Below are 115,343 nucleotides of genomic sequence, written 5' to 3'. Positions count from 1 at the left end.
TCAAATTTAAGGATATCTTTTGTTGTTGATATTTCTCGTAGTATGTTAACCTTTGATGAAGAAAAATCGATTAACAGACTTGAGAGTGCTAAGAATTTTATTAGTTTGATTTTAAATAATTTTGAGAATGTTGAGTATTCACTTACTATTTTTAAAGGTAAATCCTTGTTAGTGTTGCCATTTTCTAAGGATAAAGCTAGCTTGCATAAGATGTTAAATTATATTGAGCCTAACTTAATAAGTTCTCCTGGTAGTTTTTTAGGTGAGGGAGTTTTTAGTGCCATACAGGGAATAAAAGATGATTCTTATTATAATTTTTTGATAATTTTAACAGATGGAGATGAATGGGGTGAGAATAATTATTATACTTTTCCTAAGTTGATTGATGCACTTAATATTACAAGCTTTGTAGTTGGGATTGGAAGTGATAAGCCATCTCCTTTGATTGATAATAATTTAAGTGTTAAGGATAAAGATGGCAATGTAGTGAAAGCCGTGCTTGATGAGGATAATTTGTATCTTTTAACGTCTTCTCTTAAGGGTTCTTATTATAATTTATATTTAAAAGGTACTAATTATGTTATTAATGAGATAAGGAATGATATAATGAAAAAAAGTTCAAGTGATATTTTGCTTATTGGTATTCTAAGATATAAGCTTTTTTTAGCTATCTCTTTTTTATTTATAGTATTGTATCTATTTGTTAAGGTCATTAAATGGGACGAAACTTTTTAATTTGTTTTTTAATGAGTTTTATGTTTGCATCCTTTTTATCTTGTTCTAATATTAGAGCTATGTCTCTTATGGCTATTGGTAATTATAAATATATTAGAGGCGACTATCAGGGTGCAATTTCTACTTATTATGATCTTGTAGATGATAAGCAAGGTATGTCGTGGGGTTATTATAATCTTGGGATTGTATATTATTCTTTAGGAGAGTATGAAAGCTCTCTTCGGATGTTTTCTTATGCAAAAAGAGATAATGATTCCTTTTTGCATTTTAATATAAACTATAATGAGGGGATAATATACTATAATCAAGGACTTTATCGAAAAGCAGAGGTGGCATTTAAGGAAGCTTTAAGGATCAATCCTGCAAGTTATAATGCTAAATATAATCTTGAACTTGCAATAATTAAAAAAAGAAGTATTCCAGATGATTTAGATAGTTTAAGTGTTAAGAGAAGTAAAAATTTTATTGAGAACAATGAAAATTTTTTAAGGTATATTGAAAATCTTGAGAGGGTTTTATGGGTAACAAGGTCAGAAGAACAAACTGTGTCTTTACGAGAAGATTGGTGATATCTTTAGTTTTATTTTTTATAAATTTTGAGATTTACTCTTTATCTGGTACCGATTATTTAGTATCAACTAAGGTCCTTCAAGGATCTAAAGTTGTTCATGTAATTAGATTAAATCTATCTCAAGATATTGATGAGGCGTCATTAAAGTTTGAAATAAGTAAAGATATAAATGATAACACCGAAATTGCTTCGATATCAAAGGTACCAGATGGAAATAATATTGTTACAGAAATAAAAATTGAATATTATTTTGATAAATTGGGATTTGTTAAGATTCCTTCATTAAAAGTTGTTTATCTTGGTGAAGTTTATTTAAGTTCAGAGTTTGAAGTGGTTGTTTTAAAAGAAGATGAGTCTCAGTTCTTTGGTTTGCCAGTTAGATTGTATTGGGATTTTGATAAGCAAGAAATTTATGAGTATCAGAGTGTTGGGTTTGTTTTGCGTGTCAATTGGCTTGTGAATAATAATTTAAATTCTATTGCCAGTTCTTTTAATGCTGTTAAAGATGCAATGATTGATAGAACCCCTATATTTGAAAATATTAAGTATAGGACTTTTAATAGTAAAGAAATCTTGGATGTACCCCTTTATAACTTTATCTTAACTCCTCTTAGAGGTTCAAAAGGTATTGTTATTCCTAGTGTTTCTTTTAATATAGGTGAAAATATTGCCCGTATGAGTCCTGGTATTTCTTTAAAAATTAAACCAATACCTGATGAAGTTAAGTCTTTAGCTGTTGGAACTTTTAAAATTGATTATGAATTCCCTAATTCAACTTTAATTAATCAAGATACTTTTACTGTTTTAATAAAAATTACAGGGCAAGGTAATCTTCCACATATTCGTTTTCCAGAAATTGAAACTTATAACTCTAAAGTTATTTATAATAAAAAAAATTATAATTTTGAACCCTCAAAAGATGGTTATAAGGGCAGTATATCTAAGATATATACTTTTAAACCAGATAATAAGGGTAATTTATTCTTAAATATTGGTGATTTTACTTATTTAAATCCTGATGATGGAAAAGTTTATAAACTTGATGGTAAACGACTAAAATATGAGTATTATGGGGAATTTAAAAATAATAATGATTCTGGTCAAGATTTATTGTCAGATTTTAGTTTGCTTTCATACCATGATATTTTGAAACATAGGAATAAAACTTTTTTATTTTTTGTTCCCGTTTATTACTTAATTTTGATACCAGGAATCTTATTCTCTTTAGCTGTTTTTATTAGATATAAAAAGTTCTTTATTGCATCAGGTTGTGGATTAGTTATTTTAATATTAACTCTTGCTGTTAGTCTTAATGCTATGAACGATGGTTCTTTGTCAGAAGATAATATAAATGATTTAATTGAAGATTATAAATCAAAAAATTATGATAATGCTCTTAATAAAGTTGATAATATTCTTAAAAAGAATCCAAGTTATTCAGGATTGTGGTTAAACAGAGCTCTCATTTTGAATAAAATGGATAGATGTTTTGATGCAATTTATTCGGCTTATAAGGCATTTTTTACTTCACCAAGTAATGATACCTTTTACAAGGTGATTGATTTTATTGAGGCTAAGAATGGAGTTAATGAAAATATTCGAAACAATAATTTTGTTTGGTCTAATATTTTTTTTATTATTAGTTTAATTTTAATAAATATTTTAATAGTGATTATTTCTTATAAATTTTATGCAAAAAATTTAAAGAGAATTATTTTATTCTTGCTTTTATCTGTAACGTGTTTTACTTTATTTCAAACATATTACTTTTATGTTGACCAGCAGTCTGAGATTGGAATTATTAAAGGTGATCTAGTTTCTCTTTATAAAGTTCCTGATAATTTTTCAAGAAGCTGGCGATTCTTAAACGGGAATATAAGTGTTTATGTACTTAATAGAAAAGATGACTTTGTTCTTATTCAAACAAGTCATGGACTTCAGGGATGGATTCATAAAAACTTTATTGTGTCTGTTAAAGATAGTTTAATATAAAGTAAGACCGATCTATTAATTGATTTAAATTACTTTGATATAAGTATTTATTTTTCTCTATATACTATTCTTCCTTTTGTAAGATCATAAGGTGATAGCTCAACCTTCACTCTATCTCCAGGAACTATTTTTATAAAATGTTTTCTCATCTTTCCAGATAGATGAGCTAAAACTAAATGCCCATTTTTAAGTTCTACCCTAAACATTGTGTTAGGTAGAGATTCTTTAACAATACCTTCAGTTTCAATAGCTTCTTCTTTAGTGTTCAAAATGCCCCCTTGTTATTTATGTAACAGAATAAATTGTACACAATTAGGAGTATCATTGCAATTATTTTTTTATTAAAAATTAATGTACTAGTTTACATTATATGGGATTGTTTATATAATTACACGGAGTTTTTTAAAAATTGTAATTTATTATAGGGAGGTAATATCATGCAGAAAAGTAATTTTGAGCATGAATTTGTTGAAAAGATGCGAAATTTTCTTTTAGAATCAAAAAAAAGAATATTAAATTCTATAAGATCTGTTGAGGATAGTAAAAGAGAGATCATTAATAATGATATGCATTTAAAGGACATAATTGATATTGCATTTGACAATATGGATGGAAATAATCTTGAAGCTTTAAGTTCAGTTGAGAAAAAAAAACTGCATTTAATAAATCAGGCGCTTTATCGAATTTCCCAAAATACTTATGGTAATTGTTTGGCATGTGATAAGAGTATTACAAGAGAAAGACTTGAGGCTATTCCTTATGCATTTTTATGTATAATTTGTCAGACTAAAAAAGAAAAAAAGAGCAAGCGATCAATTTAATATTTAATTGTTTAGAATTGTAATTTCTACTCTTCGATTTTTTGATGCTAAAGGAGATGAGTTTGCATACTTAGGTTTTTTAGCACCCCATCCTTTAAAAAATATTTGGTTTTTGTTCTTTACTTTCATTTTTAATAAATAGTTTCCAATTGAATGAGCTCTTTTTTCAGACAATTCTTGCATTTCTTGTTCTGTTCCAAACTTTGCTGTATGTCCTTCTATTAGAATATTGTTGTCTTTAAACTTTTCTAATAAATTGGCTATGTGTTTTAGTTTGTTATATTCTTTGTTAATGATTTGGAAAGAATCAGGGTAGAATTCAATATCTAAGCTTAATTTAATGCCATTTTTGTTTTTCTCTATGTTAATAGAGTCTATCTGTTTTGTGCTAATATATTCTTTAATTTCATGCTCTATTATGTTGTCATTTGGTAGTTCAATAGAGATTATTTTCCCAAATGAGTTTCCAGTCATTTTGATATTATTGTTGTCATTTTGCATTTGAAATTCATATGTATCGTTATATTTATATATGTTTCCTAATTTTGAGTCGAAATAAATTATTTGGTTAACCTTTTGAGAGAATAATATGTTTTTTACGTTATATTTAGATTTATAATTTGAGAGAATTATGTCGTAGTATTTGCCATCTATTTTTTCTTTGCCTTTGTACACATAATTTACATCAAATTTTATAACAAAATCTTTTATTTCTTGTGAAATCTCAGATGCTTGAATATATTCTTCTGCTGGATATGTCCAACTTTCATTTACTTTTATGGGTGTTTTTGGGAATCTTGGGATGCCTCTAACAGAAGGTCTTTTTTGAGCATTATTAATTTTATATTCTCCTTGTTTGTTTATGCTAAAATTTCCTTCAAATTCTTCTTTAAGTAAGTAAACGTCGCTCTCATTATCTTTTTTTAACACTCTAAAGTAAGATTTAATATCTGCAAAATTATTTTTTACATCTTTTACTTCGCTTGAGACTTGGATATTAGTTTTGGTTTTTGAGTTAAATCTTTCATTTAGGTAAATTTCTTGATTATCTGTAGTTTCTATTCTGAATTTAGTCCCCTTAGTGTATTTAAATTCTAATATTTCGGATGAAAATGCTAGAGTATTTGTTAAAAATAGTAATATAACAATTTTAATATTCATTTAACGAATTATATCATAATTGAGATTATATTTTTTGAAAAATATTTCATTAAATCTTTTGAATAATGCTTTATGAGTTTTACATTTTAGTTATAATGATTGTATGTGGATATTTGTTTTAAGATATTAATTAAATAGTCAATTGTTTTGAGGTATAAAAAATGAAAAGAAAAAGTGGAATTTTGCTAAATATTAGTTCTCTGCCATCTAAATACGGTATTGGTGATTTAGGGAAAGGGGCATATAAATTTATAGATTTTCTTGCCGCTTCATCACAAGGTTATTGGCAGATATTGCCTTATTCGCCTCCTAATTTTGTGGAGTTTCCTTATTCAACTTGTTCTGCATTTGCTGGTAATATCAATTATATTGATTTAAATGCTATTGATAGGTTTATTGACATAGACTTAGGCACTCTTGAATGCTTGGAAGATAGATATGTTGATTATGATAAGTTAAAAGCTAAGGAAGTTGTTTTAAGAAATGCTGCTTTGAATTTTTTGCACAGGGCAACAATTGATGAGATTCATGCATTTGAAAAGTTTAAAAAATCAGCTGCTTATTGGCTTTTAGATTTTTCAAATTTTGTTGCTTTTAAAGAGTACTATTCTAAGTTTCAATCTTCACAGGCTTTTAATCTTTTATTTAGTAGAGAAATTTTAAAAAGGGATGCTAAGGCTTTAGCTAAGCTTAGAGAGACACTTGAAGTTGAGATCAATATTCAACAAGTTTTACAATATTTCTTTTTTTCACAATTTAAAGCTTTAAAAAAATATGCTAATAATGCTGGAATTAAAATAGTAAGTGATATTCCTATTTTTGTGTCTTATGATTCTGCTGATGTTTGGGCGCATCAAAAATATTTTAAATTAAGGTTTGATGCAAGTAAAGATAAGGTAACAGGTGTTCCTCCTGATTGCTTGTTTAGCAAAAAATATCTTTGGGGTAATGCAGCTTATAATTGGAAAGCTTTAAGAAAAGATGATTATGCATGGTGGATTAATCGTATTGATTTTTTGCGTAAATATGTGGATATTGTTAGAATCGACTATTTTAGAGGATTTGTATCAACTTGGGAGGTTTCTGCAGAAGAATCTTTGCTATTTGGTGGACAATGGGTAAAATGTCCTGGGAAAGATTTTTTTAAACAGGTTCTAAATGAGATTAATGATTTAGAAATTTGGGTTGAAGACCTTGTAAAAGATCGTGGAGATACATTTAGGTTAAGAGATTATTTTGGTTTTCCTGGAACTAAAATGATGCAATGTGCATTTGATTTTGATTCCACAAATATATATCTTCCCCATAATTATATAAAAAATTGTGTTGTTTATACAGGTACTCATGAGAGTAATACTATTCGTGGATTTATTAACTCTGTTGATAATGAGCATAAAAAATATATTTTTGATTATTTCAATACTAGTGAAAATGCTATTGTTTGGGATATGATAAGGGGGGCGATGGCTAGTGTTGCAAAGAGTGTAATAATTCCAATGAAAGATTATCTTGATTTGGTAGCTGATTTTAGTATAAATATGTCTGATGCAATGCTTAACAATTTTAGAATATTAAGTGATGATTTGAGTGACGATTTAAGCAAAAAGATAAGTGATATTACAAAACTTTATGGAAGAACTTAATAGGAACTTCAATAATTTGTTAAAATGATATTTGTTTTTTTAATATTTATTTTTAAATTTATTTTAAAAAAGGTTGGATGTTATTTATATGAAACTTAATACATGTATGATGCTTTTGTATATAATTTGCTTGTTGTTTTCTTATTTTTTCTTGTGTTTTCATTTGCATTCATTAGACGAGACTAAATATTTTAAGAATGGTGATTTATTTTTTATTAATAAAGGTGCTTTATATAAAAAGCATAATGATGTGATATTTAAGGTTGAACCTAAGGGGCTAGAGACTAGATGGATATATCCGTTTGCAAGACCTGTGTCTAAGAGAATAACTTCTATTTATGAAGATTTTTATTCTTCAAATTCCCTTTTGACAACTAATGACTCTGTTTATGTTTCTCATAATTATTTTAAAAGTTTTATAAAATTAGTTGACAATGAGAAATTTAATAAAAATTCTTACATTACATCAAGTGCATTATCTCGAGGAGAATATAAGCGTATTGCTGTTGGTACTTCTAATAGTGGAATTTATTTAAGTGTTAATGATAATTTGGATTTTAAGAGCTTAAATTCTTTAATTTCTAAGACATATCTGGGTGCTGGTTATTATGATATGGTTAGTGCAATCGAGTTTTCAAGAAACAATGCAAATGAGTTGTACTTTTCCTGTGGAATTTATGGAGATATTATTTTAATTAATACAACTCTAGGGGTTGTTAGGAAGTTAGATTTTCCCTTTAAAAAACAGATAGTGCGTATTATTGATTTATCAGATTCAAAAATAGAAAAACTTTTAGTTAGAACTTATGATAATCATTTTTATTCCTATGTTGATGGCAAATGGACTTTTGATGGTCAATTTTCTGTGTATGGAGAAAATTCTATTAAAAAATTAGAAAGAATGCATCTTGCTTCTAATAAGGGGTCAATTTATTTAACGGCTTATACTCTTCGAAGTAAAACAGCTATTGATGAGAGATTTGAGTTTATAAAAAGATTAGGCATGAATGCTGTTATTATTGACTTTAAAGATGATAGTGGTATTTTAACTTATGCAAGTAAATTAGCTTTGCCAAATAAGATAAAGGCTGTTAAAAATTTGATAGATGTTCCTTATATTTTAAATAAAGCAAAAGAACTTGGAATATATGTTATTGCACGAGTTGTTGTGTTTAAAGACGCTAAACTTTATTTTTATAATAATTATGAGTATGCTCTTTGGAATAAAAAGACCAATCAGCCTTGGGCAAACCTTGTAAAGGTTGATCATGGTGATTCTTTTAAATTTGTTCAAAAGGAACATTGGGTAGATCTCTTCTTGCAAGGTACGTGGGATTATAATTTATCTATTGCAAAAGAAATTCAGTCTCTTGGAGTTGATGAGATTCAGTTTGATTATATTAGATTTCCAACAGATGGGCCTGTGTCTCTTATAACTTCAAGATTTAATAAATATAAGATGCGTGCGATTGATGCTCTTGAATCTTTTTTAATTATGGCTAGAAAAAATATTTCTATTCCTATTTCTATTGACATTTATGGAAATAATGGATGGTTTATTACAAATAGTATTGGTCAAAATATTTCTATGATTGCGGATTATGTTGATGTTATTTCTCCAATGTTCTATCCTTCTCATTATACTAACGATTTTTTAAAGAATGAGTTATACTATACTACTAGAGCTTATAAAATTTATAAGGAAGGGAGTAATAGAGCAGCTGTATTTTCTTCGGGTAAGGTTATAATTAGACCTTATGTTCAAGCTTTTTTGCTTGGTTCTGAACGTCGTGTGAGTAAAGAAGTTTATTTAAAATATTTTTCTCATCAATTAAGAGGCGTTAAGGAATCTTTAGGTAATGGCTTTAGTTTATGGAATGCATCTAATATTTACTATATGGTTAAGAGTGATTTAAGCGAATTTTTAAATTTTTCTTAAATATTTGTGGAAGGAGATTTTTTGGCACATATTCATCTTTTTTGTGTAATATTTGGTATATTTTTGTTGTATCTTGGTGGGAATTATCTTTTAAATAGTTCTGTTAACATTGCTACTTATTTTCAAGTTCCTAATCTTTTAATCGGTGTTATAATAGTATCCTTGTCAACAAGTTCACCAGAGCTTTTTACAAGTTTAATAGCATCTCTTAAGGGGAAAAATGAAATTATTGTTTCTAATATCATTGGGAGTAATATCATTAATATGTTGCTTGCACTTCCCTTAACAGGGTTTTTTTTAAGGATTAAAACTGATTTTAAGAGACTCAAATTTTCTTTTATAATTTTATTTTTATTGATGTTTCTTCTTTTATTGTTTTCTTTTGATTTTGATACTTTGTCTTTTTTTAAGGTACCTTATTATAGAACCAGTTCATTGGTGATTTTAATTTTATTTTTATCTTATCTATTTTTATTTTATAAAGAAGAGAAAAAATATAATTCTATTATAAAAAATTTAGAAAATCTTAATTGTAATTATGGGTTTAAGTTTTTATTTTTAAATACTTTGCTCTTATTATTAAGTATATATTTCTTATATTTCGGTTCAAAGTTGTTAATAGATAGTTCAATATACATTGCACACAATGTTTTTAATATTAGTGAGAAAGTGATTGGAATTATTTTTGTAGCTTTTGGGACCAGCATCCCAGAGATTATCGTTTCTCTTTTTGCAGTAATTAAAAAGGAGTCAGATATTGCCCTTGGTAATATCATTGGAAGTAATATATTTAATATTGGTTTTATTTTATCTAGTAGTAGTTTTGTAAATCCAGTACTCATGAGTAATATTTATTTGACTGATTTTAGTATCATGTTTGTTGTATCTTTAATGTTATTATTCATAGTGAGATTTATAGGAGCTTTTAGCAGAGGACCTGCTATTATATTTTTATGTTTGTATATTTTATATAATTCATTTTTATTTGGTGTGTTTTAATTCTATTGAATTTGTCAATATGTTATTATATGTTATTATTGTTTTGTATATGAGGAGCTTGAAAATATAAGATGAAAAAATTACCCGAAATTTTCTATCTTAATGATAAAGAAGTTGATATTTTGATTTCTCAAATAGGGATTTCTTCAGATACTCAAAAAATGATTTTAAGGATTATTTTGGAACATAAGCACAATATTATAGATTATGCTAAATTTATCGAAGATTATTCTGTTAAAATTCGTACTCTTAAAGGAGAATTAGATTTTTTATTTCGCAAGCTTTATGAGGTTAAAAGAGGAATTATTATTAATCAGTCAACATCCAATGGAGAAATAGTACCTTATAAAATAATAATAACAGATGAAAATAGTTATGATTTTTATTATTATGCTATCGAGGATTTGTTTTTAAAGCATTATGTGGGAATAGAACTTTTTAGTACTTTACTTACAATTAAGAATATAGATAAAAATTTATTGGCTTTCGAAAAAGAGTTTGTCATTCTTTCAAATTCAGACATTAATCTTAAATATTTTCAAGAAAATTCTTCATCAAAAAAGATATTTGTGTTGGATTCTTTAATAATTCCATCAGGAAAAGCCTTATATTTTATTGAATTTATGAAGAGAATTTTATTCGGGATTGCTTCTAACAGAATAGTTAAAGATGTTTTTATGAGAGCTAAAAATATAAAGCTTAGTGAATATGATCGAATGTTAGATGAGGGTATTAATGGTGTGGGAGTTACTTATAATTTGCTTTTAGGAATTTTAGAAAATAAGGAAGAAATTTTAAATAAGAAAGGCGTTAATATTTCTAAACATTACTTTACTTTTTTAGAAGTATTGAATATTTATATTACTAATGAGAAAAACTTAGAAGAACTTAAAAATTTAGAAAGCATTAAAATTGATGAAACTTTGAAATCAATTGAAAAAACAATAGAGTTTAAACCGAGATTTATTAATATTGAAGAATTTAAAAATATTCTTCAAGAGCATGCTGAGGGATTATCTGATTCTGAATATTTTTTAAAAACGGCTAATGAATACTTTTTTGAGTCCAACATTAAGGGTTCGTTACCCAAAATATTTAGTATTAAATCTGGAATGTATTTGTATAAGCCATGTGCCTATTCTATGTTTTTAAAGGAATTCGATCAAATTTTAGTTGATATTAGGGATAAGTTGAGAAATGAATTTGTGAAAATATTTAATAGTGGGAAGAATTCTTCTACTATGTTAACAGAAAAAGGTCTTGAAAAAACATTGATTGAATTTATTGCTAATTATGATATAAATGATTATTGTTTAAAAAATAAGGTCGCATTTCTTGATTTTATTGTTTCGCATTATAAACGAGTTTCTAAAACACAGAATATTCAGACGCATCTTAAGGATATAATCAAAACTGAAGCCGCTAAATATTTTAAAAATAGTAATACATTTTTACCACTTTATAAGATTTATAAAGTTGATCTATCTAATCTTTTAGATGCTGCTTATAGAGATTTGCCTTTGTTAAAGAGGCTTGTGTTATTCTTAACAGGGAGGCAGCAGAGTTATAAAGAGGCTTTATCTAGATTAAATTCTAAGATTGTTGTTAAAAATCATGCTGAGCTTTTTGATCCAAATGAAAGAGTGAAAAGACAACTGGACAAAAGACGAAAACAAAAAGAAGAGCTAAGAGAGCAAATTAGGAGTTCTTATGTTAGAAAAGGCAAAACCCCTAAGGAAGCAACCTTAAATAGGGCCTATACTAAAAGTGAACAAGATGAAGCTTGGTTGAAATTTGAAGATAAATTGAATAAAAAATAAATTTTAAAATAAATCTTTAGGTCTTCTTGCTGTATTTTTTGAGGTTTGACATTCAGCATAGTGTTTTATTTTACCATTTTCAAATTTAGACTTCATTATAATTTTTCCGCCCCACCTGCTTAATAACTCTTTAGAACCACTTCTTTGAGCATTTTTAGAAATTTTTGCCATATTAAACTCCTAGTTAAACTAATTTATTGTATAATAAATTTATCAAAATAAGGTTGATTGATCAAGGAATGACTATGTTTTTGGTGATGTTTTTTGTGTCTTGTGCTCTTTTTGCAGAAGAAATTTATTATAGGTTTGCTGATTATGATATTAATTATAGGATAATCGGGAAATATGAGATCAGTAAAGAAAATGCGGAAGAAGAGTGTGGATATAAATTTACTTATGATGATGGCAGGCTTGTATTTGTTGATTATGTTGGCAAACTTAATATTTTAATTCCTTCTTTTTTTGGTGCAAATCAGATCAAAATAGAATATTCTGAGGATATAGAAAGGAGATTATTTTTAAATGGAGGTTTTGCTGCTAAGAATTTAAAAGATGTTTATGTTGAACAAATAGAATATTTTCCAAATGGCAGACCGAAGAGTATTTTTAATTATAATAAATCCAATGAGATTATAAGGGATAAGTATGGAATTGCTTATTATCATTTTATTTACAATGATGATAGTAGTTTTTATGTTTATAGGTTTAGTGAGGTTGGTTTTCAAATTAAAGATTTAAATGATGTTTATTATACTAAAATTATTTATGATGATTCTGATCGGAGGAAAACAGTTTTATATTACGATGATAACAATTATAATATTAAGGCTAAGAATGGAATATATGGTTTTAGGTTAACTTATGACAGTTCACATAATATTATAAGGGAAGAATATTTAGATCCGGTAGTTTCTTTGTATGCAAACCCTTTTTCTGTTGCAATAAAGACGTATCGTTATGATTTTGACGGCAAGCTCATTGAAATTTTAAATTATGATATTAAAAATAATTTAACTCCCGATGAAAATAATGTAGCAATATATAGATATGAATATAATTTAAAAGAAAAGGACTATTTTTATAAGGAGTATAATTATGATGCTAATAATAATTTAACCGTTAGTCAGAATGGTTATGCTATGAGAAAAACCATTTTTTATATGCAAAATAATGAAAAAAGGGTAATAAATTATAGTAATAGAATAAATAAAAATTATAATAGTGATATTCCTGCTAGTTATGAGGAAAAATATGAAATAATGAATAACTTTAAGGGTATTGCAGTTTATAGTTATAAGTATGATAATAAGTTTTATTTAATTGAAAATCTTTTTTTTGATAAAAATTTTAATTTAATTAGTGATTCCAATGGGGTGATGATTTATAAGTATGCTTATAATGAAGATGGCCTTCTTAAATCTCAAGAGCATTATGGAGATTTTGATAATCCTATAGATGATTTTGCAGGTGTTTTTAGATATAAATTTGTATATGATGTTAATGGCAATTTGATCTTGAAGAGTAATTATTCTAAGAGTGGGGTTTTGGTTGCAGATCGGGGTGCTGTTTTTGAGTATGCTTATGAATATGATAAACAAAATAGACTTATTAGTCAGAAAAATTTTGGCAATCTAGGCCAGTTACAAGATGATATTCACGGTGTTAGTGTGTATAAATATGAGTATAATAAATTTGGCAAGATTTCAAAAAAAACAAATCATGGTCCAGATTTAAGGCTAAGAGATGATATTGGGGGGATTTCGGTTTATAAATGGATTTATGATAGTAAAGGAAATTTAGTTGATTTTCAAAAGTTTGATTCTTTAGGTAATTTAATATAAATATTTCTTTTTCTCATGTTTTCCAATGGAACAAAGTATTTCATATTTACTCATACCAGATTCTTTGCTAAGTATGTCTAAGCTTAATCTTTCGGAAGTAATTTCTACTTTTTCTCCTATATTAATTTTTAGATCTTTAGGGATTTCTATTATTGAAATATTCATACATATTTTTCCTCTAATGAAGCATTTTTTATCTCTTATTATACAATAAAAATTGTTAGATGTATTTTGTGGAATTCCATCGAAGTATCCAACTGGTAAAAGTCCAATTTGCATATCTTCTTTTGCTGTGAATAGACCAGAGTATGATATTTGTTCTCCCTTTTTTATCTTTTTAAGAAATATGATTTTTGAATATAAGCTTAGTACGGGTTTAAGTTGTAAATTATTGTTTAAGCTATTTGAATTTGGATGATATCCATATAAGATAAGTCCTGGTCGTACCATATTAAATTTTTCACTTATTGGATAGTTTGTTATGTGTTCTGAGTTAGAGGTATGAATGAATTTTGGTTTTATATTCTTGGTCTTAAGTTCGTTTATAAAATGAACAAATTTTTTGATTTGTGACTGAGTAATTTTTCTATTTTCTGTTATTGGTAAATGTGTGCAAACTCCTTCAAATTCTACTAATTTTGAATTTTGAATTTGCATTGCTAGATTAAGAGCATTTTCTATTTTGATTCCATATCTATTCATTCCAACATCAACTTTTAAATGAACCTTGATTTTTTTATTTTGTTTTCTACATTCTTGTTCTATTAGTGATAAATATTGAGAGTCAGCAACAAAGGGTGTAATATCGAATTTAACTAGATTTTTTATTGCACTTTTATCTGTGTTGATGTAGAGCAATACATTCGCTCTTTTGTCTATTTTTTTAATCTTTAAAGCTTCATCTATCCAAAAAATACCAAAATAATTTATCCCTTTTTCTTTTAAAAATTTAAATGTCTGAATAAGTCCATGTCCGTATGCATCAGCTTTTAGTGTGGCTACTAATTCTCTTTTTTGAATATGATTTTTAATTGCGGTTATGTTATATTCTAAATTTTTAAGATTTATTATGATTTCTTTATTTTTAATCATTTTTGTATATTATACTACATTTATATGTAGGTGAGTTTAACAATAAAATTTTAGTTTTTACATTTATCTAAAATATCCTTTTGATTTATTTCATTGTCTTATTTTTTGGAATTACAATTAAAGTTGTATGTCAGAAGCTAATTTTTAAAGAAAAGGTACTCTTGGTGCAAAAAAATGAATTATTCCAATAATTAATGCTAAGATTCCTATTACTTTTTTATTGCTTTCAATTAAAGATTTGAATTTTCCATATTCTTTATTATTTTGAAGGCTTGTGGGCATTTTTTGACTTAAAAAGAGGATGAAACCAATAAAAAATAAACTGATAGCAGGAAGTAAATTTCCAATTATTGGCAAATCATAAGGTATGATTATTTCAAAGATGCTAGCTATTAAAAATATTGTGCCAAAAATGCTTCTTACATTTTTGTTATTGTTAATTAAATTTATAAATTCTTCAAAGATGATTAAACACTTAAATCTTTCTCCCAAAATTGGGAATGCTAGCACTATCCCCCCCAAGATATTAAGTAAAACAGATATAAAATATATTTGCAACATCTATTATCCTCCAAGATCTAATTTTTTACTAAAATATGCCTTATCGCCTTTTTGATTTATTAGCACTATGTTTAATAAAACCTCTTTCCTGTATGCAACATTAGTATATAATGTATAGTTAATCTTGTCTATGTAAATCATATTATTTTCAATAAGTTTATTATCTAAGTATACTTCTATATTGGATTTTCCTAAGTTTTTTATGTTTTGACTTTTAATATTGATTTTGATATATAGGTTTTCATTTTTTATTTTATGTTCTATTTTGATGGTAGGGCTGTATTTGCTTTCCAATTTTTGTAATTTAGGAATTAATAAAATTTTGATAATAATTAGCATAATGACAAAGATTATTCCCAGAGTTAGATTTTTTTTTAGTTTTTGTTTATGATTATTTTGTATTTTATTTTTGCAATTCTTATTTTTCATAAATTCATAAATGTTGACTTTTTAATTATCTCATAGTTTAAGTAAAGTATTTAAATTCCACCAATAGACGCTGACTCCATTTTTTTCTCCATAAAGTATACTAAGTATTCCATCCTTAGATAGGCTTTCAGCAAGAAATTTAAGGTTAGGTGGTTCGATTAGGACCATTTGTTCTTTTATTTTGCCCTTATTGTCCAATTTCCATATTAAAGTATTAGACAGGTTCCTCATGTTAGTGGATGCTATTATTTTATCTTTTTGAATTCCAATGATATTTATAAAACTTTCTTGTTGATCATCTAATAAGTTTTGGGGTAGTGTAATTTTATTTTTTATTTCAAATTCCTTATTTTTGTTTAAGCTCATTGTATAAAAATATTGATTTTTGATTCTCACTCCAAGGTCGTTAATGTTTTCATTTGTTCTAATGTTTTCATAGTGAGTTGTCTTTACATAAATGATTTTTTTGTTTACTTCAAAAAATACTTTATCTATTGATATGTTATATTTTTTTTTCTCTTCTTCCGGTATTTGTAATATATTTGTATTAACATAAATTTTGTAGAGGGGTGAGAGATCTTTATCGTAGGAGTATATTATATATCCTTCATTAGATATAGTGATTATTGCTATGTTGTTTTTGTCGTCAATATTGATATCGTAAACTTGTGGAAATAGTGTTCCATTCCGTCCTTCTTGTCCCAATACTTCTACAGATGAATCTTTATTTAAAATAAATATTCGTGTAGAGTATGCTATATTTTCTTTCTCATCAAATTTAGATTTCTTATTATTTAGCTTATCTGATACTACAATAAAGTCTTTTGATGGATAAATTGCCTTAATATTTTCAAAATCTACTTTTTTGATTTTAAGATCAGAATTTGTTTTGAATATGCCATTTTGGTAAGTTTGAATTAATTTCCCATAAGAATTAAAAATCATGAGTTTATTTGCTTTTGCTTCTACAATGTATACAAGTCCATTGTATGTTTTGATATCAAAGCTTGAATTGGTAAATTTGTTTACAAGTGGTGTTATTTCTCCAGGTAACGTTCCAAATGGTATTTTAAATTGTTGTTCTCCAAGTTCGTTTAAAGTTTTGATATTACATGATATAATCATAAAAAATAGATTTAAATGAATTTTATAAAACTTTTTCATGTTTTAGATGTTATTATTTTAAATGGTTGAAAGTCAATTGTTTTAGGAGAATTGAGACCTGATATGTTAAGAGCGATATTTGAAGCAACTATTGGTTCAAAAAGTAAAAGGGATCTAAAAAGTTATTTTCCTGTTTTGAGAACTATTAATAAGCTTGAATCTTGGGCATTGTCTTTGTCAGATGAAGATTTTGCTATGGAAACAGAGAAATTTAGAGATGAACTTAAGGAAGGTAAAACTTTAGAAGATATTTTAGAGAGAGCATTTGCACTGTCTCGAGAAGCTGCCAGAAGGCGACTTAAGGAGAGACCTTATGATGTTCAACTTATTGCTGGACTTGCGCTCCATCAGGGTAAAATAATAGAGATGAAAACAGGGGAAGGTAAGACTTTATCTTCAGTGCAAGCCGCTTACCTTAATAGTTTAACGGGTGGTGGTGTTATTATCGTTACAGTTAATGATTATCTTGCGGAGCGTGATTCAAATTGGATGAAACCTGTTTTTGAGCTTTTAGGAGTTAGTGTTGGTGTTGTGTTATCTAATATGGATTCTGCTAGACGGAAGGTAGAGTACGATAAAGATATTACTTATGTTACAAATAATGAGCTTGGATTTGATTATTTAAGAGATAACATGTGCTTTGATTTGTCTCAAAAATCTTTAAGAAATTTTAATTATTGTATTATCGATGAGATTGATTCTATTTTGATTGATGAGGCTAGAACCCCTTTAATTATTTCAGGTTCTACAGAAGGAGATACTAGTGCTTATCTTGAGGTCAATTCTCTTGTTTCGCTTTTAAAAGAATGCTCTAAAGATCCAAAAACTGGAGATTATCCTTTAGAGATCGATGAGCTTGATGGGGATTATACGATTGATGAAAAGGGTAAGAGAGTATCTTTTACGGCAAATGGTTTAAATAATCTTGAACAAATTTTGGTTTCAAAAGGCATAATTAAGGGATCTATGTATGTTGATTCTAATTTTAATTATGTTCATTATATGACTCAGGCATTAAAAGCTCATTTACTTTTTTTAAAGGACAGAGAATATATTGTTGGGGATTCTGGGGTTGAAATTGTTGATGAGTTTACAGGTCGTATTTTGAAAGGACGCAGATATTCTGATGGATTGCATCAGGCTATTGAGGCTAAGGAAGGTGTTAAAGTTGCAAGTGAAAATAAAACTATGGCAACGATTACATTTCAAAATTTGTTTAGAATGTTTAAAAAAATTTCTGGCATGACTGGTACGGCTGATACAGAGGCAAAAGAATTTCATAGAATATATAATCTTGATGTTATAGTTGTCCCAACGAATAAATTGGTAGCAAGAATAGATGAGGATGATATTATTTATTACACCGAGGAATTTAAATTTAAAGCAATTACGGATGAAGTTTATGAGGCTTATAAAAAAGGTCAACCTGTGCTTGTTGGGACAGTTTCTATTGAAAAATCTGAAATTCTCTCAAATATGTTTAAAAATAAAGGTATTAGACATGAAGTTTTAAACGCAAAGAATCATTTTCGTGAAGCGTTGATTATTGCTGAAGCAGGAGCAAAACATTCTGTTACAATTGCAACTAATATGGCTGGACGTGGTACTGACATTAAACTTGGTGGTAATCTTGAGCATCGAGTTCGTAAAAAGTTTGGAACGGGTATGACTCTTGAAGAGTTTCAGAAGGCTATGCAAAATGAGAGAGAACAGTATCTTGAAGATTATGAGGAAGTAAAGGCTCTTGGTGGGCTTTATGTTATTGGTAGTGAACGCCATGAGTCAAGAAGAATAGATAATCAGCTTAGGGGACGAGGAGGAAGACAGGGCGATCCTGGTCGGTCAAGGTTTTATGTATCCCTTGAAGATGATCTGATGCGGCTTTTTGCAGGCGATAATTTGAGAGCTTTAATGGGAAAACTTGGAATGGCAACAGGTGAGCCTATTGCGCATTCTTTGTTAACGAAATCCTTAGTTAATGCACAAAAGCGTGTGGAAGATAGAAATTTTGAGATTAGAAAGCATCTCTTAGAGTATGATGATGTTATAACAAAGCATAGGGAGTTTATTTATTCTCAAAGAAATTTAATTCTTGTTGATAATAATATTAAGGAACGTGTTCTTCTCTCTTTAAGAGAATATCTTGATTTTTTATTTGATCAAGTTAAGGGTGAAGTAGTTACGAGTTCTGTACTAAATGAGATAAATTCAATTTTTGCTTATATGATGGAAAGTGTTGGTTCTGTTGAAACAATGAATATTGTGGATTTAAAAAATAAGTTAATGGAAATTGCAAGGGCTAATTTAGATGCAAAGGAAGAATTAATAGGAGTTGAATTTTTTAATGAATTTTTAAAACATGAATATTTAAGGAATATTGACTCTAAGTTTCAAGATCATCTTGCAAATCTTGATTCTTTAAGAGAATCGGTTTATCTGAGATCTTATGCTAATAAAAATCCAATTACTGAATATAAGGAAGAAGGTTTTGCGATTTTTAGTGAGCTTGTTAAAGATATTAAGGTTGAAACTTTAAGGCGAACTTTGCAGGTGAGAGTGGATGTTGATTCTAGTGGTTATAAAAATAAAAAGCCTAAAAATGTTCGTGCTACTCATAAGGAATTTTCGGGCATTGCTTCGGCAGATAAAGGTAATACAGTAGGAGTTCAAATAATTAGAAGTACTCCTAAAATTGGGAGGAATGAACCCTGTTATTGTGGCAGTGAAAAGAAATATAAAAATTGTCATGGAAAAAGCTAAAAAGGAGGATTTTGTGTTTAAATTACCAGAACTTGGTTATGCTTATGATGTTTTAGAGCCATACATTGATGCTAAGACAATGGAAATTCATCATAGTAAACATCATAATGCATATACAGTAAATTTAAATTCTGTTCTTGAGAAGACAGAAATAAATTATTCTCAGGATATTGAGAGTATATTAAAAAATATTCAGCGATTTCCCAAAGAGTTCCAAGCAGCTATTAGAAATAATGCTGGTGGGTATTCTAATCATACTTTGTATTTTAGGATTTTAAGACCTGGGAATAAAGATAATATTTTAGAAAATTTTGAAGAGCATGTAAATGCTACTTTTGGCAGTCTTGATAATCTTAAGATGGCCTTAAGAGATGCAGCTATTAGTATTTTTGGAAGTGGTTGGGCTTGGCTGGTTCTTCATGCAAGTAAAGAATTGCAAATAATATCAAGACAAAATCAGGACAGTCCTTTGATGGAAGACTATAAACCTATTTTAGGTATTGATGTTTGGGAACATGCTTATTATCTTAAATATCAAAATAGAAGAGTTGAATATATTGATGCGTTCTTTAAGGTTTTAAATTGGGAAGAGGTTTCAAGAGTATATAATGAAATCATAGAATAATGTTATTTTAAGCGTTTCGTAAACTAGGCTTAAAGAATTTATGTCTTGTGCTTAGTTTATGTTGTATTTACTATTTTTAGAAATTAATAACGTTTATATGTCATTATTAAAATTATCCCTTTCGATATCATTGAAATACTTTACTGTGCCGACTTTTAGTTCATATGTTGCAGCTTCGTCTGATACTATGATTGCGTTTTTATGTAACTGTAGAGCACTAATTGTCCACATATGATTTACTCCTTTTTCAATAGCATGTTTTAATGCTCTTGCTTTGTTATGTCCATTTACTATAATCATCACTTCTTTTGAATCCATAATTGTTCCTACTCCTACTGTTAAGGCACTTTTGGGAACTTTATTAATATCATTTTCAAAAAACCTTGAGTTTGCGATAATTGTGTCTTGAGTCAAAGTTTTAATTCTTGTTCTTGAGCTCAGTGATGATCCAGGTTCATTAAAGGCAATATGACCATCAGGTCCAATTCCTCCCACAAAAAGCATAATACCACCGTAAGATTTAATTTTGTTTTCATATTCTTCACATTCATTTATAAGATTAGTAGCATTACCATTTAACATGTGTATATTTTCTTTTTTGATATCTATATGTGAAAAAAAGTTGCTCCACATAAATGAGTGATAGCTTTCAGGGTGATTTTTATCTAATTTTATGTATTCATCCATATTAAATGTGACTACATTTTCAAATGAAATTTTTCCAAGTTTATTCATTTCAATTAAATGTTTATACATTCCAATTGGTGAGCTACCCGTTGGGAGTCCTAAAATGAATGGTTTTTCTTTTGTTGGTAAAAACTTTTTTATTCTCATAGCTACATGATTAGCAGCCCATTTTGAAATGTCGTTATAGTTAGATCTAATGATTAATCTCATTTGTTGCTCCTTATATTTATAAATTAATAAAATCAAAGTTTATTGAAAATGATTTTTGATTCTATCATTGTTAATTTTAAATCTAAGTCTTTGTCAAGGACATTTATATTTGCATCATAACCATGACATATTAATCCTTTTTTTTCAAGATTAATTATCCTTATTGGATTGTATGAACTTGCTTGAATGGCATCGCTTAAGCTATATCCAAATTCTACTAAATTTTTAATGCCTTGTATCATTGTGAGAGCCGATCCTGCAATTGTGTCGCTTTCTAAGATATGAAATAATCCGTCATCGTTAAGGTATACTTCTTCTCCATTAGCTATTAATTTTCCAGATGGTTGTAGTGTTGGAGTTAATCCATCAGTTACAAGCACTAATTTGCTTATGTCTTTAAGTTTTCTAAGCATTAAAACAAGTTTTGGATGAATATGATGTCCATCAGCAATAATTTCACAAGATACATCCCCATGGATTAAAGTTGCTCCTATTGCATTTGGATTTCTGTGATCAAGTTTTGACATTGCGTTGAAAAAGTGCGTTGTATGAAGTATGCCTACTTGAAAGCCCTCAATCATATTTTCATATTTTGCATTAGTATGTCCTGCTTGAAGTGTGATGTTGTTTTCCATGCAAAACATTGCAAGCTCTCTCATGCCTTTAAGCTCAGGTGCAACGGTCATTGTTGCAATATTTGTTCTTTTTCTTCCGAACGAATCTGTAAAGGGACCCCCCGCGGCGTCTATGAATTTTTTCATAACCTCAATGCTTGGTTGTTGAAGATAGGAGGTAGGATGGGCGCCTTTTTTTTCAGGAGAGAAAAATGGTCCTTCAAGATGAAGTCCTAAAATTTTTGCACCCTTTTCTTTGCCCATTGCTTCGGTACATGCTTTGATTGTTTCAATCATTTCTTCAGTTGGACGTGGGTATAGCGTTGGTAAAAATCCTACTACTCCATACTCTGCTAAATATTGTGACATCTTAATTATTGAGTTTGTTGAGCATTGATCTGTTCCGTATCCGTGAAATCCATGTATGTGATTATCATAAAGACCAGGTGTGATATAGTTTCCCTTAACATCAATCATTTCATAGTTTTGTAGATCAATTTTTTCAAGTCGATCAGCTGTTACGATATCAAAGATTTTACTGTCTTTAATAAGGACTGCTGAATTATCTATTTTATCATTTCCTGTCAGAACAGATTTTGAATTGAACAAACAAAAATTTGGCATATTTACTCTCCTATAAACTTAAATTTTACTATAAGCAAATATCTTTTTTAAAGATGCTTGTTTTTTTTATTTGTCTTTTAATGGAAGCTTTGTTGTTAGTTTTGAAGTAAGATATGATTTTGTGTGTAAAAATTTATATTTTTTATGTTAAAATTTCTAATTAAGGAGTGTTGTAATGTCTTCTGGATTTTTTGTTCCAGGTGTGGATAATAAATATAATACTAAAGAAATCCGTGAATCGATGCTTAAACCTGATAAGGCAAAGATAGATTCATCTGTAAAAAAGCTTGAAAATTTAGAGCAAGAGAAACGAGCTTGGCAAATGATTAATAAAAAGATTTCTACTTTAAATTCACTTGCAAGGCAAATTACGTCTCTTAATAGTCCTTTTAATTACATGTCAGGTAATTCTAGTAATAATGATGTTCTCTCTTTATCTGCTCGTTATGGAGCTAAAAATGAAACTTATAAAATTGATGTTAATCAGATAGCAAGTTCCGATATTTTTTTATCTGCGAATTTCAAACAAAAAGAGATTAGTATTCCTTCAGGAGACTATGTATTTTTAGTTGGTAATAAAGAGATTAAGATTAGGAATAATGGAGATATTGAGTCTCTTGTAAAGGATATTAATAATCGAGGCAAGGGGTTTTTATCTGCTAAAATTGTGAGAAGTGATAGTGCTGGAAATAGTAGGTTGATTTTGCGGTCTTTAAAGGAAGGTGAAAACAATAAACTTATCATGAAAGGTGAGGCTTTAAAGCTTGCTAAACAGATAGGTATTTTAAGTGAGCTTACAACAAATTTTAGTCCTAATTTAACAGAAATTATTAATAGTCAACAAAGTAGTAGTAATAAAATTTTTCTTGATAAGGGTGATATTGTATTAGAGCCTCTCTCAGAGATTTCAATAAGTATTCCAGAAAATATTGAGGTTAGTAGTAGAAGTAAAATTAAATTTGAAATTAAGTATTATGATTCAGATGATAAAGGTATTTTAAACGAGATTGTTTTTAATCCTGGCGAGGCTACATTTGAGGATGCTAAGGTTGAGGGTGAAGATAGTATAATTAATCTTGAATTTGATCATAAACTTCCTTTAAAAGAGAAAAAGTATATTCAGATGAATATGATTAAAATTTATAGTGGTACAAAGTCCTTGGAATTGCCCCCAATAAATGTTGCAAGTGATTTTGAAAAAGTCGAGGTTGAAATTGGTTCACTTTTAGATTTAAAAGAGATCAATATCGAAAATAAAGTTAATAATAAGGTTTTTGTTATTCGCAATATTGAGATCTTTGATCCAAAGAATAGAGATGGGTTCTTGCCAATAAATGCCAAGAGCTTTGCAGAAAATGCAAAGGTGAAGTTTGATGGGGTTGATGTTGAGCGTGATTCGAATACTGTTAATGATTTAATTCCTAATGTTACATTGAATTTAAAACAAGCATCAGATGATACTATTGTTGTTCGAGTTGAGCCTGATTATGAGGGAATTAAAAAACTTTTATTAGATTTTTTGGTAGCTTATAATCAGGTTCTTGCTGAAATTAATATTGTAAGTTCAAATGAGAGTAATTTGGAAGGTCAAAAATCAGATGTACTTGAAGAGTGGTCCTATTTCAGTGATGAAGAGAGGGAAGAAGCTTATAAGAATTTGGGAATCCTTAGGGCGGAGTTTGCATTAAAAAATCTTAGATCAAGATTAGAATTAATCATGTTTAATTCTTATAGGACTAATGATCCTAATTTTTCGATTATCAATCAAATAGGGGTGTTTACTAATTCTATGTCTTCATCAGGGGGTCTTTCGCGTTATTTAGGGCTTGACGAGAAAAAATTTAATGAGATAATACAAAGCAATATTAATTCAGTCAAGGAACTTTTTGCAGTTGATTTTAATGATGACCGCATTTATGATGATGGACTTGCTAAGATGCTTGGCGATTATCTATCTCCTTTGATAAGTTCTGGAGGATTTATTTATAATAAGATCAGAAATTATGATCTTAAAATTCCCAATCAGAAAAATGTGGTTGAAGATTATAAAAAGAAGTATGAGGAAAGAGAGCAGAAGGTTGAAGGAGAACTTAATACTTTGGATTTCACTGTAAAGCGTATGAAGGAGCAAGAGGAAATCCTTAAGTCTTTGAATCTGCAGAGGCAAAACAGATAACAAATTTAAATTAATATTGTATTTATTTTTTTCTTGTTTTTGTGATATCCTTTTAAAAAGACAAATGGATTTGTCTAAAATATCAAAAATTATATTAATTTATCACGGAGGAAATGATATATGATCATAAATCATAATACGTCAGCTATAAATGCTTCAAGAAATAATAGCATTAATGCTGCTAATCTTAGAAAAACTCAAGAAAAACTTTCTAGTGGGCATAGAATTAATCGTGCATCTGATGATGCTGCTGGAATGGGTGTTGCAGGAAAGATTAATGCTCAAATTAGAGGATTATCTCAGGCTTCTAGAAATACTTCAAAGGCTATAAATTTTATTCAAACAACAGAAGGGAATTTAAATGAAGTAGAGAAAGTATTAGTAAGAATGAAAGAACTTGCTGTTCAGTCTGGTAATGGTACATATTCAGATGCAGACAGAGGTTCTATTCAAATTGAAATTGAGCAACTTACAGATGAAATCAACAGAATTGCTGATCAAGCTCAATACAACCAAATGCATATGTTGTCCAATAAGTCAGCTGCTCAGAATATAAAAACAGCTGAAGAGCTTGGAATGCAACCTGCAAAAATTAACACACCAGCATCATTAGCTGGAGCACAAGCTTCATGGACATTAAGAGTACATGTGGGTGCAAATCAGGATGAAGCAATTGCTGTTAATATTTATGCATCTAATGTTGCAAACCTTTTTGCAGGTGAAGGTGCGCAGGTTTCTCCAGCTCAGGAAGGTGCACAACAAGAGGGAGTTCAAGCTGCTCCAGCACCAGCAGCAGCTCCAGCTCAAGGTGGAGTTAATTCACCAGTTAATGTTACAACTACTGTTGATGCTAATATGTCACTTTCAAAGATAGAAAATGCTATTAGAATGGTAAGTGATCAAAGAGCAAATCTTGGTGCTTTCCAAAACAGACTTGAGTCTATTAAAGCTAGCACAGAATATGCTATTGAAAACTTAAAATCATCTTATGCTCAAATTAAAGATGCAACAATGACAGATGAAATTGTGGCATCTACAACTAACAGCATTTTGACACAATCCGCAATGGCTATGATTGCACAAGCAAATCAAGTGCCTCAGTATGTATTATCATTGCTTAGATAAATTTGATTTTTCAATAAGGGTCTCTTAAAAGACCCTTATTTTTATTTGTGTCAATCAAAATTCTGATATTTTAGTATAATTAATATTGATTTATATAAAATTATAATGTTTTTACATTAGGAGTTTGCTTTGTCTAAGGCTAGTGTTAAAGTCAGGAATCTTTATAAAACATTTTCTTATAATAAAAATAAAAAACAAATAGTTAAGGCTATAAAGAGTTATGAGAGTGGTAAAGATAGATCTGACATTTACAAAGAATCTTCTGTTTTTATTGCAAATGCAAATATCAGTCTTGATGTTTATGAGAATGAAATTTTAGTTATTATGGGTATGTCAGGTTGTGGTAAATCTACTTTTGTTAGATGTTTGAATGGTATACACAAAATTGATTCTGGGTCTATTTTAGTGGATAATATTGAAATGAATGATATTAATCAAAAAGCACTCTCTGCTTTAAGAAAAGATAAATTTGCCATGGTTTTTCAGAATTTTGGGCTTTTTCCACATATGAATGTTTTAAGGAATGTGACTTATGGACTTGAAGTTAAGAATGTTCCTAAAAAAATTAGGATTCAAAGAGCCCTTGATATTTTAAAACTTGTGGGTCTTGAAGATTCTGAATATAAATATATAAATGAGCTTTCAGGTGGAATGAAACAGAGAGTAGGCATAGCACGAGCTTTAGTGGTTAACCCCGATATACTTTTAATGGATGAGGCTTTTTCAGCTCTTGATCCTTTAATTAGAGGAGAAATGCAGTGTGAGCTTTTAAGGTTGGTAGATAAATTAAAAAAGACGGTTGTATTTATTACTCATGATTTGATTGAAGCTTTTAAATTGGGAAATAGAATTGCTTTTATGAAGGATGGTGAGATTGTTCAGGTGGGTAGGCCCTTAGAAATATTAAGAGATCCCAAAACCGATTTTATAGCTAATTTTATTAAAAATCTTCCCGTTTTAAATATTTTAAAGATTAAGGATATTATTAAAATGGATTTTACTCTTAATGGTGATACTGATAAATGTAATGTCATTCTTGAGAAAGAGAATAATAATTTTAATTTGTATGATTTGTCTGTTAATAAAAAATGTAATAATCTTGTTTCTTTAAATTTAGGTTTAGATGATGAGATCAAAAGTGTTGTTAAGTATTTAAATAAGTTGGATTATTTGATTATAAAAGGTGAGCAAGATGATATTATTGGATATATTGATTTAGGGGAGATTGCTGGTTTATTGGCGAGATAGTTATTTATGAATAGAGATTTTATAGTTGCTAATATAGATAAAGCTTTTAATTTTTTAGTTGACAATTTTTCGGATTCTAACGGTATAGGGTTTGCGAAAATCGTAATTTTTTTTTATGACAATTTGAAAAAGTTGTTTCTTTTGATTAATCCTGTTTTTTTTATTATTCTAATTTGTGTTTTAAGCTTTTTATTTTTAAAGAAAAGATTAGCTCTTTTGATTATGTTAGGATTTTGCTTTATTTTGTATTTTAATCTTTGGGAAGTTTCAATGGATACGATATCAATTATTTTTGTGTCTGTTTTCTTTTCGGTAATTTGGGGAATTTTAATAGGTATTTTAGGTGGATATTATTCAAAATTTTATGTATTTTTAAAACCATTGCTTGATTTAATGCAGGCAATGCCTCCGTTTATTTATTTAATACCAGCTATACCTTTTTTTGGTATGGGTACATCTTCAGCTATTTTTGCTACAATAATTTTTGCAATGCCTCCAGTTATTAGATATACAAGACTAGGGATTATTCAAGTTCCAGGGGAGGTCATTGAGGCTGCAAAGTCTTTTGGAAGTAGTAATATTCGTATTCTTTTTCAGATCCAGTTGCCATTGGCTCTTCAAAGCATAATAGAGGGAATTAATCAGTCAATAATGATGGCAATATCTATGATAGTAATCGCGGCAATGGTTGGTTCATCAGGGCTTGGTAGAACTGTAATATATTCTGTTGAGAGATTACATTTTGGTGAAGGTTTAATATCTGGATTAGCTGTTGTAGTAATAGCTATTATTTTGGATAGAATTATGCAGGCTATTTTTATCAAGTTTAGTTACTTAAATACTGATAATTATGGGGTGAAAAAAGAAAATAAGTTTAAAAGATTTTTGGAAATGTATAATAAATAATGTTTTATTTTTATGTAGTAGTAGGAGAATTGATTTATGAAAGGTTTATTGATATCTATTTTTATAAGTTTTATTTTAATTTTGTTTTCTTGTGATAAGAATGATAATTCTAATGATAGTAGCTTTAAAAGTGTAAGATCAGTCAAGATTGCATATGTTAATTGGATAGGAGAAACGGTTGCTACCAATATTATGAAAGTTGTTTTTGAGAAAATAGGATATAATGTTGAGATATTGCCTGTTACAACATCTATAATGTATCAGTATTTAGCATCGGGGCAGGTAGATGGTATGGTATCTGCATGGGTACCTACGGCCGATAAATTTTATTATGAAAAATTTAAAGATAAGTTTGTTGATCTTGGTGCTAATTATGAGGGAACATTACAAGGATTTGTGGTGCCAAGTTATGTTACAATTTCAAGCATTTCTGAACTTAAGGGTAGAGGAGCTGAATTTAAAAATAAAATGGTAGGAATAGATGCTGGAGCGGGTACACAGCTTTCTGTAGAAGAAACTCTCAAGCGTTATGGATTGGATAAAGAATATGAACTCATATCTTCAAGTGAGAGCGTAATGCTTGCAAGTTTAGAATCTGCCATTAAGAAGCATGAGTGGATTTTAGTTCCTTTATGGAAGCCCCATTGGGCATTTACCAAATATGATATTAAATTTTTAGATGATCCTTTGTTGTCAATGGGAGGCCCTGAGAGTATTCATTCTCTTGTTAGAAATGGGCTTAAGGATGCTGATCCCGATGCTTATTATTTGTTTGATAATTTTTATTGGGGTGATGATTTGTTGTTACCTTTAATAGAGAAAAATTATAAAGAGCCTGGACAGGAGTATAGGAATGCTGTTGAATTCGTTGATGTTCATAAAGAATATGTCAAAAATTGGGTTCCAGATAAATACAAAAATTTATTTAATTAATCTTGTTCTAAAAATTTTTAATGAATTTAATATTGGCTTTTCAGTTGGCAATGATTCAAACCCTCCTTTAAATAGAGCATTGCATCTCAGCAGTCTTAATGTAATTAAAATAAGAGCTGTTATGATGTTATATTTTTTGAGACATTCTAGTGCGTAATTTGAACAGCTAGGTTCATATATGCAGTGAAAACCAACGATTTTGGAAAGAGTGTTTTGATATATTTTGATTAATAAAATGAGTATCAAGTTGAATATTATAAAAAGTTTTTTAAAAATATACATGAGTGTAATAATATTACAATATAATACTATTATCATGTTAATTATTATTAGTATTATTAAATTTTAATATATTAAAAAATAGGTATTTTACTGTATTTATTTATGGGAGTAAATATTAAGAGGTTAATATTAATTTTTATTTTATCTTTTTCTTCTTATGCAGAAGTTATTAAAATATCTGTTGAAGATGCTATTCGTATGGCTTTAGAGAACAGTTTGGAATCTAGAGATGCTGAGTATAGAGAAAAGATAAAAAAATTATATAAAGATAATTCTTGGAATCTTTTGATCCCAAATTTAGGGTTTTCTTCAAGTTTTTCAAGGCAAAACTCTTTTATGTCTAATGTAGAAGGGAGGGGACATTGGAACTTGAATTTTGGTGTTGCTGCCGATCTGTCAGTATCCCCATCTATTGTTAATAACATTAGACTTACTATTTTTAATTATGAGGCTGCTAAGATAGGCAGAGAAAAAGTCATTAAAAATATTAAGTTAAATGTTCTTAAAATGTATAATGAGCTTTTAGCTTTTAAAAGTATTTTAGAAGTTTTGAAAAGTCAGTTTGAAAATAGCAAACTTAAATTTGAGCAAGTAAAAATTTCTTATCATAATGGGCTTATTTCTGAGATAGATTATCTTGATGCTAAGCTTAAGCATATTAAATTTCAGCCTAGTTTAGATGAACAAATTATTAAGTTTGAAGAGACAAAAGAAAGATTTAAATTATTATTAGGCTTGGATGTCTTACAAGATTTTGAGACTACAGGAGAATTATCAGATGAAATCTTAGACATTTCGTTGTTTGATGAAGTCATAAATATTGACGGTTATTTAGAAGTGAGAGAGTTAAATAATTTTACTAAAATTATGCAAACTACTCTTGAGAGTCTTTGGCTAGATGCCTTTTTGCCGAGGCTTTCGTTCTCAGTTTCTTATAATCCTGGGAGCATTTCTTTTAGTGATGGTTTGAGTGGTTCATTTAATCAAGGGTTTTATTTTTCTTTGGGGTTAACTTATAGCTTCACCGAGGTTTTTCCATTTTCAAAAAGTTTTACAGAGATATGGGAACGAGATTATCGGTTAAAATTCTTAGAGAATCAAATTGAAAATAAGATTCGTGAATTTAAATCTAATATTATTCAAAAACGCAAAAGTGTAAGACTATATAAGTCTATTTTAGATAACTCCAAGATAAATTTGGAAATGTCTAAGAAGAATTATCAAGTAGCTTTTGATGCCTTTAATGTGGGTACTATAGATCTTATTAAATTAAATGACATTGAAGCTTTCTATAAGCAGAGTGATTTACAATTTATACAAGATAAGCTAAATTATGCTAATGCAGTACTTGAATATAAAGATTTAATAAATAAGTTGGATTGATAAGGGTATTTTATGAATTCGATTTTTAATATGAAAGATTGCTTTAAGTATTATTTATTGCTTTTAGTTTTATTGTTTGTCCTTTCATGTAATGAGGGGACTGAGAGTGAAGTACAAGGAGAGATTAATACCAATAATACTACCAGTGATTTTACTAATGAGCCTTATAGATTTCCAGTTGTTGCAATGAAAGTTCGACAGGGTGCCTTGAGTGATTATATTTCTTTAAATGGTGATGTAGATACCAAAGTTAAAGTTGCGGTATTTCCCAATATTACAGGTAAAATAGTGTCTCTCAATATGAAACTTGGAGCTTATGTAAAAAAGGGACAAATTATTGCGACACTTGATCCTTCAAAACCAGGTTTTCTTTATTTAAAAAGTCCAGTAAGAGCCCCGATTTCTGGGTATGTTTTAGCTATTAATTACAAAATTGGAGAAACAGTTGGGACCCAAACAAGTATTGCGTTAATAGGTAGAATGGATGTAATTCAGATTAAAACTTATGTTTCTGAGAAATATATTTTAGATGTTAAAGTTGGCAATGATGCAATTATTGAGCTTGAATCTTATCCTAATGAAAAATTTAAAGCTAAGATCTCAGAAGTATCTCCTGTTTTGGATTTTAAAAGCCGTTCTGTTGCAATATGTCTTGAACCTATAGGGGATAACGCAAGAAAAATGATTATTGGTATGTTTGCCAAGATTAAACTTATTACTAAGCATTTAGAAAATGTGATCAAAATTCCAAGCCATGCTTTTGTTGAAAGAGAAGGTAAACTTTGTGTATTTAGATTAAATCCAGATACAAAAACAGTTGAAAGGGTGTTTCCTTTCATAGATTTTGAAATAGATAATATTATGTCTATTCGGGATGGTATTAATGAGGGTGATTTAGTTGTGATTGAAGGTATTTCTTCTCTTTCTGATGGAGCTTATGTAGATGTAGTGGATATTCGAGATGGGCTTGATGTTGAAGACAATGTTTGATTTTTGAGGTTAAGTATGTTAATAAAAAAAGTTGTTGGTAAACCAATAACAATGTTAATATTGTTTTCATTATTGACGATGCTTAGTATTTATACTTTTTCAAGATTAAAGATAGATTTGCTCCCCAACATTGGAGACAGTTATATCACTATTTCTACTCAGTATTCAGGAAGTTCCGCAAAAGAAGTGGAAGAAAAAGTGACAAGTCTTTTAGAAGGTAATCTATCCTTAGTTAAGAATATAAAGACAATAACTAGTAGTTCTTTTAAGGGACATAGCAGTATTAATCTTCAGTTTTATCATGGAACTAATTTAGATTTGGCTTTGAATGAAATAAGAGATGCGCTTGAGATTTCAAAAAGAATTTTACCAAAAGAAGCAAGCTTACCTAGGATTTATAGAGGAAGTTTAGGCTCTTCGCCAATAATATCGTTTGTTATATATTCAGATAGACCGGTCTTAGAACTTAAAAGGTATGCAGATAATATTCTTAAGCCTAGGTTGGAGAGACTTAATGGGGTTGGACGTGTGCAAGTTATTGGAGGTGGAGATAAGCATATTTTAATTGAAGTATCGCAAAATAGGTTAGAGGCCTATGGACTTACTTTATCAGAAATAGTACCGTTTATTTCTTCTCAAAATGTTGAATTTTCGGTTGGTAACATGTTAGATAATGATTTGGAATATCAAGCACAAGTATCTGGAAAGTTTAATTCAATTAAGGATTTGGAAAACGTGGTTATTGCTTATAGAAAGCCAAGTATTTATTCTTTAGGTGATAATTCATTTGTTCAGGTCAGACTGAGAGATATCGCAAGTGTCAAGAGTGTTGCTCAAGATGTAGAGGATTATGCATATTATAATGATAAACCTTCTATTGTGATATCTATACAAAAACAGAGTGATGCAAATTCTGTTATTGTTTCAGATGCAGTAAATGCAGAGGTTGAAAAAATCAAGTTTGCACTTCCAAAAGATATATTTTTAGACATTTCTTATGATGATGCTGAACATATTAAAAAGGCTATTTCTTCTGTTGCTAATTCAGCTTATTCTGGAGCAGTGCTTGCATTATGTATTATTTTTTTCTTTTTAAGAAGCTTTAGAGCAACAATTATTATTGGTATTACAATACCGTTAGCGATTGTTCTTACCTTTTGTTTAATGTATTTTGCAAATATTTCTCTAAATATTATGAGTCTATCAGGTCTTGCTTTGAGTGTTGGTATGCTTGTAGATTGTTCTATTGTTGTAATAGAGAATATATATAAATATAGGCAGAAGGGTGCCAAGCTTATTTCATCTGCTATTCTTGGGACACAAGAAATGATGTTGCCAATTATGGCTGCAACCTTGACATCGATTTGTGTATTTGCTCCTATGCTTATTTTTAAGGCTGAGTTGGGTGTTATTGGTGATTTTGTTAGGGATTTTGCTTTTACTATTGTAATATCTTTAGTAGCTTCTTTGTTTGTTGCAGTTTTTTTGGTACCTGTGCTTTCAAGTTATTATGTTGGGCTTTATACTACTTCTCAAAAACCTATCAAAAATAAATTGATTAAAAGGATTGATGATTTTTTGTATGGTATTTATTCTGTTGGAGAGAGATTTTATGTTAAATTACTAAACTATATTTTAACTTGGAAATTAGCTTGTTCATTGATTATTCTCTTTAGTTTTATTTTAAGTTTAGTTTTATTTCCTCTTTTAAATGTATCTTTTTTTCCCTATGAACGTTCTTCTTTAATTCGTTTTGATTTTAAATTTCCCCGTAAGACAAGTTTGGAAATTTCAAAATTTTATTCAGATAAAATTTTAGAGATTGTAAAAAATGAAATTAAGGTTTATAAGAGTATCATTTCTGAAATAAATTCAAATGGTTTTATCTTTAACGTTACATTACCTTTAAAGGAAGAAACTGATGGAGAATTCGTTGAGGATGAAGAAGAGATTAGATATAGAGTTTATAGACGTGTTGAGAGGCTTTATCCTGATTTTAATTTTAATGCTTCTTCACGAGGAGGTTCTTTTGGTGCTTCTCCTATTGAGATTAAAATTATTACTTCGGATTTTGAGTATGCAAGAGAATATGGAGAATTTTTAGTTAGTCTTTTAAAGAAAAAATTTCCCAGTCTTGTCAATCCTAGACTTAATATACGAGAAGAGATGCAAATTGATATAGAAATAGATAGAGAAAAGGCCTATTCTTATGGAATTAATATGGAAACTCTTTCAAGAGAGATTAGGGCTAATATTGGTGGAATTTCAGCAGGAAATTATATTGAAGATGGAGTGAGTTATGATGTTTTGCTTAGGCTTGATAGAGGCAATATTGCTAGCTTTAAAGATTTAGATAAAATATCTATTTTAAATGCATCTGGTGTTCAAATTCCCTTTTCTTCAATTGTTAGGCTTAAAAAGACAAAAGGAATTGGTGAGATTTTCAGAGAAGATCAGTCTTTAGTAGTGAAGCTTACAGCAGGTATTGCTCCAGGTGAAAATTTAGCTTTAATTACAGCGAATGTAGTAGATTTTGTAACTAATAAGGTTCCTCAGAGAGATGGGGTGTTGGTTAAGTTTGGAGGAGAATACACTGAGTTTACAAGTAGTATGCAGCAATTTGGGGTGATAATGTTTATGGCTGTCTTGCTTGTGTTTGGAGTAATGGCAGCACAATTTGAATCTCTCTTAAAGCCATTTGTTATTCTCTTTACAATACCATTAACCTTAATAGGTGTTGTACTGTTTTATTTTATATCGGGAGAAAAGATTTCTGTTTTTACTGCTATTGGTATGCTTATGCTTATTGGTGTTGTTGTTAATACGGGTATTGTATTGGTAGATTATATTAATTTATTGCTTAAGAGGGGCTTTAATCTTAAAGATGCAGTGCTTGAGGCAGGTCGCTCCAGGTTTAGGCCAATTTTGATGTCTGCTTTAACATCAATAATAGGACTCTTTCCCATTGCATTCTCAAGTTCGAGTGAGAGTAATCTTATAAAGCCAATTGCTTTTACCTTTATTGGTGGAATGTTTGCTAGTACATTTCTGACTTTACTTTTTATTCCTATGATTTTTGAAATTTTTTATAAACTTTCTATAAAAGCTTTTATTCCTTTTAAGTCAGGAAGTTCTGTTGACAAAATTGATCTTAAGGGAGGAAGTAGGGGTTTTTCAGATAAAATATAAATGCAAATAGTATCGATATTTCTAAGATAATATTAGGGGAGTTTTAAGATTGATAGTAGTTTGGATGATGTTTGTATCGATGAGGATTAAGATTAGGAGGGTATGTGTATAGAGCAGAAATAATCTCTAATCTATCTTTAGAGCTTGATCTTCATGAGCATATGCATAGGATAGAAGAAGATTTAAGTGAATGTATATATTATTCTAAGATATATAATGTTCAAGGAAAATGAAAAACGGGTGAGAAACAAGGTAATGAAATTTGGCCTGAAGAAAATTTTATTCTTGTGGTTTATACTGATAATTTGTTTGTTATAGAAAAATTAAGAAATGCTGTTGAGATGTTAGATCAAGCGTATCCTACTGAAGAAATTAGATTTTTTGTTATAGACAACTAAATCTTTATTGATTGTTGGTAATGCATGGTTTATTTTATAAAACTTTTTATCTATTGACGAATTTAAGCTAATGAAAATTGAATTATGATTTTGTTATTTAAGGTGTTATAATTTATTTATAATATTTGTTATTATGAGTGTGTAGTAGGTTCATATGTCAATAGTAAAAAACTTTTTTGAAATTGCTAAAAAACGTGGCAGTGGAGTTGCACAAATATATAGAAGTAACAAAGATTATTTCAAGGTTACTTATGAGGATTTAAAAAATAATGTGTTAAAATTTGCAGCATTTTTAAAAAAGATGGGTTTGGGATATCAGGATAAAGTGTTTATTTGTTCTGAGAATAGAATTGAATGGAGTGTTATAGATTTTGCGATTTTGGCTTTAGGTGCTGTAGATGTTCCAAAAGGAGCTGATGTTACTCTTTTTGAAACCGAAGTAATTATTAATAATGTGCTTCCCAATATAATAATAGTGGAAAATTTAAATCTTCTTAATTTGGTTGTTCAAATTAACTTTCAAGTTGACCCTATAATTGTTATTATTGATGACTTAGATGAAAAGGGTAAAATACAGTTTGGTAATTTTAAAATTTATACTTATAAAGAGTGCATTTCAATTGGAGATAAGTCAAGGCGAGATGCAGAGATTATTGAAATTTTAAGTAATATTAATCCTGATGATATGGCAACAATAATATATACTTCTGGTACTACAGGGAATCCTAAAGGAGTAATGCTTTCTCATGCTAATTTTCTTTATCAGGTATCGAGTTTTAGTCGAATGATTAATACTAGTGAGGGACAAATATTTATGTGTATTTTGCCAATTTGGCATTCATTTCAAAGGTCATTTTCTTATAATATTTTTCTTAAAGGTATGACTTGTTTATTTTCAAGTATTGTTCCAAGAAACATGCTTGATGATATGAAAAATATTAATCCTCATTATATTGCAGCCGTGCCTAGGCTTTGGATTGCAATAAGGCAAAATATCTTTAAAGAGGTTTCCAAGAAACCATTTTTGTCAAAATTGTTATTTAAGATTTTTGTTAAATCAGCATGTTTAAATGATATCTGCTATAGAATAATTTTAGGATTATATCCTGATAATGGATTTGATTTGTTATTTCCTATGAAAAAAATTTTAGGGCTTTTGGGTCTGATTTTTTTATTTCCTCTTAGAGTTTTGGGAGATTTAGTTATCTTTAAAAAGATAAAGAGGGTTTTAGGCAATAATTTTGTTGCTGGGATCACTGGTGGGGGTAGTATGTCTTTATCTGTTGTTAGGTTTTTTAACGCAATTGGGATTGAGCTTGCGAATGCTTATGGATTAACAGAAGCATCTCCTGGTGTTTCGTCTAATGAACATGAAAAGATAATGATTGGTACTTGTGGTAGGATATTGCCTGGAACTGTTGCTGAGATTAGGGATGAGAATGGCAATAAGCTTAAAACACCAGGCAAGGGAATTTTATTTATTAAAGGTCCTCAAGTTATGATTGGATATTATCAAGATGAAGATGCTACAAGGCAGGTTATTGGATTTGATGGATTTTTGAATACGGGTGATATTGTTAAGTTATCAAAGGATAATGTTGTTCAGATCATAGGACGAGAAAAAGATACTATTGTTTTAAATAATGGAGAGAATATTGAGCCTGCTCCAATTGAAATTAAGCTTGAAGAATCTTTACTCATTGAAAAGGCTGTTGTTGTGGGTCAAGATCAAAAATTTTTAGGTGCATTGATTCTTCCTAATTTTGAAGAGATAAATAAATATTTAGAAAGTATGGGTCAAAAAATTCTTGATGCTCATAATAGACGGCAGATTATTGCAAATAATATTGTTCTTAAAGCTATTAATGATGAGATAAAAAAGCTTATTAATAGAGCAAATGGATTTAAGCCTTTTGAGCAAATATTGAGATTTGTTCTTTTAGAAAAACCATTTGAAGTAGGTAAAGAAATGTCTATTAAGATGGATGTTAAGCGTAATTATATTTTAAGTTTTTATAAAAATGAGATAAAGAATTTATTTTCTTAAATTATTTTAAAATTATTTCAAGTTCGTCTATATGTTTTAATTTTGTGTTAGGTGGTTTAGATTGTTTATATACAAAACCATTTCCTTTTATCTTGATTTTTATGTTTGTATAGTTTTTTAAGATTTTCATTAAATCTCTTTTTGAGAGTCCTGTAAGGTTTGGCAGGGTTTCTGTTTTTTCATATTTTATTATAGGTTTTGGTATGCTAATTTTTGAAGAAATTTTAATTTCATTGTATTCATTTTTATTATTGCGATGTTCAATCAATTCTATTATTTCTTTTGCCATTGGTGCAGCAATTCTTGTTCCATATATTATCTTTTTAGGATATCTGTATACAATATATATAATGTATTGCGGATCTTCTGTAGGATATATTACTAGTATTGAGGACGTGTAATCTTCATCCGAGTATTTACCTGTGTTTTTATCAATTACTTGTGAAGTTCCACTTTTTGCTGAAATGCTTAAGTTTTTCATCTTTAGTTTTGGGATTCCTCCTTTATTTACGACTTCCCGCATCATTTTTAGAACTTCTTTTGCTGTATGATTAGATATTACTTTTTTAATTTCTTCTTTTTGAAATTCTTTAATTGTATTTTCCATTTCATTGCTTATTCTTTTTATGATTTTGGGTTTTAACATAATTCCTTCATTACTTAATGCGCTAGCAGCTTGTAATATTTGAATGGCAGATACTCCTATTTCTTGTCCAAATCCAATTGTGGCTTTGCTTCGTCCGGACCATTTTGAATGGTGGGTTAATAGACCTTTTGTTTCTCCGGGAAAAGGGAATCCTACTCTTTTCCCAAAACCAAAGTCTATTAGTTTATTATGGAAATATTCGTTACTTACTTTGTCTGTAATGTGCGCTATTCCTACATTTGATGAGTAGATTAGAATTCCACTGGGATCAATATAGCCATAAGGAGGATTTAGAGTTTTAATTGTAACTACTTCTCCCGATTTAAATTTTTTTTGGTATATACCGTTATCTAAGAATTTTTCATTTGATTTTAATAATCCACTGTCTAATAGAATGGCTACTGTAAAAATTTTATTAATACTTCCAGGTTCATAGGTTAGGGAGGTGGCAAAATTATTCCATATTTCTTTAGGATATTTTGCATAGTAATTAGCATCATATTGTGGAAATTGAAGCATTGATAAAATTTCTCCATTCTTAGCATTCATTACTATGGCAATCATATTTTCAGGTTTGTTTGCTTTAAAGTGTTTTTGAGCTATTTGGTTTATGCTCTTTTGAAGATCTATGTCTATTGTCAAATAGATGTTATTTGTACTTAATTTTTCATTGATAGATTTTTGTTTTGTGAGATCTTCATTCAATATGGTATTTAGAGAAAGTTCAATACCTGTAAGTCCAATATTATCAGTTCCTACAAATCCTGTAATATTGCTAGTTAATTCTTTAAATGGATAAATTCTTGTGTAGTCTGGATAAAGTATGATGTCTTTTAATCTTCCTTCTGACTGAATTCTTTTAATTAGTTCAGATTCTTCTCTTGTTATTTTTCTTTTTATATATATGAATCCTTTTTTCAAAGACAGTTTTTTTTTAAGTATTTGAGGATCAATTTTCAATATTGCACCAAGAGTTTCTGATGTATTTACAATATTTTTTATTTTGTTTGGATCCGTTCCGACCGAATGTGATTTTGAAGAGAAGGCTATGATTTTACCATTTCTATCATAGATGTTGCCTCTTCTTGAGATATGGTTTATATTTTGAGAAAAATATTGTATGTCTTTTGAGGACATTAGCACAAAATATTTATAAATGGTTAACAGCGTTATTATTAGGGAAATTATGAGAACGATATTTAATCTTAAGCTGCTGGCAAATTTTTTATGCATTAAATATTTAAATGCTCCTTATATTATAGTAAATATTTGACAGTTGATGATTTTAGTATTAGTGTTTGATTAATTTTTTTTCATATTTATAATATTATATTATGAAAAGATTAAATTTGAAATTAATAGAGGTTTAAATATAGTGGATGTTAGAACTTTAAAGGGTTTTAGAGATTACTTGCCAAAAGAAGCGTTAATTCGTACTCATATTATAAGACAAATATATAGTGTTCTTGTTTCGTATAATTTTGATTTAATAGATACTCCTATTCTTGAGTATTCTGAATTTCTTTTAAGAAAAAGCGGGGATGAGGTAGAAAAACAAACTTATCGGTTTAAAGATAACGGAGATAGAGATGTTTCTATGCGTTTTGATTTAACGGTTCCTTTTGCAAGATTTATGGCTTCTAATAGATCTAAGCTTAAATTCCCTTTCAGGAGATCTCAGATAGGCAAGGTATTTAGAGGTGAGAATACTCAGAGGGGTAGATATAGAGAATTTATGCAATTTGATTTTGATATAGTAGGTGAGGATACTTTTCGTAGTGATGCTGAAATTTTATCTATTGTTTATTGTGGGCTTGAAGAGATTTTTTTAAATTTTATAGAAGGTATTAATAGAAAGTTTGTTATTCATTTTTCTCATATTGGTATATTGAATGCTTATATTGATAAGTTGGGATTAAAGGATAAGGCCGCTTTTATTTTAAGGAATATAGATAAATTAGATAAAATAGGGATTGAAAGTGTTAGAGAAAATTTGCTTGTACAGATAAATGAATATCATGTTGATTTGATATTGGAGTTTATAAATTTAGAAGGGACTTTTTGGGATAAACTGAAAACCTTAAAAGGTATTTTAGAAAACAATGATGCTGTTAAGAGAATTGAGGATGTTTTTGTACATCTGAGTGCATTGGGAATTCAAGATGCTTTTAATTTTAATCTTAAGATAGTTCGTGGGCTTGATTATTATACTGGGATTGTATTTGAGGCTACGATGATGGGCATTAATATGGGAAGTATTTGTAGTGGTGGAAGGTATAATAATCTATTATCCTTATTTTCTAACTCTTTGCAGAAAGTTTCAGGAGTTGGGGGATCTTTTGGTATAGATAGAATTCAAGATATAATTGAAATTGAGAAATTTAATTATATCAAGTTATTTGTGGTTAAGGCCAGTTCTAGAGTATTAATTGTTAATATAGACGATAGTTTACAAGATTATTATTATAAACTTGCGGATAAATTTAGAAGACATGATTATTCTAAGATAAATAATATTGCTTGTGAAGTATATCCTAAGAGTAAAGAGGGTAAAAATATTAAGGTACAAATAGAATATGCTCTTAATAAGGCTATAAGATTTTTAATTTTTGTAGGTCAAGATGAATATAGAGAAGATAAGTTGAAAGTGAGAGACTTGACTAAAAAGGAAGAATTGTTATTGTCTTTTGATGAAGCTATAAAATTTATTAAGGGTAATGACAAATTTTTATGCACACCTTTTTAACTTAAATGTATTTAAGCTTTAGTGTTTTTGATTCCTTATTAAGTATTAGTTCTTCTGTTTTTCTATCTTGCGTATCGTAATTGCATTTAGAGTTAATATGTTTGTGTTATAGTCATAGTCTATTTGTCCTAGTATTTCAACGTAATCTTTAAAATTGATATCGATATCAAAAGTTGTTTTTGTTGTTATAATGCCTTCAAGAACATTTTTGTTATATCCTACATAAAAGTCAAAGTAAGTTATGTTGTCTTTCTTTTCAATATTGTTTGCAATTCCTTCCCATTTGACATATACATTTGAGTAAATTAATGGATTTTTTTTGATTTCTTTTAAAACTAAATAATCGTCGAATGTAATAAAATTAGGTCTTGAGATAAAACTTGCAAGATTTTTAGCTTTAAGTTTAATTGATTCTGAAGCATTTGAATTTAATATTTTATTTATTTCAATTCTTGCAAAATTATCTTTGCCTTGCTTTAGGTGAGTTTTTATTTTTTGAAATGAATTTTTGATTTCAGTTTCAGTGAGTATAAATACAAATTGTCCCTCATGGTTTTCAATCTTTTCTTTGTCATTTATTTTAATATCATCAATGTATGCCGCTATATTGTTAATAGCTTTTTTTTCTTTTACCTTAGATTTACTTAATGTCAGTTTAATTGTTTCTTTTGAATGTATGAATAAAAATATTGCTATCAATAAGAATGCAAGGCTTGCTATTGTTAGTAATATTCTTATTAATTTAGATAAATTTTGTCCCGTTTCTACTTTGATTTCTGGAAATAGCTTGGCATATATTTTATTTTTATTAAGGAATAGTGCTCCTTGAATAGGATTTTTTCTAATGGTTTCTAGGGAAAATTCTGATCTTTGTATTTCTTGATTCTCTTCTATCATTTTAAGCCATATTTGTATAGCCTTATCTTCTTTGCCCTGAGCTGCTAATAGTATTGCAATTGATTGCTTAACATCTGGTTCTGTTGGATTTAAGGTGTAAGCTTTCTTTAGATATGTTTGAGCAGTTCCTAAATTCCCCATTCGAAGATAGGACATTCCTAAAATATAATGATAAAAATAGTAATTTTTATAAAGGAAAATTTCCTTTTCTAAAAGTTTTACTACGTCTGAATATTTGTGAGAGTTATAATAACTAATAGATTTATTAATAAGTTTATTAGGTTCCATTGTCATAAAGTTGAAGTTACCCTCATGATATTATTTTTTATGTTTTATATATAAATATTATCTTAAAAAAATAATAAATAGAATATTGTTTTTTGTTTTAAAAAGACCGGTTTGACTAAAAATTTATTAATGTTATAATTATAGAAGCTCATTTGGGATTTATACATATTTTAAAGTGGTAGGAATGTGTCATCAGAAAAAATCGCGGAATTAATCAAGGATATTTATTTAAGCTTCAGAAAAGGTGATTTTAAGACAGCTTTAATGAAATCAGAAGAAGCACATTCTCTTGATTTTGATAATATTGAGATTTTAACGGCTTTAAAAAGTTCTGTATATTGGAATGGTCAAGTTGAAAGTCTTGATCGAATAGATAAAGACTATGAGAAGGCTGAATTTTTAATAAGAGAATGGAATAATTTTGCTAGAAGATATTTAAAAAAGATGAATTTTGATTTTATTCAAGGTCGTAACTCAATTAAGTATTTTATATTTCAGTTATGTTTAGAGATATATAAAAATATATATAAATTACAGCCAGAGAATTTAGATATTTTAATCAAGATTGCTAAGTCTTACAAGGGAATGGGTAATTATGAGAGAGCCATAACTGTTTTTTTGCAGATTTTAGGAGATGCAAAAGATAATGCAGATGTAGTTGCTGAACTTGCTGATTCTTATGCCCTTATTGATGAAATTAAGGAGGCTAAGGTATTATTTAGAGAGGCTTTTTTTATTAATCCCCAAAAGATAGATATAGATGCGCTTGAATCTGAGATGATACTTAAATTAATAGAAGCTATTAAGAGTGATAGAAATATTTCTGATACTCTTGTTAAGGAGTGGATACCTGTTTATGGAGCACTAAATGGTGTTTTTAATATAAAAAGAGAATTAAGACCTATTGAACTTGGTCATTTAAAGCAGTCTGTTTATAGTTTGCGTAATGAGCTTAAGGAGAAGTCTTATAGATCAATAAATGAGAGCATATTACTTCCAAGACTTATTAATAAATATTTTTGGCTTATTGATCATTATGTAAGGATAAAAGAAGATCGTGTTCGGATTGATGAAATTTTATCTTATATTAAGGAAATAGATATAGGAATATATCAGCAATATGTTAATTAGATTGGTTTTTAATAAAATTGATATTAGGAGAGTTGAATGTCTAATATTACTATAGAAAGATTAGATAATATCTTGCAGGAGGATAAATGGACAAGGATAGTTGTTAATAATTATTCTCTTGCCAAGATAAGGGAATTGGATGAATTAATAGATAGTATAATTTCTGAAAATTTAACAGAAGAAGCTTTAGATATTTGTGGTAAACATTTAAAGGATGTCAAGAAAAGTATTGCTGGTCTTTATATTTCAGGAATGCTTATATATAGTAGAAGGCCACTTAATGATATGAGTTTGCTTACAGTGGTAGACTTGTTTTCACAAAATTTGAAGTGGTCTCTTGTTGAACATATATGTCACAAGATGCTTTTAACTTCTGAAAATAAGCATGCACTCTATACGCTTGCAAAGATATATTCGCAAAATAATGAGAATGATAAACTTCCAGGTATTTGGATGCGCATTGTTGAAGCTGATGTTGATGATACTGTATGTGTAAGGCAACTTGCTACGCATTATGAGAATATTGATTTGCAGAAATCAATATATTTCCTTAGAAAGGCTATTTACCGTTTTATCGATAAAAAACAAATGTCAGGTATTAGAGAGGTGTGGTCTAAATTAATCAGATATGTTTCTGATGATTTTGATTCTTTTCTTCTTATACTTCAGAAAGTTGAGAAAGAGCTCGGATTTAAAAAGGTTGTTGTTCTTTATGAAGATTTATATGAACATTATTCTGTAAGCGAAAATATTGATGAAACAATAGAAATTTTGAAGGGAATTTTAAAACTTGACAATAAAAATCAAAAAGCGAGAGAAAATTTAGTTCTCTTTTTAAGAGAAAAATATAAAGATGTTAAAAATATTGAAGAATATCTTGAAAAGTCTGATCTTGAAAATTTGGATAAAAATTTTATTGATGTTTATTCTGATTTTGAGAAATATTTATTTTTTGCTAAGGGTAATTTTGTATATCATCAAACCTGGTTTGTAGGAATAGTTAAGGATGTAAATGAACAAGGCATTGTAGTTGATTTTGTTTCTAAACGAAGACATTTTATTAGTTTTGATATGGCTATATCTGCGCTATCTCCTCTTAAGAAAGAAGATATTCGAGTTTTAAAGGCAATTAAGCCAAAAGAAGAGCTTGTAGAGAATCTGAAGAGAGATGTTGAATGGGCTTTAAGGATAATTATTAAAAGCTATAAGTCAATTGATCTTAAAGGGATAAAAAGAGAACTTGTTCCAAGTTTAATGACTCAGAGTGCGTGGAATGCTTGGAGTGTAAAAGCCAAACAAATTCTAAAAGACAATCCTCATTTTGTTATGGCATCTGGAAAAGCCGATTGTTATATATATAATGAGCGAGCTTCTAATTTTAATGAAAAGATTTATGATAAATTTAAAGTAGAAAAGGATTTTTATAAAAGATATGAAATTTTTATGCACTATTGTACCGCTGGTGGTGTTGTAAAGGATTTACATGTTGAAGAGGAAATGCTTAATTACTTTTTGATTTATGTTAATAATTTTGCAAAGGTTGATCATTATGTTATCAGTTCTTATGTAATACTTAAATCTTTAAAAAATTCTGAGAGGGGTGGTGCTTTTAAGATTAATATTGAAAGGGATATTAATTTGGAGGTTCTCTTAAGGGAGTATTCCAAGAATATAGTTGATCTTTTTGATTCAATCTTGAATGCTGAGATTAAAAAGGAGTTGGTATCCTTAATCAAGGATGAGTTAGTTGATTGGGTTGTTTATTATAAGCAGCTTTTTCCTTGTTATGTTAATAAAAAATTGATAGATTCTCTTTATAAAGAAGATATAAAAGAAACAGCACATCTTTTTAACTATGTCATAAAAAATTATAAAGTCTATAAAGATGCTTATATTTGGCTTTTAAAGCATTATACTTCGTATTCACTTGATTTAGATTATTCCGAGTCAGAGTTATTGATAAATTTGATCAAAATCTTAACAGATAGTGTTATTAAGATTAATAATAAAAATAATTCTGTCGCTAACAAGAGAATTTATAAAATGGTAATGAATCTTTTAATTAAGGATAAATATCTTAGTATTGTTTTAAATAATGTCATGGATGAGGAGCTTGCCAAAAGAATATATATGACTTGTTTTTATATAAGAGATTTTCCTCCAAAGGATCTTTTACATATTAAAACGGCAATAAGAAGTGTGTTTATTGATCTTGAATTTGAAGATGAGAAAATGCAATCTTCAGGAGATAAAGTCGAGATAGGATTTTTAACTATTTTAAGTTCTCTTAGTAAGAAGCAAAAGGAATTGCAGTACTTAAAGGATGTAGAAATACCTGAAAATTCTAAAGAAATTGGAAAGGCCCGTGAACTTGGTGATTTAAAAGAAAATGCAGAATATCACTCTGCAAAGGAAAGACAACAGTTTTTAACAAAGAGATTGAATTCTCTTATGTCAGAAATAGATGTTGCAAAAGTTATTGATACTAAAGAACTTCAAAGTTCTGTTGTTGGGTTTGGAACAAAAGTTACTATGATTAATAAAGATACAAAAAGGGAAGAGTCTTATTTGATATTTGGACCTTGGGAGTCAAATCCTGATGAAGGTATTATATCGTATAAATCTCCTTTTGGAGAAAATTTGTTAGATGCAAAAGAAGGTGATAATCTTGATTTTGTAATAAATGATACTCATTTTCAATACTATGTTAAAAAGATAGAACCTGCCAAAATTAATTAGAAGAGGTAAAATGTCGAAATTAAAAGATAAAATAGATGATTCTTTAAATGATAGATTAAATAGAGAAAAGGCTATTGAGCTTGCTAGAATTCAAATAGAGAAGGATTTTGGTAAAGGAAGTCTTATTAAGATGGGAGAGTCTCCTGTGGGTAAAGGCATAGAGAGCATATCCAGTGGTTCTATTTTGCTTGATGAGGCAATTGGTGTTGGAGGATATCCAAGGGGAAGAATAATAGAAATTTTTGGCCCTGAATCTTCTGGAAAAACCACTTTAACTCTTCAAGCAATTTCTGAAGTTCAAAAGAATGGTGGAATAGCAGCTTTTATTGATGCTGAACATGCTCTTGATCCTGTTTATGCAAAAGCTTTGGGTGTTAATATTGATGAACTTTGGCTTAGTCAACCTGATACTGGAGAACAAGCTCTTGAGATTGCTGAATATTTAATTAGAAGTGGTGGAGTTGATTTGATTGTTATTGATTCTGTTGCAGCCTTAACGCCGCAAGCAGAGATTGATGGAGAGATGGGTGATTGTCAGATTGGACTTCAAGCAAGATTAATGAGCAAGGCTTTAAGAAAGATTACGGGTATACTTTCAAAGTCTAAGACTTGTATTATGTTTATCAATCAACTAAGAATGAAAATCGGTGTAATGTTTGGCAATCCAGAAACTACTACTGGAGGAAATGCTTTAAAATTTTATTCTTCTCTTCGTCTTGAGGTTCGGAAAATTGAACAGGTAACGGGGAGTTCTGCAGATGATGTTGTTGGGAATAAGGTAAGAGTTAAGGTTGTGAAAAATAAAGTAGCACCTCCTTTTCGTAAAATTGAGCTGGTGATTTATTTTGGGAAAGGTATTTCACGTGAAGCTAGTATATTAGATGCTTCGATTAAGTATAAGTTGATACAAAAAGTAGGTTCTTGGTATTCTATAGGAGATGATAAATTAGGACAAGGTAGAGAAAGTGCTATTATTTATCTCATTAAAGAAAAAGAACTTACTAATGAACTTGAGATTAAACTTAGAAAGATAATTTTTGAAGGCCTAAGTCCAGATTCTATTGAACTTGGTCCACCTAATCTTAAAAAAGATAAAGAATAGAATGACAAATTTAGATGATTATTTAATTGTTTGTAATAATTTTAAAGGGGGAATAGAAATTTTCTTTGATTATATAAGAAATAAAAGAGAAATTTTAAAGACTTTTAATTTAAATAAAATAATAGAAGATTTTTTGATATTTTCTGAGAGTATTGAAATAGATATTAAAGACTTAATTAAGTTTTATTCTTTTTCTACCAGTTTGCTTTATTTAAAGACACAAATTCTTTATCCAGTAAAATTAAAAGATAAGAAGTTAGTTGAAAGGGAGATAGTTAAAAAATTAATAAATTTCAGTGAAAAATATGTAAAGTCCAAGTCCTCAACTCGAAATTTAAAAGATGAGAAGTGTTTAAATGTATCTAAATCTTCTTTTTTGAGAGAAAATAGTGTTTTTTTTGAAAGTGTGGATAATGTTCAAAATTATATGATAGGTCTTAATAAGGTTAAGCGTAAAGTCAGTATGATAAGTAAAAAGCATAATGATATTTTACGTAATATTAAATTTAGATCCAATGTTATTTTAGGTATATATGACGCTAAAATTTTTGATAAAAAAAGAAAAATCATTGCTCTTTTAACTAAGGAGGATAATTTTATTTTTGAATTTTTATTAAATTTGGATGATAAGTTTTACTTTTTTGATAAATTTTGTTACTTTTTAATCGTCCTTGAATATAAAATGTCAAATATTATAGATTTAGTTTACGTAAATGATAAATTGGTTTTAAGAAAGGGAAAAAGTATTGACGAATACAAACAGCAAGGGGCTTAGAGTTCATGTTTTTTTGGCAGAGAAAGGTGTGGGTTCTAGGAGGTTTTGTGAAGATCTGATAAGAAAGAATTCTGTTAGAATAAACAATACTCTTGCAAAGCTTGGAGATAAGGTGTTTTTAGGCGATAGAGTGGAGTGTAGAAAACAGGTATTTATTTTTAAGGATTGTAAAGTTGAAAATAAGATTTATATCGCCCTTCATAAACCTAAAAATTATTTGTGTTCCAATTTTGATCCAGAGGGGAGACAGTTGGCAATATCTTTAGTTCAGCCTTTATTTAAAGAACGTTTATTTTCAATTGGTAGACTTGATTTTAAAAGTTCTGGGCTTTTACTTTTTACTAATGATGGTCAGTTTGCAAATAATATTGTTCATCCAAGGAGTAAGGTTGAAAAAGAGTATTTTGTTGAGTCAAAAAGGGCTGTTAATGAGAATTTGCTTATTAATTTTAAACATGGAATAAAGATAGGAAGGGAAATTTTTAAGTTAAAATCTTATGTAATGCTTGGTAATAATTCTTTTAAATTGGTTTTAACGGAAGGTAAAAATAGGGAGATTCGAAAAGTTTTTTTAAGTAAGAATATCTTTTTAAAGAAAATTCACAGAATTAGAATAGGTAATATTAAATTGGATGATTTAAAAGAAGGGCAAATTAAGGTTTTGTCTTTAGCTAAGATTAATAAATTCAAGACACAAATTTTGGGAGAATATTAAATGGTAATAGCAATTGATGGCCCGTCAGCTTCGGGAAAAAGCTCGATTGCAAAAGCATTGGGGATGAGATTGGGATTTAAGTTTATTAGCTCTGGTTATTTTTATAGGATAATAACTTTGATTGCTCAAAGGTTTTCACTAAACGAATATGATTTGCTTAGTGAGAGTAAAATTTTGGAACTTATATCACAAAATGATATCAAATTTAGTGGTGTTGATTTTTTGCTTAATGGTACAAATGTTATAAGTCATATTTTCAATGAAAGAATAGATTTTCAAGTTTCTCTTTATTCTTCTTATATAGGTGTTAGAAATATTGTTAATAAAAAATTAAGAGAAATAGTTAAATTAAAGGATGATAATTATATAATAGAGGGTAGAGATATTACTACTGTAGTATTTCCAGAAGCTGAGGTCAAGATTTATCTTGATGCTTCTGTTAAAGTGCGAGCTTTAAGACGGTATAATCAAAGGAGTGATAATGTAACTTTAAATGAGTTAGAGCAAGCACTAGAGAGACGGGATGAGATTGATCAAAATAAAGAGTATGGTAAATTGAAATTGGATAAGGAAGTGTTTTATATTGATACAAGCTATAAATGCTTAGATGATGTATGTAATATTATCATAAAGACGTTTAATTTGAAAAAAAAGTGATAGAGAGGTGAGGATGGAAAATCAAGAAGATTTACAAGAAAATTATCTAAAGGTTCTTGAAAAAGTAGAACTAGGTAGTAGTGTTTCTGGTGTTGTTATAAATGTCATGAAAGATTATGTGCTTATAGATATTGGTTATAAATCTGAAGGTTTTATTAAAATCGATGAATTTGAAACCGTTCCAAGTATTGGAGATAAGCTTGATGCAATAGTTACAAAAGTAGGAGGAGAATTAGGATTAGTTCTTAGTGTTGCAAAACTTGATTCTCTAAATTTTCAAGATAAGATTGATGAGTATATTTCAAGTAGAAAGGTGCTTAAAGGCAAGATTTTAGTTGAACTTTCAAGTGGCTATAAAGTTCAGATTAATGAAAATGTTATTGGATTTATGCCATCTTATTTGAGTTCTAAATTTAGAGATGAAAAATTAAAAAGAGGTTTAGTGGTTGAGTTTTATGTTGTTCAGGCAGATAAAACCGATGGCCTTAGACTTATTCTTGATAGACGAACTTTGGAGAGAGAGAGAGCTTTTAAAGAAAAAAGAACTTATTAGTTCTTATAATGAGGGGGATATAGTTGATGGTGTTGTTGAAAGAATTACAGATTATAGTGCTATTATAAGGGTTAAAAATCTTGTTTCAGGAGTATTGCATAAAAGGAATATTGCATTTAATCGTATTGAGAATATTGAAGATTTTATTCGTGTTGGTGATAAGTTAAGATTGAAAATCATTAAATTAAATGTAAATGCAGTAAAGATGGAGTTATCTCTTAAGGCTTTAAAGACAAATCCTTGGGATTCTGTTGAGACTAAGTATAAAGTTGAAAGTATTGTAAAGGGCAAAGTTGTCAAAATATTACCTTTTGGTGCTGTAGTTGAACTTGATAGTGAGATATCAGGATTTATCCATATAAGTAATTTTTCTTGGGTAAGGGTTATAAAAAGTCCTCAGGAATTAGTTAAAGTTGGTCAAATTGTAGAAGTTAAGATTTTGGAGATAGATAAGGAAAATCAAAAAATATCTTTAGGTATTAAGCAAGTTAATGAAAATCCATGGAATGATTTGGCTCAAAGGTGTGCTGTTGGTAAAGTTGTTCAGGGTGTTGTTAAAAATATTACAAAGACAGGTGCTTTTGTGAGCATTGAAGAAGGTATAGACGCATATATTAGTAAATTTGATATTTCTTGGATTGACGAAGTTAATCCTGAGGAATACTTTAAATTAGGAAGTTCAATTAGTGGGAAAGTAATTGAATTTGATGCAAGGAAGCAAAATATTAAGTTGGGAATTAAACAGTTGGAAGAGAATCCTTGGGATGATTTTTCTAAGAGCTATAAGAAAGGTGATACTCTTGAAGTTGAAATTGTAGAGAAGAAGTCAAAGGGAGTTCAGGTAAGAGTTTATGGTAAAATAATGGGATTTATTAGTAAAATACAACTTGGAGATACAAAAGAGTCCAGTTTGGAGACTTTTGACAATTTGAATATTGGAGACAAACTTAAAGTTATAATCACCAATATTGATTTTAAAAACAAATTAGTTTTGCTTTCTTATAGGGCGTATAAAGAGCAAAAATCAAGCGAAGAAATTTCTTCTTATTTGTTTAAGGAAGATGATGAAGAATCTTATAAACCCTTTGCAAAGCTGTTAAAGAGGAATGCTGATGTTTAAAAATAAATTTTTTATAGGTATTTTTGCAGTTATTGTTTTTGTGGGAATTGTTGTTTGTTTTTATAGTGCTATGGATGTAGATTATGTTAAGGTAGGAGGGGAAGTAGTAGAAAATCTTGAGAGAGATTTAAATCTTTATTTAAGAGCAAAAAATATTGAAGAGAAGCTTGAATTAGAGTCTAAGATAGAGGAGTCTATAAATAAGAGAGACGATGTTGCTTATGAATTTCTTTCACGGTTTTATCTTGCCAGATCTACTTATTTTCAAAGTAAAGGTTTATACAAAGAAGCTCTTGAGGATTTAGATATTGTTATTGGTTCAAAATGGATTGAAAGGGAACTTGCCTATCTTAATAAAGCTGTGATTTACGAAAAAATGGGACAGGTGGATAATGCTTTAATCATATATGATAATCTGATTAAGCAGACTAAATTAGATTTTATTAAAATTAGAGCCTTGCTTGGTAAGGCAGTATTAATTGAAACTAGAGATAAAAAATTGGCTATTGATATATACTCAGAGATTGCTAATTTTTCTTATGAAAATAATTTATATGTTAATATTGCCAAGAATAAGATTTTGCAGCTTAGATGATTTGGTTTGTTTTTTTGTTTTAGTATGAAAAAATTTGATAATAATATTATATTGTTAATTGTTTTTTTATTAGTAGTTGGTTGTGGTCTTGAGGATATTGGCATAGTCGATTCCCCTTTGGTTATTGATAGTAGAGCTTCCAGAGATACTCTTGCTTTTGCGTTGCCTTCTTGGTATTTTGGTAATAACCATAATTCTAGGGTTAGGGGTTTTGATATATATTATAAATTTTATCCAGAAGGAGCAAATTACCATTTTAGGGGTTTTGCAGAAAGTGTTCAAAAAGATTTTAATGCTTTAAAGAGTGTTTTTAATAATGTTAATGAATTTAATAGAAGGGGATTTTATAAAATTAATTTAGATGGTGATCGTTTTTCAGGGAAACCGACTTTGAAATTAGACAAAAGCTGGATTCAAGGAAATTTTCCTTTATATTTTGAACTTAATTTTGAAAATTTGAGAAAAAGTACCCCTGGTTCGGTTTTTATTAATATAAGGAAAGGTAATAATTCTTCAGCACCTCTTATTAGGAGTATCAAGACTGTATATAGATCTTATGTTGTTAATGATTTGTATAGGGAGTTTTCTGAAGTTTTGAAAAAATCTAAAGTCACGAACAGTACAAATAGGCCATTTGATCTTAAGCATATTAGCGATAGCTTTTTTACAAAAGATGTTTCTCCTAAATATAATTTAGTAATTTTTGTTATGGCAGTAGGTAATGCTATTGAAGATGATTTATATAGTGTTATTGTGAATTTAGGGAGTCTACATGGTTTTGAGTTGTCGAGTTAGTTAAAGGCCAAGGCATGGTAACGTTTTTTTTTCATTTAATTTTAACTAATATTATTATTTCTTTTGTGGTAAGTTTTTTTGTTGTCTTTTTTGGTATATTGAGATTTGGTTTTTTGATGATTTATTTGATAAGTTTTTTAGGAAGTGTTTTATTTTTGTTTTTTATACCTCTTTTTTATTCCGATTATTATAATAGACAAGTGGATGTTTTATTTTATTTGTTCCCAGTTATTGGTTCAATAGTTTTGATATCTTTATTAGGATTTTCTGAGAGAAGTAAAAATGATTTATAGAGAAAATTTTGAGATTGCACTTGTATCAAATTCTTTTGCTAGGGCCGAGTTTTTAGAGGCTTTGAAAATTAAATTTTTATCCCTTAGTGTTGATATTGATGAAGATTCAATAATGAAATCAGGTGAAATTGGCGTTACAAAGAGGATAGCGGTTCTTAAACTTACTAATGCTATTGAGAAATATGGCAAGGATAAATGTTTAATTACTGTTGATACTTTGTTAAGGAATGATTCGATTTATGTTGGAAAATTAAGTGATGAAAAGGAAGCTTTTAGTAAGATAATGGGATATAGTCATAAGCTTATTGAGGTTGAGACTAGTTTTTGTGTATTTATTCCAGGGAAAGAGAAAATAATTAAAGCCTGTGAGGTTTCATTTATTAAATTTAGGGAATTAACCCCAGATATTGTTTATCATTATATTGCACTTGGGCATTGGAAAGATAAAGCTGGAGGTATAAGTCTTAAAAATGGTGTTGCAGATATTTTGATTGAATATATTAATGGTAGTTATTCAAATATCATAGGCTTACCAATTGGTTTGTTTTATGATATTCTTATTAGAGAAAACGTAATTTCCACTATATTAAGTAGTGAGTAAAAGCGAGGGATTTAGGAGGTCATTTTGGCAGTTATTACTATGAAAAGTCTTTTAGAAGCCGGAGTTCATTTTGGACATCAGGTAAAAAGGCTTGATCCAAGAATGAAAAGGTTTATCTTTTCAGAGAGAAATGAAATCCATATTTTGGATTTGCAAAAAACTTTGCAAGGTATTAAAGATTCTTATGAACTTGTTCAAAGTGTTATAAAAAGTGGTAAAAAGGTCTTGTTTGTTGGTACTAAAAAGCAGGCAAGTGAGATAATTGAACAAGAAGCCAGAAGAAGTGATATGCCTTATGTTAACAATAGATGGCTTGGTGGAATGCTTTCAAACTTTAATACTATTAAAAAATCAGTTCAGAAATTAAAGAAATTAGAAAAAATGGAAATTGATGGAACTTTTGAGATGATTAGTAAAAAGGAAGTTTCTCAACTTAATCGTGAAAAGTTAAAATTATCTAAAAATTTAACGGGAATTAAAGATATGGAAGAGCTTCCCGGTGCTATTTTCATTATTGATCCTAAAAGAGAACAAATAGTGATTAATGAGGCTAGGAAGCTTGGTATTCCTATAATTTCAGTTGTTGATACAAATTGTAATCCAGATGTGATTGACTGTCCAATTCCTGGAAATGATGATGCAATTCGTTCCGTTGCTTTATTTACTAAGATAATATCTGATGCTATTTTGGAGAGTGATAAAGAGGTTGGAATTCAGATAGTTGAAAATTTGAATGAAGAAGACTTAATGAGTGAAATTGAAGTTAAGAATGAAAAAAAAGAATTATAAAATTTAAGGAGAATAATATGAGTATTAGTCCTCAAGAGGTAAAAAAGCTTAGAGATGCGACTGGAGCTGGATTTGGTGATTGTAAGAAGGCATTAGATGCTGTTGGTGGTGATTTTGAATTGGCTAAGAAAAAACTTCGAGAGATGGGTATTGCATCTGCTGATAAGAGAAGTGGTAGGGATGCTAAGGAAGGGCGAGTATTTTCTTATGTAAATAAAGAGAGAGTAGGCCTTTTGCTTATTTCGTGTGAAACAGATTTTGTTGCTATGAATAGTGATTTTGTAACTTTTGGAAATTCTTTGATAAAACAATTGGTTGAGAGTGGTAAAGATTCTTTAAATGAGCAGCAAGAGCTTGAAATTAAAAATTTAGCAGCCACAATCAAGGAAAATATTCATGTAAGTAAGATTTATATTTCAAATATTATATCTAATGAACTTGTAAAAAATTATCTTCATGGAGAGCAATCTAAGATAGGTGTTTTTATTAAATTAAAGGTAGATGATGTTTTAAAAATGGAAGATGAGAGTTTAAATAATCTTGCAATGGATTTAGCTTTACATGTAGCAGCTTTTGCTCCGCTTTATTTAAGCGTTGGTGATATTTGTCCTAATTATATTAAAGAGCAGGAAGAAGTGTTTACAAAGCAGATGGAAGCTAGTGGAAAACCTGAAGCTGTAATTAAAGGGATAGTATCTGGGAAACTTAAAAAACATTTGGGAGAAATTGCTCTCTTGGAACAAGGATTTGTAAAGGATGATAAACTTACCGTTAAAGAAAAGATTGAGGAGATTTCTAAATCAATTTTAACCAAGATAGAGATAGTAGATTTTAAATATTTAAGTGTTGGGTAATTATTTATGATCTTTTTAATTTTTAAGGAGGCTTGAATGGAGGAATATAAGGCTTTATTGGACGAAAAGATGAGTAAAGTTCTTTTATCTCTTGAGAGTGAATATAAATCTTTAAGAACGGGTAGGATAAATAGCTCTCTTTTTGATAAAGTATTAGTTGATTATTATGGAGAAAAGACCCCTTTAACTAGGGTTGCCAATATTAGTATTCCCGAGGCAAGGCTTATTGTAATTCAGCCTTGGGATAAAAGCTTATTATCTAAAATAGAACAGGCTATACTTAATTCAGATCTTTCTATGAATCCTTCAAGTGATGGGGCTGTCCTTAGAATTAAAGTACCTGTATTAACTGTTGAGAGACGTAAAGAAATAGTAAAGCAGGCAAAAAAAATTGCGGAAGAATATAAGGTTGCGGCCAGAAATATAAGGCAGGAATTAAATAATAATGCCAAGAAGCAAGAAAAAGATTCTCAGATTACTGAAGATGATTTGCATCGGATTTTAGATGATATTCAAAGAGATACTAATTCTTATATTAAGAAAATAGATGAGATTTTTGATTTAAAAACAAAAGAAATAATGGAAGTTTAAATTTATGAATAATAATTCCCTTCCAATGCATGTTGGGATCATAATGGATGGAAATAGAAGATGGGCTTTAAAAAGAGGTCTGTCATTGTTTGAAGGACACAAAGAAGGCTTAAAGAGGGCTAAGGAAATAGTTAAATATTCTCTTAAATTAGGCATAAAATATTTATCTCTCTATGTTTTTTCTACAGAAAATTGGAATAGGACAAAATCTGAAATAGAACATTTGATGTTTTTGATTGCCGATTATTTAAGTTCTGAATTTGAATTTTATAGTACAAATAATATAAAAATACTAGTATCAGGAGATATTGAAGCTTTAAGTAAAGAAGTAAGAAAGTCCATCATTGATACTATTGATTTTACAAAAAAATTTGATGGGCTTGTGTTAAATTTGGCAATTAATTATGGTGGTCGAAATGAAATAGTTAGAGCTACTAAGAAAATTCTGGGAAGTGGGTTACAGTTTGAGACTTTAGATGAGATTATATTTTCTAAATTTTTGGACAATCCTGAACTTTGTGATCTTGATCTTTTAATTCGTACTGGTGGAGACATGAGAATAAGTAATTTTCTTTTATGGAGAATTGCTTATTGTGAATTTGTTTTTTCAAGTGTTTTATGGCCAGAGTATTCCGTTTCGCATTATGATAAAGACTTGGAATATTTTAAAAATAGGAAGAGGAATTTTGGGAGATAAAAGTTTATTTAATCTTAGGTCTAAAAAATTAGCATTTATTTCACGACTGGGGACATTTCTGTTTTTTGTTCCTTTAGTTTTGTTTTTAATATTTTTAGAGTTTAATAATTATTTATTTATTAATATTTTAATTTTTATGTTTAGTGGAATTGCTGCAAAGGAAGTTAATGATTTGCTTAAGGTTAAATCTTCTTCCATTTCTGGTACTTTATCTTTCTTTTTAGGGATAGCTCCTCCAATTTTGACATATGTGCATTGCAATGTTTTTGATTTGGGTATAAATATAATATTTTATTTGGTTATAACTTTAGTTTTTAGTAACTGGATTGTTAATTTAGTTTTCATTAAAGAGAATGAAATTGTTAATTTTTTATCGCAGGCAACCTCGATAATTTTCATACTTATATATCCGGGTGTTTTGATGTCATTTGTTGTTGCTATTACTACTTTGCCAAAAGCACCTATTCTTTTATTAATACTTTTCTCTATGGTTAGTGGTAATGATACTTTTGCTTATCTTGTTGGATATTTTTTGGGAAAAAATAGTTATAGACCTACAATTATTAGTCCCAATAAAACGATAATGGGATTTTTAGGCGGTATATTATTTTCTGTTATTGTTGCAATAGTTGTAGTATGTTTAGGTTTGATAAATTTAACTTATGGAGAAGCTATGATTTTTGGTGTCTTAATAGGATTTTTTACTATTATTGGTGATTTGTTTGAATCTGGACTTAAACGTAGTGCAGGAGTTAAAGACTCTGGCAATATTATTCCTGGTAGAGGTGGTGCTCTTGATTCAATTGATTCATACCTTTTAACAGGTCCTATATTTTATTTATATTTGTCATAATTTTTGGGGGTAATTGATGTATATTTTTCTTAGTATTTTGGCGTTTACCTTTATAATATTCATTCATGAATTAGGTCATTTATTCTTTGCAAAACTTTTTAAAGTTAAGGTTGAAGTTTTTTCTATAGGGATAGGTCCTAGTCTTTTTAAATTTAAAATAAAAGACACAGAGTATAGATTTTCTCCTATTTTTTTGGGGGGGTATTGTAAGCTTAAAGGAGCTGAACATTTAGAAAATGAGCTTAGATTAAATAGACAGCTTGAAGCGGATAAAGATTCTATTTTTGGTATTTCTAATTTTAAGAAAATATTAATATATTTTGCAGGACCTCTTTTTAATTTAATTTTTGCGTTAATTGTTTTTATTGCAATAGAAATGATAGGTATTGTTTATCCTGATTATTCTAATAAAATAGTAGTTATTAATAATAATGTTTTGAGTAAATTTAGAGATGGGGATGTTATTTTAAGCGTTAATAATAGTGATATAAGATATTTTTCCGATTTAAATAAAGTTGTTCCTTTAAAAGATTCAAGAGTGACTTTCATAGTTTTAAGGGAGAGTAAGACTATTAGTTTTGAAGATTATACAAGCTTAGATAAGCTTTTAAAGCAAATTGGTCCTTGGGTAAATCTTATTATTTCTAAAGTTAAAATAAATTCTTCAGCTGAAGTTGCCGGTCTTAAACCTAATGATAAGATAATAAGCATTAATGATATGATTTTAAATAATAATGTGGAGTTAAACAATTTGATTGAGAAGCTTGATTCTAACGTGGTGGATATTAAGTATGAGAGAAATGGAGAGATTTTAACTTCAAGGTTAGTATTTCAAGATACTAATAAAAGTTTAGGAATTTATTTATTGCCTGGTTTAGAGCGAGTGGTTAAATCAGATAATTTAGGAATTGCTATTAAAAATTCTTTTAATAAAGTCTTAAATATTTTAGGTCATATTCTTTACTCTATTGTTGCATTATTCACTAATTTTAAGAATAATGCTAAAAATGTCACAGGACCTGTTGGTATGATTAATATTTTTGTTAATTCTTTTTCTTTTGGAATATTATCTTGGTTTAATACTATTGCTATTTTTAATTTACTTATTGCTGGTATGAATTTGTTTTTTGTTGTAATTCCAATGCTTGATGGAGGTCAAATTCTTATTAGTTTAATTGAAATCTTGCGTGGGAAACGATTTAGGGCAAAAGTTATTTATTATTTTTATATTTTTGGTATTTTGTTGATGTTAATTCTTTTTATATTAGGGTTTTTTAACGATTTACGTAATCTTTAGTCAATTTATACTGCTTGTTCAAGCAGAGTTTATCTGATCTTTAATCAATAGGGAGTATATATTTGAACATGAACCAAAAATGAGCAAAAGATGCAAATAAGATTAAAATATGAAAAAAATCATGCATTCTCATATTTGCTATTGGATTAAGTTTTTTGCTTGTTGAGTAAACTATTCCTCCTAGTGTGTAGAGAATACCCCCAAGTGCTAGCCATAAGAATCCTTGTATAGGGAGGATATTATAAATGAGTCTGATTCCGAATATGATGCTCCATCCCATAAGTATAAATATGCATCCGTTAAGCCATCCAGGACTGTTTACGTATATTGATTTAAAAATAATTCCTAGAATAGCAAATCCCCAAACGGTTATGAGGATTATTTTTCCATAAACATTTGGCATGAGAATTAGACATGGTGGAGTGTATGTTCCTGCTATTAATATAAATATTGAAATATGATCAAATTTTCTAAAGAGTTGTTTTATTTTGCTTCCTTTTGTAAAAATGTGATAAAGAGTACTCATCGTATATAGTAATGTCATTGATGAGCCATAGATAAGAAATAATATTGCATGGAGATACTTTTTTGAATGAGTTGATAGAGTAATGAGAATTGTTGTTCCTATTATTGATAAAATAATGCCAAATAAGTGAGATATTGAACTAAATAATTCATTTTTAGGTATTGGCTCTTTATATGATGTGTATTTTTTATCTTTTTCAAACATAAACCTACTCTTCTCTGTATTCATTTTTATTTTTAGAACATGCATTTGTTCTTATTTATTTTAGGTATATTAGTTCAAAAAAATACATAAATCAAGTGATCAAGAATAGTTTAGTATGAAACTGAAGGCTAAATTGATGTTATTGCATAATTTTCTTCTTAAATTTTTTCTATTAGTACCTCTCTTTTTGTAAAAAAGCTATATAATGCATATTGTCTTAAGTTTTTGAATGGAGAGGTCTAGAGTGATAAATTTTTTAAAAGTTTTTAGATTTGCTAATTTGCAAAAGTTTTCTAGTGCAGTAAAATTACCAATTTCTGTTGTGACAATTTTTTGTTTAATGCTTGGAATTGGATCTGCATTGTTAAATCCTTCTAATTTGTTTTACGTTGATAATTTTGTTGTTAAAGTTGTTTTGGGACTTATTAAGAGTACCAGTAATATTATTATTGTGAATATTCCATTGCTTTTTGTTATAGGAATTACTGTTGGAGTCGCTAGAGCTCAAAAGGGTCCCGCTGCACTCTCAGGTCTTGTTGGATATTTGATTTTTAATATTACTGAGAATTATTTTCTAGATGTGTTTTCAAGACTTGTTGAGCCTAATTTAATGTCTTCTGTTGGTCAAGTAAATATTTTAGGAATTCAAACTTTAAATACAGGTATTTTGGGTTCTTTATCAGTTGGACTATTAGTTGGATATTTGCACAATAAGTTTTATTGTATCGAGTTACCTGGACCTTTAAACTTTTTTTCTGGTTTTCGTTTTGTTCCCATAGTAGTTTTTCCTTTTTGTATTTTATTGGGGATAATATTTGTTTTAATTTGGCCATATTTTAATGAATTAATTACTTCTTTTGGATTTTTTATTGCTAAATTTAACTATTTTAATAGTTTTCTTTATGGGTTTTTAAATAGACTACTCATTCCTTTGGGGCTTCATTCCATTCTTACATTTCCTTTTAATTTTACTTCATTGGGAGGAACAGAAATTATTGATGGTCAAGTTGTTGGTGGTATTCAGAATATATTTTATGCTCAATTAGCAGATCCATATCTTATTAGGTTTTCCCCAAGTATTTCCAGGTTCAATAGTGGGTTTTATCTATCTATTATGTTTGGACTTCCTGGGGCGGCATTGGGGGTTTATAGAGGAATCATTCATGATGATAAGAGTAAGATCGTGTCTTTGTTATTTTCAGGTGCTTTTGCAGCTTTTTTAACTGGAATTACGGAGCCTTTAGAATTTTTATTTGTTTTTACTGCACCTTTGCTTTATTTTATACATGCCATTTATACCGGGTTTGCGTTGTTGATTGCTAATGTACTTGATATTGCAGTTGGTGTTACTTTTTCTGCTGGATTTTTTGATTTTTTAATGTTTGGGGTGTTACAGGGGCATGCCAAGACAAATTGGCTTTATTTATTACCATTAGGATTTGCATTTTTTGCTTTATATTATTTTACTTTTAAATGGGTTTATAATTATTTTGATTTTCAGATTTTTGGTGTTGGTGAGCCATTTTTTGCTGGTAGTGAAGGGGAAGTTGAAGGAATGGGAATTGCACATCTTATAGCCCAAGGTCTTGGAGGTCTTGATAATATTCAAGAGTTTAATGTTGTCTCAACAAACTTAATGTTTGTAGTTTTCAGTCCTGAGCTTATATCAGAAGATTTTCTTAAAAAAACAGGTGCTTTAGATATTGTTACAATTGATAATACAATTAAAATTGATTATGGAACAAATGTTTATTATATAAAACAAGCGATTAAAAATTATTCTCCTGAAAAACTTTTTAAGGCCAGTGCTATTGTTGCATCTGATAATGTGAAATATGGTATTAAAGCATATATTGAAATGAAAGAAGATGATAAGCTTGAAAGACAAGGTTCGACAGGAAAAGTTTACAAACTTAATAAGGATGATTCTGATAATTAAAATTTATTTAGGTTAGAAGATTACTTAAAATTATGAATTTGTGTTATATAAGTTGTTTTTTTTACTTTGTTTTAAAGAGTTCTTTTTAAGAACTTAAATTTTTAGCTGGGTTATTTATGGTATATAAAAGGTATCTTTTAATAGAATGGTTTTTAAAGATAGTAGAGTAGGATTTTTAATTGTTCTGTGAAGAGTATTTTGAAAAGATTTTTTGCTCAATATTGAAAAAAAACAAGTATTTTTATATACTACTTAAATAATTTGTTATAGTATTGAGATAACCTTTGCCATAAATTTACAAGGTTTATGGTACGATTAAGACCATAAGGAGTTATAATGATAAAAAAGTATGAAGCTTGTTTTTTGTTTAAGAGTGAAGAACTTGAATATAAAGCTGCTTTAGAAGAGGTAAAAAAACAGTTAACAGCTTTTAATGCTAGTGATTTTGCTGAAAATTCTCTTGGAGAGAGGGCATTAGAATATCCTATTAGGAAGCAGTTGCGTGGTAGATATGAAATAATAGAATTTAAGATGGATAGTGAGAATTTGAAAGAGCTTGAAACTCAATTAAAACTTATTAAAAATTTGTTAAGATATATGATCTTGGTTAAGATTAACAAAAAGGTTAGTGTCAAAAAAGTTAAGAGAAGAAATTTTAGAGAGTTCAAGGATAATAGGGATATTAAAGAAAAAGAATCATCAGAGTTTAATTCTAATGTTGATGTAAAAGTAGATTGAGGAGGTTGTAGATGGCCGATATTAATTCCTTAGTATTATCTGGTAGGCTTACTAGGGATTCTGAGCTTACTTATACTGAGGCAGGTATGGCTATTCTTAAATTTGGTTTAGCTAATAACAGAAGGGTGAAAAAAAATGAGGAATGGATGGATTATGCTCAATTTTTTGATTGTACTCTCTTTGGTAAGAGAGCTGAGAGTCTTGGTTCTTTTCTTAAGAAAGGAAAACAAGTTGTGATTAGTGGTTCTTTAAGGTATGAGAGTTGGCAAGATAAAAACACTGGAGATAAGAAGAACCGATGCAGTGTTTTAGTAGATGATATTCAAATGTTTGGCTCACTTATTACTACTAAAGGTGCTAATGATGTTGGTTTTGAAAGTTATAAGAAGCCAGATTCGTTTACAGATATTGGTTTTGATGACGGTTTTAATGAAGATATACCTTTTTAGGAGTTTTAATTTATGTATAAAGATATAGATTCCCATCAGAGAGACTCAAGGACTGATGGACATCAAGATGGTTTTAAAAAAAACCCTAATTTTAGATTTTTTAAGAAAAAGACATGTAGATTTTGTGATATGGATAGAGTTCCTGATTATAAAGAATTTGATTTCCTTAAGAAGTTTATTACAGAGCAAGGGAAAATATTGCCTAGGAGAATTACAGGCACTTCTGCTAAGCATCAGAGGCGTCTTGCACTAGAGGTTAAAAAAGCTAGATATATGGCTTTACTTCCTTTTGTGAAGAAATATTAAGGAGAGATGATGAGAGTAATTTTGAAAGAAGATTTTATTAATCTTGGAAAAGAAGGTGATATTGTTGATGTTAAGGATGGTTTTGCTAGAAATTATTTATTACCAAAAGGTTTTGCTGTTTTTTCGGATAAGCATAATATTGATATTTTCAATCAAAAAAGGAGATCAATACTTAAGAGACAAGAAACAAGAAAAAAAGCAGCCCTTGAACTTAAAGAAAAACTTGATAAGATTAATTTAAAATTCGTAATGCAGTCTAATGATAGTGGAAAATTGTTTCATAGTATTAATAGCTTAAATATTGCCGATGAGCTTTTAAAGCTTGGTTTTGAAATTGAGAGAAGAAAAATAGATATACATCATGGTACATTAAAAACTTTTGGAATTTATGATGTAACTATTAAGCTTTATGAGGGAATTAATTCTGTCATTAAAGTTGAGATAAAAAGGGAAGAGAAAAAACATTCTCTTAAAAAGTCTAAGAGTGTTGAAAAGGAAGTTTAAAGAAGAGGTATAGTTTGTGGCTTTTACTTCAGTAAGTACAGCCTCTACACTTCTTTTTAACGAAGGCGCAGAAAAGGCAGTTATTTCGAGTATATTTTATAATCCAGGAAAGGTGGAAGAGGCATTATTATATCTAAAACCGGATGATTTTTATAGTCAAAATCATGAGATGATTTTTAAAGCGATGATTTCTCTTTATGAAAAAAGAGAAAATATTGATCCAATAACTGTATTTGAGGAAGTATCTTCTTTAACACCTAAATCACAGCTTTTAAGTAATTTTAAAGCTTTAACAGGATTGCAGGATTATTTGAGTTTTCTCTCAGGATATCTTCCAACTGATAAGACTATAAATGTTTATGCGAAAATTGTTAAAGAACATCGTATTAGAAGAGATATTTCTAAAATTTCTAGGGAACTGAATGATTTAGCTAATGATTCTACAAAAAAAGTTGAGCAATTTGTGGAAGAAGCACAAAGGTATATTCTTTCAATTGAATTAGATTGTTCTAGTAAAAATCTTAATCATGCAAAAATTATTGCTGAGAGAGTTCATGCTGAGATATATGAGAGAAGCATGAAAAAACGAGAAGTTAATTTTGGTATTCCAAGTGGTTTTAGGAAGGTTGATAGTCTTATTGGAGGTTTTAGAGAGAGTGATTTTATTATTATTGGTGCTCGTCCTAGTGTTGGTAAGACTGCCTTTGCACTTAATATTGCGTCAAGTATTGCATTGAGGAATGATAAAAAGAGGAAAGTAGGTTTTTTTTCTCTTGAAATGACTTCTGATGCTTTGATTAAAAGAATAATAGCAGCTCAAGCTAATATTGATAGTTTTAAGATTCAAAATAGTATTTTGTCAGGTCATGAAATTAAGGCAATCAATGATGTTGTGAATGATATTAGTAATTCTGAATTTTATATTGAAGATACTGCTAATATTAGTTTGTTAACGCTTGCAACTCAGGCTCGGAAGCTTAAAAGATTTTCGGATATAGATATACTATTTGTTGATTATATTAGCCTTATTTCCCTCGAAGCTAGAAATATTCCACGTCATGAGCAGGTAGCCTCAATTAGTAAAGCACTCAAAGAGCTTGCAAGAGAACTTAAGATTCCAATTGTTGCCCTTTCACAGCTTACAAGAGATACTGAGGGACGTGAACCCAGTCTTGCTAGTTTAAGAGAATCAGGTGCATTAGAGCAGGATGCAGATATTGTTATTTTACTTCATAGAGATAAGGACTTAAAAAGTGGCTCTGATGATGAGAGAGTGATTAGTGCTATCGATACTAAAATTATTGTTGCTAAACATAGAAATGGGCCTACAGGAAGAGCTGATATATTGTTTTTGCCACATGTTGTTAAATTTGTGAATAAAGAACATGAAAATGATTATTAATATTATTTGTTGCATTCATATAACTTGACTAATTTGACGTACTTAGATGTTTATTGTTATACCGATTCCAAGGTAATTAAAATTTAATTTATGTGTTTCTAAAGTAGAATTTGTTGTGTTATAAATAATTGGGTGATAATTAATTTTTGTAAATATTTTTGCATTATATGTTACTTTATTGTATTTAAATGTTTCTATTGATATGCCAGGTTCAATTTCAAGTCCTGCTTGCAGTGTATCTTTTATTTTTAATGGTCTGTAAATGGCTTTTACATCTTTTTTATCTTGATTGTAAGATACGAATATTCCAGAACATATGTATAATATAAATCGATCTTTTGTAAATAATTCATACATCAATCCGGATGAAAATCTATTTGTACGGCTATTTAATTCAGTTAAATTAATATCATAATTTGTTGCAATGGCAAAATAGTATTTTAATGAGGGTATTATTATATAATATATTAAGTTTCTAGTTTGAAATGGGATCATAAGTTCAAATCCAAAAGAAAAATTTTGGTTGAGGAGATATAAGTTATCTTCCGAGGTATTGTCGTATTCTTCAGTAAAGATTATACCAAATCCTCCTACACTGAAAAATTTTTCCTTGGTTGAAAAATTGTTTAAATTAAGGTTATTTATTGTAAAAAAGTTTTTAGAATGAAGTCTGTATTGAATTCCAATTCCAGTTTCTGCTTCTTGTATTTTTGAATATGTTTCTATGCTATTTATTTTGCTTTGGATTTGATAAAAGAGTTTAGTTTCAATTCCTATAGACTCATTTCTAAAGTCCATTGCAATGCTTGTTTTGAAAAAATAATCTGCAAAATAAGATAAGTCTATATAATTTTCAAGATTGAAAAATTTCATGTAAGAATAATTGATTGCTGCACTTAAGAAACCTCTGTAATTGTAATTTTCATAATTTTTAGGAATTGGTCTTAATTGTCTTAGGGTAAAATGTACTGCTTTTTGTATTAAAGCCCCGCCCCAGTTTCCATAGATTAAATTTTTAATACCAATACCAATATCAATGTTTCCAAAGTATTGTGTTTGTGTTTTGATTGAGAATGGAAAATAATACATAAATCCAATTTCTAAAAGATCAATTCTTGTTCTTAATTGCTCAGGAGAATCTTTATTCCCTCTAAAAGTTAACATGTGTGCTTCTGCATTTATCATGAAATTATATTTTGATTCATGAATAAATATCAAAGAACCGCTTCTGAGATCATCAAAAAAATCACAGAGTGCAAATCCAAGACCGTCATTTAGATTGTTAAAATGGTATTTATCAACTCTATCATTTTGATATTTGATTAAATGGTTATAAGCATAAGAATTAATTGCCAACATTATAATTATCATTTTGAGGTTAAGTTTTGCTAAATACATGCATAATTAATATAACATTTTTGTTTTAATATATCATTGTGTTTTTTGTGTATTTAATAATTAATATATTAATATTGATGATAATTTTTATCAAATCATTTATAATATCTTTTATATTCTGTTTTTTCAAATTGTGTTTTGTTATTATATAGTTGAAGATTAGTTTTTTTGTGTGGGGTTTTATATGAGAAAAATAGCAATCATTGACGGACTTAGATCTCCGATTACTAAATTTGGAGGTGCCTTAAAGGGAATGAATATTGTTGATGTGTCCTCAGATATTGTTAAGGCTTTACTTGGTAGAAATAATATTGATAAAGTGGATGAGGTTATTGTTGGAAATGTAATTTCTGCAGGGCTTGGTCAAAATATTGCCAGACAAATTGCTTTGAAGGCTGGTTTAGGTGAAATTATTCCTGCTTTTACTGTAAACAAAGTTTGTGGCTCGGGACTTAAGTCTTTAGAACTTGCGTTTAATTCTATAGCTCTTGGTAATAGTGAAATTGTTTTAGCTGGTGGTGTAGAAGATTTGAGTAATTCGCCTTATCTTTTGCCAAGAGGTGTCAGATTTGATGGTTTAAAATTTGGCGACTTTAAAATAGAAGATTCAATATATAAAGATGCCTTAGTTGATACTCCAAGTAGTACTGTGATGGGACTTACAGCGGAAAATTTGGCTGAAATGTATGAAATTACAAGAGAAATGCAAGATCAGTTTGCATATAATTCTCATATGAAGGCAACAGCAGCGAGAGATAGTGGATATTTTCATGATGAAATATATCCTTTATCAGTTTTTGATAAAAAGACAAAACTTAAAAGTGTTATATGTAGTGATGAGGAGATACGTGATAGTTTAAGTTTGGAAAAACTGTCGTCTTTAAAACCTGTCTTTAAGGAGGGAGGTACTGTTACAGCCGGCAATTCTTCTAGTTTAGATGATGGAGCTTGTTTTTTAATATTGGCAAGTGAGGATTTTGTTTGCAAAATGGGATTACAACCTTTAGCTTATGTTGGTGGTTTTAAAAGTGTAGGCTTAAACCCTCTTCATATGGGATTTGGAGCTTTTCTTGCTATTGAAGAGATTATAGATAAGTTTAACTTAACTCCAAGTGAAATTGATTTTATTGAAACAAATGAAGCTTTTGCAGCACAATCTTTAAGTGTTTTGAAAGCTTTACGTCAAAAATATGATGTGAGAGATAGTATTATCAATGTTAATGGAGGGGCTATTGCCTTAGGGCATCCATTTTCAGTTAGTGGCGCTAGGATTTTGTTAACTCTTGCACGTCTTATTAAAATAAATAATAAATCAAAAGGAATTGCCTCCCTTTGTATTGGAGGTGGGCAGGGTATAGCGGCCTTTTTATATAGATGAATGATATTCTTATTTTAAACTAGATTTAAATTTAATGTTTTGTTAAAATCTTAAGCAGTGATTTAGTTCAATGATTGATATAAAGGTGATTTTTATGGGTAATGTTTTGTGTTTTCTGTTATTTTTTGTTGTAGGAATAACTTCTTTTGCTCAAAATACTCCTGTTGTAATTATTAATTTGCATAGTAACGAAATTATTACTAAGACAGAATTTGATTCTAAAGTAAATACATTGAAAAAGACACAAGGTAGAGATTTAAGTAATGCTGAGAGGAAGCAAGTTTTGCAGATTTTAATAGCCGATGTTCTTTTTGGTCAAGAGGCTTTAAAGCAAGGGATTAAGGTTGAAGATGCGGAAGTTATGCAAACAATTAGAACTCAGTTTGGACTTTTAAATCTTACAGATGAGCAAATTAAACAAATGATAGAAAGTCAGGGTACAAATTGGAATGAACTTTTATCTTCCATGAAGAGGTCTCTTTCTGCACAAAAGTTAATTCTAAAGATGGCTCAGCCTAAATTTTCGGAAATAAAAATCCCAGGAGAAAAAGAAGTAGTTGAATATTATGAGGCTAATAAGACTAAATTTGTTAATCCTGATATAGCAAGGATTAGTCATGTTTTCTTTTCTTCGAAAGATAAGAAGAGATCAGAGGTTCTTGCAAATGCAAAGGATATTGTAAATCAGATAAAATCGAAAAAGATTACCTTTGAGGAAGCTGTAAGAAAATATTCAAATGATGAGGGTTCTAAGGTTAAGAATGGTGATCTTGGATTCTTGGCAAGAGGTGATCAGAATGCACAAAATGTTCTTGGATTAGATTTTATTAAAGAAGTATTTATGCTTAAGAAGGGAGACATTTCTCAGCCAATATCATCAAAAGAAGGTTTTCATATAGTTAAAGTTACTGAAATGTATTCTCAGAGATTTTTAGGTCTTCAAGATAAGATATCTCCTAATGTTGATATGACTGTAAAGGATGCCATAAAAAATAATATGGTTAATATTTATCAGCAGCAAATTGTTTCTAGAGTACAACAAGAGATTTATGATAAACTCAATAAGTCTGCTAGTATACAAATTTTGGATTCTAGTCTAAAATAAAGATAAGATATTTATAATATTGGTTATGGACTTGAGACACAGGGCTAGAGTATTAGCTTTTCAAAAAATTTACAGTATTGATGTTAATTGTAAGGCAAAAGATAATATTTATGATATTTTTAATCTTGAAGATCATGGATTTGAGTTAGAAGAAAATTTAAAATTATTTTATTCTGTTTTGGTTAATGGTACTTATGATAATTTAGAATCTATTGACAAATTGATTAGTGATATTTCTCTTAATTGGCGTTTAGACCGTATGGATAAGGTTGATCTTGCCATATTGAGAATGAGTGTATATTCACTTAAGTTTCAAAATTTAGATATTCCCAAGAGAGTCATAATAGATGAGGCTATTTTAATTGCCAAAAAGTATGGTAGTAAAAATTCTTATAAATTTGTTAATGGGATACTTGATGCTTTGTTGAAAAATATGGAGAGCTCATTTGAAAGCAAATAAGGTGTTATTATTTTTTATTTTATTTTTACTCCTTTTTATATCAATTTTTGTTTATTTGAGCTTGAATCCATACGTTTTATATATGTTAAAGGGCGAACTAAATTTTAATGAGATTCTTGTAGAAGTTGATGGTTATCTTTTAAATGAAAATTTAGAGAGTGCTGAGCATGCAATAAGATTTTATTCTTATTATGCTGATACTGAATACAAGTGGCTTTCTCTTATTAAAAGGGCAAAGCTTTATTCTGTTAAAATTAAACATTATTTATTGATGAGGGACATTTTGGACTTAAGTGTTAAAAGTTTGCCGGGAAATTTAAAGCTTAGGGCACTTGAAGTATATTCAAAACTTAAGGTGGGAGCTGTTTTAGAGGCTTATGATATTGCAAAGCAGTATCTTTTAGGATATAAGGAATATAAGCATTTGTATGATGAGGCTTTTATTAAAAGTTTAATTTTAAGCTATGATGTAAAAGATATTAAAAGCTTTTTAATCAAAATGGAACGTGAAAGAGATGCTCTTGCTTTTGAGACTATAGGTTTAAATCTTCAGAATAATGCATTTTTAATTGATGCAATGCTTTTGTATATAGAGAAAAAGGATTTAGATTCTGCTAAGAGAATACTTTTGAAAATAAAGGAAGATAAGGATTTTTCCAAAGAGCTTGCCTATATTTCTTACGGTCTTGATAATTTGGATTTTACTATTGCAAATCTTAAGCTTAATAATAGTAATGAACCAAGTTTGATGTTTTTGCTAGCAGACGCCTATTTGAAGAAGGGTGATATTAACAATGCTAAGATTGAATATTTAAAACTTTATACTGATTTTCCTGATTATAGTATGATGGTATATCTTGGTCTGGCATTTATTGCTAAGAAGGAGAATGATTTAAAGCGTGCTATTGCTTATTTAAATAAGGCTAATGACAATTTTAAAGAAAATGAAATGGTAAATTATTATTTGGCTAATATTTATTTTGAAGCCAATGATTATTTTAATGCAAATGAGATTGCAAAAAAGTATAGAGATAGTCCTTTATTTTTTAAACTTTACTTTGTGTTGAATTATTCAGATTTAAAGTATGAGGCTAAAAAGTCTTTTTTATGGCGTTTATTTTATAGATCAAATTATAGTACTGATATTGCTCAGCTTTTGGCTTGGAATTTGCTTCTTTATTCCGATCTAAAAGATTTAGATTTATTTTTTAAGATTTATGATTCTGTTAATGAAGTTCAAGATTGGTATTATTTCTATAAATTTTATTATTTTTTTCTTAAAAAAGACTTAAATGTTGCGGAAAAAGTAATTATTGAGAATCAAGTGGGCAAATATTTATATGGTTTTTATTATAATCTTGGGGTTTTAAAATTGTATCAAAAAAATTATAAAGAGTCTGAAGAATATTTTAGTAAGACAGTTTCTCTTTTGCCTTTCACTCTTGATGATAAGAGTAAAATTACTTTAAGAGAACGTGAAGATCTGGCAAAAGTGTATTTAAAGCGTGGAATTAATTATCTTTATTTAGGTGAATTTGAAAAGGGACGAGAAGCTATTTTAACTTCTAATTTTTTTTATGAAACTAATGAAGGTAAACTTTATATGAATATGATAGAAATACTTAAAGAGAGGAATTAATTATTTGAAATTAAGATTAAAATCTAGAGCAGAGATTGAGAAAATTAGGGCATCTGCAAGACTTTTAGCCCAGACTTTTTTAGAAATTGAGAAAAATATTGCTCCTGGAATTAACACTAAGACGCTTGATTTGATTGCTAGTGATTTTATTACTAAGAATGGGGCTAAATCTGCTTTTAAGGGATATGCTGGATTTAAAGGAACCATTTGTGCTTCTATAAATGAAGAAGTTATTCATGGAATTCCTGGAACAAGAGAACTTAAAGATGGCGATGTTATTAGTGTTGATTGTGGAGTTATTTTAGATGGGTTTTATAGTGATATGGCTAAGACTTTTAAGGTGGGTAAAGTAAGCCCTAGGGTCAATAAATTATTAGAAGTTACAGAGGCTGCTCTTTATAGAGGAATTGATGAAATGAAGGCTGGTAATCGAGTTTTAGATATCTCAAAAGCTATAGAAAATTATATTAAACCATTTGGTTTTGGAATTGTTAGGGATTATACAGGACATGGTGTTGGTTTTGCTTTGCATGAAGAACCCAGTGTTCCAAATTATTATGAGCCTTTTTTTAAAAATGTTAGAATTCAAGAAGGTATGGTTTTAGCAATTGAGCCGATGGTAAATTTAGGGGGACATAAAGTTTCTGTTAAGAATGATGATTGGACGGTGTTTGCATCTGATTTTAGTTGTTCTGCTCATTTTGAACATACTGTTGCTGTTGTTGATGGTTTGCCTTTGATTTTGAGTAAGATTTGATAGATATTAATTAAGTGTTATTTAAAAGATTTGGTTTTATATTATGGAGGTGTATAAAATGAAGAAAAATTTTATTTCCGTATTTTTAGCAAGCTTTTTAGCTTTAACTATTGGATTTTTTGTTGGAATATATTATTTAGGATCTGATAAAAATACTATTGTTTTTGCACAGGAGAAAGGTGATGCTGGCGAGTCTCTTCAGGATTCTTTTAGAAAGGTATCTAAAAAGATTTTACCATCCACTGTGGAAATTTATGCTACTGGAATAGTTAAAACACGCGATCTTTTCCATTTATTCTTCTTTTTTGATATTCCAGGTTTTAACCTTGAAAAAAAGGCGCAATGGGGTGGTTCTGGAGTAATTATTGGAAGAGATTCTAAGAAAACAAATTTATTTTATGCTCTTACAAATAGTCATGTTGTAGATAATGCGATTGAATTTGAAGTTGGAACTTATGACAATAAAACTTATAAAGCAAAACTAGTAGGTAAGGATGATAAAAAAGATATTGCACTCGTTAGTTTTGAGGCTAATGATGCAGCTATTGAAATAGCTGAACTTGGTGATAGTGATATGCTTGAGATAGGGGATTGGGTTATAGCTGTTGGGAGTCCCCATAACTTTAGTTTTTCAGTTACAGCAGGTATTATAAGTGGTCTTCATCGTTCGGTTAATCCTAATTTAAAAGCACGAAATTCATTTATTCAAACAGATGCAGCTATTAATCGTGGTAATTCTGGGGGACCTCTTGTAAATATTAAGGGAGAAGTTATTGGGATCAATACTTGGATATCGGCTTCTCCTTCTGGGGGTAATCTTGGACTTGGTTTTGCTGTTCCTATTAATAACGCTAAAAGTATTTTCGATGTTTTGATGAGTGGGAAGAAGAGTGAATCGGCTTGGATGGGCGTTGATTTGCATCGTTTAAGAAATAAGGACCCAGAACTTCTTAAAAGCTTAGGTTATGAAGATAATTTTGAATCATTAGCAATTATTGCGGGTGTTTATGATGGTACATCTGCTTTTAGAGCAGGGCTTAAAGCAGGTGATGTAATTAGCAAGATTAATGATGTTTCAATGAATTTTTTCTACGATGTTAAGCAGTATATTAATGATTTTTATGCGAAAGAGAAGATTAAAGTTGAAATTTTAAGAGGAAAAGAAAAAAAGAATGTTGAAATAGAACTTGATGTTAAGCCCAAAATCAGTAATGAGAAGGAATATATCTCAGAGCTAAAATTGATGCCAGGTTTTACTGTTTATCCTTTAACTAAGGAGGTTAGGACTCAACTTGGTTTAAGAAATTGGACTAATGGAGTTGTGGTAGACAGTGTTGATCCAACTTTAGGTACAAATCCTAAAATTTCAACAGGAGATATCATTATGGTTGTTAATTCAAAAAGTATTAAAAGCTTAAGAGATTTTTATGATGCTGTTCAATATGGGAAGAATACTTATACTGTTTTAAGAGATGGTCAAACTTTTAAGGTATCTTTTTAGTAATAAACTTTATTTTTAGTTTAGGCTTAAAGATATCCATTCTTTAAGCCTATTTAATTCTAACTAAGAATTTATGTTTAATTGTTTTAGGAAAAGAGGTATTGTTTATATTAATGAGTTTTGTTTTTAATTAAATATGAGTAATATGAATGTTGAGTGCTTGCAAGAGTAGCAAATATATTTATTTTAATGCAAATGGTCAATTTTGAGATAAATCTTAGTTTTTATGCGTTTTGAGGTGTTATTTTAATGAAAAAATTTGTTTCTTATGAAGAGATAAGAATAAATGGTCTTAAGCTTGCTTATAAAATTTATAAAAATGGATTTATTCCTGATATTATGTATGTCTCTTTAAGAGGAGGAGCTTATCTTGGTAATATTATTAGTGAATTCTTTAAATTTATTAAGCTAGAAAAACCTCTTCTTTATGCTGCTGTTGTTGCAAGATCATATGATATTTCAAATAAGCAAAAAAAAATAATGATAGATGGATGGACTTATGATCCAAAATATTTAAGAGCAGGGGATAATGTTTTATTTGTTGATGATATTTTTGATACTGGTCGTACAATTATTCATTTGCGAGAAGAAGTTTTAAAGAGAGGAATAGATAGTCAAAATGTTAAGATTGCTGTTTATGATTATAAGGAACGTGGATATGTGGATTATAAACCTGATTATTATGTTAATAAATATTCAAGTGAAGATGAGCTAAATACCTGGATACATTACAGCAATCATGAATTAATAGGCTTATCAAAAGATGAGTATAAATTGAGTTTTTTTAATTTAGATGATGAACTGAATGATATTTTAAAATTTTTGTCTAGCAAACTTTAGTTTTGCTCGACTTTGATATATTCTAGTTCACTATATCCTATGACGTGTAAAGCTTTTGTTATTTCTCCTAAATAATCTTCTAAGATTGGACCAATTAAAGCAAAATTATTTTCTATTTGTGTATTTATTTTATTTAGTGCTTTTATTTTTTTAAATCTATCTTTCGTATGAGTTGCATAGACTTTGATGTTATACCATATATTTTTCTTTGATTTGGATGTTTGTATGTTGTTTTTGTCTTGAGGATAATATATTTTGTTAGATTTTCTTATTTGTACGATATTGTTTATGGGTTTTTGTACATCTTGCTTTTTATTAGTTTTATCAATTTGTAGATTTATATCTTTTTTTCTTATAATGTTATGATGATAGTCTGTTTTTTTGTGTGGATAGTTTATTTTATTGGATTTGTTAATCCTGGGCTTTTCTTTACTGTATTGATAATTTGATTTTTTACCTGTGATTTCTTTTTCTATATTTGAAAATATTTTTAAATTATTTTCAAATTTTTCATTTGAAAATAACATCAATGCTATCAGCATTAATGTTATTTGACATAAAATTTTTATTTGCAATTGTTTCCTCCTAAAACTTTTTATTAGAAATAAAGAGTTTTAGGAGTCCTTGGAAATGGTATGACATCTCTAATATTGGCCATTCCTGTTATATATTGTATTAATCTCTCAAGTCCAAGTCCAAATCCAGAATGAGGAGTTGATCCAAATCTCCTTAAGTCTAAGTACCAATTAAGAGTTTCTATTTCTAAATTTAGCTCTTTTATTCTTTTATTCAACTTATCCAAATTATCTTCTCTTTCACTGCCTCCAATTATTTCTCCGATGCGTGGAACTAAAATATCCATTCCTTTAACAGTTTTGCCGTCTTCATTCATCTTCATGTAAAATGCTTTAAATTCTTTTGGATAATCAATAACTATGGCAGGTTTTTTGATGATTTCTTCTGTTAAATACCTTTCATGTTCTGTTTGTAAATCCATTCCCCAATAAGGTTTTATTTCAAATGTTTTTGTTGCATTTTCAAGTTTTTTAATTGCTTGGGTATATGTAATAACTTCAAAGTTAGAGTTTATGACATCTTCAATTTTTTTGATTAAGCCTTTTTCAATGAAATTATCAAAAAATTCCATATCTTGATTACAATTATTTAAAGTCTCTTTTAAAATGTACTTAAGAAAATCTTCTGCTAAATTGATATTGTCTTCAAGTGTAAAGAATGCCATCTCAGGTTCAATCATCCAAAATTCTGAGGCATGGCGTGTTGTGTTAGAATTTTCTGCTCTAAATGTTGGTCCAAATGTATATATTTTTGATAAAGCCATTGCATAAGCTTCGCCATGCAGTTGTCCAGTTACTGTAAGGAATGCTTGTTTACCAAAGAAATCATCTTTAAAGTCAACTTCTTTTCCGTTTGTAATGCTATTAAAATCTAAGGTAGATACACGAAATATTTCACCAGCCCCTTCTCCGTCATTTGATGTAATAATTGGGGTATGTATGTATAAAAATCCATTTTTTTGAAAATATTCATGAATTTTATAAGAAATTTGATTTCTAATTCTGGCCACAGCCCCAAATGTGTTAGTACGAATTCTTAAATGAGGGATTTCTCTTAAAAATTCAAAGGTGTGCCTTTTCTTTTGTAAAAGATATGTTTCTTGATCTGCTTCTCCAATTATATTAAAATTTGTTGTTTTGATTTCATAGGTTTGTCCTTTTGCTGGGCTTAAGATTAAGATTCCGGTTAATGATATACTGGCACCTGTTGTGAGCTTTTTAAATTCTTTTTTTTCAAATAGAGGATCTTCTTCATCAATGATCGCTTGAATTCCTTTAATATTTGAGCCGTCATTAATTTCTACAAATGAGATTTTACCATTACTGCGTTTTGTGCGAATCCATCCTTTCACTGTGATTATACTGTCTAGTATAGGATTATTTAAAATTTCTTTGATGCTTCTATGCATATTTGCCCCTTCTATAATTTGGTATTAATAATAATTATAATTTAAACTATGATAGTTTGAAAGTTTGTTATGTTATAAATATTATCAATTGTCATTGAAAGAGAATAAATTAATTTTTATACTTAGAGTTAAGTAAGACTTATGAGCAATTTAAAGAGTGTTATAGTTGTTTTTGATTCGGGTGTTGGTGGACTTTCTTATTTTGAGTATATAAGCAAAAGGCTTGTTAAGAGAAATTATGTCTATATTGCAGATAATAAGAACTTTCCTTATGGTGAAAAGAGCTCAGACTTTCTTTTAAAAGAGATTTTAGAACTAATTTTGAAACTGGAACAAATGTATAATGTTGCTGCCATTGTTATTGCTTGTAATACAGCTTCTATTAGTGTATATGACAAATTAAATTTTAGTTTTCCTGTAATATATACTTTGCCTTCAGTTTGTTTAGTAAAAGAGCTTGCATATAAAAGGGTTATTTTAATTGCGACACATGCTACCATTAATAGTAAATTTATTCAAAGAGAAAAAGATTATCATTGGGATTTAATTTTAAAACCTGCAAGTGAGCTTGTGAATTTTGTAGAATATGGAGATAAATTTAAGGAAGATGCACTTAAATATTTAAATTTCTTAAAATTAGAGGTTAAAGCTAGTAGGCGGAATATAGTTTTTTTAGGATGTACACATTATTTGCATATTAAAGATATGATTGAAAATTCTTTAGGAATTCCTGTTTATGAGAATCGTGAACATGTGACTAATGAGCTTGTTAAAGAATTAAAGAGCATTGATAGTCGTGATGATTGTTTGATACGTTATTTTTATTTAACACAAGATGAAAATTTGTATTTCTATAAGAATTTTTGTGAAAAATATGGTTTGCATTTTAAAGGAATAATCAATTGAAAGACCTTAGATTTGAGGTTCTCTGGGGTGTGAATAATATTTATTCTATTGTTAATGTTAATACCAATGAAATTTATGAAGGAGTTATTAAGGGGAAGGTTTTAAATACTCAGGATAAAGAATATAGTCCTTTGGTTCCTGGCGATTTTGTTTGTGGAGATATTTATGATGAGGGCAAGGTATATATTAAAGAGAGACTTAAACGAAAAAGTGTTCTTTGGCGTTATAATAAAAAGGCTGCTCTTAGGCAAGTTATTGTTTCAAATATAGATAATGTTTTAATTGTTAATTCTGCTAATCTTCCTGAGATTAAAAATTCATTTATTGATAGAGCATTGGTAGTTGCTGAGGAACAAGGGATTACTCCTATTATTTTGATAAATAAGGTTGATGAGGGCATAAGCACTAAAGTTGATACTCTAATTAAAATTTATGAAAATTTAGGTTATAGGGTTATTAAAACTTCTGTTATCACTTTGCAGGGAATTGAGGAAATAAAGGAAATTATTAAGAATTCAAGAGCTTCTTTTGTTGGGCAGTCTGGAGTTGGAAAATCTTCACTTATAAATGAGGTGGATTTAAATGCAGCGCAGGCTATAAATGAAATATCTTATAAATATGCACGAGGGAGACATACTACAGTTTATGCTATGGCTTTTCATTCTGATAATGGAGTGGTAATTGATACTCCTGGAATAAAGGAATTTGGAATTGAAAGCTTAGAACCTCTTAAGCTTAGATATTATTTTAGAGAATTTAAAGATTTAAATAATTTTTGTAGATTTAATTCTTGTTTGCATGCAAATGAGCCAAATTGTTTTATAATGAATCAAATTGGATTTAAAATTTCAGAAGTTAGATACAATAGTTATCTAAAGATTGTAAATGAGCTTAAGAGATATAAGAGTTATGCAAGAGAAATATTTGGAAAAAATTGATTTTTATCAAATATTATCTTCAGTTTCTTCTTACGTAGCTATTTCAGATACGGTTAACCTTCTAGGTGAGCAACAAATATTGAAAACCGAGGAAGAAGTTCATCGAGTATGTTTTTTTGTTAAACTGATCAAAAATCTTATTGAAGTTTATGACGAATATCCAAATTCTTGTCTTGAGAGTATAAGTGATTCTATTGTTTTACTTATTAAAGAAAACTCAAGAATTTCTATTGATGAGATTAAGAATATTATTTTTTTTCTAAGAGAAGTTTTAAGAATAATACTTTTTTTAGATAGAAATGAATTTAAGATTCAAAATGAAGTTGAAATTTTAAAAGAATTATTATTTGTAGATCCAAGTTTAAAGCATTTATTAGAGACTTTATGTAAGTATATTGATCTTGATGAACTTAAAATAAAACGAGGTGTTGTCAAAAATTATGATGAGATTGATTTTGAAATTAGAAATTTAGATAAAAAAATTGAAAAACAGCTCAAGCAGATAATAAGCTTAAATTCGCAATATTTAACCTCTACGCTTATTTATTATAAATCAGGCAAATATACTATTGCACTTAAATCTAGTTTTAAAAATAAAATCAAGGGTAATATTATATCTATTTCATCATCTGGTGAAACATTTTATATTGAACCAAATGATATAGTGAGTGAGAATAATAGATTAGGGTTTTTAAGTTTTGAAAAAACGCGTATAGTTTTAAAAATTCTGCAAGAACTCTCAGATGAGATTCGCAAACATATTGTTCTTTTAAAAGCTCTTTATAATAAATTTTTATATTATGATTCTCTAAAGGCCAGAGCAATTTATGGAATAAGAAATCAAGGAGTGTTTCCTAAATTTGATAGTAATATTAATATTATCAATGCCCGTCATCCTTTAATACAGCATGCAAAATCTATAAATTTTTGTCCTTTAAACAATAAAGTTGTAGTTATTACAGGTCCTAATGCTGGTGGTAAGACGGCAACTTTGAAAACAGTTGCTCTCTTGAGCGCTATGTTTCAATTTGGAATTCCTGTTCCAGTTGATGAGTCTAGTACTTTTAAGATTTTTGATAATATTTTAGTTGATATTGGAGATGATCAATCAATTACAAATTCACTTTCAACTTTTTCAAGTCATATGAATAATATTGCTTATATTTTAAAGTATGCAACAAGAGATAGCCTGTTAATATTTGATGAATTTTGTTCAGGTACTGATATTGAACAAGGACAAGCATTAGCTGTAGCTGTTCTTGAGCATTTAATTAATATTAATTCTTGTGTTATTATTTCGACTCATTACAATGCTCTTAAATATTTTGCATACACCCATGAATTTGTTGTTAATGCTTCTATGCAGATGGATTTAGATAAAATGGAACCTAATTATAATTTAATATTTTCTGTTCCAGGTGAAAGCTTTGCTTTTAGTGTTGCAAGTAAGTCTGCTATTGATTCTAATATAGTACTTAGAGCTAAAGAGATTCATTCATCTAATAAGACGGAAGTTAATGAAATATTGGAAAGACTTACAAAAAAGGAGCAGGAAATTCATTTACTTGAAGAGGAATTAAAAGAAAAGCTTAAGCTTATTGAACTTAAGGAAATCGAGATTAATAATATTCGTAATAATATTATCTTGAAAGAAAAAGATTTGGAAGAGAGATTGATAAATGAGCAGAAAGAATTTTTAACAAATTCAAGGAAAATTTTAGAAAATTTAGTTAGAGAGATAAAAGAGGGTAGTGTTTGTACTACTAAAAATAAGGAATTTATATCTAATATTACAGATAATATAATTACCAAAACTACTAAAATTAGATTGCTTAATCAAGAGATTGACACTAAGATTGAATTTAGGGTGGGTGATAAGGTTCGAGTTGCTGGGTCAAATGCTTCAGGAGAAATAATAGGTGTTACTAAAAAAGGGTTTATTGTAAATACTGGTGTTTTTAATATTACGGTTTCATCTTCTAATTTAGAGAAAATATTGGATAATAAGAAGTCTAAAAATGATCGTGATAAAAATTTTAGTTTTTCTTTTGAGGGTCAAGATGATGAATTGAGTTTAACTGTTGATATTAGGGGAATGAGAGTGGTTGAGGCTATAGACTTTTTAAATAGGAAAATAGATAATATGTTACTGAGGAATGTTTGTAAATTTGAGATTATTCATGGCAAAGGAGAAGGTCTTCTTATGGAAGGAATACATGCATTCTTAAGAGATGTAAAATTTGTTAAAAAATATTATTTTGCTCATCCAAGTGATGGAGGCGTTGGAAAAACAATAGTAGAATTTTAAATGGGTATATCAAGGTTTGAAGAATTTGAGAATGCATTGTTTAAGATCTGTCTTGATGTTGATTGTGTTCTTGAAGATGAATTTGGTAATTCTTATAAAGTGCATCCAAGTAGGCTCTCTAGAGGTAAGGCAGCTAATGGACTTTTGGATGGGCTTTTTCGTGTTACTACTTCTTTTACCCTTGGATATGGTTCTAAATTTGGAAGAGGGTATTTAGTCATTATTGAAATAATAACTCTTGATATAGTCGATGTAGAATTTAGTAACAGGGTTATAGAAAGGGGTATTAATGTTTTTGGTGAAAAGCTTAAAGAAAGATTTCCAGGAAAAAAACTTTCTATAGTTCATGATATTAATGTTTATAAAATTATAGGAGATTTTTTTAGTGGTGTATGATTCTCAATACTTTGGCTTTTAATAATTGAAAATTTATTGTTATACTTTTTATTGAAAGATTTGTTTATTAAGTATTTTGAGTTATTTTTTTTGTATATTAAGGAGTTCTAGTGCAGTTTGAAGTTAAAGATCTGATAAATAAAATTAAAAAAGATGGACTTGAGGAAGCTGAAAAATTAGCAAATGAGATTATTCTTAATGCAAAGAGGGATGCTGAAGCTATTGTTTTAAAAGCTGAGAGTGATGCTAAGGACTTAAAAATGCAAGCTGAAGCGGAAGCTAATGAGTATAAAAGACATTCTCTTGAGGCATCTCGTCAAGCAGTCAGGGATTTGATTATTGGTACTGAAAAAAATATTAAATCTCTTTTTAAGACTGCTTTAAAGGATTCTGTTTCTAGAGTTTATGATGATAATTTTTTGAGGGACCTTATTATTAAGGTTGTAGATATTTGGAGTAAAAACGATAAGATAGATATAATACTTAATGAATCTGATTTTTCTAATTTATTATCTGTTTTAAGAGCAAGGATAGGAAATAGGCTTGATGATGCAATTGAGATTAAACCTTTTGAAGGAATAAGTAAAGGTTTTAAAATTCAACAAAGAGATGGAAATTTGTATTATGATTTTACATCAGAAACTGTTGCTGATATTCTTTTTGAATATTTAAATCCAAGGTTTAAAGAAGTTATAAAGTTGATTTAGGAGATGTAGTATGTTAAGTCCATATTACTATGTTATATCGTCATTACCTTATCTTGATTTAAAAATTGGTAATGGGGAGAGTATTTCAGGTTTTTTTGATAATATTGAGATTGCTTTAAGCAGGGAAGATTTTCTTTGTCTAAAGGATTTTTCAGAATCTAGGTTTGTTAGGGGGAATTTGAAGGTAATTGATCAATTTCTTGAATTTGAAGAAATGATAAGATATACTTTGGCAACTATTAGAGCTGAAAAGTTGGGATTTTCAAGAGATGTGTATTTAGAATCTCCTTATTTTTCTAGTTATTATTTAGGAATTTTAAAACCGCTTTGTCTTAAGGAAAATCCTTTTGAGGTAGAATTAGGACTTGATATGTTAAAGTGGCAGTTTTTAACAGAACTTGAAGTGGGAAATGATTTTAATTTTGAAAAATTGGTAATTTATTTGTTAAAGTTAATGTTAGTTTCAAGAAAAAGTCTCTTTATAGAAGAGATAGGTGAGAAGAATTTTGATGATATTTGTCAAAAATTAAGTATGCAAATGAGTAAAAGTTTTTAAAGGGAATTTGAATGGAAGCTAGAGGAAAAGTAGTGGGAGTTATTGGAAATTTGGTTACTATTGAGATAGTTGGTACAGTTTCCATGAATGAGATTGTTTTTATTAAAACCGGTGGACGCAGTTTAAAAGCAGAGATAATTCGTATTAGAGATGGGGAAGTTGATGCTCAAGTGTTTGAAATGACTAAGGGAATTGCCGTTGGAGATGATATTGAATTTACGGATAAGCTTTTAACTGTTGAACTTGGTCCTGGTCTTTTAAGTCAGGTGTATGATGGTCTTCAAAATCCATTGTCAGAACTTGCTGCTCAATGTGGTTTTTTTTTGGAGAGAGGCTTGTACTTAAGTGCACTTGATAGGAGTAAGAAATGGAGTTTTAATACAACTGCAAAGGTTGGAGATATTGTTGTTGCAGGAGATTATCTTGGATTTGTTGTTGAAGGTACAATTAAGCACAAAATTATGATTCCATTTTATAGAAAAGATTCTTACAAAATTGTGGAGATCGTTAGTGATGGAAATTATACTGTAGATGATAAAATTGCTGTTATTGAAAATGATGCTGGGGGTAGGCATATCATCACTATGTCATTTCATTGGCCTGTTAAAGTTCCAATTACCAGTTATAAAGATAGACTTATTCCTAGTGAGCCTATGGTAACTCAAACAAGAATAATAGATACGTTCTTCCCGGTTGCAAAGGGTGGTACATTTTGTATTCCTGGGCCTTTTGGTGCTGGAAAAACAGTTCTTCAACAAGTTACAAGTCGTAATGCTGATGTTGATGTTGTAATTATTGCTGCTTGTGGTGAACGGGCAGGTGAAGTAGTAGAAACCCTTAAAGAATTTCCTGAGCTTATAGATCCAAGGACAGGTAAAGCTTTAATGGAGAGGACATGTATTATTTGCAATACCTCTTCTATGCCAGTTGCTGCTCGTGAAGCATCAGTGTATACAGCTATTACTATTGGTGAATATTATAGGCAAATGGGTCTTGATATACTTTTACTGGCAGATTCAACTTCAAGATGGGCTCAGGCTATGAGAGAGATGTCAGGGCGTCTTGAGGAAATACCAGGTGAAGAGGCATTTCCTGCTTATCTTGAATCTGTTATTGCATCGTTTTATGAAAGGGCAGGTATTGTTGTTTTAAATGATGGTAATGTTGGTTCTGTAACTGTGGGTGGTTCTGTAAGTCCTGCTGGAGGTAATTTTGAAGAACCAGTCACTCAGGCAACTTTAAAGGTTGTAGGAGCTTTTCATGGTCTTACAAGAGAGAGGTCAGATGCTAGAAAATTTCCAGCTATTAATCCTCTTGAGTCTTGGAGTAAGTATAAAGGGGTTGTTGAATCTGAAAAAACAGAATATGCGAGGTCTTTTTTGGCAAAAGGGAATGAGATAAATCAGATGATGAAAGTTGTTGGTGAGGAAGGTATAAGTATTGGTGACTTTTTAGTTTATTTAAAATCTGAGCTTTTGGATGCATGTTATTTGCAACAAAATTCGTTCGATAGTGTTGATACTGCTGTAAGTCCTGAACGTCAAAATTATATGTTTGATATACTTTACGATATTTTACAATCTGATTTTAAACTTGAGAATAAATTGGAAGCAAGAAGTTTTGTAAATGAACTAAGGCAAAATATTTTGGATATGAATCTTAATCCCTTTAAGGAAGAAAAATTTAATAAGTTAGAAAATACTTTAAAAGATTTAGTACGTTCTAAGAAGTTGGATTTTCGAGGTGCATAAATGAAGAGAGTATATAGCAAGATAGAATCTATTGTTGGGAATGTAATAACTGTGATGGCACAAGATGTTAAATATGGAGAACTTGCCATTGTTAGGTCAAAAGATGCAAGTTCTTTAGCAGAAGTTATTAAGTTGGATAGAGATAAAGTTTCCCTTCAGGTTTATAACGGAACTATAGGTATTTCAACTGCAGATGAAGTTAAGTTTTTAGGTCATCCAATGCAAGTGACATTTTCTGAGAATTTGCTTGGTAGAATCTTTGATGGAGCTGGTAATCCAAAAGATGGAGGACCGCGTCTTGAGGATGATTTGATTGAAATTGGTGGGCCATCAGCTAATCCTGCAAAGCGTATTGTTCCAAGAAACATGATCAGAACAGGAATTCCAATGATAGATGTTTTTAATACTCTTGTTGAGTCTCAAAAATTACCAATATTTTCTGTATCCGGTGAACCTTATAATGAACTTCTTATAAGAATAGCTCTTCAGGCGGAAGTTGATTTAATTATTCTTGGAGGAATGGGACTTAAGAATGATGATTATTTGACGTTTAAGGATTATCTTGAAAAGGGTGGTGCTTTAAGTAGGACAATCTTTTTTGTGAATACAGCTAATGATCCTGTTGTTGAGTCTTTAACAGTTCCTGATATTTCTCTTGCTGTTGCAGAAAAATTTGCATTACAAGGGAAAAAGGTTTTGGTACTTTTGACTGATATGACCAATTTTGCAGATGCTATGAAAGAAATTGCTATTACTATGGAGCAGGTTCCATCTAATAGAGGTTATCCTGGTGATTTATATTCTCAGCTTGCATCTAGATATGAGAAAGCTATTGATTTTGAAGGGGCAGGTTCAATTACTATACTTGCAGTTACTACAATGCCTGGAGATGATATTACTCATCCAGTTCCTGATAATACGGGTTATATTACTGAAGGGCAATATTATTTAAAGGGAGGCAGAATCGAACCTTTTGGTTCTCTTTCAAGACTTAAGCAAATGGTTAACGGGAAAACAAGAGATGATCATAGAACGATTATGGATTCAATGATTAAGCTTTATGCATCTTCAAAGGAGTCTATAGAGAAAAAAGCTATGGGATTTAATATGACAGAGTGGGATGAGAAGCTTATTAAGTACAGTGGTATGTTTGAAAGTAAACTGATGGACTTATCTGTTAATATTCCTTTGGAGGAGGCCTTGGATTTGGGGTGGGAAATTCTCTTTAGTTGTTTTGAACCTAAAGAAACTGGGATTAGAACAGAACTTGTAGAGAAATATTGGCCTCAAAAAAAGGATGAGCAATGTCTAAAGTTAAATTAACTAAGAATGAGCTTAAAAAACAAAAAGATAGCCTTAAAATGCTTGGTAGGTATTTGCCTACTTTGCAGCTTAAGAAACAACAACTTTATTTAGAAATTAGAAAAGTTGAAGCTCTTAAAAGAGCTCGGAAGCTTGAGCAAGATAGGCTTAAGAGGGATATTAAATCTTGGATTGCTTTATTTGGTGAAAAATTTACTTTCCAAGATTGGATTCAAATTAAAAGTGTGGTAAGGAGTTTTGCAAATATTGCAGGCATCAATATTCCTGTATTTGACTTTGTTGAATATGAAGATATTAAACATGACCTTTTATTGACACCTTATTGGGTAGATAGGGGTATAGAGGTTATTAAGAGTATGATTCAGATAAATGCAGAACTTGAGGTTTTAGATGAGCAGATTAGGTTGTTAGAAGCTGAACTTAATACTACTTCTCAAAGGGTAAATTTATTTGAAAAAGTTATGATACCTGCTGCAAAAATTAATATAAAAAAGATTAATATTTATCTTGGTGATCAGCAAACAGCAGCTGTTGTAAGAGGTAAAATGGCTAAAGCTAGCTTGATTAAAAATAGATAGGGATGCGTTTATGATTGTAAAAATGAGCAAAGTTTTGATTTTGACTTTATTGAAATATAAAAGAGAGTCACTCGAAATTTTAAGAGAATTGGGAGTTGTTCATATTAATTTTTGCAATAGAGTTTCAGAATCTTTAGAAAAAATTATTGAGGAAAGGGGAACTTTGGTTCAGGCTTTATCTTTACTTGGGGATGATTCTGAAGTAAAACTTTTAAGCTCTTCAAATGAGAATTTTTTAGATGTTGCAAAGAGTATAATTAGTTTAGGTTCTGAAATTAAAGATTTAAGGGACATGCAGCAGTCATTACTTCATAAGAGAGATATTATATCTTTTTGGGGATATTTTTCTCTTGAACTAGTTAATAAATTGAGAGAAAGTAATATTTACGTGCAATTTTTTAAGTCTGGGATTGGTGAATATAAAAAATTGTTGGCATGTTCTGACACCAAAGTTGCTCTTATTAATAATTATAAAGGTACGGCCTATTTTGTAGCTATTAATTATTCTAAACAAACAATAGATACAGCTGAGGAATATGAGTTTGATTTTGACCTTGATTTTATTGAGAATAAGTTAAGATTTGTTGATGAAATTTTAGATCAAAAGTTAACCCAATTATCGATTTTAAATAAATATAGGGATATTTTAAGAGATGAAATAAAAGAGTATGATCAAATTGTTGAGTTTGAGCAAGTTATGGCTGACATGGATGTAGCGTGTGATAATTTTGTATACATTACAGGATTCGTTCCGGAAGATAAGCGGGAGGATCTTAAAAATCTTAAGGGTAAATTTGTGGTACAATTTGCAGAGCCGGATGATGATGTTGTTCCCACTTATATAAAGAGAAGGGGAATTGCTAAGCTTGCTAAGCCTATTTTTGATGTTTTAGATACAATTCCTGGCTATAAAGAGAGAGATGTTAGTTGTGTTTTTATGTTATTTTTCTTTATGTTTTTTGGAATGATAATTGGTGATGCGGCTTATGGAATGATATTTTTACTAGTAGGCATTTTTCTTAGTTTAGGCAATTTTATAAAAGGTAAGCCTTTAACATCTATTCATGCTTTAATATTTTATCTAAGTACATCAGCAATAATATATGGTTCGATGACTGGTACTTGGTTTGGCAGTAATCCTTTTATTCTTGAGTTATTTCCTATTTTAAAGTCTTTAAAGCTTGGGTATTTGACGGGTACGAATGGTATGCAAAATATTATGTTTATATGTTTTACAATAGGTGTTTTGCAAATATCACTAGCTCATATGTGGAATTTTATTCAAAAAGTGAAGGAAAAACCACATATACATTCAATTGCTCAAATTGGTTGGCTTATTATAATGCCTGGGCTTTATTATCTTGTTCTCAATTTAATACTTGGCAAAGATAGGTTTCCTATGCACAGCATTGTTCTTAATATGATATATGGTGGAGTGATACTTGTCTTTATTTTTGAGAAACAAGATGGTTCAAACTTCTTTATGTGCGTATTAAAGAGCTTTGGGGGAATAATAGAGCAATTTTTAGCTACTGTTTCAGGATTTGCAGACATAATATCTTATATTAGACTTTTTGCTGTTGGACTTGCGGGACTTGCAATTTCTGATAGTTTTAATAGTATGTCAGCATCTTTATTAAAATCATCTAATGTTGGTCTTATGATAAGTGGCATTATTGTGATACTTTTTGGACATATTTTAAATATAACTTTATCTTTGTTATCTGTTGTTGTTCATGGGGTAAGACTTAATATGCTTGAATTTTCAAACCATTTGGGGCAAGAATGGAATGGGTATTCTTATAGGCCTTTTAGAAAAATTAAAAATTAAAGATTAGATAAGGAGAGAATTATGAATATAGGTTTAATAGGAGTTAATTCGGCTTTAGCAATAGCTGCAATAGGTTCAGCTTTGGGTATGGGAGCTGCCGGAAGTGCTGCTATTGGGGCATGGAAGAGATGTTATATGCAAGGTAAGCCAGCTCCTTTCTTATTAATTGTTTTTGTATCAGCACCTTTGACACAAATAATATATGGTTATATATTGATGAATACTTTAGCAGGGATAATGACACAGGCGGATCCTTGGTTGTTATTTGGAGCTGGTTTTGGTGGTGGTCTTGCAATTTCTATTTCTGCTTTTGCTCAGGGTAGAACGGCTGCAGGTGCTTGTGATGCTTTTGCTGAAACTGGCAAGGGATTTGCGACAAATCTTTTGATTTTAGGTTTAATAGAATCTGTTGCCCTTTTTGTGATGGTATTCTTGATGATATTTAAATTTGTTTAAATATGAAGGATTTATGCATTAAATTTTCTCGCAATTTGTGAGAAAATTTAATATATTTATAGATATGCTAAGACCTTTTTTGTTCCTTTTTATTTTCAGCTTTATCTTTAATCTAAATTCATCAGGTGTGAAAGAATTTCCGTATTGGATTTTACTTGAAAAGGGACGACAATTTATTTATTCTAAGGAAGGATTTATTAAATCTAATCTTACTAGTGCAATTAATTATTTACAGGAAGCTTTGCTTAGAAAAGGAATATATCCAGAAGCTAATTATTATTTATCAATTGCTTATAGCATGATTGGCAATGTTGTGTTTGAAAAATTACATCTTCAAAAGGCTTTGGAAGATAAAGATTATTTATTAGATAAATCTTTTGAAAAAAATATACTTTTTTCTTTGGCAAAGATTGCTGAAATTGAAGATAATTATGTTGATATGATTGATTACTTAAATGAGATTTTAAGTAAATTCTCAAGTAGTGATGATTATTATAATTATCACTATGTCGTTCAAAAATATGAGAATACTACAGGTAATAAATTTAATATGTCGTTTTATTTACATTCTTATTTAAAACAGGTCAGGGGAACTTCTGGTTTAGATTTTACTTTTAATCTTTATAGATTTAATAAATATAATATTATCGATACCCATCAGTCATTATCAAAAGTATATTTAAAGATTGGTGCTTATGAACTTGCAATTACTCATGGACTTGTAGCTGCAATTGGTATTTTGACTAAAATGTATGACTGTGTTAGTTATTATGAACCGCTTTATGAGTTTAAAAATTTAAGGTCTTTTGTTCAAAAAATAAATGAATATACTGATGTTAAAACTAGTTTTGAGTCTACAGATTTTTGGGAAATAGTGTATACCATTGCTTATGCTACTTATAGTTATGATGATCATAAACACACGTTAAGAGCTATAGATACTTGGAAGTTGATTGTTGATCTTGCTCCTAAATTTTCGCCTTATGTTTTAAAATCAAAAATTCATATCAGGAATTTTTTACTTAATAAAAGTGTGTATTAGTATAATATTCCTAAATATTTTATTTTAATTTAGGGGAGGTTTGAAAATTAGTTCTTATAAAAAAAATTTTTGTATTATTGCACATATTGATCATGGTAAATCAACTTTAGCGGATAGATTTATACAAAAGGCCAAAATAGTCTCAGATCGTGAATTTAAAAGTCAAATTCTTGATAGTATGGATATTGAAAGAGAACGGGGTATTACAATTAAGAGTCAAGCAGTTACTATTGATTATAAGTGTAGTGATGGCAATACTTATGAACTTAATTTTGTAGATACTCCAGGTCATGTTGATTTTTCTTATGAAGTTTCAAGAGCAATTTCATCTTGTGAGGGAGCACTTTTACTTGTTGATGCGAGTCAGGGAATAGAGGCTCAAACTGTTTCAAACTTTTATATGGCATTTGAACATAATCTTGAAATTATTCCTGTTATTAACAAAATAGATCTACCAAGTGCTAATATTGATTTTGTAAAAGAGCAAATAGAGCATGATTTAGGATTAGATTCAAATATTGCTGTTCCCATATCGGCTAAGAATGGGATAGGAATTGATGAGTTGCTTGAGGCTATTTGTAAATATGTTCCGTCTCCCAAAGGGAGTGTTAAGAGTCCATTAAAGGCTTTAATTTTTGATTCACATTATGATTCTTATCGTGGTGTTATTGTGCATTTTAGAATTTTTGAAGGACAAATCAAAACTGGCGACAAGATTAAATTGATGCATGCAGATAGGGAATGTTTAGTAGAAGAGATTGGAATTTTTAGAATAATTCTTGAAAGAAAAGAGATTTTGGAAGCAGGTGATGTTGGTTATTTTATTGCGGGAATAAAGAATATATCAGATGTTAAGATAGGAGACACTGTAACTCTTGTTGATAATCCAGCAAGTGTGCCTCTTGAAGGATTCAAGGAAGTTAAACCTGTTGTGTTTTCTTCTATTTATCCAGTTGATGCTAATCAGTATGATGATCTTTTAAAGGCAATGGATAGACTTAAATTAAATGATGCATCGCTTACTTTTGAAAAAGATGCTTCAGCTGCTCTTGGACATGGATTTCAATGTGGATTTTTGGGACTTTTACATTTAGAGGTAATTCAGGAAAGAATTGAACGTGAATTTGATCTTAATGTGATATTAACATCACCGTCAGTACGTTATAAAATTATTCCCAAAAAAGGGAATTCCTATTTTATTGAGAGTCCTGAACAATTTCCTGGAAATGAAAACATTGAAGTTGCTCTTGAGCCTTATATTAGAGCAAATATTATTGTTCCCACTGAATTTTTGGGGAATGTTATGAGTGTTTGTTTGCTTAAAAGGGGCGTGCAAGAAAATTTGATTTATCTTGATACAAAACGTGTTGAAGTTATTTATAAGATGCCACTTGCTGAAATACTTTTTGATTTTTACGATAAGGTTAAATCTGTAAGTCGTGGATACGCTTCTTTTGACTATGTACTATTAGGATATGAGGAAACAGATTTAGTTAGGTTGGATATTTTAGTTAATGGGGATAGAGTTGATGCATTGTCTCAGTTAGTCTTTAAGGATGGTGCGAGAGCAAAAGCTTTAAGTATTTGTAAAAAATTAAAAGATGAGATTGCAAGACAACAATTTAAAATAGCGATTCAAGGGGCTATTGGTTCAAACATTATTGCGCGTGAAACAATTTCCCCTGTTAGGAAAGATGTTACTGCTAAATGTTATGGGGGAGATATTACTCGAAAAAGAAAGCTTTTAGAAAAGCAAAAGGAAGGGAAGAAGAGATTGAAGATGATAGGGAATATTGAGATACCACAAAGTGCGTTTCTTGCTATTCTTAAATCAGATGATAATTAATTTTATGCTTAAACAGTTAAATTTTTAGAGCAGCGATATTAATTATTGATTTTTGGCACAATTTAATAACCAATTTATAAGATATTTAATTTTTATAAAATATTATTAAATTGTTTTAAAGTTTTATAAACTGTTATAAAATTATTTTATACCAATAAAATAATTTTATATGGAGATAGTTTATGCTTAAACGTAATAAGGTTGTTCTTGTTGGAGCTGGTGGTGTTGGCTCAAGCTTTGCTTATGCTTTGACAATAGATAACTCACTTGTTCATGAGCTTGTAATTATTGATTTAGCTCAAGACAAGGCTAAGGGTGAAGTCATGGATTTAAACCATGGTCAGATGTTCTTAGAAAAAAATATTAAAATAGAATTTGGCAGTTATGATGATTGTTCTGATGCTGATATTGTTGTGATTACTGCAGGTCTTAATCAAAAACCAGGTGATACAAGACTTGACTTGGTTGACAAGAATACTAAAATCTTTAAAGAAATTGTAACAAGTGTTGTTTCAAGTGGATTTAGTGGTATTTTTGTAATTGCAAGTAATCCTGTTGATATTATGACTTATGTAACAATGAAATATTCCAATTTTCCAACTCATAAGGTTATTGGTACAGGGACAACGCTTGATACTTCAAGACTTAGATATTTTTTAGCTGAGCGTTTTAATGTTAATACTCAAAATATACATTCATATATTATGGGTGAGCATGGAGATAGTTCTTTTGTTACTTGGGATGAGACTAAAATAGCTATGAAGTCTTTATCAGAATATCTTGATGAAGGAAAAGTAAGTGATGCAGAACTTGATGAGATGCACAAGAATGTTGTTAATGCTGCTTATGAGGTGATTAAACTTAAAGGTGCAACTTATTATGCTATTGGACTTGGTATTAAGAAAATTGTCAATGCAATAATTAGTGACCAAAACCTTATTTTGCCGATATCTTCATATATTAATGGGCAATATGGTAATTTTGTTAAGGATATTTATATTGGAGCACCTTCTGTTGTTTGTAAAGATGGTGTAAAAGAGGTTCTTGATTTTAAAATAAGTGATAGAGAACTTGAAAAATTTAAAATTTCTGCTAATCAACTGAAAAGTTATATTGATAAAATAGAGTTTTAATTTTGCCCCATTTGGGGCTTTTTTATTCTTCTAGTAATCTTTCTCCATGTTTTCTATGTTCAATAGCTTCTAGTAATGATTCCCTTGAGATATGGTTTTCTTCTTTTAAATCCGCAATTGTTCTTGCTAGTTTTAAGATTGAATGAGTTGCTCTTGATGATATATTAAGTTTATTTAACATATAAATCATTTCTTCTCTTAGTATTTTATCTAATTCACAGAATATAGCAATATGTTCTGGTTTAAGATCAGAATTCTTGTGAATATTTTCAATATTTGAGTATCTTTTACTTTGTATGTTCCTTGCCTTTATTATTCTCTGTCTTATTTCACTCGAGCTTTCATTATCTTCTTGGAATAATTTTGCATTGTCTACTGGTTTAACTGGAACCCTAATATCAATTCTATCAAGCATTGCTGCTCCAAGTTTTTTCCAGTAGTTTGAAACCTCTTGTTGTGAACAAAAACATTCTGTATCATTTTTTCCAAGGTTGCCACAAGGACAGGGGTTTGTAGCAATCATTAACTGAAAATTTGCAGGATATTTGAATGATTTTGAACTTGCTCTTACTATTGAGATCATCTTATCTTCTATTGGTTCGCGAAGTGATTGTAGTATTGATTTTTGGAATTCCAAAGCTTCATCTAAGAATAAAATTCCATTATGAGCAAGTGATACTTCACCAGGAAGTGCATTGGAGCCTCCACCAATTATTCCTTCTTTACTTGCAGTTTGATGGGGTTGTCTAAATGGTCTTTGTCTTATAATTTTTGTATCTATTAATTTACCCGCGACTGACCAGATTCTGTTTGTTTCAATGATTTCTTTATTTGTAAGTGGAGGTAAGATTGACTGTACACATTTGATGCTGAGAGTTTTTCCACTTCCAGGAGGCCCAAATATCATGATGTTATGACCTCCAGCGACTGCGATTTCGAGTGCTCTTTTGGTTCTATGTTGTCCTTTGATGTTTTTAAAATCGTATTCAAATTTTTCTTCATTGTATTCTGTTTTAAAGTTAATTTTGGGTTTTGCTGGAAATATATTGTTGTTAAGATTGCTTATTATTTCTAGGGCTTCTTTTAAAGTTTTTACTCCCCAGATGTTTAAATTTTCTATTAAAAGAGATTCTTCTAAATTGTCAAAAGGTATGATTATACATTTGATTCCTCTTTTTTTTGCAAGTGAAATGGCAGGCAATACTCCTTTAATCGCTCTTACTTGTCCGTCTAATTGTAATTCACCTAATATTAAAACTTCCAAGTTATTGTTTTGATTTTCTTTTATAGTTATAATACTTGTTGCGATTGAAAGATCAATTGCTGTACCGATTTTTTTGATACCGGCTGGTGCTAGATTGATTAATATCCTGTCTTTTGGAAAAGTAAATTCTGAATTTTTGATAGCTGATTTTACCCTTTCTCTTGATTCTTTGATTTCACTTCCAGCAAGTCCAACAATATCAATTCCTGATATTCCTTTTCTAATATCTACTTCAATTTCAATGAGTTCTCCTTCATATCCTATTGATGAGTGAGAGTATATTTTCATATAATTCTCCTTAAATTAAAAGTTATTTAATGGTATTCAAGATCTCTTTTAGAGCTTTGTATGGTAGCATGAAGCAATCTTTTCTATTTGTATATAAAAAATTTTCAAAATTTTTAAGGCTTTTATCAATTTCTTCTAAATTTTCAAAATTTTTATTGATTGTTTTTGTTATGATTTCTAGTATTTCTTTTCTAGGTTTATTATCACATAGCTTAGTTAAGATATAAGCACTTGAGAGAAAAATTATGCATCCATATGCGTTGTATTTTAATCTAATTTTTTCGTTGTTTTCATTGATTTTAAAAGTTATTTGGTCACCGCACTTAGATTGATGATATACTAAACTTTGATTTTTATCTGTTTTAAAATAATACTTTTTTATTTTGCTAAATCTTATTAGTTCTTTTTTTGTTTCTTCTGAAAACATGTTTCAATTTTAAGAGGTTTGCTTGATTAAATCAATAATATTTTTATATTGATTTAATTTAAGTTTTATGTAATGAGTAAATTTTCTACACATTATCTTTGATATTATTGAGTGTTATAATCTTTATGTAAGCTAATTAATAGCTTTTGTGAGCTTTTTTAAAGATAAATTTAATAAAATGCTTTTATTGTGCTCTTTAAGCAGGATATGAAAGTATCAATTTCTTCTTTTGTATTGTATAAGTAAAAACTTATTCTTAGTAGATGGTCTTTTTTGATATTTTCTGAAAAAAATGCAAGGTAAGCGCAAGTTTTCCCAGATCTAATTGCAATTCCCATTGTATCAAGATATGTCTCGATGTCGTGTGAGTGAATATCTTTTACTGTAAATGATATTATTGATTTCCGTTTGATATCTTTATTTAGAATGAATTCAACCTCGTCAATTTCTTTTAGTTTTGCAACACAATATTCAATCAGTGCTCTATCATGTTCTTGAATAAATTCCATTGAAACGTTATTAATATATTCTATTGCTTTGCCAAGACCAATAATTCCTGCAATGTTTGGTGTACCCGATTCAAATTTATTTGGAGGCTCAAGAGTTTTAAAGTTAAGCTCTCCATTTTCCATGAAAATATCTTCTATGGTGTTACCTCCTAATTTGGAACTGTTGAGTTTATCTATAATTTTATCTGATATATATAAGACTCCAATGCCTGTTGGAGCAAGCATTTTGTGTCCTGAGAATACTAAAAAATCACAGTCTATTTTTTTTACATCTATATTCATATGTGGTGCCATTTGAGCTGCATCTATGAATAAAATAATTTTATTATCTCTAGCAAGCTTTCCAATTGTTTCTAAATCTTGTATAGTTCCTAATATATTGTTTATGCTAGATATAGCAATAATTCTTGTTTTATCTGTAATTAAGTTTTTTATTTGTTCTGGTTGAATGATTCCCATTTCATTAAATTTTGCAAGTTTAATTTTTAATTTTAAAAATTTGGCAATACTTATCCAAGGAATCAAATTACTATTGTGTTCGAGAGTTGTTGTAATGATTTCGTCATTTTTTTTTAAAAGTTTTGAAAAGAGTAATGAATTTACTACTGTGTTTATTCCATCTGTAGTACCAGAATTAAATATTATGTTTTTATAAGATTCTGCATTGATAAAATTTTTGACAATTTTTCTTATTTTTTCTACTTTTAAGCTGGATTGTATTGCAAGTTCATGTCCGCTTCTGTACACATTTGCATTATAATTTGTGTAGTATTCAACTATAGATGAAATCACACTTTGTGGTTTTTGAGAAGTTGCTGCATTGTCAAAATAAATGATTTTTTTGTCATTAATAGTTTTATTTAGAATAGGGAAGTCTTTCCTTAGGATTTTGACTTTTTCATTTGTGTCTTTTATAAGATTAAGATCCATTTGTTTAGTACTCTTTATTTTTATGTAAGAATTTTTATTTTAAAAATTATACCATTATTTTTTTATTTTATTTTGACATATAATATTTCTTATATTTTTTTGTTAAGTCAATTTGTATTCTGATGTCTATATTTTATCATTATGCTTAATTTTAAGCTTTTATATTTTAAAGATATGTTTATGTTATAATTCGTTTTATGAAAGAAATAATTTATAGATTTGAAAAAGCAGAGGATTATAAATTAGTACCTATTAATAATATTTATGGCAGTGTAACTAATACTGGAGAGATTTTTTGTGATCTTGTCTTTGAATCCACAGAAATTCCTGAAGAAATTGTTTATACTAAGACTAAAGAGGGTGTCTTGGAAGAGATTTCTGGAGAGTTTAAGGGTTCTAAAGAGAAAATAATTTTAATAAATTCTTTTGTTGGGATTTCTATTACAAAAGATACTGCTAAAAATATTGCTTATTGGCTCTTAAAAAAAGTTGATGAATTAGAAGATAATGAGTAAAACTTCTGAAGAAAGAATTAAGATTTATTTATCTAAGCTGTCTAAGTATAAAAATAAGATTTTAAAAGAAAACAGTATAAAGGATATTATTGAACGAGCAGATATCTCTGATGCTGATATTGAAAATATTGAAATGCGTTTTTCTAAGATATATGATAGAGCTCGGCGATTAGAGGAAATGGGGGAACTGAGTGATTCTTTAAGAGAACTTGAGACTATATATTTGTATTCTCTTCATGATAAATCTATTTTTGCTTCATTTTTTAATTTTTATAAGAGACTTGTAAAAAGAATAGATAGTAACAATGTAAATCAAAAATTGATGCATATAAGTTTACAGGCTCGAGAATTTGGAATAGTGAGTGGGATTAACTTAAAAGATTATGATGAAGCTGAGAGGTTAAAACATCGAGTATTAATATTATTGTTAAGTTTTGTATTAATAGCTATTATTGCATTTATTACATATACAATAATGCATCCCTTTATTAGTGGCTATGAAGAGCTTGATGAAGTAAAAGATGTTCATAGAAACACTTTTCAAGGGTTACCTTCAGTTACAAGGGCATCTGATTTAGTGGTTGAATCTGTTAATCTTGCTGCAGGTCCTTATGTTTTATATCATGTTGAAGTTGAAGATGCTAAAGTGTTAGTTTTTGAAGATGCACATGCTTATCAGCTAAAAGCAGGAATTGTTTCAGCTAAAGATCCTATTAAAAGGATTTATTATGGTGTTACTGTTTATGATGATTTAGGAAAGCCTATTTTAAATAATGTTTTTGAAAAGACAAGTGATTTTCCTAATAAGTGGAGTAAAGGTGTGTATGCTCCAATTGATTTTATATACAATATTTCTAAAGAGATTAATGGACATCCTAAAAAAATGGTTCTTGATATACGTTTAGTTGAATTTTTTAGTGAAGTTGATAATTTGTCTAGTGTTAATTTAGAAACAAGTTCTTCAATGTTAAATTTTAAATATCTTGGTAGTTATTTTAATGAATCTTTTGGAATTTATGAGGCTAATTCTTTAATAGAGGTTTACAATGATTCAAAGGATAATATTAAAGATTTGGAAATTGAAGTGACTTATGTTTCTAAGGATAGTCAGATTATTAGGTCGCTGCAACGGAAGTTAATTTCTGAATCCAATTCTTTTCTTAAGCCTTATTCTAGGCAAAGTTTTTCGTTAAAGACTATTTTTCCAAAAGAGATTTATCCAAATATTAAAGAAGAGTTGTCTTCTATTAAGATTGTGAATGTATTTGTAAGATAGTATTTTTTTGTATAAAAATATTGATTTATCTATAGAATTTCTTTTTCTTTAAACTTTGAAATAATATTGAGAGGAATAAGCGTTGTTGTAATACTGATTAGTGTGTAAGATAAAAGAATAATTAAGCTAAATTTGTAACTTATTTTGATATTAAATTCAGAGATATAATAATCAGAGTTTAAAAGTTCTGTATTATCAGTTCCAAATATTTTTAAAATTGTATTAATAATAATATCTATTATATTAATTAAACGTTCGATATTAATGGTTATATAATTTCCAATTATTATTCCTATTATACAAGATATTGAGCTTAGAACAAGTGCTATTAATATAAATATTAGTTTAAGACTTGAATTATTCATTCCAATTGATTTAAATATTGCAATTTTCTTTTTATTTTCAAGTATTAACATACAAAGGGATGAGGATATATTAATACTTGCAAATATTACAATAAATGCCATAATAAATATTAAGAGTTTTTTGCTGATATCTAAGTTTGTATATTTGTTTAAGTAAAGCTCATAAAATGTTTTTATTTTGTATTCTTGGAATTCTTTTTTAATGTTTTTCTTTAAATTATCAGTTTTTTCTTTGGTATTGGGTTTGATAGAAATTCCAATTATACTTTTCGAAAATTCTTCCGACATGATATTTGAATCTTGTAGTGAAATGAGAACTAAGTTTTTATCAATTTCCCTTAAACCCGTTTCAATGATTCCGGATATATTAAACTTTTTTGCTTTGGGAAATATTTTTTGATGTTTATTATTTGGTACTACTATATAAATAGATTCGTTGATGTTTAAATTAAGTCTGTCTTTAATTTGTTTTGATATCAATATTTCATTTTTGTTGAAGCTTTTTTTGCCGTCTATTAATTTTATATGTTTATTTTCATCAATAAATTTGTTCTCTACTGCTCTTATTAATACACCTTGTTTTTTATTATTTCCGATTATTCCGTAGGTTCTTCTTTCAAAAAAATATCTTAGTTCATCATCTTGGTATTCTTTTTTTAATTTTTCTAGTTTAGATCTAAGATATATATCTTTTTGAATTTCATTATATTCAATTTGTACGGAAAATCCTTCATTTTCAATGTATTTTTCTATTGTAGAATTCATTATATTGTTTGACATGTAGTAGACAATAATTAAAGGAATCATGACTAAACTTAAAGACATGCCAGAACCAATCAAGGCTTTTTTATTTTTTGAATTTATAAATATTATGTATGCTATTTTTGTGAGTTCTTTGATATTTGGACGCATCATATTCTCTTTAATGTTTTTTCTTTAAGTTCATATTTTATATCTGCTTTATTTGAAAATTCTGGATTATGACTGACTAAAATTAGTGTTTTGTGAAATGTTTTAGCTGTGTTTATTAATAAAGATTCTACTGTTTTTGCGGTGTTAATATCCAGATTACCAGTAGGTTCATCGCATAAGATTATATTCGGTTCATTTATTAAAGCCCTTGCAATTGCTGCTCTTTGTGCTTCTCCTCCTGAGAGTTCTGAAGGGTAGTGATCTCCTCTTGTATCTATTTCTAATATTTTCATTAAACGTAGAGCTTTTCTATTTATTGTTTCTAAGTTATCTTTCCCCTCGATTATTTTAGGTAAAATAATATTTTCAAATACACTAAACTCATCAATTAAATTGTGATTTTGAAATACAAGACCTATTTTTTTGTTTTTATATAAACTTAGGGTTTTCTCACTTGCATTTTTTAAAGATATGCCGCATGAAATTATATCGCCTGAATCCATTTTATCAATTCCTGATATGATGTTAAAAAGTGTAGATTTTCCACATCCACTTTTGCCTTGAATTGAAATAAACTCACCATCTTTTATATTTAAATTTAAATTTTCTAATACTTTTATTTTTGTTTTGTTTTTCGTGTATGTTTTATGTATTTCCGTTATACATATAATATTTTTCATTTATGAGGCTCCGTTTATTTTATCAACATATTTGATCTTTTTTGTTACCTTTAGGCTTGAGCATATGGTAAACAAGCAAGCAAAAAATAGTGTGAACATTAAATCACTTAAAAATATTTTAGGTGTAATTGTATTTTTAACTATTTTTATTTCTATATTTTCTAGTTTTAATTTTAATATATAATTTATAGTATTAATCAGGCTGTTTATTAAAATATCAATTACATTTAAAATTTCATTGATATTTGAAGATATTATAATGCCCGCAATTAATCCAATAATGCTCCCGAGTATGCAGATTATTACTGAATGAATTAAGAAAATTTTCCTAATTTTTTGCGATTTAAGCCCTAAGGATAAAATTATTGAAATTGATTTGCTTTTATTGATTATTATTCTTTTTTGTAAATAATATGTGTTAACGGCAATGACAAGAAATATGCTTGTTAAAATGATTAACATTGTATTCCTTTCTATTTTTAGTGCTTTATAGAATTCTTTATTATATTCGTTCCATGGTTTAAATTGGATTTTGGGATTAATATTTTTTATTTTGTTTATTAAGCTTTTGCTGGGATATAAATTTTGTGTTTTTATTTGATATTTAATATCTGATTCTTTGATAATTTGTTTTTTGTAAAAGTAATTAATATTCATAAATATTGTGGATTCATTTATTTTGGCATAATTGCTCTTAAAAATGGCTTTTATTTTAAAGTATTTTACTTCGTTTTTTAATGTTTGTAAATTTTTTATTTCATCACTTAATATTAATCCTATTATGTCGCCTTCAAGTAGGCCTAAGTTATATGAGAGTACATCTCCTATTATGATTTCATCATCATTAAGTTGGAGTTCAGATTGTGTAAGGCCTGTTAGTAGGATAAAATTTTTATCTTCTATGATGTCTTTTGTGTCAAGTGCAATGATATTCAAGATACTTGGATAGTAATAGTTTTCGATTCCAATGCCTTGTGTTTCATAGATTTTATTTATTTGAATTATTTCTTTAATCTCTTTGAGAGCATTAAGCTCTTGATCATTTAATTGGCTTTCAATTTTTAAATTACCACTTTCTAAAGTAGATATGCTTGTGAAAAAGTCATTTTGAAAACCATTCATTATTGATATTGTGATAATGATAATTATTTGTCCAAGCACTATGCTTAAAATTATTACAATTGTGAGTGATAAACTATTTTGTTCATCTAAAATCAATCTTTTCAATAAAAATTTATTTAATCCCATTTTTATCTCTGTTAATATCTTTATTTATTTCTTCAATAATTTCGTCATTTTTATATCTTACTTTAAAGATAGGATTTCCATTGTAGTATATTTCTTGTTCGTATTCATGATCATTAAAATAGTCGGTTTTTAATAATATTAAGTTATTCTCATAAATTGTTTTTGAAGTTAATCTATTATCAGAATTATATTCATATTTTGTTTTAGTGTTATGTTCTTTTTTGTTTTCTTTTACAGTTACATTTTCAACTATAACGTTTCCAGATTCATTATATTCAAAATCACTGATCTCTGTTATTTCATTGTTTTTGTATATTTCTTTTTTGATTAAGTTGGGACCTTTATATTTTGATATAACTTTTATGTTGCCTTCTTCTTTTTCTTCGGTATTGATTACTTCATTATCATCTAAATATTGATTTTTTTCTCTAGATTTAATTTTGTTATTGTCTAATATTATGCTTTCTAAATGTCTTTTTTGATCATCATATTGGATTACTTTTGTTTTGGATTTTTTTATGTCAAAATATGTGGACTTTATCTCTCCATTGATTCCGTAATTCCAAACTTGAAAATCTGAACCTGTTATTTTTAAAAGCTTCCCATTAGAATCTTTCATGTAGTATAGTGTTTTTGTCTTTTGATTTAAAATTTTGATTTCTTTATAAATTAAATCATTGTTTTTATAAAAATAATCTACAGATTCAAGAATTATTCCTTTAGGACTATATTTTATTTCTTGTATTTTATTATTCAAGTTGTCATAAATTTCTTCTTTTGTTTTGATATCTTTTTCATTATAAAATGTTAGTTTTTTTTTATCGTCTTTTATTGTTTTCTGTGTTTTGTATTTTATCAGTTGTAGGTCTTTAAAGAGACTAAATTTTTCAATTTCATTAATTTTCGTGTATTCAATGTAGAATCCTGTTTGTGGAATTTCATATATTTCTTGATACTTATTGAAAAATACGTCGGATATAAAGTAATTTTGCCCATATGCACTTGGTATTATAAATATTAAGAATAAGATTACTATCTTTTTTGTCATAATAATTTATTCAAGTAGTCATCAGTGTTGAATTCTTTAATATGTTCTACTTGTTCTCCAAATGTAAAAAAGTATATTGGTTTCTTAAATAATTTTGAGATATTTATTATTCCACCTGCTCTAGATGATGAGTCAAATTTTGTGGCTATTATTCCATCAATTTCTATTGCTTTGTTAAATATTTCTGTTTGATTGTTTATATTCTTTCCAGAGATAGAGTCTATTACTAGTATCTTTTTATAGTTGACATCTGTTTTGATCATTTGCTTTTTGATTACATTATCCATCTTTTGGAGTTCTTTGATTAGATTTTCTTTGTTTTGAAGTCTTCCTGCTGTGTCAATTATTAATATATCATAATTTTTGGTCTTTGCACTTGAAATGCTGTCAAATATTACTGCTGCTGCGTCGCTTCCTTGATTTTGAGATATGACTTTAATTCCAATTTTTTCGCTCTGTATTTTAATTTGTTCAATTGCTGCTGCTCTGAATGTGTCTGCTGCAGCTATTAATACGTTTTTACCTTCATTTTTAAATTTATTTGCAAGCTTTATGATGCTTGAGGTCTTGCCAACTCCGTTTACCCCAATTATCAATAAGATGTTTAATCTTTTATTCTCTAAGTTGAGGGATTGTTGGTTTATGTAACTTTTAAGAAAGTCTTTTAGTTTTAAGAGTGTTTCTTCTTCATCTTTGACCCTAAGTTTTTTTATATTTTCTATTATTTCAATTACTATATCATTTTTAATATCTGCTTCTAAGAGAATATCTTCTAATTTTTCAAATATTTGTGTTTTTTCTCTGTTCTTAAATAAGTTTTTTATCTTGTCAAAAATACCCAAAATTTTCATTCTCCTATTTTTTATTGTTTACTAAGTAATTTTACAATAATTTATTCACCTCTGCTTGCTTCTTGAATATATTGTACCAGATGAATTATTAACGGTATAAAACTGCCAACAGAAAGTGTAATTCCTGTACCAAGTAAAAATGTTGTAATCATTTGTTCTGATTTTACGTTGTATAGATCCTGAGGTGTTATTTTACGTTTAATAATATTCTTTAAAGCGATATTATACAGTTCTGATGATTCATTATATTTTGTTATGGCAAAGGCAGTACCTATTAAATTTAATGTGAAGATCCCGAGGTTTATATAGAATTGATCTCTTTTTATAATAAGCTCACTTTTATTGTCTTTTAACATTTCAATATTAATTTCTTTGTCTTCTTTGCTTATCATTTTGAACATGTTTTTGTATCCTTTAGCTTGTAATAAAATAGATTCTATGCCCTCAGGTTCTTCAATTTCAATTGGAGTTTCTCCTATGAATATTCCTTTTTTAAATACTTTGGATGTTACATTACTTGTAATTGGTATTTTTCTAGAATTTGCTTTTTGTAAGTTAATATTTAAGTTAATTGTATCTCCGCTTTTTACCTTTTGCTTTACTGTATGGGGTTTGTAAGTTGTGCTTATGATGTTAATGATAATTTCTTTGTTAGGGAGTTTAGAAATATCCCATATATCATTGTTATATATTCCTTTTGATACAAATTGTTCGTTTATATATATTTTGGCATCTAAATTATTGATGACATTGATCTTAATCTTAATAAATTCTCTTCCTAATATTTCTTCAAAACTAAGCTCTGCTATTTTGTTTGCAATATCATCAACGGATGATGATAGGTGAAAAATTTCTTTTTTAACCTTGACTCCTTGAGGAGTGATATTGCTAATTTCAACTAGATAATATTTTTCTATCTTTTTAAGATGTATGTAATTGATAAAAAATAGCTCTTGACTTATTAAAAATTCTGTGTTTAAATTTGATGGATGTATTTTTTCTTTATGTTTTATGTATTTTGTTTTCATTTTTTTTAAATTTATAAGGTACTCTTCAAATTCTTTTTGTTTAATTTTAATATTTTCAATGTCTTTTTTAAGCTCATTTATCTTGATTTCTATTTTATTTTCTTCTCTGGAACTTATTGTATTCTGTAGTTTTTTTTTGTCCATATTTTCTTTTAGTTTGCTGAACTCTTGTTCTTTATTTACTATATTTTGATTTATGTAAATGCGTCTGATGAAATCTTTATCATTGTCATTGACAATATGTTCATTGATTGTCTTATAAATTTTATCTAGTGTTTGCTCAATGCCTTCTTGAAGATTTTTATTTTCATCTTGTGTGTTGATGATATAAGAAAAACCATACTCAATGTTACTTTGAGGATATGCTAGTTTTAATGTTAAGATTAAAAATAATATTATGATTAACTTAGATTTTTCCATTTAAGATATTCTTCTATAAAGTTATCAATGTTTCCATCCATAACAGAGATGATATTTGGATTTTCAAATTTTGTTCTGTGATCTTTTACTAAAGTATAGGGTTGAAAGATGTAAGACCTTATTTGATTTCCCCAAGATATATCTTTTTTCTCCTCTTGTTTAGATTTACTTTTTTGTTGCTCTAGTACTTTGTAGTGTTCATAAAGTTTTGATTTTAATACTCTCATTGCTAGATCTTTATTTCTATGTTGACTTCTATCAGTTTGAGATTGAGTTACTATGCCCGTTTGAAGGTGAGTGATTCTAACAGCAGATGATGTTTTATTGACATGTTGCCCTCCTGCTCCTGAGGCTCTATATGTATCAACTCTAATATCTTCTGGTTTAATTGTTATTTCAATTTTATCATCAATTACAGGATCAATGAAAACAGATGCAAAAGATGTATGTCTCTTTTTTGCAGCATCAAAAGGAGAAATTCTTACAAGACGATGTATTCCTACTTCACTTTTTAAAAATCCGTAAGCATATTCTCCTTTTATTTCAATTGTAACAGATTTAATGCCTCCCTCAGCTTCAAGTAAGTCTATGAGTTCTGTTTTGTATCCATGTCTCTCAGAATATCTTAGGTATATTCTATATAACATGCTAACCCAATCACAAGCTTCTGTGCCACCTGCTCCTGAGTGTATTGTCAAGAAAGCATTATTTATATCAATATCTTCTTTAAAATAAGATAATGTTAGGAGATGCTTGTACTGTTCTCTTAGTTTATTAATATCTTGATCGAGTAGTGCTGTGTCTTCTTCGCTTTCTGCAATTTCGCAGAGTTCTCTTAAGTCTTTGAGTTTACATATCAAGTCTTCCCAAGGTTCAATTTTGGCTTTTAAAATATTTTGATTTTTAAGAATCTCTTGTGCTTTTTTATTATCATTCCAGAAATTTTCATCATTTATTTGTTTTTCATATTCTTTAAGTTTTACCTTGATCGTATTGCTGTCAAAGCTTCCTCCAGACATTTTCAATTTGTTCCAAAAGTTCATTGATTTTTTCTCTCATTATAGACCCTCGATATTATTTATTAACATAATTATATTTGGAATTAAAGATAAAATGAACATTATAAAAAAATACATTGTTTCATTGGCTAATATTTTTGATGTTAATTTTTTTTCAAAACTTTTCTTTGTTAGGGTTATTAATATAAGGGCCATTAGGATGCTGAGTGAAGACAAAATGAGTATTGTAATGCCTTCTAAAAAGTTATGACTTTTATCTAAGGAAAAGAATGTTATTGCAATTAAACTACTATTGGATAGCAGAAAGTCGTTTGAATATTTTGATTTATTGTTGTAAACAATTAAGATATTGTTTAATGTTTTTAGTATGATCGTTAGTATATAGATCAATGTTATATATATAATTGGTATTATAAATAATAAGTTATGTTCTGAGAATAATTTATAAACGTAAAAAAGACTTGAATAAATTAATAAAGAAGTTATTATAACGACCAAATACTTTTTTGATAATGTCTTATTATCTTTGATTTTTATGTCTTCAATTCCGATAAAGTGTATTAGTAATAGATTATTTACTAGTAAATACATTATTAAACTATTTTTCATAATTTATATAATTTCTTCTCCATTTTCATTTTTATATTTTATTGTTTTTGCTTGATTCATACTTAAATGATGCAATATTTTTTTTATCTGAAATGTTAAGCTATATCTTTTTATTAATGTTGAACTTATCTGTAGGATAAAAATGGATATTACAGCTGCTAAAGTTTCAAGTGGAATATAGCTTAATGTTATAAAATATGCTAAAGATAATATAATTCCATAAAGTATTTGTTCAAATTTAAAGGGGGGGGCTATTTGCAATTCTGTGCCCATTGTAAATACTAAAATCATTGGAATTGGTGACATTATTAGAGTTAGCATATCAAAACTTATATAACTGTAAAGACCAAGACTTTTGAGGATATAAGCAATTAGTAGCAGACTTATATAAAAAGATAGTGGTATTAATTTATTTATGATAAATTTTCCAAGAATAAATGAGAAACCAATATAAATCAGAATGGGGGATAAATATTTTTCGTTTTGTAATCCTAACAAGTTTTCAATGTGAAATCTTGGTATCATTATATTTAGATTAGACAATATATTATCATTTATAAATTTTTCAATCATATCAATGTTCTTGTTTTCATACCTTTTAAATTCTTTTAGGCTTGCTAAATTTTGAATGTTTGAACTTTGCTGCATTATTTTATTCCAGGTAGGAATTATATCTTCTTGCTCTGAGAGTTTTTTAGAATATGTATGCTTAAAACTTGATGGAAAGTTTAGTAATAAAAACATAAACGATATTAGTATGGGATTTACAAGAAATTTGGAAAGCTTTGAGAAATAAAAAAATACTAAAAATGTAAAAAGTAATGCCATTATTTTTAATATGATAGAGAAATTTAAAGGTAAGATTATATTGATAATTAATGAAGTATATATAAAGAACGAGAGATATTTATGTTTTGATTTTAGCATTATTGGAATGTATGAGCACAAGCTTATCATTGTTAGTATTAAAGTATCAATTAAAAATTTTATGTTGTTTGTAAAAGAGAATATTAAACTAGGTATTAAGGCTAAGATAATAGTTAAATAGATATCTTTTAAGTTGTTTTCAGTGTATATTGGTTCATTGTTGAGGCTCAGATTTAAAATCTTTTCCTTTATTTCTTTTTTTACTTTGTTTATTTCATCTTCTGTTTCAGTTTCAGTATATTGCAGATATTGTAATTGTTTATTAGAAATGTTATTTTTGTCCTTAATCTTTGATAAAATAATCTCTTCCATATATCGTGGTGAAAAACTAGGTGTTTTTAAGAGTTTTATTTTACTCAATATTGATTCTTTTTTTAATATTGTAATGCTATATATATCTCTTGTTATAGGTATATTTAGATTGTTTATTTTTATCTTATTTGCGGGATTGTTTATAAATATGTCATATTTTTTTGTATCAATATCTTCATTTATTATTTGTTGGATAGATGTTCCAATTTTTACTTTGATTATTTTACTTTGTATTTTTTTGTTGCCGTTTATGGTTATAAACTTTTCTTTATATGGGGAGTTTGTTTTGAGCGTACTATATACATTATAAAGGTCTTCGACATTAACTAGAAGTATGTTTTTATTTGGATTTATATTATTTTTTATGCTCTCTTCATTGTATAAAAAGTGCATGATTACTTCATGATTTGAATATGGATATGAAGTATTGGGAATTAATTTGATCGTTAATCTTTTGTCTTGAAAGATATTTAAGTTTTCAAGTTCTTTTTTTAAGTGATAATTGCTAAGTACTATTAATATTTCTTTGAATTTAAATATTTTGTCGATTGTTTCAAAACCATAAATAATTTCATCTAATTTTTCTTTTATTAATATTTCTGAGATATTTGTGAATGGATCTTTACCGTTTATTAAGAAAAGCATTTTATCTATTTTTTTGCATTTACTTACATATTGAAATAGTGAATGTTCATTAAACCAAGGAATTCCTAGTCGAATTAACTTTTCTAGTGTTTTTTCTCTTGATTCTTCCTCAACTGAGAGTTCTTGTTCGTTTTTGATTCTTCCGTGAAATCTTATTAATGCTGATTTTAATTGGTGTTCACCTGGAAGATTAGCTGTATATATTTTTTCTATTGTTCCAGATATTGGGGAATATGTGTATAGCTCTGCATTTTTATTTTTTGATAATATTTGTCCTTCTGTGATTCTTTGATTTTCAATGATATATATTGTGGATTTTGCATTTTTTGTTTCTAGTGGAATTAAAACACATTCAGGCATTTGAATTTCATCTATATTTACTTTATATTGTTTTTTTATTTTTAGCGTTTTTGAGTTAGACATCAAATATTTCCTCTAATATATTTTCTATAGCTTTTTTCACTCATATTTAAAAGAATTGTAAATCTTATTGCTTTAAATAGGAATAGCAATAAGAAAAATGGTAATGAGAGAGTGAACAAAATTGTAAAATTATCTTTATTCATTGCAATATTAGCGGGTGTTTCTTTATATATTAAGATTGGATTTCCATTATCTAAGAATAATTTTGGGAGTTCTTTATTAAGGTTTTTGGATATAAATTCTTTGTCTACTTTGTATACAGTTTTTTGGTTGATAGTTATTTTGTTGTTTTCTATTTCAAAATAGTCCTCTTTTACATGTGTATTTATTTTGCCATATTGAGATGTGATTTTATATTTAAGCTCATTTTGGTAAAATATGTGATACATATAACCCACAATATTTGGAATTTCTTCATTGTGTCCCACCATTAAGTAAATGTTGTTGGGGTTTAAATAGTCAAAATAGTTCAATTTTTTACTGTAAAGATAATTAAAATTATTATAAGCATTAAGTATATTTTGTGCATAAAAAAATGGCATTAATGATGCTATGAATAACATTATATGTATGAGGATCTTGAATTTTAGGATTTTTGTTTCTCGTTTTTGTTCTTTTATTTCAATTAAGGATAAAAATGTGTGTTTGAGGTTACTTTCAGTTTTTATCCAAGTGAATATTAAAAAAATACAAAGTGTTGATATTGATACAAAAATAATCAGAAGTGCTTCGAGGTTGGTTGTGAGAAAATTAATGATAAGAATAAAGTAAAATACTATAAATAAAAATAAAAATATTGGAATTTTAATTCTCTTGATTAATACTGTAAAGCTAATATCCCTTAGGTATATTTTATTGTAATTTTTATTAAAATTATCAATTAATGTAAATAATAGGTAAGAGAGTATAGTTAAAGGATAAAAATATAGTATTTCATCGCTAAATATGAATATCGTACATGAACTTATTAGAAAAAGGATTATAAAGGGTGCATATTTGATGTTTAATAGTAATAAAAGTATTATAATTGTTATGAATGTTATGCTTGAGAAATATTTAATTTTAGTTTTGTAGTTAAGTGAGTGCATTTCTGCTTCAATCTTTTGATCTTGCTTTAATTTTCTAAGATCGCTACTGGTGAATGCTGATTCGACATAGAGTATTTTTTTCTTTTCTATATTGAAGAGGCTAGATAATTTTTTTAAAAATAGATCTTTTCGAAGATCATAGTCATTAAGGTGAATTAATTTATCTATTGTTATCTCTTTGAAATAGGGGAAGTCTAATATATTTACTTTTGTTGTATATTCAGATATTGTTTTATATCCTAATGAGTTTATGTAGTCATTTGCGGTTTTTAAATCTTCTTCTCCTTTGAAATATATTGGTTTATAATCTCCAAATTTTGCCATATTGCAAGAAATTAGTAATAGTATTAACAGTATATGTAAAAATTTTGGTAGTTTCATTTTTTCCTTTATAATCTGTTATTTATATTATTCTGCTACATATTACCCATGCAGAAATTATGCCAATAAGTATTCCTGTAAATACTTCCTTTTTTTTGTGTCCCTTAACCACTTTGATTTTTAAAGGTTCAATTTTGATTTTCATTTTTAATTGTTCTGACAAAGCGTTTAGATATTCTGCTTGAACCCCTGCCATGTATCTGACTCCAAATGAATCTCTTATTGTTATTAAAGCAAAAGCCAGAGCAATAATAAAGTTAGTATCTATTCCTTCTGTTATTAATATTGATGTGGCAAGAGCTGTTACTGTTGAAGAGTGACTGCTGGGCATTCCTCCTGTTTCCAAGAAAATGCTTTTTAAAAGGTATTTTGGATTTGTTTTGAATTTTTTTGTCTTCATTGCTTGAATAATATATTTAATCATTTGTGCAACAATGCCTGAAACGAAACAAGACAAGAAAAGGTCATTTGTGAATAACTCTTTTATCATGATTTGATTACTCCGTTTTATATTACGAATTGTCCATTTTGTATTATTGTATGTTCTTTTCTTGATTTGTCAATGCCAATAACGTTTATGTCATTACTACCAATCATAAAGTCTGTATGAATTAAAGAGACATTACAGCCATAATCTAATTTTTCAGCATCAGTCTTTAGTTCTTGTCCGTTTCTTAAACAAGAGGGATATGCATTTCCCAGTGCAATGTGGCAACTTGCATTTTCATCGTATAGTATATTGTAAAACGTTAAACCACTTTGGTATATTGGAGAGTTACAGTCTACTAATGCAACTTCTCCAATATATTGTGCTTGCATGTCAGTTTCCATATGTCTTTTTAATATGTTTCTTGATTGTTCATTGTCACATCCAAAGTTAATTACTTTTCCTTTTCTGAATTCTAGCCATATTCCGGTTATTAAGTTTCCAAGTACCGTTACTGGACGGGTGACATACATGATTCCATTTGTTTTTTTGTAATTAGGAGTTGTAAAAACCTCTTCAGTAGGCATATTTGCATTAAATTCAATATTCGTGCCTCTTATTTTTTCACTTCCTCCTGTCCAAATAGAACTTTCTAGAAGATATATTTCTAGATTTGTTTTCTGGTTTTTAAAAATTATTTTTTCTAATTTGAGTTTATTTAGGATTGCGCATCTTTTATGAAGTTTTTTTCCATGGTCTTCCCAGGTTTTTATTGGATCTTTTGAGTCAAGTAACATGATTTTTTTTTGAATTTTAAAGAATTCTTCTAATGTTTCTTGACTTTCAGGTTTATTTAAAACTTTTGCAGCCCATTTTGGACCTGGAGCACAAATTATGCACCATGCTAATTCGTTATTCATTATTGCACTTGAAACTTTCCTTGATGCTATATTTAGTGCTTTAAAGTATTTTGATATTTTTTTACTGTCATTATCTTTCAATGTGTCTAAATTTTCTGTGTTATCAATTCGTATCTTTGCCCATTTTTCATTTACCATTTCTTCAAAAAATTTATGCTTGAAATCTGGAATAAACTCTAAGAGATCTTCTGGTGATGATTTTAATCTGGTTTTTAAAATGTCAGTGTCTTCAATATTTAATTCTACGTATTTTGCCCCAGACTCATAAGCTTTTTGTGCTAGAATTTTTAAAAATTCATAATTTTCAATTGCACCTGTAATAAGTACACATTGATTCTTTTGTAAGTTAATTCCTTTTAAGATAATGAGCTCTGCATATTTTATTAAGTCTGTTTTCATATTATGTCCTATGCTATACAGGTTCTTCTAAAATGTTGTCATTAATGTAATGTGCAACAGCTTCATTATCATTAGTCCCTATTATTTCTAAATACGATAACATTTTTTTTAGTCTATAATTTGCATTACCCATTAATAATCCTTTGTTTACATTTTCTAGCATGTCAACATCATTAAACCCATCTCCGAATGCAATTGCTTCATTTAAATTAATATTAATGCTTTTAAGGACGTCTTTTAATGCACTTCCCTTTGAAACTCTGTTATTAACAATTTCAAGTGAGTGTGGTGTTGATAAATAAGCATTTATTTCTTTTCTGTATTTTTCTAAAATTATTGCTTCGTATTTTATTAATTGTGGTTCTTCATCATGCAGTAATAAAATTTTTGCTATATTGTTAAAATTTTTCATTTCTCTAAAACTTTTGATTTCATGATATTTTATACCTATATCTTTTAGTTCATATTCTATATATTTGTGTTTCCTTAACAATGCATGTTTTTTAAATATATTATTGATGGCATTTTTAGTTATGTTATCAGCGTAAAGTCTTTCATCTATATCTTCAGATTTCTGTAAAAAATGGGGCATATCTTTGTATTTGTTCTCTCTGAGATTTAAAATCTCATTTACAATTTCAGAGGACAAATCATAACTACTTATTAATTGCCATTGATTATTGTAGACTCTTGCTCCATTTAATGTTATAAAAAATGAAACATGTGAGTTTAAGTGTTCTGTAAGAGAAATTATTTCATTTTTACTTCTTCCTGTTGCAATAATAAACTTTTTGTTTTCTTTTGTTAGTTTTTTTATTACAATCTCACTAAAAGCTCCTATCTGGCTATTTGAGAGCAGAAGTGTGCCATCAAGATCAGAAATAACAGCCTTAATATCTTTCATACTTTTGTCCTTTGATTTTACCGTTGGGTTTAATTATAACAAATAAAGAAATTTTTTAAAATTGAATTATTTGTTATAATTAAATAAAAGTTACTTTTTAAAGTCTAAGGAGCTTGCTTTTATGGGAATTAGTACAAAAATATTTTCTTTGAGAAATTTGATGATGAAGAGTGAAATCGATGCATATTTAATAGCAAGTTATGATCCACATATGAGTGAATATTCTCATGTTAGATTTAATATTCGTGAATTTATTACAGGATTTACAGGAAGTGCTGGGACAGTAATTATTACAGAAACAGAGGCAGTGCTTTTTACAGATGGTAGGTATTTTTTACAAGCATCGAGTGAACTTGAAGGAACCGAGTTTAAATTGATGAAGCTTGGAGTTAAAGGGTATCCGGATATTTTTGGTTACATAAATGCAAATCTTAAGGGCTTAAGGCTTGGGATTTATTCTGAAGATGTTAATATAAAGTTTTATAATGATTTGGTTAAAAATTGTAGACATACAGATATTGAGATCTTACATGAAGATTTAGTTTCTAAAATTTGGCAGGATAGACCCGATTTAGAAAGCAATAAGATATTTGAATTGAGTGGAGCTCAAAAAATCGATAAAAGAACGGATAAGCTTGATAAAGTTAATGCAAAATTAGAAGAAAAGGCAATTGATTTTTGTATTATAAGCTCTTTGGATGAAATAGCTTGGCTTTTAAATTTAAGAGGTTTGGATATTGAATCATCGGCTTTATTTTATGCTTTTTTGTTTATTGCTAGAAGTGAGAGATATAAGAATGTTCTTTTTGTTCATATTGATAAACTTGGTTCTGAGTTAAGAGAGAGCTTCGAGGCCGAAGGTTTTGAGATTGAAGATTATAATAATTTTTATTCGTTTTTAGCAGAGATTAATCATGAAGGGAAATTTTTTATACCAGTTGAAAGTAATGTTAAAATATTGGAATCTATTGGTAAACCAAATGCAGTACTTGGAGAGAGTATTGTTAATGAACTTAAGGCAATAAAATCAGATTATGAGATTAGTAAGATGAAAGAGGCTCATATTATTGATGCTGTGAGTTTGATTAAATTTTTGTATAAATTTAAGAATTTAAGCAAAGATGAGCTTTCTGAGTTAGATGAGATTGATGTTGTAAATATGCTGTTAAATTTTAGGACAGCAAGAGATGAATTTTTTAGTTCTAGTTTTGATTCGATAGTTGGATTTAAAGAAAATGCGGCCTTGCCTCATTATCGACCTACAAAAGGAGCTAAAAATCTTGATGGTAATGGATTGCTTTTAATAGATTCTGGAGGTTCTTACCTTGAACTTGGTACAACAGACGTTACAAGAACCATTTTAATTGGAGAAGCATCTTGTAAAGAGAGGGAAGATTATACTTTAGTCCTTAAGTCTTTTATTGCTCTTGCGTCTTTAAAATTTCCATTTGGGACTTTAGGTTCTTCTCTTGATGGTATTGCTCGATTTCCTTTGCTAAAGCAAGGATTAAATTTTGCTCATGGAACAGGTCATGGAGTAGGCTTTTTTCTTAATGTTCACGAACTTCCTGTTTCTATTAGTCCTTTGTCTACTTATTCTTTTAAAGGTTCTGAAGTTGCTTCAATTGAGCCTGGGCTCTATCGAGATTCTGAATATGGAATTAGAACTGAAAATTTAGTTTTTGTGAAGCAAAGTTATTCAAATGAATTTGGAACTTTTTTGGAGTTTGAGAATTTAACCCTTGTACCTTTTGAAAAAGAATTAATAGTTACTGAAATGCTTTCAAAGGATGAATTAGACTATATTAATGGTTATCATGAATTTATATATTCTAGTTTGAAAGAATATCTTAGTGGTGATGAGCTGAAATTTTTAGAGATATTAACTAGTAAGATATGAGATTTGTAAGCTTATTTGTAATATTTATTACTTTTGGTTTTGTGCATTTATTTTCGCTGTCATCGGATATTATTTTTCACGATTCTTATAAGAATGCTATGGATGAGGCCCGAAATTTACATAAAAATGTTTTAATATTGGTTGGAAAAGATATTAAAGATAATTTGATAGGAGATTTTTTGAAGTCGTTTGGAGATGATAACCTTCTTAAGGCTATTGCTAAAAATAATGTTTTTTTAATTATTGATGTGAATAATGAAATTTTTGGTGAGATTAATTTAAAAAAAAGTCCCACCTTGTTTTTTGTTGATTCACAGAGTGAGCAAATTAAAGCCGCGTATGTTGGTTCTATTAGGGATACTGTTCAGTGCAATCAAGAGTTTTTAAATTATGCTTTGGGAGTTTCTAAATTAGATGATATTATTCATAAAAAGAATAATTATGAAATTAATACTCTTGATGACAAAGTTTTTTTTTATAAAACATTGGACGGTCATTGGAGATTAAAAATGAATGGTCAAGACAAAAAACTCCTTCCTTCAAAAATAGAGCTTAAGGAATTTTTAGTATTTAAGGATGAAAATGAGGGTAAACTTTACGCTTTTCCTAAGTCTAGGAAAGGTAGTATTTATTTCTCAGAAGCAGAAAATGAGGAATGGAAGCTTTTTGGACAAATAAAGTTATAGTTTGAATTTTTTTTGAGGGTTTTATGAAAATAGTTTGTTATCCTAATGATCTATTGCGAATAAAGACAAAGGCAGTTTTAAATATTGATAATGAACTTAGAAATACTGCTTTTAAAATGGTAAATTTGATGGATGCTAAGAATGGTGTTGGGCTGGCAGCACCTCAGGTAGGTCTTGATTTGTCTATTTTTGTGGTCAGAGAAAATGCAATGTCAAAACCTTTAATTTTTATTAATCCTTTGATAACGGAAACTTCTTTTGAACTTGCTCTTTATAAAGAAGGTTGTTTGAGTATTCCTGGAGTTTATTATGATCTCTTGAGGCCAAAATCTATTATAGTTGAAGCTTATGATGACAATGGTGAGTTTTTTAAGATTGAAAGTTCAGGTTTGTTAGCCAGAATTGTTCAGCATGAAATGGATCATTTAAAAGGTGTGCTTTTTATTGATTATTATGAGGATAAACTTAGGAATAACTTATTGAAGTCTTATATGAAAAAAAGGAGGTTTGTTAAAACTTGAGGATTTTTTTTGCAAGTTCTGACAGTATTGCTTTAGAGGTTTTAAGGAAAGTCTCAGATCATTATAATGTAGTTGGTGTGCTAACTGTTCCTGATAAGCCTAGTGGTCGTGGTCTCTTTTTAAAAGTTAATGACATTAAAGTTGAGGCTATTAATAGGAATATTACTGTTTTAGATCCCGTTGTACTTAATTCTGATGTAATAGGAATGGTTAAGAAATTAAAACCCGATCTTATGTTAGTTTTTTCTTATGGAAAGATATTTAGGCAAGAATTTTTAGATATTTTCCCAATGGGTTGTATTAATATTCATCCTTCTCTTTTACCAAAATATAGAGGACCTTCCCCCATTCAAACCGCTATTTTAAATGGTGATGCTATTGGAGGGATTACTGTTCAAAAAATGGCTTTGGAGATGGATAGTGGCAACATTTTAGCACAGAGTCAGTTTGAGATAAAGAGTTTTAATACAACTGCTGATATCTTTAAATATGTTTCTTTAAATAGCTTTAATCTTGTTTTGGAAGCTTTAAGTAAACTGAACAAAGGACATATTGGCATTGTTCAAGATTCAAGCAAGGCAACATATTGTTCTTTTTTCGATAAGCAACATAGAATGCTTAATTTTAATTTGAGTGCCTTTGAGATTAAAAATAAGATTAATGCTTGCAATCCTTGGCCACTTGCAAGAGCTAAGCTTGATAAAGATGAAATTATTTTTCATAGAGCTGACTTTATAAAGACTACTGATTATAGTGATCAGGCAATAGGAAAAATTGTTTCATTTGATCCTAGTAAAGGTATTTTAGTGAAGACAGAAGATGGAATTTTATTGTTATTAGAACTTCAAAGATCTGGGAAAAAGGTTTTAAATTATAAGTCTTTTTATAATGGAAATAGAGATTTAATAGGTAAAATTTTTCTTAAATCTTAAATATAAGGATATAAGGAGATGATATAGTATTGAGTGATAACAGACCACCACATAATAAAAATTTTTTAGATGATAAGAATTTAAATAGTAGTAATAATTTGTGTAAATATAATGAAAATTTAGATAACAAAGTTCTCACTTTGCCCAAACATGTAGCTAAGGGTTTAATACTTACTATTTTTGGTTCCTTAATTATTTCGTGTGCAATATTTTTTATTTTTTTAAAAAGCAATGATATTGTTGTTGTTCCAAATCTTAGTGAACTTTATCTTGAAGATGCAATTACTGAGCTTCAAAATAAAGAACTTATTCCTTATGTTGAACTTAAATTTTCATCGACTTCTCTTGATAAGGGAAAGGTAATAGATCAAAATCCTAAGGCAGGTACTGTTTTAAGACTTGATAGTAAGGTTAAGATCTTTATTAGTAAAGGAGCTGTGATTAATAAGGTTGATAGTTTTATTGGAAAAAATATTGATGATGTGCTTATTAATTTAAAAGCCAATTCAATTAATAATAACAGGATGTTTTATCATTTGTTAAAACCCATTGAAATTGAGAGTACTCTTCCAAAGGGGACAATAATCCGTCAGGAACCATCTCCAGGTACTAAGATTTCAAGCTTAGTTGATCTTCAATTTTTAGTAAGCAAGGGGCAAGAAGAACCCTCTGTTAAATATGCAAAAAATTATATTGGTCTTTATTATAAAGATGCGATTATTTCTCTTTTAAATGATGAGATTGATTTTGATATAAATTTGTCAAGTGGCAGTGATTTTGGAAGTGTTATTTTTCAATCTTTATCCCCCGGTAATAAGATTAAAAATTTTGATAAATTAACAATTACTATTAATAAACCAAGGAGTAATGATACAGATGTTTTTGGGTT

The 115,343-nt window shown here is 28.7% G+C and carries 103 protein-coding genes and 2 pseudogenes (2 of these 105 cut by a window edge); 73 read left to right on the top strand and 32 right to left on the bottom strand.

The window, feature by feature from the left end; translation table 11 throughout:
- The 3 genes in view from bpSLO_RS00825 to bpSLO_RS00815 are tightly spaced (each overlapping or abutting the next) and all read left to right on the top strand, a layout consistent with a single transcriptional unit that may run on beyond the window.
- Window positions 1–735: the 3' portion of a vWA domain-containing protein gene (locus tag bpSLO_RS00825; RefSeq protein WP_025375210.1), read on the top strand. 255 nt of this gene lie to the left of the window's left edge; only the last 735 of its 990 coding nucleotides appear in the window; its start codon lies off the left edge, out of view; its stop codon occupies window positions 733–735.
- Window positions 717–1,304 (top strand): tetratricopeptide repeat protein, encoded by a 588-nt coding sequence (locus bpSLO_RS00820; protein ID WP_025375209.1) that lies wholly within the window; start codon window positions 717–719, stop codon window positions 1,302–1,304. The genes bpSLO_RS00825 and bpSLO_RS00820 overlap by 19 nt, the downstream gene beginning before the upstream one ends.
- Window positions 1,253–3,298 (top strand): BatD family protein, encoded by a 2,046-nt coding sequence (locus tag bpSLO_RS00815; RefSeq protein WP_081719325.1) that lies wholly within the window; start codon window positions 1,253–1,255, stop codon window positions 3,296–3,298. The genes bpSLO_RS00820 and bpSLO_RS00815 overlap by 52 nt, the downstream gene beginning before the upstream one ends.
- 47 nt (window positions 3,299–3,345) lie before the next feature.
- Here bpSLO_RS00815 and infA read toward each other — a convergent pair whose 3' ends face one another.
- Window positions 3,346–3,567: a translation initiation factor IF-1 gene (gene infA, locus bpSLO_RS00810; RefSeq protein ID WP_011772125.1), complete on the bottom strand. Its 222-nt coding sequence runs from the start codon at window positions 3,565–3,567 to the stop codon at window positions 3,346–3,348.
- 168 nt (window positions 3,568–3,735) lie between these two features.
- On the opposite strand from infA, the gene bpSLO_RS00805 reads away from it, so the two are divergent.
- Window positions 3,736–4,119, top strand: a complete 384-nt coding sequence (locus tag bpSLO_RS00805) for a TraR/DksA family transcriptional regulator (RefSeq protein ID WP_025375207.1) — start codon at window positions 3,736–3,738, stop codon at window positions 4,117–4,119.
- Between the two features lie 3 nt (window positions 4,120–4,122).
- Here the strand turns inward: bpSLO_RS00805 and bpSLO_RS00800 are convergent, their stop codons facing one another.
- A complete protein-coding gene (locus bpSLO_RS00800; protein ID WP_025407493.1) occupies window positions 4,123–5,280 on the bottom strand; it encodes an OmpA family protein in 1,158 nt (385 codons plus the stop codon).
- A 161-nt stretch (window positions 5,281–5,441) separates the two neighbouring features.
- Here bpSLO_RS00800 and malQ point away from each other — a divergent pair, with 161 nt between their 5' ends.
- The 4 genes from malQ (at window position 5,442) to bpSLO_RS00780 (ending at window position 11,681) form a co-directional block, all read left to right on the top strand.
- Complete coding sequence (malQ, locus tag bpSLO_RS00795) at window positions 5,442–6,923, top strand: 4-alpha-glucanotransferase (RefSeq protein WP_025407494.1); 1,482 nt, start codon at window positions 5,442–5,444, stop codon at window positions 6,921–6,923.
- 88 nt (window positions 6,924–7,011) lie between these two features.
- Window positions 7,012–8,862 carry a putative glycoside hydrolase gene (locus tag bpSLO_RS00790; RefSeq protein WP_038447954.1) on the top strand — a complete coding sequence of 617 codons (1,851 nt, stop codon included), beginning with the start codon at window positions 7,012–7,014 and terminating at the stop codon, window positions 8,860–8,862.
- A 21-nt stretch (window positions 8,863–8,883) separates the two neighbouring features.
- Window positions 8,884–9,861, top strand: a complete 978-nt coding sequence (locus bpSLO_RS00785) for a calcium/sodium antiporter (RefSeq protein WP_025407496.1) — start codon at window positions 8,884–8,886, stop codon at window positions 9,859–9,861.
- 71 nt (window positions 9,862–9,932) lie between these two features.
- Window positions 9,933–11,681 (top strand): hypothetical protein, encoded by a 1,749-nt coding sequence (locus bpSLO_RS00780; protein ID WP_025407497.1) that lies wholly within the window; start codon window positions 9,933–9,935, stop codon window positions 11,679–11,681.
- Between the two features lie 3 nt (window positions 11,682–11,684).
- Here bpSLO_RS00780 and bpSLO_RS00775 read toward each other — a convergent pair whose 3' ends face one another.
- Window positions 11,685–11,852 (bottom strand): hypothetical protein, encoded by a 168-nt coding sequence (locus tag bpSLO_RS00775; protein ID WP_011772118.1) that lies wholly within the window; start codon window positions 11,850–11,852, stop codon window positions 11,685–11,687.
- A 74-nt stretch (window positions 11,853–11,926) separates the two neighbouring features.
- On the opposite strand from bpSLO_RS00775, the gene bpSLO_RS00770 reads away from it, so the two are divergent.
- Complete coding sequence (locus bpSLO_RS00770) at window positions 11,927–13,522, top strand: hypothetical protein (protein WP_025375201.1); 1,596 nt, start codon at window positions 11,927–11,929, stop codon at window positions 13,520–13,522.
- Here bpSLO_RS00770 and alr read toward each other — a convergent pair.
- From alr to bpSLO_RS00750, 4 genes are all read right to left on the bottom strand, one after another.
- Window positions 13,514–14,614 carry an alanine racemase gene (gene alr, locus bpSLO_RS00765; RefSeq protein WP_025375200.1) on the bottom strand — a complete coding sequence of 367 codons (1,101 nt, stop codon included), beginning with the start codon at window positions 14,612–14,614 and terminating at the stop codon, window positions 13,514–13,516. The genes bpSLO_RS00770 and alr overlap by 9 nt on opposite strands.
- Window positions 14,615–14,758: 144 nt before the next feature.
- Window positions 14,759–15,175, bottom strand: a complete 417-nt coding sequence (locus tag bpSLO_RS00760) for a hypothetical protein (RefSeq protein WP_025375199.1) — start codon at window positions 15,173–15,175, stop codon at window positions 14,759–14,761.
- Between the two features lie 3 nt (window positions 15,176–15,178).
- Complete coding sequence (locus bpSLO_RS00755) at window positions 15,179–15,604, bottom strand: hypothetical protein (protein WP_246989713.1); 426 nt, start codon at window positions 15,602–15,604, stop codon at window positions 15,179–15,181.
- A gap of 30 nt (window positions 15,605–15,634) precedes the next feature.
- Entirely contained in the window at window positions 15,635–16,768 is a 1,134-nt protein-coding gene (locus bpSLO_RS00750) for an LIC_12708 family protein (protein ID WP_025407498.1), read from the bottom strand.
- 63 nt (window positions 16,769–16,831) lie between these two features.
- Here bpSLO_RS00750 and secA point away from each other — a divergent pair, with 63 nt between their 5' ends.
- Together secA and bpSLO_RS00740 are read left to right on the top strand one after the other, a co-directional pair.
- Entirely contained in the window at window positions 16,832–19,528 is a 2,697-nt protein-coding gene (gene secA, locus bpSLO_RS00745; protein ID WP_025407499.1) for a preprotein translocase subunit SecA, read from the top strand.
- Window positions 19,529–19,541: 13 nt separating this feature from the next.
- Window positions 19,542–20,153 (top strand): superoxide dismutase, encoded by a 612-nt coding sequence (locus tag bpSLO_RS00740; RefSeq protein ID WP_025375195.1) that lies wholly within the window; start codon window positions 19,542–19,544, stop codon window positions 20,151–20,153.
- Window positions 20,154–20,246: 93 nt separating this feature from the next.
- Here bpSLO_RS00740 and nagB read toward each other — a convergent pair whose 3' ends face one another.
- Both nagB and nagA read right to left on the bottom strand, forming a co-directional pair.
- Window positions 20,247–21,050, bottom strand: coding sequence for a glucosamine-6-phosphate deaminase (gene nagB / locus bpSLO_RS00735; protein ID WP_025375194.1), 804 nt, complete (start codon window positions 21,048–21,050; stop codon window positions 20,247–20,249).
- Between the two features lie 32 nt (window positions 21,051–21,082).
- Complete coding sequence (gene nagA, locus bpSLO_RS00730; RefSeq protein WP_025375193.1) at window positions 21,083–22,288, bottom strand: N-acetylglucosamine-6-phosphate deacetylase; 1,206 nt, start codon at window positions 22,286–22,288, stop codon at window positions 21,083–21,085.
- A 175-nt stretch (window positions 22,289–22,463) separates the two neighbouring features.
- On the opposite strand from nagA, the gene fliD reads away from it, so the two are divergent.
- From fliD to bpSLO_RS00705, 5 genes are all read left to right on the top strand, one after another.
- Complete coding sequence (gene fliD / locus bpSLO_RS00725) at window positions 22,464–24,464, top strand: flagellar filament capping protein FliD (protein WP_025375192.1); 2,001 nt, start codon at window positions 22,464–22,466, stop codon at window positions 24,462–24,464.
- A 120-nt stretch (window positions 24,465–24,584) separates the two neighbouring features.
- Window positions 24,585–25,589, top strand: coding sequence for a flagellin (locus bpSLO_RS00720; RefSeq protein WP_025375191.1), 1,005 nt, complete (start codon window positions 24,585–24,587; stop codon window positions 25,587–25,589).
- A 129-nt stretch (window positions 25,590–25,718) separates the two neighbouring features.
- Window positions 25,719–26,837 carry an ATP-binding cassette domain-containing protein gene (locus bpSLO_RS00715; protein ID WP_011772106.1) on the top strand — a complete coding sequence of 373 codons (1,119 nt, stop codon included), beginning with the start codon at window positions 25,719–25,721 and terminating at the stop codon, window positions 26,835–26,837.
- 6 nt (window positions 26,838–26,843) lie between these two features.
- Window positions 26,844–27,743, top strand: a complete 900-nt coding sequence (locus bpSLO_RS00710; RefSeq protein WP_025375190.1) for an ABC transporter permease — start codon at window positions 26,844–26,846, stop codon at window positions 27,741–27,743.
- Window positions 27,744–27,779: 36 nt separating this feature from the next.
- Entirely contained in the window at window positions 27,780–28,676 is an 897-nt protein-coding gene (locus bpSLO_RS00705) for a glycine betaine ABC transporter substrate-binding protein (RefSeq protein ID WP_025375189.1), read from the top strand.
- Here bpSLO_RS00705 and yidD read toward each other — a convergent pair.
- Window positions 28,665–28,958 carry a membrane protein insertion efficiency factor YidD gene (gene yidD, locus bpSLO_RS00700; RefSeq protein ID WP_081719322.1) on the bottom strand — a complete coding sequence of 98 codons (294 nt, stop codon included), beginning with the start codon at window positions 28,956–28,958 and terminating at the stop codon, window positions 28,665–28,667. The two genes, bpSLO_RS00705 and yidD, sit on opposite strands and share 12 nt — an antisense overlap.
- A 102-nt stretch (window positions 28,959–29,060) precedes the next feature.
- Between yidD and bpSLO_RS00695 the strand changes: the two genes are divergently transcribed.
- The 5 genes and pseudogenes from bpSLO_RS00695 to bpSLO_RS00675 all read left to right on the top strand — a co-directional run bounded on the left by bpSLO_RS00695 (window position 29,061) and on the right by bpSLO_RS00675 (window position 36,965).
- Entirely contained in the window at window positions 29,061–30,341 is a 1,281-nt protein-coding gene (locus bpSLO_RS00695) for a TolC family protein (protein ID WP_051480045.1), read from the top strand.
- A gap of 12 nt (window positions 30,342–30,353) precedes the next feature.
- Window positions 30,354–31,331: an efflux RND transporter periplasmic adaptor subunit gene (locus bpSLO_RS00690; protein WP_025375188.1), complete on the top strand. Its 978-nt coding sequence runs from the start codon at window positions 30,354–30,356 to the stop codon at window positions 31,329–31,331.
- A 15-nt stretch (window positions 31,332–31,346) separates the two neighbouring features.
- Complete coding sequence (locus bpSLO_RS00685; protein ID WP_025407500.1) at window positions 31,347–34,520, top strand: efflux RND transporter permease subunit; 3,174 nt, start codon at window positions 31,347–31,349, stop codon at window positions 34,518–34,520.
- Window positions 34,521–34,681: 161 nt separating this feature from the next.
- Window positions 34,682–34,918: pseudogene (locus tag bpSLO_RS00680) on the top strand (PG0541 family transporter-associated protein).
- A 154-nt stretch (window positions 34,919–35,072) separates the two neighbouring features.
- Window positions 35,073–36,965 carry an AMP-binding protein gene (locus bpSLO_RS00675; protein WP_025407501.1) on the top strand — a complete coding sequence of 631 codons (1,893 nt, stop codon included), beginning with the start codon at window positions 35,073–35,075 and terminating at the stop codon, window positions 36,963–36,965.
- Window position 36,966: 1 nt separating this feature from the next.
- On the opposite strand, the gene bpSLO_RS00670 is transcribed toward bpSLO_RS00675, so the two are convergent.
- Window positions 36,967–38,844, bottom strand: a complete 1,878-nt coding sequence (locus tag bpSLO_RS00670; RefSeq protein ID WP_025407502.1) for a penicillin-binding protein — start codon at window positions 38,842–38,844, stop codon at window positions 36,967–36,969.
- A gap of 142 nt (window positions 38,845–38,986) precedes the next feature.
- Between bpSLO_RS00670 and hisS the strand changes: the two genes are divergently transcribed.
- A complete protein-coding gene (gene hisS, locus bpSLO_RS00665; RefSeq protein ID WP_025375184.1) occupies window positions 38,987–40,357 on the top strand; it encodes a histidine--tRNA ligase in 1,371 nt (456 codons plus the stop codon).
- A 45-nt stretch (window positions 40,358–40,402) separates the two neighbouring features.
- Here the strand turns inward: hisS and bpSLO_RS00660 are convergent, their stop codons facing one another.
- Window positions 40,403–41,542, bottom strand: coding sequence for a tetratricopeptide repeat protein (locus tag bpSLO_RS00660; protein WP_025375183.1), 1,140 nt, complete (start codon window positions 41,540–41,542; stop codon window positions 40,403–40,405).
- A gap of 186 nt (window positions 41,543–41,728) precedes the next feature.
- On the opposite strand from bpSLO_RS00660, the gene bpSLO_RS00655 reads away from it, so the two are divergent.
- From bpSLO_RS00655 to rseP, 17 genes and pseudogenes are all read left to right on the top strand, one after another.
- The gene (locus tag bpSLO_RS00655; protein ID WP_025375182.1) at window positions 41,729–42,673 is read left to right on the top strand and encodes a tetratricopeptide repeat protein; all 945 of its coding nucleotides are present in this window, start codon (window positions 41,729–41,731) and stop codon (window positions 42,671–42,673) included.
- 36 nt (window positions 42,674–42,709) lie between these two features.
- Window positions 42,710–45,412, top strand: a complete 2,703-nt coding sequence (gene greA, locus bpSLO_RS00650) for a transcription elongation factor GreA (RefSeq protein ID WP_025375181.1) — start codon at window positions 42,710–42,712, stop codon at window positions 45,410–45,412.
- A gap of 10 nt (window positions 45,413–45,422) precedes the next feature.
- Window positions 45,423–46,514, top strand: a complete 1,092-nt coding sequence (gene recA, locus bpSLO_RS00645; protein ID WP_025375180.1) for a recombinase RecA — start codon at window positions 45,423–45,425, stop codon at window positions 46,512–46,514.
- 1 nt (window position 46,515) lies between these two features.
- The gene (locus bpSLO_RS00640) at window positions 46,516–47,289 is read left to right on the top strand and encodes a hypothetical protein (RefSeq protein ID WP_025375179.1); all 774 of its coding nucleotides are present in this window, start codon (window positions 46,516–46,518) and stop codon (window positions 47,287–47,289) included.
- Window positions 47,261–48,004, top strand: a complete 744-nt coding sequence (locus tag bpSLO_RS00635) for a pseudouridine synthase (RefSeq protein WP_025375178.1) — start codon at window positions 47,261–47,263, stop codon at window positions 48,002–48,004. The genes bpSLO_RS00640 and bpSLO_RS00635 overlap by 29 nt, the downstream gene beginning before the upstream one ends.
- The gene (cmk, locus tag bpSLO_RS00630; protein WP_025375177.1) at window positions 48,005–48,661 is read left to right on the top strand and encodes a (d)CMP kinase; all 657 of its coding nucleotides are present in this window, start codon (window positions 48,005–48,007) and stop codon (window positions 48,659–48,661) included.
- 13 nt (window positions 48,662–48,674) lie between these two features.
- Window positions 48,675–50,334: pseudogene (locus tag bpSLO_RS00625) on the top strand (30S ribosomal protein S1).
- Window positions 50,327–50,929: a tetratricopeptide repeat protein gene (locus tag bpSLO_RS00620; RefSeq protein ID WP_025375175.1), complete on the top strand. Its 603-nt coding sequence runs from the start codon at window positions 50,327–50,329 to the stop codon at window positions 50,927–50,929. Before bpSLO_RS00625 ends, bpSLO_RS00620 begins: the two are co-directional and overlap by 8 nt.
- Window positions 50,930–50,953: 24 nt before the next feature.
- Window positions 50,954–51,724 (top strand): hypothetical protein, encoded by a 771-nt coding sequence (locus tag bpSLO_RS00615; protein WP_172797959.1) that lies wholly within the window; start codon window positions 50,954–50,956, stop codon window positions 51,722–51,724.
- A 14-nt stretch (window positions 51,725–51,738) separates the two neighbouring features.
- Window positions 51,739–52,017, top strand: coding sequence for a hypothetical protein (locus tag bpSLO_RS08055; protein WP_025375173.1), 279 nt, complete (start codon window positions 51,739–51,741; stop codon window positions 52,015–52,017).
- Window positions 52,007–52,618 carry a Maf family protein gene (locus tag bpSLO_RS00610; protein WP_025375172.1) on the top strand — a complete coding sequence of 204 codons (612 nt, stop codon included), beginning with the start codon at window positions 52,007–52,009 and terminating at the stop codon, window positions 52,616–52,618. Before bpSLO_RS08055 ends, bpSLO_RS00610 begins: the two co-directional genes overlap by 11 nt.
- A 24-nt stretch (window positions 52,619–52,642) precedes the next feature.
- Window positions 52,643–53,407 (top strand): 30S ribosomal protein S2, encoded by a 765-nt coding sequence (gene rpsB / locus bpSLO_RS00605; protein WP_025375171.1) that lies wholly within the window; start codon window positions 52,643–52,645, stop codon window positions 53,405–53,407.
- A 17-nt stretch (window positions 53,408–53,424) separates the two neighbouring features.
- Window positions 53,425–54,261, top strand: coding sequence for a translation elongation factor Ts (gene tsf / locus bpSLO_RS00600; RefSeq protein ID WP_025375170.1), 837 nt, complete (start codon window positions 53,425–53,427; stop codon window positions 54,259–54,261).
- Window positions 54,262–54,297: 36 nt separating this feature from the next.
- Window positions 54,298–54,852: a ribosome recycling factor gene (gene frr, locus bpSLO_RS00595; RefSeq protein ID WP_025375169.1), complete on the top strand. Its 555-nt coding sequence runs from the start codon at window positions 54,298–54,300 to the stop codon at window positions 54,850–54,852.
- Between the two features lie 4 nt (window positions 54,853–54,856).
- Entirely contained in the window at window positions 54,857–55,549 is a 693-nt protein-coding gene (uppS, locus tag bpSLO_RS00590) for a polyprenyl diphosphate synthase (protein WP_025407506.1), read from the top strand.
- Window positions 55,497–56,402: a phosphatidate cytidylyltransferase gene (locus bpSLO_RS00585; protein WP_241763478.1), complete on the top strand. Its 906-nt coding sequence runs from the start codon at window positions 55,497–55,499 to the stop codon at window positions 56,400–56,402. Before uppS ends, bpSLO_RS00585 begins: the two co-directional genes overlap by 53 nt.
- A 16-nt stretch (window positions 56,403–56,418) precedes the next feature.
- Complete coding sequence (rseP, locus tag bpSLO_RS00580) at window positions 56,419–57,699, top strand: RIP metalloprotease RseP (RefSeq protein WP_025407507.1); 1,281 nt, start codon at window positions 56,419–56,421, stop codon at window positions 57,697–57,699.
- Window positions 57,700–57,739: 40 nt separating this feature from the next.
- On the opposite strand, the gene trhA is transcribed toward rseP, so the two are convergent.
- Complete coding sequence (trhA, locus tag bpSLO_RS00575; protein ID WP_025407508.1) at window positions 57,740–58,429, bottom strand: PAQR family membrane homeostasis protein TrhA; 690 nt, start codon at window positions 58,427–58,429, stop codon at window positions 57,740–57,742.
- A 244-nt stretch (window positions 58,430–58,673) separates the two neighbouring features.
- Between trhA and bpSLO_RS00570 the strand changes: the two genes are divergently transcribed.
- The 6 genes from bpSLO_RS00570 to dnaB all read left to right on the top strand — a co-directional run bounded on the left by bpSLO_RS00570 (window position 58,674) and on the right by dnaB (window position 63,767).
- Entirely contained in the window at window positions 58,674–60,368 is a 1,695-nt protein-coding gene (locus bpSLO_RS00570) for a PTS transporter subunit EIIC (RefSeq protein WP_025407509.1), read from the top strand.
- 336 nt (window positions 60,369–60,704) lie between these two features.
- Window positions 60,705–61,106, top strand: a complete 402-nt coding sequence (rpsF, locus tag bpSLO_RS00565) for a 30S ribosomal protein S6 (RefSeq protein WP_025375163.1) — start codon at window positions 60,705–60,707, stop codon at window positions 61,104–61,106.
- Window positions 61,107–61,117: 11 nt separating this feature from the next.
- Entirely contained in the window at window positions 61,118–61,555 is a 438-nt protein-coding gene (locus tag bpSLO_RS00560) for a single-stranded DNA-binding protein (protein ID WP_025375162.1), read from the top strand.
- Window positions 61,556–61,567: 12 nt separating this feature from the next.
- Window positions 61,568–61,861 carry a 30S ribosomal protein S18 gene (gene rpsR / locus bpSLO_RS00555; protein ID WP_025375161.1) on the top strand — a complete coding sequence of 98 codons (294 nt, stop codon included), beginning with the start codon at window positions 61,568–61,570 and terminating at the stop codon, window positions 61,859–61,861.
- Between the two features lie 9 nt (window positions 61,862–61,870).
- On the top strand, window positions 61,871–62,365 hold the full coding sequence (rplI, locus tag bpSLO_RS00550) for a 50S ribosomal protein L9 (RefSeq protein ID WP_025375160.1): 495 nt from the start codon (window positions 61,871–61,873) through the stop codon (window positions 62,363–62,365).
- 16 nt (window positions 62,366–62,381) lie between these two features.
- Window positions 62,382–63,767, top strand: coding sequence for a replicative DNA helicase (gene dnaB, locus bpSLO_RS00545; RefSeq protein ID WP_025375159.1), 1,386 nt, complete (start codon window positions 62,382–62,384; stop codon window positions 63,765–63,767).
- A gap of 42 nt (window positions 63,768–63,809) precedes the next feature.
- Here dnaB and bpSLO_RS00540 read toward each other — a convergent pair whose 3' ends face one another.
- Window positions 63,810–65,165: a hypothetical protein gene (locus bpSLO_RS00540; protein WP_025407510.1), complete on the bottom strand. Its 1,356-nt coding sequence runs from the start codon at window positions 65,163–65,165 to the stop codon at window positions 63,810–63,812.
- Between the two features lie 184 nt (window positions 65,166–65,349).
- Here bpSLO_RS00540 and bpSLO_RS00535 point away from each other — a divergent pair, with 184 nt between their 5' ends.
- The 7 genes from bpSLO_RS00535 to bpSLO_RS00505 all read left to right on the top strand — a co-directional run bounded on the left by bpSLO_RS00535 (window position 65,350) and on the right by bpSLO_RS00505 (window position 72,845).
- Window positions 65,350–66,543 carry an acetyl-CoA C-acyltransferase gene (locus bpSLO_RS00535; protein ID WP_025375157.1) on the top strand — a complete coding sequence of 398 codons (1,194 nt, stop codon included), beginning with the start codon at window positions 65,350–65,352 and terminating at the stop codon, window positions 66,541–66,543.
- Between the two features lie 70 nt (window positions 66,544–66,613).
- Entirely contained in the window at window positions 66,614–67,648 is a 1,035-nt protein-coding gene (locus tag bpSLO_RS00530) for a peptidylprolyl isomerase (RefSeq protein ID WP_422385939.1), read from the top strand.
- 25 nt (window positions 67,649–67,673) lie between these two features.
- On the top strand, window positions 67,674–68,108 hold the full coding sequence (gene nusB, locus bpSLO_RS00525) for a transcription antitermination factor NusB (RefSeq protein WP_025375155.1): 435 nt from the start codon (window positions 67,674–67,676) through the stop codon (window positions 68,106–68,108).
- Window positions 68,095–69,747 carry a tetratricopeptide repeat protein gene (locus bpSLO_RS00520; RefSeq protein WP_025375154.1) on the top strand — a complete coding sequence of 551 codons (1,653 nt, stop codon included), beginning with the start codon at window positions 68,095–68,097 and terminating at the stop codon, window positions 69,745–69,747. The genes nusB and bpSLO_RS00520 overlap by 14 nt, the downstream gene beginning before the upstream one ends.
- Window positions 69,748–69,751: 4 nt before the next feature.
- Window positions 69,752–70,504 (top strand): type I methionyl aminopeptidase, encoded by a 753-nt coding sequence (gene map / locus bpSLO_RS00515; RefSeq protein ID WP_025407512.1) that lies wholly within the window; start codon window positions 69,752–69,754, stop codon window positions 70,502–70,504.
- A gap of 58 nt (window positions 70,505–70,562) precedes the next feature.
- A complete protein-coding gene (locus tag bpSLO_RS00510) occupies window positions 70,563–72,005 on the top strand; it encodes a trypsin-like peptidase domain-containing protein (protein WP_025375152.1) in 1,443 nt (480 codons plus the stop codon).
- A gap of 249 nt (window positions 72,006–72,254) precedes the next feature.
- A complete protein-coding gene (locus tag bpSLO_RS00505; protein ID WP_025375151.1) occupies window positions 72,255–72,845 on the top strand; it encodes a phosphoribosyltransferase in 591 nt (196 codons plus the stop codon).
- Here the strand turns inward: bpSLO_RS00505 and bpSLO_RS00500 are convergent.
- Together bpSLO_RS00500 and asnS are read right to left on the bottom strand one after the other, a co-directional pair.
- Window positions 72,842–73,420, bottom strand: coding sequence for a hypothetical protein (locus tag bpSLO_RS00500; RefSeq protein WP_025407513.1), 579 nt, complete (start codon window positions 73,418–73,420; stop codon window positions 72,842–72,844). The genes bpSLO_RS00505 and bpSLO_RS00500 overlap by 4 nt on opposite strands.
- A 23-nt stretch (window positions 73,421–73,443) precedes the next feature.
- Window positions 73,444–74,829, bottom strand: coding sequence for an asparagine--tRNA ligase (asnS, locus tag bpSLO_RS00495; protein WP_025407514.1), 1,386 nt, complete (start codon window positions 74,827–74,829; stop codon window positions 73,444–73,446).
- A gap of 141 nt (window positions 74,830–74,970) precedes the next feature.
- Here asnS and murI point away from each other — a divergent pair, with 141 nt between their 5' ends.
- The 14 genes from murI (at window position 74,971) to bpSLO_RS00425 (ending at window position 90,600) form a co-directional block, all read left to right on the top strand.
- Window positions 74,971–75,735 carry a glutamate racemase gene (murI, locus tag bpSLO_RS00490; protein WP_025407515.1) on the top strand — a complete coding sequence of 255 codons (765 nt, stop codon included), beginning with the start codon at window positions 74,971–74,973 and terminating at the stop codon, window positions 75,733–75,735.
- Window positions 75,732–76,673 carry a ribosome small subunit-dependent GTPase A gene (gene rsgA / locus bpSLO_RS00485; protein WP_025407516.1) on the top strand — a complete coding sequence of 314 codons (942 nt, stop codon included), beginning with the start codon at window positions 75,732–75,734 and terminating at the stop codon, window positions 76,671–76,673. Before murI ends, rsgA begins: the two co-directional genes overlap by 4 nt.
- Complete coding sequence (locus bpSLO_RS00480; protein ID WP_038447963.1) at window positions 76,645–78,981, top strand: endonuclease MutS2; 2,337 nt, start codon at window positions 76,645–76,647, stop codon at window positions 78,979–78,981. Before rsgA ends, bpSLO_RS00480 begins: the two co-directional genes overlap by 29 nt.
- Window positions 78,982–79,377, top strand: coding sequence for a hypothetical protein (locus tag bpSLO_RS00475; RefSeq protein WP_025375145.1), 396 nt, complete (start codon window positions 78,982–78,984; stop codon window positions 79,375–79,377).
- 110 nt (window positions 79,378–79,487) lie between these two features.
- The gene (locus tag bpSLO_RS00470; protein ID WP_025375144.1) at window positions 79,488–80,084 is read left to right on the top strand and encodes a V-type ATP synthase subunit E; all 597 of its coding nucleotides are present in this window, start codon (window positions 79,488–79,490) and stop codon (window positions 80,082–80,084) included.
- A 10-nt stretch (window positions 80,085–80,094) separates the two neighbouring features.
- On the top strand, window positions 80,095–80,640 hold the full coding sequence (locus bpSLO_RS00465; protein WP_025375143.1) for a DUF2764 family protein: 546 nt from the start codon (window positions 80,095–80,097) through the stop codon (window positions 80,638–80,640).
- Window positions 80,641–80,651: 11 nt separating this feature from the next.
- On the top strand, window positions 80,652–82,391 hold the full coding sequence (locus bpSLO_RS00460) for a V-type ATP synthase subunit A (protein ID WP_025375142.1): 1,740 nt from the start codon (window positions 80,652–80,654) through the stop codon (window positions 82,389–82,391).
- Window positions 82,392–83,714 carry a V-type ATP synthase subunit B gene (locus bpSLO_RS00455; protein WP_025375141.1) on the top strand — a complete coding sequence of 441 codons (1,323 nt, stop codon included), beginning with the start codon at window positions 82,392–82,394 and terminating at the stop codon, window positions 83,712–83,714. It abuts the gene before it with no gap.
- The gene (locus bpSLO_RS00450) at window positions 83,696–84,292 is read left to right on the top strand and encodes a V-type ATP synthase subunit D (protein ID WP_025407518.1); all 597 of its coding nucleotides are present in this window, start codon (window positions 83,696–83,698) and stop codon (window positions 84,290–84,292) included. The genes bpSLO_RS00455 and bpSLO_RS00450 overlap by 19 nt, the downstream gene beginning before the upstream one ends.
- A 10-nt stretch (window positions 84,293–84,302) precedes the next feature.
- Window positions 84,303–86,123, top strand: a complete 1,821-nt coding sequence (locus bpSLO_RS00445) for a V-type ATP synthase subunit I (RefSeq protein ID WP_025407519.1) — start codon at window positions 84,303–84,305, stop codon at window positions 86,121–86,123.
- A gap of 21 nt (window positions 86,124–86,144) precedes the next feature.
- On the top strand, window positions 86,145–86,579 hold the full coding sequence (locus bpSLO_RS00440; RefSeq protein ID WP_025375138.1) for an ATP synthase subunit K: 435 nt from the start codon (window positions 86,145–86,147) through the stop codon (window positions 86,577–86,579).
- A gap of 64 nt (window positions 86,580–86,643) precedes the next feature.
- A complete protein-coding gene (locus bpSLO_RS00435; protein ID WP_025407520.1) occupies window positions 86,644–87,621 on the top strand; it encodes a hypothetical protein in 978 nt (325 codons plus the stop codon).
- 40 nt (window positions 87,622–87,661) lie between these two features.
- Complete coding sequence (gene lepA, locus bpSLO_RS00430; protein WP_081719318.1) at window positions 87,662–89,467, top strand: translation elongation factor 4; 1,806 nt, start codon at window positions 87,662–87,664, stop codon at window positions 89,465–89,467.
- A gap of 182 nt (window positions 89,468–89,649) precedes the next feature.
- A complete protein-coding gene (locus tag bpSLO_RS00425) occupies window positions 89,650–90,600 on the top strand; it encodes an L-lactate dehydrogenase (protein ID WP_025407521.1) in 951 nt (316 codons plus the stop codon).
- A gap of 22 nt (window positions 90,601–90,622) precedes the next feature.
- Here the strand turns inward: bpSLO_RS00425 and bpSLO_RS00420 are convergent, their stop codons facing one another.
- The 3 genes from bpSLO_RS00420 to bpSLO_RS00410 all read right to left on the bottom strand — a co-directional run bounded on the left by bpSLO_RS00420 (window position 90,623) and on the right by bpSLO_RS00410 (window position 94,018).
- Window positions 90,623–92,152 (bottom strand): YifB family Mg chelatase-like AAA ATPase, encoded by a 1,530-nt coding sequence (locus bpSLO_RS00420; RefSeq protein WP_025375135.1) that lies wholly within the window; start codon window positions 92,150–92,152, stop codon window positions 90,623–90,625.
- A 22-nt stretch (window positions 92,153–92,174) separates the two neighbouring features.
- Window positions 92,175–92,579: an iron-sulfur cluster assembly scaffold protein gene (locus bpSLO_RS00415; protein WP_025407522.1), complete on the bottom strand. Its 405-nt coding sequence runs from the start codon at window positions 92,577–92,579 to the stop codon at window positions 92,175–92,177.
- A 170-nt stretch (window positions 92,580–92,749) separates the two neighbouring features.
- Window positions 92,750–94,018 carry a cysteine desulfurase gene (locus tag bpSLO_RS00410; protein WP_025407523.1) on the bottom strand — a complete coding sequence of 423 codons (1,269 nt, stop codon included), beginning with the start codon at window positions 94,016–94,018 and terminating at the stop codon, window positions 92,750–92,752.
- Between the two features lie 197 nt (window positions 94,019–94,215).
- On the opposite strand from bpSLO_RS00410, the gene bpSLO_RS00405 reads away from it, so the two are divergent.
- Complete coding sequence (locus bpSLO_RS00405) at window positions 94,216–94,533, top strand: hypothetical protein (RefSeq protein WP_011772043.1); 318 nt, start codon at window positions 94,216–94,218, stop codon at window positions 94,531–94,533.
- Window positions 94,526–95,809, top strand: coding sequence for a hypothetical protein (locus tag bpSLO_RS00400; protein WP_025375132.1), 1,284 nt, complete (start codon window positions 94,526–94,528; stop codon window positions 95,807–95,809). Before bpSLO_RS00405 ends, bpSLO_RS00400 begins: the two co-directional genes overlap by 8 nt.
- 29 nt (window positions 95,810–95,838) lie before the next feature.
- On the opposite strand, the gene bpSLO_RS00395 is transcribed toward bpSLO_RS00400, so the two are convergent.
- The 13 genes from bpSLO_RS00395 to bpSLO_RS00335 all read right to left on the bottom strand — a co-directional run bounded on the left by bpSLO_RS00395 (window position 95,839) and on the right by bpSLO_RS00335 (window position 110,415).
- A complete protein-coding gene (locus bpSLO_RS00395) occupies window positions 95,839–97,089 on the bottom strand; it encodes an ABC transporter permease (protein ID WP_025375131.1) in 1,251 nt (416 codons plus the stop codon).
- On the bottom strand, window positions 97,086–97,766 hold the full coding sequence (locus bpSLO_RS00390; RefSeq protein ID WP_025375130.1) for an ABC transporter ATP-binding protein: 681 nt from the start codon (window positions 97,764–97,766) through the stop codon (window positions 97,086–97,088). The genes bpSLO_RS00395 and bpSLO_RS00390 overlap by 4 nt, the downstream gene beginning before the upstream one ends.
- Window positions 97,767–99,014 (bottom strand): ABC transporter permease, encoded by a 1,248-nt coding sequence (locus tag bpSLO_RS00385; protein WP_025375129.1) that lies wholly within the window; start codon window positions 99,012–99,014, stop codon window positions 97,767–97,769.
- The gene (locus tag bpSLO_RS00380; protein ID WP_025407524.1) at window positions 99,001–100,062 is read right to left on the bottom strand and encodes a hypothetical protein; all 1,062 of its coding nucleotides are present in this window, start codon (window positions 100,060–100,062) and stop codon (window positions 99,001–99,003) included. Before bpSLO_RS00380 ends, bpSLO_RS00385 begins: the two co-directional genes overlap by 14 nt.
- Window positions 100,059–100,904 (bottom strand): signal recognition particle-docking protein FtsY, encoded by an 846-nt coding sequence (ftsY, locus tag bpSLO_RS00375; protein ID WP_025407525.1) that lies wholly within the window; start codon window positions 100,902–100,904, stop codon window positions 100,059–100,061. Before ftsY ends, bpSLO_RS00380 begins: the two co-directional genes overlap by 4 nt.
- Before the next feature lie 50 nt (window positions 100,905–100,954).
- Complete coding sequence (locus bpSLO_RS00370; protein WP_025375126.1) at window positions 100,955–102,361, bottom strand: hypothetical protein; 1,407 nt, start codon at window positions 102,359–102,361, stop codon at window positions 100,955–100,957.
- Window positions 102,343–103,420 (bottom strand): peptide chain release factor 2 gene (gene prfB / locus bpSLO_RS00365; protein WP_172797958.1). Its coding sequence is split into 2 segments (ribosomal slippage): window positions 102,343–103,366 and window positions 103,365–103,420, totalling 1,080 coding nucleotides; the frame shifts between segments, so codons are not numbered across the junction. Before prfB ends, bpSLO_RS00370 begins: the two co-directional genes overlap by 19 nt.
- Window positions 103,420–103,989: a hypothetical protein gene (locus tag bpSLO_RS00360; RefSeq protein WP_081719317.1), complete on the bottom strand. Its 570-nt coding sequence runs from the start codon at window positions 103,987–103,989 to the stop codon at window positions 103,420–103,422. Before bpSLO_RS00360 ends, prfB begins: the two co-directional genes overlap by 1 nt.
- Before the next feature lie 3 nt (window positions 103,990–103,992).
- The gene (locus tag bpSLO_RS00355; protein ID WP_038447970.1) at window positions 103,993–106,296 is read right to left on the bottom strand and encodes an RnfABCDGE type electron transport complex subunit D; all 2,304 of its coding nucleotides are present in this window, start codon (window positions 106,294–106,296) and stop codon (window positions 103,993–103,995) included.
- Window positions 106,296–107,765, bottom strand: coding sequence for a hypothetical protein (locus bpSLO_RS00350; protein WP_025375124.1), 1,470 nt, complete (start codon window positions 107,763–107,765; stop codon window positions 106,296–106,298). The genes bpSLO_RS00355 and bpSLO_RS00350 overlap by 1 nt, the downstream gene beginning before the upstream one ends.
- Before the next feature lie 22 nt (window positions 107,766–107,787).
- Window positions 107,788–108,255, bottom strand: coding sequence for a divergent PAP2 family protein (locus tag bpSLO_RS00345; protein ID WP_025375123.1), 468 nt, complete (start codon window positions 108,253–108,255; stop codon window positions 107,788–107,790).
- A gap of 17 nt (window positions 108,256–108,272) precedes the next feature.
- Window positions 108,273–109,511 carry an aminopeptidase gene (locus bpSLO_RS00340; protein WP_025407526.1) on the bottom strand — a complete coding sequence of 413 codons (1,239 nt, stop codon included), beginning with the start codon at window positions 109,509–109,511 and terminating at the stop codon, window positions 108,273–108,275.
- Window positions 109,512–109,524: 13 nt separating this feature from the next.
- A complete protein-coding gene (locus tag bpSLO_RS00335) occupies window positions 109,525–110,415 on the bottom strand; it encodes a Cof-type HAD-IIB family hydrolase (RefSeq protein WP_025375121.1) in 891 nt (296 codons plus the stop codon).
- A gap of 121 nt (window positions 110,416–110,536) precedes the next feature.
- On the opposite strand from bpSLO_RS00335, the gene bpSLO_RS00330 reads away from it, so the two are divergent.
- The 5 genes in view from bpSLO_RS00330 to bpSLO_RS00310 are tightly spaced (at most 29 nt apart) and all read left to right on the top strand, a layout consistent with a single transcriptional unit that may run on beyond the window.
- A complete protein-coding gene (locus bpSLO_RS00330; RefSeq protein ID WP_025407527.1) occupies window positions 110,537–112,315 on the top strand; it encodes an aminopeptidase P family protein in 1,779 nt (592 codons plus the stop codon).
- Window positions 112,312–113,001, top strand: coding sequence for a hypothetical protein (locus tag bpSLO_RS00325; RefSeq protein ID WP_025375119.1), 690 nt, complete (start codon window positions 112,312–112,314; stop codon window positions 112,999–113,001). Before bpSLO_RS00330 ends, bpSLO_RS00325 begins: the two co-directional genes overlap by 4 nt.
- Before the next feature lie 23 nt (window positions 113,002–113,024).
- On the top strand, window positions 113,025–113,522 hold the full coding sequence (gene def, locus bpSLO_RS00320) for a peptide deformylase (RefSeq protein ID WP_025375118.1): 498 nt from the start codon (window positions 113,025–113,027) through the stop codon (window positions 113,520–113,522).
- Window positions 113,519–114,454, top strand: coding sequence for a methionyl-tRNA formyltransferase (gene fmt / locus bpSLO_RS00315; RefSeq protein WP_025407528.1), 936 nt, complete (start codon window positions 113,519–113,521; stop codon window positions 114,452–114,454). The genes def and fmt overlap by 4 nt, the downstream gene beginning before the upstream one ends.
- A 29-nt stretch (window positions 114,455–114,483) precedes the next feature.
- On the top strand, window positions 114,484–115,343 hold the 5' portion of the coding sequence (locus bpSLO_RS00310) for a PASTA domain-containing protein (RefSeq protein WP_025407529.1). Its footprint extends 199 nt past the window's final position; the window shows 860 of its 1,059 coding nt (coding positions 1–860); its start codon is at window positions 114,484–114,486; its stop codon lies off the right edge, out of view.

It is taken from the genome of Borrelia parkeri (assembly GCF_023035815.1).
In the GTDB taxonomy this organism is placed as follows: domain Bacteria; phylum Spirochaetota; class Spirochaetia; order Borreliales; family Borreliaceae; genus Borrelia; species Borrelia parkeri.
This window is presented reverse-complemented; position numbering and strand designations above follow the sequence as displayed.

Coding starts and splice junctions, on each gene's coding strand:
- bpSLO_RS00820 (WP_025375209.1), top strand. CDS start 717: ATGGGACGAAACTTTTTAATTTGTTTTTTAATGAGTTTTATGTTTGCA.
- bpSLO_RS00815 (WP_081719325.1), top strand. CDS start 1,253: ATGGGTAACAAGGTCAGAAGAACAAACTGTGTCTTTACGAGAAGATTG.
- bpSLO_RS00805 (WP_025375207.1), top strand. CDS start 3,736: ATGCAGAAAAGTAATTTTGAGCATGAATTTGTTGAAAAGATGCGAAAT.
- bpSLO_RS00800 (WP_025407493.1), bottom strand. CDS start 5,280: ATGAATATTAAAATTGTTATATTACTATTTTTAACAAATACTCTAGCA.
- malQ (WP_025407494.1), top strand. CDS start 5,442: ATGAAAAGAAAAAGTGGAATTTTGCTAAATATTAGTTCTCTGCCATCT.
- bpSLO_RS00790 (WP_038447954.1), top strand. CDS start 7,012: ATGAAACTTAATACATGTATGATGCTTTTGTATATAATTTGCTTGTTG.
- bpSLO_RS00780 (WP_025407497.1), top strand. CDS start 9,933: ATGAAAAAATTACCCGAAATTTTCTATCTTAATGATAAAGAAGTTGAT.
- bpSLO_RS00775 (WP_011772118.1), bottom strand. CDS start 11,852: ATGGCAAAAATTTCTAAAAATGCTCAAAGAAGTGGTTCTAAAGAGTTA.
- bpSLO_RS00770 (WP_025375201.1), top strand. CDS start 11,927: ATGTTTTTGGTGATGTTTTTTGTGTCTTGTGCTCTTTTTGCAGAAGAA.
- alr (WP_025375200.1), bottom strand. CDS start 14,614: ATGATTAAAAATAAAGAAATCATAATAAATCTTAAAAATTTAGAATAT.
- bpSLO_RS00760 (WP_025375199.1), bottom strand. CDS start 15,175: ATGTTGCAAATATATTTTATATCTGTTTTACTTAATATCTTGGGGGGG.
- bpSLO_RS00755 (WP_246989713.1), bottom strand. CDS start 15,604: ATGAAAAATAAGAATTGCAAAAATAAAATACAAAATAATCATAAACAA.
- bpSLO_RS00750 (WP_025407498.1), bottom strand. CDS start 16,768: ATGAAAAAGTTTTATAAAATTCATTTAAATCTATTTTTTATGATTATA.
- secA (WP_025407499.1), top strand. CDS start 16,832: ATGTTAAGAGCGATATTTGAAGCAACTATTGGTTCAAAAAGTAAAAGG.
- nagB (WP_025375194.1), bottom strand. CDS start 21,050: ATGAGATTAATCATTAGATCTAACTATAACGACATTTCAAAATGGGCT.
- nagA (WP_025375193.1), bottom strand. CDS start 22,288: ATGCCAAATTTTTGTTTGTTCAATTCAAAATCTGTTCTGACAGGAAAT.
- fliD (WP_025375192.1), top strand. CDS start 22,464: ATGTCTTCTGGATTTTTTGTTCCAGGTGTGGATAATAAATATAATACT.
- bpSLO_RS00720 (WP_025375191.1), top strand. CDS start 24,585: ATGATCATAAATCATAATACGTCAGCTATAAATGCTTCAAGAAATAAT.
- bpSLO_RS00710 (WP_025375190.1), top strand. CDS start 26,844: ATGAATAGAGATTTTATAGTTGCTAATATAGATAAAGCTTTTAATTTT.
- bpSLO_RS00705 (WP_025375189.1), top strand. CDS start 27,780: ATGAAAGGTTTATTGATATCTATTTTTATAAGTTTTATTTTAATTTTG.
- yidD (WP_081719322.1), bottom strand. CDS start 28,958: ATGTATATTTTTAAAAAACTTTTTATAATATTCAACTTGATACTCATT.
- bpSLO_RS00695 (WP_051480045.1), top strand. CDS start 29,061: ATGGGAGTAAATATTAAGAGGTTAATATTAATTTTTATTTTATCTTTT.
- bpSLO_RS00690 (WP_025375188.1), top strand. CDS start 30,354: ATGAATTCGATTTTTAATATGAAAGATTGCTTTAAGTATTATTTATTG.
- bpSLO_RS00685 (WP_025407500.1), top strand. CDS start 31,347: ATGTTAATAAAAAAAGTTGTTGGTAAACCAATAACAATGTTAATATTG.
- bpSLO_RS00675 (WP_025407501.1), top strand. CDS start 35,073: ATGTCAATAGTAAAAAACTTTTTTGAAATTGCTAAAAAACGTGGCAGT.
- bpSLO_RS00670 (WP_025407502.1), bottom strand. CDS start 38,844: ATGCATAAAAAATTTGCCAGCAGCTTAAGATTAAATATCGTTCTCATA.
- bpSLO_RS00660 (WP_025375183.1), bottom strand. CDS start 41,542: ATGGAACCTAATAAACTTATTAATAAATCTATTAGTTATTATAACTCT.
- greA (WP_025375181.1), top strand. CDS start 42,710: ATGTCTAATATTACTATAGAAAGATTAGATAATATCTTGCAGGAGGAT.
- recA (WP_025375180.1), top strand. CDS start 45,423: ATGTCGAAATTAAAAGATAAAATAGATGATTCTTTAAATGATAGATTA.
- bpSLO_RS00640 (WP_025375179.1), top strand. CDS start 46,516: ATGACAAATTTAGATGATTATTTAATTGTTTGTAATAATTTTAAAGGG.
- cmk (WP_025375177.1), top strand. CDS start 48,005: ATGGTAATAGCAATTGATGGCCCGTCAGCTTCGGGAAAAAGCTCGATT.
- bpSLO_RS00620 (WP_025375175.1), top strand. CDS start 50,327: ATGTTTAAAAATAAATTTTTTATAGGTATTTTTGCAGTTATTGTTTTT.
- bpSLO_RS00615 (WP_172797959.1), top strand. CDS start 50,954: ATGAAAAAATTTGATAATAATATTATATTGTTAATTGTTTTTTTATTA.
- bpSLO_RS08055 (WP_025375173.1), top strand. CDS start 51,739: ATGGTAACGTTTTTTTTTCATTTAATTTTAACTAATATTATTATTTCT.
- bpSLO_RS00610 (WP_025375172.1), top strand. CDS start 52,007: ATGATTTATAGAGAAAATTTTGAGATTGCACTTGTATCAAATTCTTTT.
- tsf (WP_025375170.1), top strand. CDS start 53,425: ATGAGTATTAGTCCTCAAGAGGTAAAAAAGCTTAGAGATGCGACTGGA.
- frr (WP_025375169.1), top strand. CDS start 54,298: ATGGAGGAATATAAGGCTTTATTGGACGAAAAGATGAGTAAAGTTCTT.
- uppS (WP_025407506.1), top strand. CDS start 54,857: ATGAATAATAATTCCCTTCCAATGCATGTTGGGATCATAATGGATGGA.
- bpSLO_RS00585 (WP_241763478.1), top strand. CDS start 55,497: ATGATAAAGACTTGGAATATTTTAAAAATAGGAAGAGGAATTTTGGGA.
- rseP (WP_025407507.1), top strand. CDS start 56,419: ATGTATATTTTTCTTAGTATTTTGGCGTTTACCTTTATAATATTCATT.
- trhA (WP_025407508.1), bottom strand. CDS start 58,429: ATGTTTGAAAAAGATAAAAAATACACATCATATAAAGAGCCAATACCT.
- rpsF (WP_025375163.1), top strand. CDS start 60,705: ATGATAAAAAAGTATGAAGCTTGTTTTTTGTTTAAGAGTGAAGAACTT.
- bpSLO_RS00560 (WP_025375162.1), top strand. CDS start 61,118: ATGGCCGATATTAATTCCTTAGTATTATCTGGTAGGCTTACTAGGGAT.
- rpsR (WP_025375161.1), top strand. CDS start 61,568: ATGTATAAAGATATAGATTCCCATCAGAGAGACTCAAGGACTGATGGA.
- rplI (WP_025375160.1), top strand. CDS start 61,871: ATGAGAGTAATTTTGAAAGAAGATTTTATTAATCTTGGAAAAGAAGGT.
- bpSLO_RS00540 (WP_025407510.1), bottom strand. CDS start 65,165: ATGTATTTAGCAAAACTTAACCTCAAAATGATAATTATAATGTTGGCA.
- bpSLO_RS00535 (WP_025375157.1), top strand. CDS start 65,350: ATGAGAAAAATAGCAATCATTGACGGACTTAGATCTCCGATTACTAAA.
- bpSLO_RS00530 (WP_422385939.1), top strand. CDS start 66,614: ATGATTGATATAAAGGTGATTTTTATGGGTAATGTTTTGTGTTTTCTG.
- nusB (WP_025375155.1), top strand. CDS start 67,674: ATGGACTTGAGACACAGGGCTAGAGTATTAGCTTTTCAAAAAATTTAC.
- bpSLO_RS00510 (WP_025375152.1), top strand. CDS start 70,563: ATGAAGAAAAATTTTATTTCCGTATTTTTAGCAAGCTTTTTAGCTTTA.
- bpSLO_RS00505 (WP_025375151.1), top strand. CDS start 72,255: ATGAAAAAATTTGTTTCTTATGAAGAGATAAGAATAAATGGTCTTAAG.
- asnS (WP_025407514.1), bottom strand. CDS start 74,829: ATGCATAGAAGCATCAAAGAAATTTTAAATAATCCTATACTAGACAGT.
- murI (WP_025407515.1), top strand. CDS start 74,971: ATGAGCAATTTAAAGAGTGTTATAGTTGTTTTTGATTCGGGTGTTGGT.
- bpSLO_RS00480 (WP_038447963.1), top strand. CDS start 76,645: ATGCAAGAGAAATATTTGGAAAAAATTGATTTTTATCAAATATTATCT.
- bpSLO_RS00475 (WP_025375145.1), top strand. CDS start 78,982: ATGGGTATATCAAGGTTTGAAGAATTTGAGAATGCATTGTTTAAGATC.
- bpSLO_RS00465 (WP_025375143.1), top strand. CDS start 80,095: ATGTTAAGTCCATATTACTATGTTATATCGTCATTACCTTATCTTGAT.
- bpSLO_RS00460 (WP_025375142.1), top strand. CDS start 80,652: ATGGAAGCTAGAGGAAAAGTAGTGGGAGTTATTGGAAATTTGGTTACT.
- bpSLO_RS00455 (WP_025375141.1), top strand. CDS start 82,392: ATGAAGAGAGTATATAGCAAGATAGAATCTATTGTTGGGAATGTAATA.
- bpSLO_RS00450 (WP_025407518.1), top strand. CDS start 83,696: ATGTCTAAAGTTAAATTAACTAAGAATGAGCTTAAAAAACAAAAAGAT.
- bpSLO_RS00445 (WP_025407519.1), top strand. CDS start 84,303: ATGATTGTAAAAATGAGCAAAGTTTTGATTTTGACTTTATTGAAATAT.
- bpSLO_RS00440 (WP_025375138.1), top strand. CDS start 86,145: ATGAATATAGGTTTAATAGGAGTTAATTCGGCTTTAGCAATAGCTGCA.
- bpSLO_RS00435 (WP_025407520.1), top strand. CDS start 86,644: ATGCTAAGACCTTTTTTGTTCCTTTTTATTTTCAGCTTTATCTTTAAT.
- bpSLO_RS00425 (WP_025407521.1), top strand. CDS start 89,650: ATGCTTAAACGTAATAAGGTTGTTCTTGTTGGAGCTGGTGGTGTTGGC.
- bpSLO_RS00420 (WP_025375135.1), bottom strand. CDS start 92,152: ATGAAAATATACTCTCACTCATCAATAGGATATGAAGGAGAACTCATT.
- bpSLO_RS00415 (WP_025407522.1), bottom strand. CDS start 92,579: ATGTTTTCAGAAGAAACAAAAAAAGAACTAATAAGATTTAGCAAAATA.
- bpSLO_RS00410 (WP_025407523.1), bottom strand. CDS start 94,018: ATGGATCTTAATCTTATAAAAGACACAAATGAAAAAGTCAAAATCCTA.
- bpSLO_RS00405 (WP_011772043.1), top strand. CDS start 94,216: ATGAAAGAAATAATTTATAGATTTGAAAAAGCAGAGGATTATAAATTA.
- bpSLO_RS00400 (WP_025375132.1), top strand. CDS start 94,526: ATGAGTAAAACTTCTGAAGAAAGAATTAAGATTTATTTATCTAAGCTG.
- bpSLO_RS00395 (WP_025375131.1), bottom strand. CDS start 97,089: ATGATGCGTCCAAATATCAAAGAACTCACAAAAATAGCATACATAATA.
- bpSLO_RS00390 (WP_025375130.1), bottom strand. CDS start 97,766: ATGAAAAATATTATATGTATAACGGAAATACATAAAACATACACGAAA.
- bpSLO_RS00385 (WP_025375129.1), bottom strand. CDS start 99,014: ATGGGATTAAATAAATTTTTATTGAAAAGATTGATTTTAGATGAACAA.
- bpSLO_RS00380 (WP_025407524.1), bottom strand. CDS start 100,062: ATGACAAAAAAGATAGTAATCTTATTCTTAATATTTATAATACCAAGT.
- bpSLO_RS00370 (WP_025375126.1), bottom strand. CDS start 102,361: ATGGAAAAATCTAAGTTAATCATAATATTATTTTTAATCTTAACATTA.
- bpSLO_RS00360 (WP_081719317.1), bottom strand. CDS start 103,989: ATGAAAAATAGTTTAATAATGTATTTACTAGTAAATAATCTATTACTA.
- bpSLO_RS00355 (WP_038447970.1), bottom strand. CDS start 106,296: ATGTCTAACTCAAAAACGCTAAAAATAAAAAAACAATATAAAGTAAAT.
- bpSLO_RS00350 (WP_025375124.1), bottom strand. CDS start 107,765: ATGAAACTACCAAAATTTTTACATATACTGTTAATACTATTACTAATT.
- bpSLO_RS00345 (WP_025375123.1), bottom strand. CDS start 108,255: ATGATAAAAGAGTTATTCACAAATGACCTTTTCTTGTCTTGTTTCGTT.
- bpSLO_RS00340 (WP_025407526.1), bottom strand. CDS start 109,511: ATGAAAACAGACTTAATAAAATATGCAGAGCTCATTATCTTAAAAGGA.
- bpSLO_RS00335 (WP_025375121.1), bottom strand. CDS start 110,415: ATGAAAGATATTAAGGCTGTTATTTCTGATCTTGATGGCACACTTCTG.
- bpSLO_RS00330 (WP_025407527.1), top strand. CDS start 110,537: ATGGGAATTAGTACAAAAATATTTTCTTTGAGAAATTTGATGATGAAG.
- bpSLO_RS00325 (WP_025375119.1), top strand. CDS start 112,312: ATGAGATTTGTAAGCTTATTTGTAATATTTATTACTTTTGGTTTTGTG.
- def (WP_025375118.1), top strand. CDS start 113,025: ATGAAAATAGTTTGTTATCCTAATGATCTATTGCGAATAAAGACAAAG.